102 protein-coding genes, 8 tRNA genes and 5 pseudogenes (1 of these 115 running past the window's edge) are annotated in these 115,343 nt (G+C 40.6%); 41 read left to right on the forward strand and 74 right to left on the reverse strand.

From position 1 onward, the window contains the following. Window positions 1-134 precede the first annotated feature (134 nt). Window positions 135-869: pseudogene (locus FTV38_RS02775) on the forward strand (TOPRIM nucleotidyl transferase/hydrolase domain-containing protein); the annotation flags it as partial. Between the two features lie 101 nt (window positions 870-970). Here FTV38_RS02775 and FTV38_RS02780 read toward each other — a convergent pair. After that, window positions 971-1,339, reverse strand: coding sequence for an endonuclease domain-containing protein (locus FTV38_RS02780; RefSeq protein ID WP_180021205.1), 369 nt, complete (start codon window positions 1,337-1,339; stop codon window positions 971-973). A gap of 74 nt (window positions 1,340-1,413) precedes the next feature. On the opposite strand from FTV38_RS02780, the gene FTV38_RS02785 reads away from it, so the two are divergent. Continuing rightward, a complete protein-coding gene (locus FTV38_RS02785; protein WP_180021207.1) occupies window positions 1,414-2,022 on the forward strand; it encodes a hypothetical protein in 609 nt (202 codons plus the stop codon). Between the two features lie 41 nt (window positions 2,023-2,063). Here the strand turns inward: FTV38_RS02785 and FTV38_RS02790 are convergent. From FTV38_RS02790 to def, 6 genes and pseudogenes are all read right to left on the reverse strand, one after another. Continuing rightward, window positions 2,064-2,180: pseudogene (locus tag FTV38_RS02790) on the reverse strand (DUF559 domain-containing protein); the annotation flags it as partial. A 170-nt stretch (window positions 2,181-2,350) separates the two neighbouring features. Next, window positions 2,351-3,391 carry a molecular chaperone DnaJ gene (locus FTV38_RS02795; protein WP_180021211.1) on the reverse strand — a complete coding sequence of 347 codons (1,041 nt, stop codon included), beginning with the start codon at window positions 3,389-3,391 and terminating at the stop codon, window positions 2,351-2,353. A 90-nt stretch (window positions 3,392-3,481) separates the two neighbouring features. Continuing rightward, complete coding sequence (locus FTV38_RS02800) at window positions 3,482-4,759, reverse strand: glutaminase (RefSeq protein WP_180021213.1); 1,278 nt, start codon at window positions 4,757-4,759, stop codon at window positions 3,482-3,484. 64 nt (window positions 4,760-4,823) lie between these two features. Continuing rightward, the gene (locus tag FTV38_RS02805) at window positions 4,824-5,276 is read right to left on the reverse strand and encodes a hypothetical protein (protein WP_180021215.1); all 453 of its coding nucleotides are present in this window, start codon (window positions 5,274-5,276) and stop codon (window positions 4,824-4,826) included. 18 nt (window positions 5,277-5,294) lie between these two features. Then, window positions 5,295-6,506 carry a GGDEF domain-containing protein gene (locus FTV38_RS02810; RefSeq protein WP_180021217.1) on the reverse strand — a complete coding sequence of 404 codons (1,212 nt, stop codon included), beginning with the start codon at window positions 6,504-6,506 and terminating at the stop codon, window positions 5,295-5,297. Between the two features lie 191 nt (window positions 6,507-6,697). After that, a pseudogene (def, locus tag FTV38_RS02815) lies at window positions 6,698-7,180 on the reverse strand (peptide deformylase). A 742-nt stretch (window positions 7,181-7,922) separates the two neighbouring features. On the opposite strand from def, the gene FTV38_RS02820 reads away from it, so the two are divergent. After that, window positions 7,923-9,203 (forward strand): MFS transporter, encoded by a 1,281-nt coding sequence (locus tag FTV38_RS02820; protein WP_180021219.1) that lies wholly within the window; start codon window positions 7,923-7,925, stop codon window positions 9,201-9,203. A 360-nt stretch (window positions 9,204-9,563) separates the two neighbouring features. Here the strand turns inward: FTV38_RS02820 and FTV38_RS02825 are convergent, their stop codons facing one another. The 4 genes from FTV38_RS02825 to pnuC all read right to left on the reverse strand — a co-directional run bounded on the left by FTV38_RS02825 (window position 9,564) and on the right by pnuC (window position 11,799). Next, window positions 9,564-10,061 carry a DUF2505 family protein gene (locus FTV38_RS02825; protein ID WP_078192225.1) on the reverse strand — a complete coding sequence of 166 codons (498 nt, stop codon included), beginning with the start codon at window positions 10,059-10,061 and terminating at the stop codon, window positions 9,564-9,566. A 166-nt stretch (window positions 10,062-10,227) separates the two neighbouring features. Then, window positions 10,228-10,413, reverse strand: coding sequence for a hypothetical protein (locus tag FTV38_RS02830; RefSeq protein WP_180021221.1), 186 nt, complete (start codon window positions 10,411-10,413; stop codon window positions 10,228-10,230). A 421-nt stretch (window positions 10,414-10,834) separates the two neighbouring features. Continuing rightward, the gene (locus FTV38_RS02835) at window positions 10,835-11,134 is read right to left on the reverse strand and encodes a hypothetical protein (protein ID WP_180021223.1); all 300 of its coding nucleotides are present in this window, start codon (window positions 11,132-11,134) and stop codon (window positions 10,835-10,837) included. An 80-nt stretch (window positions 11,135-11,214) separates the two neighbouring features. Beyond that, entirely contained in the window at window positions 11,215-11,799 is a 585-nt protein-coding gene (pnuC, locus tag FTV38_RS02840; protein WP_180021225.1) for a nicotinamide riboside transporter PnuC, read from the reverse strand. 223 nt (window positions 11,800-12,022) lie between these two features. On the opposite strand from pnuC, the gene FTV38_RS02845 reads away from it, so the two are divergent. The 3 genes from FTV38_RS02845 to FTV38_RS02855 are packed head-to-tail and all read left to right on the forward strand — an operon-like array spanning window position 12,023 to window position 14,367. After that, window positions 12,023-12,808 (forward strand): crotonase/enoyl-CoA hydratase family protein, encoded by a 786-nt coding sequence (locus FTV38_RS02845; protein WP_180021227.1) that lies wholly within the window; start codon window positions 12,023-12,025, stop codon window positions 12,806-12,808. 54 nt (window positions 12,809-12,862) lie between these two features. Next, window positions 12,863-13,753, forward strand: a complete 891-nt coding sequence (locus FTV38_RS02850; RefSeq protein WP_180021229.1) for an alpha/beta fold hydrolase — start codon at window positions 12,863-12,865, stop codon at window positions 13,751-13,753. Window positions 13,754-13,803: 50 nt separating this feature from the next. Further along, on the forward strand, window positions 13,804-14,367 hold the full coding sequence (locus FTV38_RS02855; RefSeq protein ID WP_180021231.1) for a TetR/AcrR family transcriptional regulator: 564 nt from the start codon (window positions 13,804-13,806) through the stop codon (window positions 14,365-14,367). On the opposite strand, the gene FTV38_RS02860 is transcribed toward FTV38_RS02855, so the two are convergent. After that, complete coding sequence (locus tag FTV38_RS02860) at window positions 14,349-14,837, reverse strand: hypothetical protein (protein ID WP_180021233.1); 489 nt, start codon at window positions 14,835-14,837, stop codon at window positions 14,349-14,351. The genes FTV38_RS02855 and FTV38_RS02860 overlap by 19 nt on opposite strands. Window positions 14,838-15,273: 436 nt before the next feature. Between FTV38_RS02860 and FTV38_RS02865 the strand changes: the two genes are divergently transcribed. Then, entirely contained in the window at window positions 15,274-15,720 is a 447-nt protein-coding gene (locus FTV38_RS02865; RefSeq protein WP_180021235.1) for a GNAT family N-acetyltransferase, read from the forward strand. A gap of 144 nt (window positions 15,721-15,864) precedes the next feature. Here FTV38_RS02865 and FTV38_RS02870 read toward each other — a convergent pair whose 3' ends face one another. The 5 genes from FTV38_RS02870 to FTV38_RS02890 all read right to left on the reverse strand — a co-directional run bounded on the left by FTV38_RS02870 (window position 15,865) and on the right by FTV38_RS02890 (window position 20,615). After that, complete coding sequence (locus FTV38_RS02870; RefSeq protein WP_180021461.1) at window positions 15,865-17,661, reverse strand: diguanylate cyclase domain-containing protein; 1,797 nt, start codon at window positions 17,659-17,661, stop codon at window positions 15,865-15,867. 187 nt (window positions 17,662-17,848) lie between these two features. Further along, window positions 17,849-18,187: an FKBP-type peptidyl-prolyl cis-trans isomerase gene (locus tag FTV38_RS02875; RefSeq protein WP_180005310.1), complete on the reverse strand. Its 339-nt coding sequence runs from the start codon at window positions 18,185-18,187 to the stop codon at window positions 17,849-17,851. Window positions 18,188-18,267: 80 nt separating this feature from the next. Then, entirely contained in the window at window positions 18,268-18,891 is a 624-nt protein-coding gene (locus FTV38_RS02880; RefSeq protein WP_180005309.1) for an MgtC/SapB family protein, read from the reverse strand. Window positions 18,892-19,005: 114 nt separating this feature from the next. Next, window positions 19,006-19,536, reverse strand: coding sequence for a YaeQ family protein (locus FTV38_RS02885; protein WP_078191423.1), 531 nt, complete (start codon window positions 19,534-19,536; stop codon window positions 19,006-19,008). 65 nt (window positions 19,537-19,601) lie between these two features. After that, on the reverse strand, window positions 19,602-20,615 hold the full coding sequence (locus tag FTV38_RS02890; RefSeq protein WP_168379278.1) for a GTP-binding protein: 1,014 nt from the start codon (window positions 20,613-20,615) through the stop codon (window positions 19,602-19,604). A gap of 568 nt (window positions 20,616-21,183) precedes the next feature. Between FTV38_RS02890 and FTV38_RS02895 the strand changes: the two genes are divergently transcribed. From FTV38_RS02895 to FTV38_RS02905, 3 genes are all read left to right on the forward strand, one after another. Beyond that, on the forward strand, window positions 21,184-21,405 hold the full coding sequence (locus tag FTV38_RS02895; protein WP_078191424.1) for a hypothetical protein: 222 nt from the start codon (window positions 21,184-21,186) through the stop codon (window positions 21,403-21,405). Between the two features lie 343 nt (window positions 21,406-21,748). Next, entirely contained in the window at window positions 21,749-23,353 is a 1,605-nt protein-coding gene (locus FTV38_RS02900; protein WP_180021237.1) for a bifunctional 3-(3-hydroxy-phenyl)propionate/3-hydroxycinnamic acid hydroxylase, read from the forward strand. 298 nt (window positions 23,354-23,651) lie between these two features. Further along, a complete protein-coding gene (locus tag FTV38_RS02905; protein ID WP_180005306.1) occupies window positions 23,652-24,155 on the forward strand; it encodes a hypothetical protein in 504 nt (167 codons plus the stop codon). 175 nt (window positions 24,156-24,330) lie between these two features. Here the strand turns inward: FTV38_RS02905 and FTV38_RS02910 are convergent, their stop codons facing one another. After that, window positions 24,331-24,939: a glutathione S-transferase family protein gene (locus FTV38_RS02910; RefSeq protein ID WP_180021463.1), complete on the reverse strand. Its 609-nt coding sequence runs from the start codon at window positions 24,937-24,939 to the stop codon at window positions 24,331-24,333. Window positions 24,940-25,154: 215 nt separating this feature from the next. Between FTV38_RS02910 and FTV38_RS02915 the strand changes: the two genes are divergently transcribed. Continuing rightward, window positions 25,155-26,063 carry a DUF4349 domain-containing protein gene (locus FTV38_RS02915; protein ID WP_180021239.1) on the forward strand — a complete coding sequence of 303 codons (909 nt, stop codon included), beginning with the start codon at window positions 25,155-25,157 and terminating at the stop codon, window positions 26,061-26,063. Between the two features lie 480 nt (window positions 26,064-26,543). On the opposite strand, the gene FTV38_RS02920 is transcribed toward FTV38_RS02915, so the two are convergent. From FTV38_RS02920 to FTV38_RS02965, 10 genes are all read right to left on the reverse strand, one after another. Further along, window positions 26,544-27,437 (reverse strand): LysR substrate-binding domain-containing protein, encoded by an 894-nt coding sequence (locus FTV38_RS02920; protein WP_078191428.1) that lies wholly within the window; start codon window positions 27,435-27,437, stop codon window positions 26,544-26,546. After that, complete coding sequence (locus tag FTV38_RS02925) at window positions 27,437-28,642, reverse strand: MFS transporter (RefSeq protein ID WP_180021241.1); 1,206 nt, start codon at window positions 28,640-28,642, stop codon at window positions 27,437-27,439. Before FTV38_RS02925 ends, FTV38_RS02920 begins: the two co-directional genes overlap by 1 nt. After that, window positions 28,639-29,235 carry a TetR/AcrR family transcriptional regulator gene (locus FTV38_RS02930; protein ID WP_180021243.1) on the reverse strand — a complete coding sequence of 199 codons (597 nt, stop codon included), beginning with the start codon at window positions 29,233-29,235 and terminating at the stop codon, window positions 28,639-28,641. Before FTV38_RS02930 ends, FTV38_RS02925 begins: the two co-directional genes overlap by 4 nt. 198 nt (window positions 29,236-29,433) lie before the next feature. After that, window positions 29,434-29,955, reverse strand: a complete 522-nt coding sequence (locus FTV38_RS02935; protein WP_078191431.1) for an acyl-CoA thioesterase — start codon at window positions 29,953-29,955, stop codon at window positions 29,434-29,436. Window positions 29,956-30,237: 282 nt separating this feature from the next. Next, window positions 30,238-30,414, reverse strand: a complete 177-nt coding sequence (locus FTV38_RS02940) for a hypothetical protein (protein ID WP_171262670.1) — start codon at window positions 30,412-30,414, stop codon at window positions 30,238-30,240. A gap of 386 nt (window positions 30,415-30,800) precedes the next feature. Continuing rightward, window positions 30,801-31,793 (reverse strand): patatin-like phospholipase family protein, encoded by a 993-nt coding sequence (locus FTV38_RS02945; protein ID WP_180021245.1) that lies wholly within the window; start codon window positions 31,791-31,793, stop codon window positions 30,801-30,803. A 243-nt stretch (window positions 31,794-32,036) separates the two neighbouring features. Beyond that, on the reverse strand, window positions 32,037-33,512 hold the full coding sequence (locus tag FTV38_RS02950; protein ID WP_180021248.1) for a sodium:alanine symporter family protein: 1,476 nt from the start codon (window positions 33,510-33,512) through the stop codon (window positions 32,037-32,039). A gap of 61 nt (window positions 33,513-33,573) precedes the next feature. Then, window positions 33,574-34,815, reverse strand: a complete 1,242-nt coding sequence (gltS, locus tag FTV38_RS02955; protein WP_168379287.1) for a sodium/glutamate symporter — start codon at window positions 34,813-34,815, stop codon at window positions 33,574-33,576. Between the two features lie 633 nt (window positions 34,816-35,448). Beyond that, entirely contained in the window at window positions 35,449-36,729 is a 1,281-nt protein-coding gene (locus FTV38_RS02960) for a DcaP family trimeric outer membrane transporter (protein WP_180007538.1), read from the reverse strand. A 636-nt stretch (window positions 36,730-37,365) separates the two neighbouring features. Next, complete coding sequence (locus FTV38_RS02965) at window positions 37,366-38,568, reverse strand: multidrug effflux MFS transporter (RefSeq protein WP_180021250.1); 1,203 nt, start codon at window positions 38,566-38,568, stop codon at window positions 37,366-37,368. 135 nt (window positions 38,569-38,703) lie between these two features. Here FTV38_RS02965 and yccS point away from each other — a divergent pair, with 135 nt between their 5' ends. The 4 genes from yccS to FTV38_RS02985 all read left to right on the forward strand — a co-directional run bounded on the left by yccS (window position 38,704) and on the right by FTV38_RS02985 (window position 45,283). Then, the gene (gene yccS, locus FTV38_RS02970; RefSeq protein ID WP_180021252.1) at window positions 38,704-40,872 is read left to right on the forward strand and encodes a YccS family putative transporter; all 2,169 of its coding nucleotides are present in this window, start codon (window positions 38,704-38,706) and stop codon (window positions 40,870-40,872) included. Window positions 40,873-40,957: 85 nt separating this feature from the next. Beyond that, window positions 40,958-41,518, forward strand: a complete 561-nt coding sequence (locus tag FTV38_RS02975; RefSeq protein WP_078191438.1) for a YcxB family protein — start codon at window positions 40,958-40,960, stop codon at window positions 41,516-41,518. A 188-nt stretch (window positions 41,519-41,706) separates the two neighbouring features. Then, the gene (locus tag FTV38_RS02980; protein ID WP_180021254.1) at window positions 41,707-44,409 is read left to right on the forward strand and encodes a PepSY domain-containing protein; all 2,703 of its coding nucleotides are present in this window, start codon (window positions 41,707-41,709) and stop codon (window positions 44,407-44,409) included. 103 nt (window positions 44,410-44,512) lie between these two features. Next, window positions 44,513-45,283 carry a YdcF family protein gene (locus FTV38_RS02985; RefSeq protein ID WP_180021258.1) on the forward strand — a complete coding sequence of 257 codons (771 nt, stop codon included), beginning with the start codon at window positions 44,513-44,515 and terminating at the stop codon, window positions 45,281-45,283. Between the two features lie 53 nt (window positions 45,284-45,336). Here FTV38_RS02985 and FTV38_RS02990 read toward each other — a convergent pair whose 3' ends face one another. The 11 genes from FTV38_RS02990 to FTV38_RS03040 all read right to left on the reverse strand — a co-directional run bounded on the left by FTV38_RS02990 (window position 45,337) and on the right by FTV38_RS03040 (window position 48,173). Continuing rightward, window positions 45,337-45,798, reverse strand: coding sequence for a DUF2750 domain-containing protein (locus tag FTV38_RS02990; protein ID WP_078191441.1), 462 nt, complete (start codon window positions 45,796-45,798; stop codon window positions 45,337-45,339). A 97-nt stretch (window positions 45,799-45,895) separates the two neighbouring features. Continuing rightward, window positions 45,896-45,971, reverse strand: a tRNA-Val gene (locus tag FTV38_RS02995). 98 nt (window positions 45,972-46,069) lie between these two features. Beyond that, window positions 46,070-46,146, reverse strand: a tRNA-Asp gene (locus FTV38_RS03000). Window positions 46,147-46,190: 44 nt separating this feature from the next. Continuing rightward, window positions 46,191-46,266, reverse strand: a tRNA-Val gene (locus FTV38_RS03005). A 31-nt stretch (window positions 46,267-46,297) separates the two neighbouring features. Further along, window positions 46,298-46,374, reverse strand: a tRNA-Asp gene (locus FTV38_RS03010). Window positions 46,375-46,387: 13 nt separating this feature from the next. Continuing rightward, window positions 46,388-46,463: transfer RNA gene (locus FTV38_RS03015), tRNA-Val, on the reverse strand. Between the two features lie 21 nt (window positions 46,464-46,484). After that, window positions 46,485-46,561, reverse strand: a tRNA-Asp gene (locus FTV38_RS03020). A gap of 47 nt (window positions 46,562-46,608) precedes the next feature. Continuing rightward, window positions 46,609-46,685: transfer RNA gene (locus tag FTV38_RS03025), tRNA-Asp, on the reverse strand. Between the two features lie 29 nt (window positions 46,686-46,714). Beyond that, window positions 46,715-46,790, reverse strand: a tRNA-Val gene (locus FTV38_RS03030). A 461-nt stretch (window positions 46,791-47,251) separates the two neighbouring features. Further along, window positions 47,252-47,746, reverse strand: a complete 495-nt coding sequence (gene elsL, locus FTV38_RS03035; RefSeq protein WP_180021260.1) for a cell wall-recycling L,D-carboxypeptidase ElsL — start codon at window positions 47,744-47,746, stop codon at window positions 47,252-47,254. Continuing rightward, entirely contained in the window at window positions 47,739-48,173 is a 435-nt protein-coding gene (locus FTV38_RS03040) for a YbaN family protein (RefSeq protein WP_180021262.1), read from the reverse strand. Before FTV38_RS03040 ends, elsL begins: the two co-directional genes overlap by 8 nt. Window positions 48,174-48,261: 88 nt before the next feature. Between FTV38_RS03040 and FTV38_RS03045 the strand changes: the two genes are divergently transcribed. From FTV38_RS03045 to dapE, 3 genes are all read left to right on the forward strand, one after another. Further along, the gene (locus FTV38_RS03045) at window positions 48,262-49,125 is read left to right on the forward strand and encodes a DUF1853 family protein (RefSeq protein ID WP_180021264.1); all 864 of its coding nucleotides are present in this window, start codon (window positions 48,262-48,264) and stop codon (window positions 49,123-49,125) included. A 154-nt stretch (window positions 49,126-49,279) separates the two neighbouring features. Next, window positions 49,280-49,429, forward strand: a complete 150-nt coding sequence (locus tag FTV38_RS03050; RefSeq protein ID WP_168379295.1) for an entericidin A/B family lipoprotein — start codon at window positions 49,280-49,282, stop codon at window positions 49,427-49,429. 122 nt (window positions 49,430-49,551) lie between these two features. Next, window positions 49,552-50,685, forward strand: a complete 1,134-nt coding sequence (gene dapE / locus FTV38_RS03055; protein ID WP_180007531.1) for a succinyl-diaminopimelate desuccinylase — start codon at window positions 49,552-49,554, stop codon at window positions 50,683-50,685. A 66-nt stretch (window positions 50,686-50,751) separates the two neighbouring features. Here the strand turns inward: dapE and FTV38_RS03060 are convergent, their stop codons facing one another. From FTV38_RS03060 to pilG, 7 genes and pseudogenes are all read right to left on the reverse strand, one after another. Continuing rightward, complete coding sequence (locus tag FTV38_RS03060; RefSeq protein ID WP_180021266.1) at window positions 50,752-51,219, reverse strand: hypothetical protein; 468 nt, start codon at window positions 51,217-51,219, stop codon at window positions 50,752-50,754. Between the two features lie 3 nt (window positions 51,220-51,222). Continuing rightward, window positions 51,223-55,107: pseudogene (locus FTV38_RS03065) on the reverse strand (Hpt domain-containing protein); the annotation flags it as partial. A 98-nt stretch (window positions 55,108-55,205) separates the two neighbouring features. Further along, window positions 55,206-55,737, reverse strand: a pseudogene (locus FTV38_RS18355) (Hpt domain-containing protein); the annotation flags it as partial. 162 nt (window positions 55,738-55,899) lie between these two features. Then, a complete protein-coding gene (locus FTV38_RS03070) occupies window positions 55,900-57,975 on the reverse strand; it encodes a methyl-accepting chemotaxis protein (RefSeq protein ID WP_078192256.1) in 2,076 nt (691 codons plus the stop codon). 44 nt (window positions 57,976-58,019) lie between these two features. Then, window positions 58,020-58,556 carry a chemotaxis protein CheW gene (locus FTV38_RS03075; protein WP_078191058.1) on the reverse strand — a complete coding sequence of 179 codons (537 nt, stop codon included), beginning with the start codon at window positions 58,554-58,556 and terminating at the stop codon, window positions 58,020-58,022. Between the two features lie 6 nt (window positions 58,557-58,562). Continuing rightward, window positions 58,563-58,931, reverse strand: coding sequence for a response regulator (locus tag FTV38_RS03080; protein ID WP_078191059.1), 369 nt, complete (start codon window positions 58,929-58,931; stop codon window positions 58,563-58,565). A 29-nt stretch (window positions 58,932-58,960) separates the two neighbouring features. Beyond that, window positions 58,961-59,344 (reverse strand): twitching motility response regulator PilG, encoded by a 384-nt coding sequence (pilG, locus tag FTV38_RS03085; RefSeq protein WP_078191060.1) that lies wholly within the window; start codon window positions 59,342-59,344, stop codon window positions 58,961-58,963. A gap of 343 nt (window positions 59,345-59,687) precedes the next feature. Between pilG and FTV38_RS03090 the strand changes: the two genes are divergently transcribed. The 4 genes from FTV38_RS03090 to FTV38_RS03105 all read left to right on the forward strand — a co-directional run bounded on the left by FTV38_RS03090 (window position 59,688) and on the right by FTV38_RS03105 (window position 66,371). Beyond that, window positions 59,688-60,281: a hypothetical protein gene (locus FTV38_RS03090; protein WP_373684217.1), complete on the forward strand. Its 594-nt coding sequence runs from the start codon at window positions 59,688-59,690 to the stop codon at window positions 60,279-60,281. A gap of 46 nt (window positions 60,282-60,327) precedes the next feature. After that, on the forward strand, window positions 60,328-61,431 hold the full coding sequence (locus FTV38_RS03095) for an efflux RND transporter periplasmic adaptor subunit (RefSeq protein WP_180021272.1): 1,104 nt from the start codon (window positions 60,328-60,330) through the stop codon (window positions 61,429-61,431). Window positions 61,432-61,454: 23 nt separating this feature from the next. Continuing rightward, complete coding sequence (locus tag FTV38_RS03100; RefSeq protein ID WP_180021274.1) at window positions 61,455-64,559, forward strand: efflux RND transporter permease subunit; 3,105 nt, start codon at window positions 61,455-61,457, stop codon at window positions 64,557-64,559. Window positions 64,560-64,655: 96 nt separating this feature from the next. Beyond that, the gene (locus tag FTV38_RS03105) at window positions 64,656-66,371 is read left to right on the forward strand and encodes a proline--tRNA ligase (protein WP_180021276.1); all 1,716 of its coding nucleotides are present in this window, start codon (window positions 64,656-64,658) and stop codon (window positions 66,369-66,371) included. Window positions 66,372-66,435: 64 nt separating this feature from the next. Here FTV38_RS03105 and FTV38_RS03110 read toward each other — a convergent pair whose 3' ends face one another. From FTV38_RS03110 to FTV38_RS03135, 6 genes are all read right to left on the reverse strand, one after another. Beyond that, window positions 66,436-67,743 (reverse strand): hypothetical protein, encoded by a 1,308-nt coding sequence (locus FTV38_RS03110; RefSeq protein ID WP_180009837.1) that lies wholly within the window; start codon window positions 67,741-67,743, stop codon window positions 66,436-66,438. A 50-nt stretch (window positions 67,744-67,793) separates the two neighbouring features. Beyond that, window positions 67,794-69,974, reverse strand: coding sequence for a DUF6160 family protein (locus FTV38_RS03115; protein ID WP_180021278.1), 2,181 nt, complete (start codon window positions 69,972-69,974; stop codon window positions 67,794-67,796). A gap of 30 nt (window positions 69,975-70,004) precedes the next feature. Beyond that, window positions 70,005-70,694, reverse strand: a complete 690-nt coding sequence (locus tag FTV38_RS03120) for a hypothetical protein (RefSeq protein ID WP_168379306.1) — start codon at window positions 70,692-70,694, stop codon at window positions 70,005-70,007. Between the two features lie 10 nt (window positions 70,695-70,704). Continuing rightward, window positions 70,705-72,765, reverse strand: a complete 2,061-nt coding sequence (locus tag FTV38_RS03125; protein ID WP_180021280.1) for a hypothetical protein — start codon at window positions 72,763-72,765, stop codon at window positions 70,705-70,707. A 244-nt stretch (window positions 72,766-73,009) separates the two neighbouring features. After that, entirely contained in the window at window positions 73,010-73,579 is a 570-nt protein-coding gene (gene dcd, locus FTV38_RS03130; RefSeq protein WP_005008040.1) for a dCTP deaminase, read from the reverse strand. A 112-nt stretch (window positions 73,580-73,691) separates the two neighbouring features. Next, window positions 73,692-74,285, reverse strand: a complete 594-nt coding sequence (locus tag FTV38_RS03135) for a LysE family translocator (RefSeq protein WP_180021282.1) — start codon at window positions 74,283-74,285, stop codon at window positions 73,692-73,694. A 436-nt stretch (window positions 74,286-74,721) separates the two neighbouring features. Here FTV38_RS03135 and FTV38_RS03140 point away from each other — a divergent pair, with 436 nt between their 5' ends. Genes FTV38_RS03140 through FTV38_RS03150 form a run of 3 tightly spaced genes read left to right on the forward strand, consistent with a single transcriptional unit; the run spans window position 74,722 to window position 78,210 of the window. After that, entirely contained in the window at window positions 74,722-75,729 is a 1,008-nt protein-coding gene (locus FTV38_RS03140) for a TAXI family TRAP transporter solute-binding subunit (RefSeq protein WP_180021284.1), read from the forward strand. After that, window positions 75,707-76,201, forward strand: coding sequence for a DUF1850 domain-containing protein (locus FTV38_RS03145; protein WP_227591861.1), 495 nt, complete (start codon window positions 75,707-75,709; stop codon window positions 76,199-76,201). The genes FTV38_RS03140 and FTV38_RS03145 overlap by 23 nt, the downstream gene beginning before the upstream one ends. After that, complete coding sequence (locus tag FTV38_RS03150) at window positions 76,198-78,210, forward strand: TRAP transporter permease (protein ID WP_180021286.1); 2,013 nt, start codon at window positions 76,198-76,200, stop codon at window positions 78,208-78,210. Before FTV38_RS03145 ends, FTV38_RS03150 begins: the two co-directional genes overlap by 4 nt. 501 nt (window positions 78,211-78,711) lie before the next feature. Here the strand turns inward: FTV38_RS03150 and apbC are convergent. Further along, window positions 78,712-79,986, reverse strand: a complete 1,275-nt coding sequence (gene apbC, locus FTV38_RS03155; protein WP_180021288.1) for an iron-sulfur cluster carrier protein ApbC — start codon at window positions 79,984-79,986, stop codon at window positions 78,712-78,714. A 375-nt stretch (window positions 79,987-80,361) separates the two neighbouring features. Here apbC and FTV38_RS03160 point away from each other — a divergent pair, with 375 nt between their 5' ends. After that, window positions 80,362-81,567 carry an IS256 family transposase gene (locus tag FTV38_RS03160; RefSeq protein ID WP_180021290.1) on the forward strand — a complete coding sequence of 402 codons (1,206 nt, stop codon included), beginning with the start codon at window positions 80,362-80,364 and terminating at the stop codon, window positions 81,565-81,567. Window positions 81,568-81,942: 375 nt separating this feature from the next. Then, on the forward strand, window positions 81,943-82,281 hold the full coding sequence (locus tag FTV38_RS03165) for a hypothetical protein (RefSeq protein WP_180021292.1): 339 nt from the start codon (window positions 81,943-81,945) through the stop codon (window positions 82,279-82,281). Window positions 82,282-82,330: 49 nt separating this feature from the next. Here FTV38_RS03165 and FTV38_RS03170 read toward each other — a convergent pair whose 3' ends face one another. Together FTV38_RS03170 and FTV38_RS03175 are read right to left on the reverse strand one after the other, a co-directional pair. Further along, window positions 82,331-82,729 carry a hypothetical protein gene (locus tag FTV38_RS03170; RefSeq protein ID WP_180021294.1) on the reverse strand — a complete coding sequence of 133 codons (399 nt, stop codon included), beginning with the start codon at window positions 82,727-82,729 and terminating at the stop codon, window positions 82,331-82,333. A 241-nt stretch (window positions 82,730-82,970) separates the two neighbouring features. Beyond that, window positions 82,971-83,765 carry a hypothetical protein gene (locus FTV38_RS03175; RefSeq protein WP_180021465.1) on the reverse strand — a complete coding sequence of 265 codons (795 nt, stop codon included), beginning with the start codon at window positions 83,763-83,765 and terminating at the stop codon, window positions 82,971-82,973. 171 nt (window positions 83,766-83,936) lie between these two features. On the opposite strand from FTV38_RS03175, the gene metG reads away from it, so the two are divergent. Beyond that, entirely contained in the window at window positions 83,937-85,994 is a 2,058-nt protein-coding gene (gene metG, locus FTV38_RS03180) for a methionine--tRNA ligase (RefSeq protein WP_180021296.1), read from the forward strand. Between the two features lie 288 nt (window positions 85,995-86,282). On the opposite strand, the gene FTV38_RS03185 is transcribed toward metG, so the two are convergent. Next, window positions 86,283-86,870 (reverse strand): DUF4375 domain-containing protein, encoded by a 588-nt coding sequence (locus FTV38_RS03185; protein ID WP_180021298.1) that lies wholly within the window; start codon window positions 86,868-86,870, stop codon window positions 86,283-86,285. Window positions 86,871-87,006: 136 nt separating this feature from the next. On the opposite strand from FTV38_RS03185, the gene FTV38_RS03190 reads away from it, so the two are divergent. After that, window positions 87,007-87,939, forward strand: coding sequence for an IS5 family transposase (locus FTV38_RS03190; RefSeq protein ID WP_180021300.1), 933 nt, complete (start codon window positions 87,007-87,009; stop codon window positions 87,937-87,939). Between the two features lie 274 nt (window positions 87,940-88,213). On the opposite strand, the gene FTV38_RS03195 is transcribed toward FTV38_RS03190, so the two are convergent. The 4 genes from FTV38_RS03195 to FTV38_RS03210 all read right to left on the reverse strand — a co-directional run bounded on the left by FTV38_RS03195 (window position 88,214) and on the right by FTV38_RS03210 (window position 90,824). Beyond that, window positions 88,214-88,894, reverse strand: coding sequence for a GNA1162 family protein (locus FTV38_RS03195; protein WP_180021301.1), 681 nt, complete (start codon window positions 88,892-88,894; stop codon window positions 88,214-88,216). Beyond that, window positions 88,891-89,247, reverse strand: a complete 357-nt coding sequence (locus FTV38_RS03200; protein WP_180007598.1) for a DUF4810 domain-containing protein — start codon at window positions 89,245-89,247, stop codon at window positions 88,891-88,893. Before FTV38_RS03200 ends, FTV38_RS03195 begins: the two co-directional genes overlap by 4 nt. Before the next feature lie 33 nt (window positions 89,248-89,280). Further along, the gene (locus FTV38_RS03205; protein WP_180007514.1) at window positions 89,281-89,955 is read right to left on the reverse strand and encodes a CsgG/HfaB family protein; all 675 of its coding nucleotides are present in this window, start codon (window positions 89,953-89,955) and stop codon (window positions 89,281-89,283) included. Between the two features lie 245 nt (window positions 89,956-90,200). Then, window positions 90,201-90,824, reverse strand: coding sequence for a LysE family translocator (locus FTV38_RS03210; protein ID WP_180021303.1), 624 nt, complete (start codon window positions 90,822-90,824; stop codon window positions 90,201-90,203). A gap of 171 nt (window positions 90,825-90,995) precedes the next feature. On the opposite strand from FTV38_RS03210, the gene FTV38_RS03215 reads away from it, so the two are divergent. Then, a complete protein-coding gene (locus FTV38_RS03215; RefSeq protein ID WP_168378581.1) occupies window positions 90,996-91,454 on the forward strand; it encodes a DIP1984 family protein in 459 nt (152 codons plus the stop codon). A 236-nt stretch (window positions 91,455-91,690) separates the two neighbouring features. On the opposite strand, the gene FTV38_RS03220 is transcribed toward FTV38_RS03215, so the two are convergent. After that, window positions 91,691-91,894, reverse strand: a complete 204-nt coding sequence (locus FTV38_RS03220) for an NF038215 family lipoprotein (protein WP_168378580.1) — start codon at window positions 91,892-91,894, stop codon at window positions 91,691-91,693. Between the two features lie 307 nt (window positions 91,895-92,201). Here FTV38_RS03220 and FTV38_RS03225 point away from each other — a divergent pair, with 307 nt between their 5' ends. From FTV38_RS03225 to FTV38_RS03245, 5 genes are all read left to right on the forward strand, one after another. After that, window positions 92,202-92,750 carry a TetR/AcrR family transcriptional regulator gene (locus FTV38_RS03225; RefSeq protein ID WP_180021305.1) on the forward strand — a complete coding sequence of 183 codons (549 nt, stop codon included), beginning with the start codon at window positions 92,202-92,204 and terminating at the stop codon, window positions 92,748-92,750. Between the two features lie 6 nt (window positions 92,751-92,756). Further along, a complete protein-coding gene (locus FTV38_RS03230; RefSeq protein ID WP_180021307.1) occupies window positions 92,757-94,406 on the forward strand; it encodes an MFS transporter in 1,650 nt (549 codons plus the stop codon). Between the two features lie 61 nt (window positions 94,407-94,467). Continuing rightward, window positions 94,468-95,586, forward strand: a complete 1,119-nt coding sequence (locus FTV38_RS03235) for an HlyD family secretion protein (RefSeq protein WP_180021309.1) — start codon at window positions 94,468-94,470, stop codon at window positions 95,584-95,586. Window positions 95,587-95,716: 130 nt separating this feature from the next. Beyond that, complete coding sequence (locus FTV38_RS03240) at window positions 95,717-96,607, forward strand: 1-aminocyclopropane-1-carboxylate deaminase/D-cysteine desulfhydrase (RefSeq protein ID WP_180021311.1); 891 nt, start codon at window positions 95,717-95,719, stop codon at window positions 96,605-96,607. Window positions 96,608-96,640: 33 nt separating this feature from the next. Continuing rightward, on the forward strand, window positions 96,641-97,840 hold the full coding sequence (locus FTV38_RS03245; RefSeq protein ID WP_180021313.1) for an NAD(P)/FAD-dependent oxidoreductase: 1,200 nt from the start codon (window positions 96,641-96,643) through the stop codon (window positions 97,838-97,840). A gap of 378 nt (window positions 97,841-98,218) precedes the next feature. Here the strand turns inward: FTV38_RS03245 and FTV38_RS03250 are convergent, their stop codons facing one another. The 3 genes from FTV38_RS03250 to FTV38_RS03260 all read right to left on the reverse strand — a co-directional run bounded on the left by FTV38_RS03250 (window position 98,219) and on the right by FTV38_RS03260 (window position 100,795). Continuing rightward, complete coding sequence (locus FTV38_RS03250; protein ID WP_180021315.1) at window positions 98,219-98,401, reverse strand: hypothetical protein; 183 nt, start codon at window positions 98,399-98,401, stop codon at window positions 98,219-98,221. Between the two features lie 68 nt (window positions 98,402-98,469). Next, on the reverse strand, window positions 98,470-100,242 hold the full coding sequence (locus FTV38_RS03255) for a mechanosensitive ion channel (RefSeq protein ID WP_180021317.1): 1,773 nt from the start codon (window positions 100,240-100,242) through the stop codon (window positions 98,470-98,472). A 274-nt stretch (window positions 100,243-100,516) separates the two neighbouring features. Beyond that, window positions 100,517-100,795 carry a hypothetical protein gene (locus FTV38_RS03260; RefSeq protein WP_180021321.1) on the reverse strand — a complete coding sequence of 93 codons (279 nt, stop codon included), beginning with the start codon at window positions 100,793-100,795 and terminating at the stop codon, window positions 100,517-100,519. 348 nt (window positions 100,796-101,143) lie between these two features. On the opposite strand from FTV38_RS03260, the gene FTV38_RS03265 reads away from it, so the two are divergent. The 5 genes from FTV38_RS03265 (at window position 101,144) to FTV38_RS03285 (ending at window position 105,088) form a co-directional block, all read left to right on the forward strand. After that, the gene (locus FTV38_RS03265; RefSeq protein ID WP_078191199.1) at window positions 101,144-101,566 is read left to right on the forward strand and encodes a hypothetical protein; all 423 of its coding nucleotides are present in this window, start codon (window positions 101,144-101,146) and stop codon (window positions 101,564-101,566) included. A gap of 337 nt (window positions 101,567-101,903) precedes the next feature. Then, window positions 101,904-102,851 carry a transporter substrate-binding domain-containing protein gene (locus FTV38_RS03270; protein WP_180021324.1) on the forward strand — a complete coding sequence of 316 codons (948 nt, stop codon included), beginning with the start codon at window positions 101,904-101,906 and terminating at the stop codon, window positions 102,849-102,851. Window positions 102,852-102,921: 70 nt separating this feature from the next. Beyond that, window positions 102,922-103,665: an amino acid ABC transporter permease gene (locus FTV38_RS03275; protein ID WP_180021326.1), complete on the forward strand. Its 744-nt coding sequence runs from the start codon at window positions 102,922-102,924 to the stop codon at window positions 103,663-103,665. Continuing rightward, window positions 103,665-104,348, forward strand: a complete 684-nt coding sequence (locus tag FTV38_RS03280) for an ABC transporter permease subunit (protein ID WP_180021328.1) — start codon at window positions 103,665-103,667, stop codon at window positions 104,346-104,348. The genes FTV38_RS03275 and FTV38_RS03280 overlap by 1 nt, the downstream gene beginning before the upstream one ends. Next, window positions 104,345-105,088 carry an amino acid ABC transporter ATP-binding protein gene (locus tag FTV38_RS03285; protein ID WP_373686456.1) on the forward strand — a complete coding sequence of 248 codons (744 nt, stop codon included), beginning with the start codon at window positions 104,345-104,347 and terminating at the stop codon, window positions 105,086-105,088. Before FTV38_RS03280 ends, FTV38_RS03285 begins: the two co-directional genes overlap by 4 nt. A 411-nt stretch (window positions 105,089-105,499) precedes the next feature. Here the strand turns inward: FTV38_RS03285 and FTV38_RS03290 are convergent, their stop codons facing one another. Beyond that, window positions 105,500-106,261 (reverse strand): ferredoxin--NADP reductase, encoded by a 762-nt coding sequence (locus FTV38_RS03290; protein ID WP_180021330.1) that lies wholly within the window; start codon window positions 106,259-106,261, stop codon window positions 105,500-105,502. Between the two features lie 85 nt (window positions 106,262-106,346). Here FTV38_RS03290 and gigC point away from each other — a divergent pair, with 85 nt between their 5' ends. Continuing rightward, window positions 106,347-107,231 carry a LysR family transcriptional regulator GigC gene (gigC, locus tag FTV38_RS03295; RefSeq protein WP_180021333.1) on the forward strand — a complete coding sequence of 295 codons (885 nt, stop codon included), beginning with the start codon at window positions 106,347-106,349 and terminating at the stop codon, window positions 107,229-107,231. A 28-nt stretch (window positions 107,232-107,259) separates the two neighbouring features. Here the strand turns inward: gigC and FTV38_RS03300 are convergent, their stop codons facing one another. From FTV38_RS03300 to nuoI, 9 genes are all read right to left on the reverse strand, one after another. Next, complete coding sequence (locus FTV38_RS03300) at window positions 107,260-108,012, reverse strand: cold shock domain-containing protein (protein ID WP_180021335.1); 753 nt, start codon at window positions 108,010-108,012, stop codon at window positions 107,260-107,262. 108 nt (window positions 108,013-108,120) lie between these two features. Further along, a complete protein-coding gene (locus FTV38_RS03305; RefSeq protein WP_078192288.1) occupies window positions 108,121-108,414 on the reverse strand; it encodes a cold shock domain-containing protein in 294 nt (97 codons plus the stop codon). Between the two features lie 85 nt (window positions 108,415-108,499). Beyond that, complete coding sequence (upp, locus tag FTV38_RS03310; RefSeq protein WP_078192289.1) at window positions 108,500-109,135, reverse strand: uracil phosphoribosyltransferase; 636 nt, start codon at window positions 109,133-109,135, stop codon at window positions 108,500-108,502. A gap of 126 nt (window positions 109,136-109,261) precedes the next feature. Further along, the gene (nuoN, locus tag FTV38_RS03315; protein ID WP_078191095.1) at window positions 109,262-110,806 is read right to left on the reverse strand and encodes an NADH-quinone oxidoreductase subunit NuoN; all 1,545 of its coding nucleotides are present in this window, start codon (window positions 110,804-110,806) and stop codon (window positions 109,262-109,264) included. Between the two features lie 3 nt (window positions 110,807-110,809). Then, window positions 110,810-112,423 carry an NADH-quinone oxidoreductase subunit M gene (nuoM, locus tag FTV38_RS03320; RefSeq protein ID WP_078191096.1) on the reverse strand — a complete coding sequence of 538 codons (1,614 nt, stop codon included), beginning with the start codon at window positions 112,421-112,423 and terminating at the stop codon, window positions 110,810-110,812. 1 nt (window position 112,424) lies between these two features. Continuing rightward, window positions 112,425-114,314, reverse strand: coding sequence for an NADH-quinone oxidoreductase subunit L (nuoL, locus tag FTV38_RS03325; RefSeq protein WP_180009861.1), 1,890 nt, complete (start codon window positions 114,312-114,314; stop codon window positions 112,425-112,427). Then, window positions 114,311-114,619, reverse strand: coding sequence for an NADH-quinone oxidoreductase subunit NuoK (gene nuoK, locus FTV38_RS03330; RefSeq protein WP_067665227.1), 309 nt, complete (start codon window positions 114,617-114,619; stop codon window positions 114,311-114,313). The genes nuoL and nuoK overlap by 4 nt, the downstream gene beginning before the upstream one ends. Beyond that, window positions 114,619-115,137 carry an NADH-quinone oxidoreductase subunit J gene (gene nuoJ / locus FTV38_RS03335; protein ID WP_171262661.1) on the reverse strand — a complete coding sequence of 173 codons (519 nt, stop codon included), beginning with the start codon at window positions 115,135-115,137 and terminating at the stop codon, window positions 114,619-114,621. Before nuoJ ends, nuoK begins: the two co-directional genes overlap by 1 nt. Further along, window positions 115,137-115,343: the end of an NADH-quinone oxidoreductase subunit NuoI gene (gene nuoI / locus FTV38_RS03340; protein ID WP_078191099.1), read on the reverse strand. 336 nt of this gene lie beyond the right edge of the window; 207 of the gene's 543 nt are visible here — the last part of the coding sequence; its start codon lies beyond the right edge, outside the window; its stop codon occupies window positions 115,137-115,139. Before nuoI ends, nuoJ begins: the two co-directional genes overlap by 1 nt.

Raw genomic sequence — 115,343 nt, forward strand, 5'->3', positions numbered from 1 at the left:
GGATAGTCTTTTTCAGATTCAATCAATAATTGAACCGCTCTTTCTCTGATTTCAGGGGTATATTTTAATTTGGTCATCGGAACATTCTCTCAGAATACTGAGTCTCCGACAAACCCGGTACGGTTCATTTAGTAGAAGGTGATTCAGATTTGATATTTTTGAAAGGATTATCAAAATTCATTAATGAATCTTATTGTTTCGAAAAAACAAATATTCCAATCATTAGAATAAATGGGAAAATGAACACAAAAAGGTTTTATGATTTCTATAAACATTTTGATATTGAGGTATTTACCCTCTTAGATTTAGATATTTTAATTGATGGATTTGATAAGCTAGAGCTAGGGGAAAACAGTTCTGAACTTCAGGATTTAAGAAATAATCTCTTAAATAAACTTGATCAGATTTGTGAAGAACAAGATATTGAAAGTAGAATCAAAGGCTCGATGATTTCAGAGCATGTCAAAAAACGTTCGTGGCAAGAAAAATATACTCGATTAAAAGAATTAGCCTATAAAGTCAAAAATAAAGAAGAGATTGAAGACATTGAACTACAAGAAATTGATGAGCTTTTTGAATTTGAAACCAATAACAAGCGCCGCGAAGCTTTAAAATTATCTGAAACCTTCTATTTAGATGAAAAGATCCAACTCATAAATCGGTTATATGATTTAGGGTATTTTGTATTAAATTTAGGAGCAATTGAAGCTTATTACCCTGAGCTCACTTCAGGTGAAGATAAACCATCTAAAGCCCTAAATGCTTTAAAAATTATTGAAGAATCAAATATAAGTTATCTCCCCCGAATAACTTATAGAGAAACTCAACATTGTGAGTTAAGCCTAATTATGAATAAAATTTTTTCATAGACCCTCTCCCCCAACCCTCTCCCATTAGGAGAGGGAGCATCATTTGATCTTATGCTTGCGTGAGTTTAGTAATGAATATTCCCTCTCCTCTTAGGAGAGGGTTAGGGAGAGGTATTTTTTAACTCAGTACAACTCTGCCACAAATCCTCTAACACCACATCCGTCCAACTCAACACATCATGATTCCAATATCGCACAACGGTTAAACCCAAAGCCTCTAAAAACTTGGTTCGCTCAGCATCATATTCTTTTCCCTCATCTGTTCCATGCTGACTGCCATCCAACTCAATCACTAAACCAATTTCATGACAGTAAAAATCTACAATATAAGGTTTGATCACATGCTGACGACGGAATTTTAGATTCATAAAACGCTTGGCACGTAGCAGTTGCCACATGAGGTGTTCAGCATCAGTGGAGCTCGATCTCAATTGACGAGAAAATTTGAGTAATTGCACATTTATCGACATTTTATTTTTCTATATTCTTTATTTTTATTAAACTAGTATAATCACACCCAAACTAAAACTTATAAAAAATCCACATGAAACAACAAAATAAAAAAAATCTTGCATGCATCATCATTTCAACATTATTACTTATTGCCTGCAAAGAGCAACCTCAACAAGAAATAGTGCAGAAAGCTGAAAAACAAGCAACTTCAGAACCTGTCACACAAGATACTGTAGTGATTCCACCAACCGTACAATCCACTATGTTAGTGAATAATCCAACGCCTTTCCCTCATGGCTATGAAGTTGATACCACACATTTAAAACAAGCAAAACTAATCGACTTTAATGGCGATGGCAAACTTGATGCCTTTCGTGTACTGAAAAACCCAAGTAAATCGGGAAAGAAATATCTTTTTGAATTTCGTATCGCAGACAGCACAAATGTCTACTGGTATGAAAATGAAGACCCTGAATATGATTTAAATGGTTTTGAAGTATTTGAAAAAGCTGAAAATGGTGAAAAGTTTGTAGATATGTCGAAGCTTGATACTCCTGACCTTATGGCTTATGAGGACGCACCAGAGAAAGCCCGCTTTATATTAAAAACGGACGGAATAACCACTGGCTACCCCGAATCATGTGGTACATCTTTATTTTATTTAGACAAGGATAAAATTCATCGTATGTACCTTGATTAATGACTGATTTCATTAAAACGAACAAAATCATACCTATAAATAAACTTAAGGTTCATAAAACGCTTGGCACGGAGTATTTGCCACATGAAGTTTTCAGCATCGGTGGCTGTGTGGCGCATGTTTTTGGCAAACTCTAATAATACAGGGTCTATTTTCATTTTTATTTCCCTCTCCCTAGCCCTCTCCCATAGGGAGAGGGAACATTCATTGTGAATCTAATTTTTATTATGAAATTTCAGCCCCACTAATACATCCAAATTTATAACTTAAATTTGATATGTAATGGATTTCCCCTCTCCTTTCAGGAGAGGGTTAGGGAGAGGTGATTTTATAAAACCCCATTCCCCAACAACACTTCCAACCCTTTCACCTTCTCCATATATTTCAGCCGTTCTTTTTCCCACTTCACTTGCTCTTTCAGCACTGCAACATCGCCATCAATCACCTTATACACATCTTTCACCTGCATATTTTTCGGCTTCGGCTTTTCGCTCCAGTGAAAACTATCCGTAATGTCATCTATCTGACTGGCTAGGCGTTGGCTTTGAGCCTCTAAAGCCGTTTTATAAAACTTTAAATGTTCATCAGTTAAAGCTTTAGGGCTTTTGCCTTTATTGGTTTCAAGCTGTAATTGCAGCTTTAATAAATAAAACAAATCCTGTGCTTCATGAGCTTGATTCACCACTTGCTGCAACTTGGTTTTTTCCGCTTTTTTAGCTTCATCAGGTTCACGGTCTGGGTGAATCATAGCGGTGATTTTTAAATACACGGTTTTCAGTGATTGATTCACTAACTTTTCAGTTTGCTCACGTTTTTGCTCTAACCGTTTACGCTGATGCTCTTCTTTTTCACGTTGATATTGCTCACTGTCCCATTCTTCATAAGACTCATGTTGTTCTGTAGCTTCTTGTTCAACATCAAAATGACCTTCTACTTTGCTCTGTTCAGTTTGGGTCAACTTAGCTTTTTTATTCGGCTTTTGATTATGTGCATGATGCTGCTGATAAAAAACATCCACCTCAGCAACCTTTTCAAGTTCGGCAGTATTTAAGTAATTGGATTTTTTCAACTGCTTTGCCAATTTCGCAAGCTTGGCATCGAGCTGAGCTAAATCCGCTTTGGCAAAGTCTTCTTGCTGTATGTGCAACCAAAGCTGTGCAAGCTGACGGTAGTACACCGCATGCAAATCACGATATATCGGCACAAGTTTCAGTTGGATATAACTCTGAATCTCACTTTTGGCATTTTGCCAAAGCTGTAAGTCTTGCTTTTGCTGTTCGATTTGCTCAATCAGTTTGTTCAGCTTTTTATGCTGTGGGGATAAAGCTTCAACACTCGGGAGTAAACTGACTTTTAACTCAAAAGACATAAGCAAATTTAACGCAAAAAGAAAATTATAGCCGATCTAAGCACTAAACTTTTGAGCACTTTGCCTAAATCAAAAATCACGTTTTATGAATTAACGCTCAAACCGATGCAAATATTGACTCAACTCTTCCCGAACAACCACCTCATGTCCTGCATGACTTCGACTTTGTTCCAAGAGATGTTCTGAGTCGATCACTGCCACGCGATGACCATCCGCAATTAAACGGTCTACACCTTCAAAGAGCATTCGGACACCAACATCGTGTATCAAAGAAATATTGGTCAGATCTAAAATGATATGGTTAGTCGCAACAGGTTCATCCTCTAAGATCCGCAGCAACATTTCCGACTCAGTAAATTGCAATACGCCGCGCAGTTCATACACCACCACCGAATGATCAATACCGCAGGTATAGCGACTCTGGACGATCGTTTGCGCCGAAGGCGTTCCCTCCATGACATGTAGTCCCATGTCCTTAGACAGTCGTTCAAATATTTCGACGCCTCGAACACTATTCCCATGTGTATCGAGTTTCGGACTAAAGACCGCTAGCCCAACCTGCCCCGGCAAAGCCCCCATGATGCCACCGGCCACACCACTTTTGGCAGGAATACCGACCGTTGTCAGCCAATCACCCGCAGCATCATACATGCCACAAGTCATCATCACACTCAACACTTGGCGCACCACCGAACGTGACAGCAACCGTTTTCCTGTGGCAGCTTGCACGCCACCATTGGCAAGTACACTGGCCATTTTTGCCAAATCTTTAACCGTCACTAATATTGCACACTGACGAATATAGCCGTTCACCACATCTTCAGGGTCTTCTTCAAGTACACCGACTGTGCGCAGCATGTAACCGATCGACAAATTTCGAAAAGCCGTCTTCACTTCAGACTGGTAAACCGCGTCATCAAAACTCAGCTCACGCCCTGCCAGTTCACTTAAAAATTCACGGAGTTTGTCAGCTCGGGTACTGTGCTTGTCATGTGGTAAAAGTGAATGTGTGGTGATTGCCCCCGAATTGATCATCGGGTTTTTCGGGGTATTGCTTTGTGGATCGAGTGCAATTTGATTGAATGCCTCTCCCGATGGCTCGACACCGACCTTTTGTAAAACGCTGTCTAGACCAAGATGACGAATCGCTAAGGCATAAGCAAAAGGTTTAGACATCGACTGTATAGTGAACTCGACTTCGTCATCACCTGTAGAATAAATCGTGCCATCTACGGTAGATAGTGCCAAAGCCAGTCTATTTGGATTGGCATTAGCTAACTCAGGAATATAATCTGCCAAAGCTCCGTGTTGATTGGCATCGCAGGCATTGAGGACATGCTGTAAATAATCTGGAACAGGCGTTTTCATAAGGTCTATTTTTTGTTGTGTGCTTTTTTATTTATAACAAATTGAGCTGCATCTGTATAAGTCCTTATGGTGAAGACGCATTCTGAGCTAAAACTTGTATGTGCTGTAGGTTTAAATGGTGCATCATTTCTCGAATAAAAATGAAATAACTAAGTTGAATGATTGCCTGCTCACCAAATAGATTTTGATAATATTCGGTATGTTCAATCATTTCATTAAAGCCATGTTCAAAGCTTTGTCGTTCAATGCGGGTCGCATGTTCAAAAAAGGTCTGCGCCAATATATGCAGCATCGCATCATTCGACTGAGCATAGCGCTGCGTCTGATAATCGAGCTGTAATCGTTCTAAAATTTCTTCAATTTCATAGATTAAATATTCAATTGCCAAAGCATCGAAGCGCTGATGTCGAACACATTTTTGCACCAAAGCGACTAAGCCATGATCAAAATGAATATTCTTTTGCTCGGTCTGAAAGTCGAGCTGCGCTAATCCGAGCTGAAATTGTAATTGCTGCATAACTATCGTTTAAATTATTTAATCTTCTGCCAAGTTTAACTCACGAAAGCTGCGTACTTGGTTACGACCTTGTTGCTTTGCCATGTACAGCGCTTGATCGGCCATACGCGAGACCACAGCAGACGGTGTTCCCTCAATCGCCGTTGCCACACCGAAACTTGCACTAATCTTCAACATTTGACGGTTGGCTATCATAGTTTCAGCTTCAGAAATGGCCAATCGACAACGTTCAGCGACCTCTATCGCCTGCTCTAAACTCTGATTTTTTAAAATTAAAATAAATTCTTCACCGCCATAACGTCCAACCACATCTTGTACACGAGTATTGTCATTTAAAATTTGAGCAACACGTTGTAAAACGGCATCTCCTGCATCATGTCCATATTGGTCATTGATCAATTTAAAATGGTCGAGATCAAGCAAAACCACTGCAAATTCAGGCTGTGTCTGTTTGCTGAGTGTATCAAGTTCATGACTAACATAACGTCGGTTAAACACATTGGTCAGCCCATCGACACGGCTGAGGACTTCCATCTTTTGTTCACGGTGTCGCCACTGTAAAAGCAAAATCTGAAAAAATACTGCACTGACGATCAATATGGGTAAATACAACTCCGCCATACTCATCAGCCAAAAGGCATTGTCGTAAAACTCACTCTGTTTTAAAGCTGGGCTGAAAATCGGTGCATATTCTAGATGGTCAATCGAAGTTTGATAGCAAATGTAGCCAATAAACAATGTGATCGGAAATGTGATACTGAGCATAATTGCAGGACGATAAAAAACCAAACCGACCATCAGCAGATTGACCGTCCCCGCCATAGTGGCAGGACTATAGATCCCAATCATATAGCCACCATAGATCATGCCGATCCCAAACAGGACGGGCGCAAAATAGCTAAAAAACAGTCTAAAATTTAAATATTTTTTGAAATAAAGACTGAGTACTGCCAATACGCCATAACTGAGTAGGACTATACAAGCGACCATGATCCTAAACTTGAGCGCACTCGGATTAAACCAGATCCGATTGGTCGAATAATAAAAATTCATGATGCACCACTTCAACACGCTAACTTGACTCAGCATGCCAAAGATGAGAAGTAAACGCCCTTTATCGTAGTCAGACCAATTGATGATGAGATAGTCCGATTCAAATAAAAGATGCTTCAATTTACGCCATTGCACGCCCCATTTCGTACAGACAGCATTGCCCCAATTTTTCCCCATTAATCTTCTTTTTTATTTTATTATTTCGCTAGTTATACAAGGTTTTAGCTTCAAAAAGAAAGCCTATTTCACAGTTATAAGTACAACATTTGAAGCCTTTAAACTTCACTTGCACCACTATTCAATTTACTTTTCCGCTATTTTTAATAACCAAATTGGTCTCATTCTATTTTTTAAATTGACACGTTCTCCTATTCTAAACGCTCGGTGAATAAGATCCCGTTCAGATGATCGACCTCATGTTGCACGATCCGTGCAGGAAAGCCATTAAGGGTTTTCTCTTTGACTTCACCTTGAAGCGTCAAATATTGCACGCGAATTTGTTCTGCTCTTGGGACTTATCCACGTTCATTTGGCACACTTAAGCAGCCTTCCTCACCCAATACCGTGGTCGTAGATCGAGATGTAATCACTGGATTGACCATCACGATCGCCTCCATTTCAGGCGCATCGGGATAGCGTAAATTTGCACGTGAAGCCACGATAATCACCCGCTTTGAAACATAAATTTGCGGTGCCGCAATACCTACGCCTTGACGCTCAAGCATGGTGGCATGCAGTGTTTCGCTCAGTGCAATTAACCATTCAGAACCTATTTCAGATGTTTGCACCTCTGCGGCAGTGAGCGTCAAAATTGCTTCACCACCCTGTGCAACAGCAGCAACATTACTCATGTTTTTATCCTTTTTTAAGTCTAGCGGGCTTAAATTATTTAACTGATGTTACGCACGTAAAAGTAATTACGCATTTTTTAAAATGATATTTAAGTTTATTCGACGGAGTCTTACATTTAGGATTTAAATAAAGGGATTAGCCTTCGGCTGGAGGTACTCTTACGAAACGTTGTTTCTCATTCGGCAAAATGAGAAGCGAAGCTTCGCAATGAAACCATCTTGCGGAGCAATGCTCCTCACCGCAAAACTCGTTCACTAGTATCAAATTATTCAAAGTATCGCAAAAACATTTTTGATTAGAATGAGTCCTGTCTCAAACACTTGCGGATGACCTTACCGCTTATCATTCTTTCATTTGAATCAAATTACGCTTCTGATGTTACTGCGTAACATCAGTTATTTAAAAAAAAAACAACCATGCAATATGCATTATTATCGGTTCTGAGTATAAAACAGCAGTGTGCTATGGCTTTGAATCTTTTATGGTTTATATAGAGTACTGAATAAAATAGCGGATCATAAATCTTTATATGATTGATATTTATCATTTAAAATTAAAGCACACCATCGCCCATTGCCTATCACTTTTTAAATTAACGTGGCTTTATCTATATTATTTTGTTCTTATTTAATGATATTTCCATAACTATAAGTTTTTAATAAGGCAAAAAAGTTTGATTATTCAATAAAAATTTGAATCACTAAAATCATCGCATGCTATTTGCTGTTGGAAAATATTTGCATGGAAGCTCAGCCACGCCTGACTCGTCAAGATAAACGTACCCTCGGACTGTCATCACTCGGTGGTGCTTTAGAGTTTTATGACTTCGTTATTTATGTGTTTTATGCCAAAATTATTTCGGAACTGTTTTTCCCCACTGGACTCAGTCCATTTTGGGCGATGCTGAATACCTACGGTATTTTTGCAGCCGGATATTTTTTCCGCCCATTGGGTGGTGTGGTGATGGCGCATTTTGGCGATTTGATTGGTCGTAAGCGTTTATTTAGTTTGTCTATTTTACTCATGGCTCTGCCTACACTGATGATCGGTGTGATGCCGACTTTTGAAAGTATTGGTTATGCAGCACCACTTTTGCTCCTACTTATGCGTGTGATTCAAGGCATCGCGATTGGTGGTGAAATCCCAGCGGCATGGACTTTTGTTTCAGAGCATGTGCCTGAGCAAAAAATTGGGATCGCCAATGGCTTACTCACTGCTGGCTTATCTTTAGGTATCCTATTGGGCGCACTGATGTCTTTGTTTATTTCATTACAATTTACAGAGTCAGAAATCCATGATTGGGCATGGCGGATTCCATTCATTCTAGGCGGAATCTTTGGTTTTGTTGCGCTCTATCTCCGCAGTTATTTAAAAGAAACGCCTGTATTTAAAGCTATGCAAGAAAAGAAACAATTGGCTAAAGAGCTTCCTGTGAAACAAGTGCTGCAACAGCACAAAACAGGCGTTGTGATTGGTATGCTGTTTACATGGTTCTTAACTGGCTGCGTTGTTGTGCTGATTTTAGCGATGCCAAATCTACTCACGGGCGCCTTTGGTTTTGAACGGGCCGATGCCTTTAAAATGCAAAGTGCCGCTATTGTGATGCAAATGGTCGGTTGTATCTTGGCAGGTCTTTTGGCAGATCGCTTCGGTGCGGGTAAAGTGATGCTATTCGGCTCCCTTCTTGTTGCGATAATTGCGGGCGTGTTCTATAACAGCTTGGGCCATGTGGCAGCATCGACCGTGTTTGCGCTCTATATGCTGCTCGGTTTGGCATCAGGCACGGTTGGTATGGTGTCTTATAGTATGGTGAAAATGTTCCCTGCACAGATTCGTTTCTCGGGCATTTCATTTTCATACAATTTGGCCTATGCCATCGCGGGTGGTATCACCTTGCCATTGGTTCAATGGTTGAGTTTATACAGCAACATTGGCGCCATGTATTATATTTGGACCGTCTGTTTGGTGACCTTCTTTACTGCGATGCTCTATCGTCAACGTTTTGAAAAAACATCTCGCTAACTGATGTTACGAAGTAACATCAGCAGCGCAATTTGATTCAAATAAATGAACGATACGCGCTAAGGTCATCCGCAAGTGTTTGAGACAGGACTACTTTTAATCAAAATTGTTTTTGCAATACTTTGAAAAATTTGACGCTAGTGAACGAGTTTTGCGGATGACAATGGTTTTGGGTACTTTTGCCTAAACAAAAGTACCTCCAGCCGAAGGCTAATCCCTTTATTCAATCCATAGATGTAAGACCCCGTCGAATAGACTTAAATATCATTTAAAAATTGTGAAATTACTTTTACGTGCGTAACATCAGTCACTAAAAAAAGCGGTCAATGACCGCTTTTTTTAAATCACTTTCAAATCAATTCAGGCTTTTAAATTTTTACGTAATTCATCTTCTACAATTTCAATCTCAAGCTGACTAAAACGACGAATTTCACCTTCTGCATGTTTTTCAAGTAATCCACCAATAAGTGGAACTTTGACTTTCACCGTCCAGTCCAAATTGAAACTCACTTGTGTTGCATCACCACTGACACTTCGTTTACAACTGGCTTCGAGCGGTAGGTTCGGATCTAGTTTGACGTCAGAGGTCAATGCCGCCAAATTACTAATATCCGTACGTTTCAGACGAAACGCATCTTTTAAAAACTTCTTGGCAATATCTGGAATATTTACATCAAGGTTATACGCACGTTTTAAGGTATACATATCACCTGTTTTTTTTGATTCTAAAATTTCTAGATTTTCACCCGGTATGCGTTTGCACACCGCTTCATGCAAGCTGATATCTGCGGCTAGTCGTTTAAAATCTTCAAGTGAAACGCCATGAATTGTGGCATTGACGGTAAATTGATGTGCCATTCTCGTAATCCTTCAGGTCAATATTGGTTTTATTGTTTTATTTCGCCCAGTCTACAGTTGCTATAACTGTGTTTTGGATTAAATCGGAAAGCGCTGTGGCTGTCATTGACCTGAAACCAAGCTAGAAAAACAGAATTGCCATACTGAAATTCAGAGGGACTCTGCCTTAAAGGACTTTTTGATAGATTTGCCCATGCTGATCTTTAAACTCGAGCTGAAATTCCCAGCCCGCATCGATTTTTAAATACATCCCTGCATAGGACAACTTTGCGTACCAATGACCGAAGTCGAGGCTTACAATATCAAAGCTGGCTTGTTCAGGAAGCTGTTGAATTGGTTTTGCATGTATCAAAGCGCTGGGTTCATAAGACGTGCAGTGCGAGCCATAATGATGAAAAAGTTCAATACATAGCTGATTAACTGATGTTATGCAGTAACCATCAAAGCGCAATTTACTTCAAATAAAAGAACGATACGCGGTAAGGTCATCCGCAAGTGTTTGAGACAGGACTACTTCTAATCAAAAATGTTTTTGCGATGCTTTGAATAATTTGACGGTAGTGAACGAGTTTTGTCGGTGAGGTGCATTGCACCGCAAGATGGTTTCTTTACGAAGCACGCTTCTCATTTTGCCGAATGAGAAACAATGTTCCGTAAGAGTTCCAGCCGAAGGCTAATCCCTTTATTCAATCTTTAGATGTAAGACTCCGTCGAATAGACTTAAAAATCATTTTAAAAGTGCATAAGTACTTTTACGTGCGTAACATCAGTTGTTAATTTAAGATCATGCTATGCACCACACCATCCCGATCACGGTGTACTAATTTGATTGCTTGTGAATAATCGATCAAGATGCTTTGGTGTTTATAACTGATTTGGATGCCGTATTCATCTGCACCATCATCCAAACCGCTGATGCTACATTGCGTGCCTTGTGGAAATGCGTTGAGCCATTCAGCGTTATACACATCTGCTATTTGCTCAAACTGAAAAAAGGTCGCCTTTTGCCGCAGTAGAAACCCAGCTTGTCGATCAAAACGCAGTTGCTGCTCAAGTTGAAAGTCGATAATCATGACTCTGCACGCTCTTTAATTGTTCATCGGGTTCAGAACATCGGCTATTAAAATTAAGCTTTGCCATCACCCAATGATCCTTATAAAGCTTTCATCGCCTGTTGCTGCTGATTATTTTTGACTTGTGTCCATTGCCACCAACCAAACGCCGCCAAGCCCACAAAACCGGCATACAGTGCTGCGGTGAGATACAGGTCTTTGTATATAAACATACCCACATAGATAATATCGACAAATACCCAAAGCACCCAAGTAGCAATATGTTTCCGGCTGGTCCAATACGTTGCGAGTAAGCTAAACGCGGCCAATTGTGCATCTAAAATCGGTACGGCTGCATCGGTAAAATAGTGCAAACTTAAACCAAAAATCAAACCGCCCACCGCTGCTAAGAGCATTTGAAAGATCACGAGTTTGGTCGCAATCGGTTCAATACGGATGTCATGATCTTGTTGTTTGCCCTTCAACCAATGATAGAAACCATAGAAGTTCACTACCACAAAGAAAAACTGCAAAATGGTTTCGCCATAAAGTTTGTAGGTATAAAACAGGTAGGCATACAGTAGAAATGCTGCAAAGTTAAACCACCAACACCACATATTTCGCTTAATGGTTAAAGTCACGCCAATTAAGCTAATAATGACTGCAAAAATTTCTAAGTTCGACATGGTTGATTGGGCCTTAAAAAAAGCTGCAGCTATTATGGAAAAAATCAGCTCAAAGGCAAGCTATATCCCACACTATTTCATATCAACTCTGTAAATTTTAAATCAAACCACTCATCCACCAGACGATGATTTTGATGTTTTGAACGCATCAGTTTTGACAGTTTTCTAACAATCGTTTAAAAACTTAGCTATGCATAAAGAATAATCAGAAGGAATTATCCAAATGTCAGAACAACAAGGTCGTGTAAGTCGAGAAATTCGTGGTCATCTTTATTTGATCGGTTTGGACCGTGCAGATAAACGGAATGCATTTGACAGTCATTTAATTCATGACCTTTCACTGGCGCTCACTGAATATGAAGATGATCCAAATTTACGCTGTGCGGTGATTTTTGCTCATGGTGATCATTTTACTGCAGGTCTAGACTTGGTCGAACTACAACCCAAACTTGGCAGTGGACTATTTAATTTTCCTGATCAACAAATTAATCCGTGGGGAACCAACTCACGACAACGAAAAAAACCGGTAGTTGTTGCGGTACAAGGGTTCTGTTTTACGGCGGGTATTGAACTCATGCTGAATGCCGATGTCGTGATCGCACATCGTCAGACGGAGTTCGCTCAGATGGAAGTGCAACGTGGCATTCTTCCCTTTGGTGGTGCAACAGTTCGCTTTGTGCAAGCAGCGGGTTGGAATAAAGCCATGCGCTATTTACTCACAGGTGAACGTTTCAATGCGCAAACGGCATATGACATGAACTTGGTGACTGAAATCACTGACCAAGCGCCCTTATCTCGTGCGATCGAACTTGCAGAACAAATTGCACAGGCCGCACCATTGGCGGTTCAGGCAACACTGGCCTCAGCACAGCAAGGTGTGCATTTGGGAGCCGATGCTGCATTTGCTCAATTGGATCAGCACTTACAACCATTACTAGGAACACAAGATGTACAAGAAGGTGTCATGGCCATGCTACAACGTCGCGCAGCCAATTTTCAGGGCAAGTAAGCCTTTATTTAAACTGAGTAAACCCTTTCCGTCCTGCCTATTAAGAGAAAAATTATGTCACCGGATTTAGAACCAGCAACGCAAGAAATATATAGTACACAGGTTAAGTTCCCTGCGACCGATGGCTATACGCTTTCAGGCGTTGAATATCGGCCTAATTCTGCCGCTAAAGCCAATATTATTATTTCAAGTGCAACAGGCGTCCCTCAACAATTTTACCGTCGGTTTGCCGAGTATGCCGCAGGACTCGGTTATCAAGTACTGACTTTTGATTATCGTGGTATAGGACGTTCTGCACCGTCAAAACTTAAAGGCTTTAAGATATCCTACCTCGACTGGGGACGTTATGACCTTTCTGGTGCCATAGCTTATATGCAACAACACGGCCTGCAAACTTTTCTAGTGGGACACTCCTATGGCGGTCAAGCACTAGGCCTCACCTCAAATCATGATCAGATTCGTGCCATGTATTGTTTTGGCACGGGCGCAGGCTGGCATGGCTATATGCCATTTAAGGAAAAAATGAAGGTTCATGTGATGTGGAATATCGTTTTTCCGCCGATGGTTGCCGTCAAAGGGTATTTGCCTTGGAGCAAACTCAATATGGGCGCTGACCTCCCTGTCGATGTCTATAAACAATGGCGCCGTTGGTGTAAAAACCCAACCTATTTCTTTGCCGACCCTGAGCTGAGTGAGCTATCTCAACAATATGCTGCAGTTCAAACGCCGATTTATGCGGTCGCTGCACTTGATGATGACTGGGCATTACCCAATTCACGACATGCTTTTATGCAACATTATGCGCAAGCATCAATGCACTATATCAATATTGAAGCGGAAGATTATGGTCTAAAACATATTGGTCATATGGGATATTTCCGCAAAGGTGCTGAACCCTTATGGCAGGAAGTCATTGGAAGGTTTGACGAACTATTAGTCGCCTAGACCGATTTACTTCATACACATCACATTGATTTATTCGGATAGAGAGATACATGCGTCCACGGAAAAACACCTCAGAACACCTATTGTTACAGTCAGCACACGCTTTTAAACGCTATGGCTATATGGGCTGTAGCATGGGGAAATTGGCCGAAGTCTGTGGTCTCTCAAAAGCTGCATTTTATTATGACTATCCGAATAAAGACGCATTGCTGATGGAAATTTTAAACCTGACGCATATAAAGTTACAGCACAGTATTTTTCAGCAATTACAGCAAACTACTACCTCACCTCAACAGGCTTTCTCGCACATCCATCAACTCGCCATACAATTTTTTAGCCAAGGTGGATTAGGTTGTTTAGTCGGGATATTAAGTATGGAGCGGCAACATTTGCCAACTGAGATTTTTGCAAAATTACAATCCATCTTTCACGAGTGGCAACTCGCCTTTGAAGTGTTTTTTAAGCGATGCATGACCATCGAACACGCCACGCAACTTGCCAAAGTCAGCTTGGCGGATTATGAAGGCGCAATTTTAATGGCTCGAATGAGCGATGATTTGAGTTATCTCGATTTAGTCCGAGACCGCATTTTGCTTCAACTTGCAGAGTCTTGATAGCGATATTCAATTTTATGTTCTTCGCCAAAACGGTCGACATGTGTATAAAACTCGCCGTATCGGCCTAAATAATACTCGAGCGATTGATTGTAAAAACTCCAATAAATCGACCATTCATTCAAATCTAATTGGCGTATTTGAGTTTTACAATTGACTGGCATGCGACGTAAAAAAACTTCTTGTAACTGTTCGGCTGCCTGTAGCGAATCTAATTTGTATTGTTGTTGAAAGAAAATTTCCGCAATATCATCAAAAAGTTGCTGTTCATATTCATCTACTTCAATCACCTGATCGACTTGGCGTATAGCATCATCATTTGATGCTAGAGAGATACTGTTCGATTTTTTTGGTGCTTGGTAACGCATATATTTTTGACGATATTTTTCTGTTTTTATCATTTTTTTGACCACGATTCCTGCTGCAGACAACGCAATCAGAATACATATCACAATGAGAAAATTAACCATAATAACAACCTACTGCCGATGACGCGCATGCACATCTTGAATCATCGAATATTTTTATGGACTAATATAACGCACAATAACGTTTAAAATTCATACAAAATTATTTTAAAGCTGAAATTTGGCCTATTTTCTTTGCTAATTTATTTCAAACTATTACACCTGCTGAAATCATTGAGTATGTATACATTTCTAAAATATCTATTATTACTTTAAAAACAGTATAGTTAGATGCATTTATGTGGTTATTTATCCGTATTTAACGATTAATTTATAAATATACATTTGTAAATTTTGCAACAATTTTGAAATAAAAACCCAACCCAACGGCGCAATGGCTGCAAAAAAAACATAAAACGCAACAAGAAGCCTCTTTAAGCACAGGGCGATATCTTCTGAAATGGCAGGCTGTTGGAGTTTTTTATAAAAAGAAAAAATTATGATACGCGAAGCACAAATTCAGGATATACCCGAAATTATTCACGTGATTCACAACAGCATTCGTTCATGTATCCAGGACCATCAACGTAATGAAAGTGTGATTCAAACTTGGCTTGAGGAGGCAAACCAATCAAATATTTTAATGTGGATGCTTTACAACGACAGTTGGGTCTACGTCAGTGACAATCGAGTGGTCGGCTTTATTTTAGTCAGTGATCAGGGACAAATTTTACTGAACTATATCTGCCCTGAACGTCAGTACCAAGGCATTGGTAAGGCGTTATTGTTAAACATGATGCACTGCGTCCGGAAAAAGAATATTACCGAGATCAGTCTAGAAAGTACCCATACGGCACTCGCCTTTTACCAAAAATATGGCTTTGTCGCACATCAGGATTTTGAGCCTACTGATGTTCCGCTTAAATTGGTCAAACAGCTCTGTTAGTAGAGAGGTAAAGCTCCTAGAAGGATAGATGTTCAAATAGGATGATTATGATAGGTGAATTTAAAGAGAGATCAATCTAAATAAGTATTGGCAATGGATACTACCGATACCTCCACAAAGTTTTAAACCGTTTACGACTAGGTATCAAGGCTTAAGTTGATCGCGTCCTGCCTGTTTGGCCATATATAAATAATGGTCTGCATGTTTCATTAAAGCTTCGATACTGTCAAAGTCATTTTGCTTATCCATCCATGCCATGCCCAAACTTAGAGTGACGTAATTTTTGTCATCACCCCGATTAACATGTTCAAGCTGTTCATTACGCATGGCTTCGAGTACCAATTGTAATTGCTCTTGGGCAATCGCATACGGAACATCATGCATCAATATGGCAAACTCTTCTCCCCCGTAGCGAGCCACATAGGCTGAACTTGGCAGGGTATTTTGCATGGTTTTCACGATCTGCTGTAACACCTCATCGCCTTTGAGATGTCCATAGTGGTCATTATAATTTTTAAAATAATCAACATCTAACATGGCAAAGACCAGTGTTCGATGGCTATGAAAACGGACTTCCGAATATAAGCGTTGAATTTCAGCATTCAGTGCACGGCGGTTGAATGCCCCCGTTAAGGCATCAATACGAATTTGTAGCTCTAGCTTTTTATTCAGCTCGTGAAGCTGTAAGGTGCGCTCTTTGACTTTCTGATCGAGTGAACTGTTTAGCTCAAGCAAACTATTATTCAACTGTTCCGTATGCATCGACTGCTGTGCATAATGATGCGATTGCTGAAACATGATCAACAAGGCATACAAACTGGTTGAAATGAACGATAAATTGACTGAATCAATCAAATTCATCATCAGCAAAAAGTCGTTTAAAAAGGTAATGCACAGGAAAATAACCGCGATTAAATTTAATTTTGAATACGGTTCTTTCTTTTTCAGTGTTACGTAAAAACCATAAGCAAAATTACTTAGAACAACGATCACATAGGCAAAACTGTAAGTTGCCAAAGGTTGAAAAATTTCAGGCGTCGAAACAAAAGTCACTGAAATATTCAACGACAACAGCAAAATCGCGATCTGATAATTTAAGGTAAATAAATAGCGACGACTGAGCAAGTGGATATAACTTAAAAAGAAAATCGATGCCAAATAGGTAAATAAGTATTCTAATCGCGTGCCCCACAACCAATTGATATCGGTAAAAGTGGTATAGGCATAAGGTGCTGAAAATAAATTATGGAGTGCTAAAAAGACAATAAATAAGCCAAACACCAAGTTACTTCGGCTATTGCGACCGCGTAAACCTCGGAAAACAGAAAATAGGATCGTAAATAGTCCCACACCCAAGACGGCGCCCGACACCATCCCAATACTCATCATTTGTTGTTGGAATTGGCGGTTTACTGTCTTGGCGATACCAATACGCATTGGGTTTTCAAACCCGCCATGCATACTGTTAAAACTTGAAGCCTGAATGGTTAAAGTGAAATATTCATCTTGTGCCACAAAATAGGCAATTCGCGGTGCATTCTCCGTTTTTTGTTCTGCTTCAGTACGCCCCACCTCGCCCAAACGAACGATCACATCACCATTTAAAAATACCCGATACGCACCGTACTGATTTGGAATCAATACCGCGATACGTCGACCAATAAATTGTTTAGGGATTTGGAAATGTCCAGTAAATGTCCCAAAACCTTTACTGTCCCCTGTGATGTCTTTAAATGATGCAGGCAGATAGACCGTTTGACCGACTAGAACCGAACTCGGAGACGTTAAAAATTGATTTGGATAAAACAACCATTTGCCTTGTAAGAGGCTACTGGTGTCTTCCGTGAAGTAGATTTGGTTAACTTCGTTTTGATGTTTTAAATAAAACGATTTAGGAGCAGTTTCATACTGTGCTTGAGCAGTCGATACAGTGAGTGCCAATGTAAAAATAATAAAGGTAAGAACCCAGAACAATCTGGTGCAAGGCAACTGTAAAGACAACGGCTTTGATTCCTGCGTTTATACTCGAGCAATTATTCTAATCTACGGTAAAAGACAAAAATAACAACTACTATTTTATCAAATTGATCAATAACGTCCATGTCATTGATCTAAAACTATTGATCTATTAATCGCGAGTTTTTACGTCATACAATTCAATCTCAAAAATAAGATTTGAATTGGCAGGAATCACATTGCCCATTTTACGCTCACCATAAGCTAAATGTGATGGCACGATTAACTTACGTTTACCACCGACTTTCATCCCCATGATGCCCTGATCCCAACCTTTAATCACACGGCCTGTACCAATTACCGTTTCAAAATAATTACCACGATCCAGTGATGAATCGAATTTAGTGCCGTCTTCTAACCAGCCTGTATAGTGTGTTGTAATCAAAGCGCCTTTAACCGCTTCTTTACCTTCGCCTACCACTAAGTCAATAATTTCTAATTCTTTGCTCATGCTCTCAACCTCAAATGCCGCAATCAAAATAAAACCCTATTATAAACAGGATTACTTTGGATGCCGTAGTAAATACGCTGTTAAAAATTGAGCTCCAGAATATCCTGATCATTCATTAGATCTTGAGTTAATTTTCTATGGTTTGTCGCAGAGCCAATTAAGATCCAACGCCCACTGATTTTATGTTCAGTTTTATGTCGCACACTACGAACCACTTGCATTTGATAGGTTTTAAACAGCTCTTCATAGTCATCCAGCGTTTGTTGTCGAAAGTGACAAACGATACGATAACTCCGTGCTTGGTTTTTCGCTTCAATCCACGCTTGAATATAAATCAAAACAATTAAAACGATCAGCACAATCACCGTACCAATCAAGCTCAGCATGACATAGCCCGCTCCCGCAGCCATGCCTAAGGCAGCGGTCATCCAAATGGTAGTTGCTGTGGTAATGCCTGAAATTCGATTTTCATCTTTAAAAATTACCCCCGCACCCAAAAAGCCGAGGCCAGTCAAAATATTGGCCGCAATTCGATCATGACTATCAACGCCGATACGTAACGATAAGATAGTAAATAAACATGAACTTAAACTGACCATAATCATGGTGCGCAGACCTGCCGACTTACTTCGGTACTCACGTTCCGCACCAATGACAGCGCCAATCATAAGCGCCACAAATAACAAATAAAAATCAGGGTACATCGGCTGCTCCCCATCTTTAAAATTTTCTCATTGTTTGTAGATATACCGAATTTTATAGTCAGGATGCAAGCCTGAACTCACATCCATCGTGATGAGTTAAATCACATCAAATGCTTATTGCAATTGTGTCCATTCAATCACCGCTTGAGCTTTATCACCAATCAAAGTCCATTCGCCATCCATTACGTTTAATTGTAAAGACATGGTTCGTTCGCATAACTCTTGAATGGCAGCTGTACTCGCTTCAGATAATTGCCAAATTTCAACATTCTTCAGGGTTTTCAGTTTGCTGTTGCGTTTATACCATTCGTCTACTGAAGAACCATAGGTAATCACAGCAACGTGTGGGCAACGAGCACTGGCTTTTTTGACTTTGTCTTCGTCAGGGCAACCGACTTCAATCCATTTCACCAATTGACCTGTTAAATCTTTTTCCCACAGCGCTGGTTCGTCTGTTTCGAAAAGATCTTTGGTAAATTCTAATGCTTCATCTGCATAGCGTGCATATGCCAAGACACGTACCATCAAACGTTCAATCGTTTCAGAAGGATGCAAAGCCATCGTCAATTGATAATCACCATATTGGTGTACATCCATATTGGCAATGTTCAAATCTGCTTTATAAATTGTAGCTTTTAGCGCCATGGTAAAGTCCTCAAATTTGGCGCTTAGCATATAAGATTTAGCAAGCTTTTGCTGCGTTGATTTACTTATTTCTCCGCTTTATCGGCATCGATACGACACTGCATTAAGCGATCTTCAAATTCGAGCCATTCACGTTCAGTTTGGTAAATAATTTCGACACGATTATCGATACTTTCCTCGCTCGACTGATAATTAAACTGATCAGGATTAAAGTTAAAGGTTTTCCAACCTTGGTCTGTCTGAAAAATACCTTTGATCCGTAGCCAATCTTGCTGCTCACAGAGTAAATCTAACAGCTCAAAAAAGTCGAAAATCCATCGTTTTGGGAGTTTCCAACCTGCGACACTATAGCCCTGAGCGGATTCAACATAATGATAAGGCAACTGTTTAATTTCTGTGGGTACATCGACCAACGTTTGCTTTTGCATCGCCAATAAAGGCTGAATTTTACGCGGACTTCCCACATAGGCGAGATCAATATTTGCCAGTTTTAATTCACCTTTGACGACATTGATCCATTGCTGCTGATACGGTAAATACGCTTGTTTGAGTCGTTCCAAACCAGCTTGATCGGCATCACTCATACAATCGACATGAGACACCACAACGATTTGTGCCACTTTGAGTTGATCGGCATACAGGTTTTGTGACGTCCAATCTTGATCATGTAAGCGTGAGCCATCGACCACGGTCACCAATGCTCGCATGGCTAAATGCGGATGCCAATGTGGCTCAGTCAATTGCTCCAAAAGTTGTCCCGGATGCCCCAAACCTGTCGGCTCAATAAACAGTCGGTCGGGTTTCACCTCTGACAATAACCGTGACAACGCAATTTGCATCGGCAGTTGGCTGCTACAACATAGACATCCACCCAATAATTCCTTCACCGCAAAGCCCTGATCTTGCGGCAACATCTGTTGATCGACCCCAATTTGCCCAAACTCATTCATCAGTACGGCCCAAGTTTCGCCCGCTGGCTTTTGCTTTAATAACTGCTGTAAAACTGTGGTTTTACCCGCACCTAAAAAGCCAGAAATAATATGAACCGGAATCGCACCGTGGGTAGAAACTAATTTCAAAAGTGAGTCACTCAAATAAATAGCCAATGATTGATGGCCTTTACCATAATGATTTCAAAAAAATGCTGCAAGCCTAGTCTTCATTTCTCCGTCTTCATTTTCCTAAAGCATAGATCAGCCTAGTATCCGAGGCATTGAATGATGATCTGGCTGTTAAACAGCCTATTTATTCCATTTGCATGAATGCATGACATATCTGGTCACATTTTATTGGCAAAGTTAACTCTTATATTTAAAAAAATAGCCATATCGAAAAGAATCCTTACATTTGGATTTTAGTGAAATTTCTGGATTCTGCTTATTTACGACATCGATGTAATCATCATGTAAACAATGAATGAATCATGAAGTCGATTTGGTCATTTTTTCTTGCAAAGTTAAATGAAGATTCCGATATTTTTTTACATTTAAAACACAGGATGGACGGTTATGTATTCATCCAGTTAACCAGTTTGTTTCACTTTGTTGCTCGCATTGATCACTCGGTTTTCTCGATTTAGCATGAGTTCTCTCCTGATGGACGTGATGATCTTTTCAGGACTTACTAAAATATATAAGGATGCTCAAAATGAAATTAACTCAAATTTTACTTGCTTCTACTCTAGCTGCTGCAGCTGCAACAAGTTTTGCTGCGAGCAAAGATAAACAAGAAGCGCCTGAACAAGAAAAAGTAGTGGTTAGCACTCAAGAACAGCCAGCGACTGAAACAACTGCTGCTGAAGGTACTGCTGCTCAACCTGCTTCAGAAGCAAATGCTGAAGGTTCTGCACCAGCTCAACCTGCTCAGTAATAGACGGATAGCGTACTCCACACGCTAAATTCATTTAGTCTGCTGCTCAACATTTATCCCTCACTAATAAAATGTTGTGCTAAATGAATTAAAGTCGCCGGATCATTGAAAAATGGTTCGGCTTTTTTATGCTCAAAGCCACTGATTAATAGATTTTAATGATCGATAAATCATTCAAAATGATTGATGATTTTCATATAAATAAATATATATCATCCACTTAAAATAAAACCCTGCAAAAAACACGACAATTCGATTCATCGTTTCGACTTATGCCTAGCTTGTTGAAAGTCTCTGTTTAGAACTTAATAGTGGCATATGTGAAGTGATTGGATGTTTACGCATGAGCAATAAAGCAAATTACACAACGGAAGTTGCCATTCTGGGCGCAGGTCCTGTCGGCTTAACCATTGCAAACTACTTAAGTAAGCAAGGCGTCAATGTCACTGTGATTGAACAACTGGACAGCCTGATTGACTACCCACGTGCGATTGGTATTGATGATGAATCATTACGTACCATCCAATCATTAGGTTTAGTGGACCAAGTGTTACCGCATACGACACCGAACCACGCGATGCGTTTCTTAACCCCTAAAGGCCGTTGTTTCGCAGACATTCAACCGCTCACTCGTGAATTTGGTTTCTCACGTCGTAATGCCTTTATTCAACCACAAGTCGATAATGTACTGCTACAAGGTTTAAAACAGTACGAAACCACAAATGTTTTATTCTCTCGTCAATTGTCTGATTTTAGCCAAGATGCCAATGGTGTAACGCTAAATATTCAAAATAAAGACGGTGAAGCTGAAAAAATTCAAGCGCAGTATTTGATTGCTTGTGATGGTGGTAACTCAGTGGTACGTCGTACCCTCAACATCGGCTTCGATGGTAAAACTGCACCGAACCAATGGATCGTGATCGACATCAATAACGACCCACTTGCAACGCCACACATTTACCTATGCTGTGACCCTGTGCGTCCTTATGTATCTGCTGCGCTTCCACACGGTATTCGTCGTTTCGAATTTATGGTGATGCCTGGTGAAACTCAAGAAGAATTAAGCAAACCTGAAAACATTGCCAAATTATTGTCGAAAGTGCTTCCAACGACCGACGGTATTGAAGTGATTCGTCAGCGCGTTTATACCCACAATGCCCGTATTGCAGATAAATTCCGTGTAGACCGTATTTTACTTGCAGGTGATGCTGCGCACATCATGCCAGTATGGCAAGGTCAAGGGTATAACAGTGGTATGCGTGATGCATTCAACCTTGCGTGGAAAGTTGCAATGGTTGTACAAGGCAAAGCTGGCCCTGCGCTTTTAGATACATACCAAGTTGAACGTAAAGATCATGCCAAAGCGATGATTGATCTTTCTGTAATGGCGGGTCATGTCCTTGCGCCACCAAAAAAATGGCAAGGTTTTGTGCGTGATGGTATTGCCTATGCGCTCAATTACATCAAACCGATCAAACAATATCTATTGGAAATGCGCTTCAAGCCAATGCCGAAGTACAACGGCGGTGCATTGATCAATAACGGTGTTAAAGATTCACCTGTGGGTAAAATGTTCATTCAACCACATGTTCAACTTGAATCTGGTGAGAAAGTCCTACTCGATGAAGTCATCGGTAACGACTTTGCAATCATTGCTTGGGGCGTCGATCCTAAATGGGGTCTGTCAGATGCGACCATGAAAAAATGGCAAAAATTGGGCGTTAAATTTATCCAAGTATTGCCTGCTGTTCAGCTTAGCAATGAAAATCGCACCAAGTACGACAATGTGATTACGATTGGTGATATTGGTACCGATATTCGTGGTTGGTTTGGTAAAACCACTGAATCTGTTACGATTCTTCGCCCAGACCGTTTTGTTGCAGCGATTGCAATTCCACAAACTTTAGACAGCGTGAGCCAACAATTGTTTGCAAAATTGCATGCTTAATAATCTAAATAGATCTGCAAGAATTAAAAATCACCATGCATAAAGCATGGTGATTTTTTCTATAATCACTATAAACATCGCATGCTATAATCGTTCAATACATAATTATAAGCTTCGCAAAATGCAAAAAAGATTTCAGAAATTATTCATTTATAGTTTGTTGGGCTTTATTTTTATCTGTTCACTCATTTTCGTAGAGATACATCATTTTCATGCCAATAGTTGGTTAGCTATTTTCGTTTTTTGCCTCTGTTTTCTTATTTCTTTGAATTGCTATTTATTACGCTTAGAAAAAGATGTGAACAAAAACGAAGAATCTAATTTTTTGTCCTTCCATTTATACATTTCATTTTTTTATGCAGTCATTGCCAGCTTTTTTCTCACCACAGTGATTCTTGCTTTATTTGCATTACAAACTCAATATTTTGGTCAAGATAAAAATATCATTCTAAAAGGCCAAGTCTATTCACCCACATTTACACTAGAAAAGAAGCCCTGCCGAACTCGCCTTAAATTTCCCGAAAGTGGTTGGTCTACCTTCGCCTATCTCTGTCTAGATACCAAGAAACACAACTTTTATGGTTATTACAAACTCCATTTGAAAACCAGTTTCGCCGGGTCTACGATTCAGGATTATGATTGGATTGATGATCAATTAACATATCAGCAGCATCGTGCCTTAGATATGGATCCACATCAAAAAAGACTGCTTGAAATATATGCCAAACTTGAAAGAGATTTAGGCCCACCTCTATCTGATGATGAAGCCGATGATTTTTTAAATAGACCCAACAACGATTGAGTCTATTTAATTTAGCGCAATATATGCCATACATTATCTAGGCAATAATTAAAATCGCTTTATCATCTTAGTGATTGATATTTAAAACTCTTTCTTTTTAATTCTCAAAGAAAGAGTTATATGAATAGACTTATAGCAATACCACGTTCAGCCAACAATCAAATAAGCATCCAAGTTAAACCGACTGAAACCAATGCACATCTTTTACCGATTCACGTTGCTGAATCTGCTGAATAAAAGGTTTAAATTCATCTAAATATGGCAATATTTTGAATGAAATTGCATACACCATCCAATAAGCTAAATACAAATCTGCTGCGCTAATTTTATCCCCCAACAGATATGGCTGGGCCTGCGCAAGCCCTGTTTTAATAAAATCTAAAAGTATTTTTTCATTACCAAAACTCAAACTGCCACGTTTTTCATCCATCAACTCTGTGCTAATGCCGACATTTTTCATGTCCATATATTCAGTCAGCGGACCATGACAGAAAAACATCCATTTCAAATATTCACCACGTTTTGGATTATCCAAGGCGGGTGCTAAACCTTTGTCACTGAATTTATCGGCTAAATAACTAAAGATGGCTGCAGTTTCACTGATCACAGCAGTACCATCGACCAAGCAGGGAACTTTGCCCATGGGATTAATCTTGAGATATGCCGCTTGATGCATCTCTTCATATGGCACTTCAATAATCTCAACTTCTGACTCGATGTCTAATTCTTTCAATAAAGGCAGAATGGTATTACTGCGTGAGCGTGGATTGCTGTAGAGTTTCATTGTTGGGTTCATTGTAGATATCCTTATTTTCATCCTTGTTGTTCTGTCTATGACTATACGCGGCTTTATGTAGAATTATGTTGCGTTCATCCCTGCTTTAAACACTTTCCGATACAATACGCCCGACTAATAATTACGCTAAATTTGAATTTATATTTAAAGCAAAAAGTATTTACTCTGACTTTCTGATAATCAAACAATTGAGCTCTACATCGATGAAAAATGAATATTTAATTGCCATGCTAACGGTGATTTTAATTTCAGGCTGTTCCAAGAAAACCGAAGAAATGGCAACTGAAGCCAGCGCAGATGCACAACCTGCTCAAGTCAGTACACAGCAAGATCAAGCAGCGGAAAGCACATCCAATGAGCCGTCTACCACGCCTGCAACAACACAGAAACCTGAAACTATTTTAAATGAGCAGGTCAACCCAGCCGAAGCCTCCCGTAAAATGGTTCGAGAAGCCAATGTCAGTTTTGAGTCGAAAGATGTGGTTAAAACGGCCTTAGAAATTGAAAAACTCACGCTAAGTTTAGGTGGCTTTATTGAACAGAAAAATATCGACTTTGTGGTGCAAGAGAGTCAATCCTACCCGATTGCTGACGGCAAAATTAAAATCTTTGAAAAAATAAATCCGCAAGCGGAAATGATCATTCGTGTGCCAAGTGAAAAAGCTGCACATTTCGTTAATCAACTGTTGCCCCTTATGCATTTTTTGAACCGTCAGCAATATTCGGCAAAACGCTATGAGCTAAAACTACTCGAAGAAAAAATGTCGCAAACACAGGTCGTGCCCGACCATGTTTCTGCAGCGCAAGTCAATGAAATCTCACGCCTGACCCGCTTAGAAGTTCAAGATCGTGTCCGCTATAGCACGATTGTGATTAGCTTTACTCAACCTGCCACTGTCCGTGAACATATCGATATTAACCTTGATGCTGTTGCGCAGTTAAATGGCGATAGTTTCTGGCAAAGAGCATGGTACGGTATACAAAAAGGGTGGCAATTTGTGTTGAGCCTGTTGGTTGTTCTCATTACGATTTGGCCACTCTATCTGATTATACTCATCGGTTTGATTGCCTACCGCGTGATGAAACCCTATTTACAAAAATGGTTTAAATAAATCAGAGTGACAAAGGCTATGTATCATTGAGTCTTTGATTAAAAATACGATAAATAAAAAAATCCCGAAACTCTTAATTCGAGATTTTTTGTTTAACTGATGTTACACACGTAAAAGTACTTTCGCATTTTTAATATGCATTTTAAGTCTATTCGACGGAGTCTTATATCTAGGGATTGAATAAAGGGATTAGCCTTCGGCTAGAGGTACTCTTACGAAACATTGTTTCTCATTCGGCAAAATGAGAAGCGAAGCTTCGCAAGGAAACCATCTTGCGGAGCAATGCTCCTCACCGCAAAACTCGTTCACTACCGTCAAATTATTCAGAGTATCGCAAAAACTTTTTGATTAGAAGTTGTCCTGTCTCAAACACTTGCGGATGACCTTACCGCGTATCGTACTTTATATTTGAATCAAATTGCGCTTCTGATGTTACTGCGTAACATCAGTTATTTAGATCTTACGGCAATATGTAAAAGCTTAGAAAAAGCCCATATAGAACTGCTCTTTTAAGACTTTTAAAATCAATTCGATTGCATCATTTTTACGATCTTTTCGATAGCTCGCATACAAACCAATGGTCGGCAAAGGTTCAACGGTACTTTTAACCAATATTTTATCACCGAGCAATGGAATCACATAAGACGGTACTAAACTCCAACCGACACCCATACCGACCAAATTGACATTTAACAAAATATTGGTCGAATGCTGCACCAAGTTCACATTCAGTTTATTTTGCTTAAAGAAATCTTGAATAATTCGGTATAGCTCAGGTGATGAATGTTCATCACTAATAATAAAATCCTGATTATTCATGTTTTTAATGCTGATATGCCGCTGTTCTGCTACAGGCGAATTTTTCGGTACAATCAACGCCAAAGGCTCAGTAAAAATCTGAACAGATTCTATATCAGGGCTTTCTTCGACATAACGGGTAAAGGCAATATCAATCTCTCCTTTACGTACTGCACTGATCTGATCGACATCCATTAAACTATGAAAATGAATTTTCAACTCAGGAAACTGAGCACGGATATTCGGCATGATATAAGGAAAGACCTTCATTTCAGCCACAGGAACAAAGCCGATATTCAGTTGTTCTTTACTGAGCTGCGCAATTTGACGCGCATCTATCATGGCTTTTTCAGCATGCTCTAAACTCAAACGCGCTTCTTTTAAAAAGGCCTGACCTTCTGCAGTCAGTTCAACTTTTCGGTTGGTTCGCATCAATAATTGCACCCCAACTTCCTGTTCTAGGTCTTTAATTTGCTGACTTAAAGAAGGTTGCACAGTACACATTCGCTGCGCAGCCTTGGTAAAATTTAGCTCTTCGGCAACCGCAACAAAATATCGTAGATGTCGTAATTCCATTATTCAGCTCCTAAACCACTGCGTTTGAATTGGTTTGCCACGAATAGACGATACATCCACGTAGTGAACAGCACCATCACCGCACAAAATAAATAGGTTGCCTGAAATCCAAAGTATGCAATCAGCACACCCATAATGACCGAACCGACAGCAAGGCCAATATCAAACAAGGCAAAAAAGGTGGATATCGCATGTCCCATTCGGGCTTTTTCTACCGTTTGAATCGCGACCGTTTGCAGGCATGGGAAAACTGAACCGTAGCCGATGCCCATAAAAACTGCCGATATCCAAAGCACCCATTGATTCGTGAGAAAACTCACAACCACCAAACCAATGGCAAAGCAAATAAATGATGGATAGATGACTGCACTCGGGCCTTTACGATCATAGACTTTGCCAACCCAAGGACGGACGAGCAACATCGACACAGCAAAGACAATAAAAAAGATACTGGTATAAGCGAGTAAATGCTTCAACTCTGCATAAGCGGTGATAAAACTCATCACACTCGAATATGCAAATGCGGTCAGCAATGCCACAAAACTGATGGCAAGTACCCGTGTTTCTATCACATCACGCCATTGGATGGCTGCGGATTGGCTCGCTTGATCACTTGATTTATGCTGTACGTGTTCTTGTATTTGAACCAACCACGTAAAAATATAGCCCACTGCAACCAATAAGGCTAATACTGCAAATAAGGTACTAAAACTGCTGGATTGAATCATACTCAGCGCTAAAAATGGCCCGATCACCACTCCTAAGTTGGTCGACATGACAAAGTAGCCCATGCCTTCGCCCTTTCGATGATCTGGGATGTAATCATTTACGATGGGAACATTGACCGTGGTTAATATACTGAACCAAAAACCATGTAAAAAACGAATGACCAACAACGACCACATGCTGTCAATCCACAAATAACTCAGCGCAAAAACGACAAAAATAAAGCCTGAAATACGTACAGAATTGGCTTTACCAAAACGCTCAATGATCATGCCGGAAAAGGGACGAATCGCAATGGATGACACCAAAAATAGCGTCAAAGCCATACCCGCTTGCTGAATCGAACCACCCAATTCTTTCATAATATAAATGGGTAATATGGTCAGCAGCGCAAAGTAATAGCTAAATAAAAACAAGTTATTACACAGACAAAAAACAAAAGACTTGTTCCATAACGATGCCTGATGTTGAGTAGTCATGAGGTCATTGCCTCGCTGCTACGCGTGGCTTGGGACTGCGTAAAAATCGGGTTTAGCGCCAACTGCACCAGTCGCTTGATATAGTCTTCATCTGGCTGAGTGTTAAAGAAAATGATCTGATAATGAATCGGGCCATACAACATATCCAACATGAGTTCGAAAGGATAATCCGCGCGAATTTCGCCTCGTTGAATGGCCAATTGGATCAGCTCACGTGTCGCTTCTCGTCGAGGTAACAAATACTGTTTAAAAAACTCACCCGCTGCTTCACGATGCTCCGCCAAAACCACGAGCAACGCTCGACCCACGTGCTGATTTAAAGCCCGTGATAGTTTGAGCAATTGTTGATTTAGATTGAACTCTAAACTTTGTGATAAATCGAGTTCAAACACCGACGCGGTGTGTGCTTTAAAAGCATCGAAAACCAGATCGGACTTATGCTTCCACCAACGGTAAATCGTCGATTTTCCCACGCCTGCACGAGCCGCAATATCTTCAATGGTCATGCTTCGATAATCACTTTCCGCCAAAGCATCTGTGACCGCTTGTAAGATACATTGCTTACGCCGAGAAGTTTTTTCAGTTTCACTCATAATTCAAAAAACGAAACGCTACGTATCGTTTTATATTAAACGGTATTGGACTGAATGACTATCTTTAACTAAGCTTTGAAGAAAAAAACTTTAGTCGCACACTCGGAATTCAAATCCCTACTGCACTCTCCAGACGAATTTCAGAATAAAAAAAAGATCGCTTAAGCGATCTTTTCAAATATTCAGCCACCAAAGCGATTAGCTTTGTGTCGACTTTTTATAAATACTGCAAGAAGGATGATGATTTTCCTGTAAACGCGCCACTTTACGATGTTCCGCAGCTTCGAAGCGACAACGTTTCCAGTCATTATCTAGATTTAATGCCGGAATTTGTTTTGGTTTACCTTGATCATCAACAGCGACCATTGTGAAATAGCAACTATTGGTATGACGCACTGTACGTTTTTGAATGTTCTGCGCTTCAACACGAATACCAATTTCCATAGAAGTACGACCTACATGGTTCACACTTGCAAGGAAAGTCACTAACTCACCCACGTGAATTGGTTCTTTAAAATTTACTTTATCGACTGATAGTGTCACCACGTAGCTACCAGAATAGCGACTTGCACAAGCATACGCGACTTGGTCTAACAATTTTAGAATCGTTCCACCATGCACATTACCCGAAAAATTCGCCATGTCAGGAGTCATTAAAACTGACATCGATAATTCTGACTGGTCGTCTAGTGCATTCGCAATTTGATCTAATGGGGACATCTTGTTTCTCTAGACTCGTGATATAACAATGATTAATGTGATTATTATATAGATTTTAATCAAAATTAAATGTTCAAATCGGCAAAAAAACCATCATTATTATTTATAGTGATCATACCATCATTCAGTAAAATATATATTGATAACGATATACACCCGATAAACAAGTAGTTATCGCGCTATCTATCAATTTTTTTTAATCCAAGCTATGCTGTGTTTTATATTTAAAACATATTCATTAAAACGCGTTGTTCATCGATTCAACATAGCACGGCATTAAACTTAATCTTCTAAGACTTTTAACATCTCGAAAGATACGTTGTCATAGCTGGTTTTTTGTCCACCATCATTGGTACTTTCTAGCGTGTAAGAGTTATCTACATGTACATGAGTGACAATAAATACGCTCTCTTCCATCATCGCAAGCTTTACTTTTTGTCCTACATCAAGCGTTTTCATCTACAGCCACCTTTAAAATATTTATTGGTTTTAAGTATTAATAACCTGATGATATTCTAAACACTTCAACAGTATTGGTAAACGTAAGCACATGAATAAAAACGCTAATATAGGTATATACTCTTAAAATCTACGTAAAACCAATTAATATGATTTTCTTAATTAATTTCAAATAATTAACTGTATATTTTCTTATTATTACGATTTTTATATTTGGCAAATCTTTTGATTAAGACCTAAAACCAATCAACATCCAATATATTAATGATTACTGGATGCTATAGAGCATGGGAAAAGCTGAGAACAAAAATTAAAATGCTTTGCTGAAATAAAAATGCACCCTGCTAGGTGAACAGGATGCATGTCAATTTGCGGATCGTACCAGCCTAGTCTTTGGCCGCTAAATAAGGAATATGATGTCCCTTGCTATATTGATGTTCAGCATAAACCCGAGAAATCTCTCCAAGTTTTTCTAAGGTTGCCTCTTCACCTGCAAGCATCGTCACTTCACGACCTTTTACATCAAATATATGTGCTTTTTCACGTAAATCAGGTTGAATCACAATGTCTGCTCGCTTGAGTTCTTCTTGAGCTAAACGATTTTGCATAATATTGATATTTTGGTTAAACAAACCCCAAACATTCGACGTTTCGGTATGAATCGGTCGTGCCAAAATATCCACCGCAATAATAATATCCGCCCCTAAATCGCGTGCAACGTCCACAGGAACAGGGCTGACCAAGCCACCATCGACATATTCTGTGTCTTCAATAATCGTTGGAATAAACATGCTCGGAATCGACACCGAAGCACGAACAGCCTGCCCCGTATTGCCATAGTTGAACACGACTTTTTTGCCATCCTTTAACTCGGTTGCCACCACATACATTGGGGTTTTTAGCAACTCTAAAGGCACGTCATCAACTTGCTCATTGATATAATCTTCAACTTTTTTACCGTCAAAAAAGCCTTTTTTGTCCAAACGTATTTCTCGAACATCATTGGCTTTCATATTTAAGGCGATATCTCTTAACTCATTGGCACTTTTACCTGATGCATAGATTGAACCCACAATACTACCCGCACTGGTTCCGACAATGAAATCTGGGTGTATTCCCTGCTGTTCAAGTATCTGAATGGCGCCAATGTGTGCATAACCACGTGCCCCACCACTCCCTAAAACCAAAGCAACAATCGGACGCTTTTCCTGCTTTTTCACTTTTTTAAAGTCAATGCGGTTATTCGCCACCTGTGCAGGTGCTGCTGTATAAGTCCGAATTTGTGCGGTTGTTTCAGCGCTGACCGTTTTTGAGCCCACACTTTGACAACCTACAAGGCTGATTGCGAATGCAGTCATCAAAACAGTTATGCTTTTCATTGAGAGATATTCCAAATGCAACTCGAGATTTGAAGAGAAAAAGTAGTCTAATCAGTCCGCATTCACGTCACTGTTATTATTCGTTAATGCCTATGACCGATGCACATTATATTGACATACAACCTAGAAAGTCATTGGCTGTCAAAATTTCAATGTCTAGCAGAATTTCCACATCAGGATTTTAGACTTTATCTAGCAAAAAAAAGCCCCGATAACGGAGCTTTTTTTAGTTAATTTTTGACTTTACCAAATATCGGAATTAACGCGATCCTTATATTTTGGATGTTCATCCATCTTAAACACTGGCTCTTTTACACCACGTTTTAACTGTGAGGTGTAGTCTTTCATCAACATCAATAAGAATGGAGTCAGCAATAAAATCGCAAAAAGGTTAATACTCGCCATCACGCCCATGAAGAGGTCTGCTAAGTTCCAAATCAGGGGCACACTCATGATTGAACCAAAGTACACCATCATCAGGACGAATACACGGAATACAAACATGACCTTAGGATTGTTATTGATAAACTGTACATTGCCTTCAGCATAAGCATAATTACCGATTACTGAAGAATAAGCGAATAAGAACAAGATAATGGCAAGGAAGTCATCTCCCCATGCGCCAATCTGGCTTTCAAGCGCCATTTGTGTCAAAACAACGCCTTCAAAGCCTGCATTTTCATACAAGCCGGATGCCAAAATAATGATCGCCGTACAGGTACACACCACAAATGTATCGACAAATACACCGAGCATCTGAACCAGGCCTTGATTGACTGGGTGTTTAACATCTGATGCTGCTGCGGCATTGGGTGCAGAGCCCATACCCGCTTCATTCGAGAATAAACCACGTTTAATTCCCTGCATCATTGCCATAGAAACCATGGCACCGAAAAAACCACCTGCCGCAGCATCAAATTCAAAGGCTTTACTGAAAATTAACTGAAAAATATCTGGGAGCATCGCAAAGTTAGCAAATGCAACATAGAAAGCAACTGCGAGATAAAGCAACGCCATAAAGGGTACAAATCTTTCTGCAACTTTGGCGATTCGTTTAATCCCGCCAAAAATAATCAGCGCAGTAATGAACACCAAGAACAAGCCCACCCAAGAGATTTCGAAACCGAAACCACCTAAGTCTAAAATGATATTGGCTTTATCCCAGCCCCACGCATGTGAGGTCGCACCTGTAATCGCATTGGCTTGCACCGCATTAAAGACAAAACCGTAAGTTGAAATCAGCGCGATGGCAAAAACCACACCCAACCATTTTTGTTTTAAGCCTTGGGTAATGTAATAAGCTGGTCCACCACGAAATTGCTGATTTTGCGTATCACGCACTTTAAAAAGCTGTGCAAGTGAAGATTCCACAAATGCTGAACTCATCCCTAAAAATGCGGTAAACCACATCCAGAACACCGCACCAGGCCCACCAATCGCAATCGCAATTGCAACACCTGCGACATTACCTACACCGACACGACTGGCTAACCCTGTCACAAAGGCTTGGAATGGTGTAATCCCATGTTCATCATCGCCTTCTTTACGGCTAGATTTCATCACTTTCATACTGTGAATGAATAGGCGAATCTGGACTGCGCCAGTGATTAAAGTATAGAAAATACCAACAGCCACTAAGAATACGACTAAGAAATCCCAAAGCGGATCATTAAAAACTTTGACCCAGCCCATGAGAGTTGCATTTAATTGTTCATCCATAATCAATACCTAAAATGCGAATACAAAAAAACAAAGGCTCTAATTTAGAGCCTTTGTAGAATTAAGCGAAAAATTTGAGAATTAACTGAATAACCGTCGCATTAATTAAGTCAACAAAGAATGCACCACATAGCGGTACAATTAAGAATGCCTTATGTGAAGGGCCATACATATTTGTAATCGCTTGCATATTTGCCACAGCCGTCGGGGTTGCACCCATACCAAAACCACAGTGACCTGCTGATAAAACAGCAGCATCGTAGTTTTTACCCATTACACGGAAAGTCACAAAAGCAGCATACAAAGCCATCGTCAGCGTTTGTGCACCCAAAATGACTACAAGTGGGCCAGCGAGATCGGACAATTGCCATAACTTTAATGACAACAATGCCATCGCCAAATACAAAGATAGAGATGCATTACCAAATACATCGATAGCGCGGTCAAAAATTTGTACACGGAAAATACCTTCCAGTACATTTCGCAAAATTACACCACCAGCCAGTGCCCAAACAAATGTCGGTAATTCAAATACAGTACCTTTACTAAAATCGGTCATGAAGTCCGCAAATGCTAAACACCCTGCAAATAAACCTAATGTGGTAATCGCATTATCTGCTGTAATGAGACGAACTCGATGCGGATATTCAAACGGCACATATTCTGTTGAATTAATATCTGCTAGAGGAGTGTTATCACTTTTTTCAATTTGTTCATGAGTACGAGGCGTTGCAAGTTGATAGCGGTTAATTAATAGCTTAGCCAGTGGACCACCGATAATACCGCCAATAATCAAACCAAATGTCGCACTTGCCATACCTAAGGCTAATGCACCTTGAATGCCATGTTGAACTTCTAAAATTTCACCCCATGCGCCTGCAGTACCATGACCACCGGTAAGGGTAATAGAACCTGCAATCAAACCAATAAGAGGGTCAATACCTAGCACCGTCGCAAGACTGATACCTACGAGGTTCTGCACCATGATGAATGAAGCAACAGCGACGATAAAGATGACCAAGCCGATTCCGCCCTCTTTTAATTTGGCAAAGTTTGCACTTAAGCCAATAGAAGCGAAGAAAATCAGCATGAAACTCGTTTGTAATTCACTACTCGTTGTAATGCTATAGCCCCAAAGACTGTGTACTACTAAAGAAATAATCGCTGCAACTAAACCACCGGCAACAGGCTCTGGAATGTTATATCGGCCTAAAAAACCAATACGATTAACAAGAAACCGTCCCAACAAAAGCACAATTACCGCTGCGATTAAGGTATAAAACGCGTTAAAACTAAATTCCATATAATTTGTCCAAAATTATTTGAATATTTTTAAAGCTCTTCTATCAGCATTAGCTGCCTTTATGGTCTGAAATACAACTACATTTTGTAATTTCAAATCAATAATGCAATTAAACGACTCAAGCTAAAGAGTTTGAAAAATATTCATCATCTGATTCAAATAAGTAAGTCTGAGCTTTAAAAATCAACTCAAAATGACTAACAAATCGCTAAAAGTTTTAAATTGAGAAACAGCCTCAAATGAAGCAAATTTAATGACAGAACATTGTGTATGTCTGTACTGTTTCGCACTATTTCTGAAAAGTCGCACATTATGCAGCCTGAACAATAAAATTTCAGTACTTTTTATTACAAAAAGTTAATTTTTCTATAATTTAAAGTTATATCCAATTGTTTTTATTTAAATGCATTCGTATTTTTTATCTATATAAAATATTAAAGATTTAAGCGTGATCTATACACTGTACGTGGTTCAACGCCTGCTTTAACCAGTACGACATCATGACTCAGGCGATTTAATGAATCTATCTGTTTAGTGCTGTGAGTTCATTTGTGTTAATACATCCTCTGTTTAAACAAAAAAAGCCTGAACTAAGTCAGGCTTTTTTGATCGATTCTGATCGATGATTTGAGCTTAGAAGCTATATTTAGCCATTAAGCCAACGCGGTCATCGTTATAAGATTCACCAGCAAAGTTTTTGCGTTTACCGTTCACATATTCCAAGCCAAGTTCAACTGGTTTTACAGGTGCGTAAATAAAGTTAATCCAAGCTTGCTGTGCTTCTTCGTTCGCATTTGAATTCAATGCATCTTTCGCATACGCGCTGCCATCATCCGCAAATAGCGCGCCGTAAGCTAAAGTCGAACGTAGTTTTTCATTAAACTTATAAGTTGCACCCACTTGTACAGCAGTGAATTTGTTTTGCTCGATGTTTCCATCTACAACAGAGTAAGCCGAGTTAGAACCATATAAATAGTTGCTGTTGCCTTCTGTATAAGAAACATCACCATTCAATTTCAATTGATCAGTCACTGCATAAGATGCACCCGCTGCTACACCCCAAGCTGTTTCTGTATCATCCGCAGCTTTAGATTTGTAGTTTTCAACCAATGCACGAGCTGAAGCGGTACCTTTACCTGCAGCAAAACCTTGAGTCACTTTGGCAGTTAAGTTTGGAAGGCGATATGTCGGATCTGCAGCAACAGTCCCTTTACTATCCCCTTCTTCCGCAGAAACAAATAGTTGAGTATCTGGAGCTAATTTGTAGTTATAACGAACTTGAGGAATACGTGTAGTACCACCACCCAAGTTTGTATTGAAATCAATCATTTCTGGTGCATGGCTAGACAAGAAGTTAGATGTCGTTTGACCAAATAACCAGTTGTTAAAGGTTAAGTAACCGTGACGTAAGCGAAGTCCATCATTTGAACCACTTGCATCTGCAAAGTCGACTTCAATTTTACCGCCCACTTTATTATCACCACCGACAGGTGCTGTAAAATCTAAACCAAAACGTGTGGTTTTTGCAGTTGCGCGAAGTTTATCTCGTGCTTCTTCTTTAGACGTATGTACGTTGTTGAAGTCGTTATCCGCACCTTCAATGATGTAGTTTGCATCACCACGAACAAAACCATAAAGACTTACATCTGCACCTGTTTTAGATTTCAAGCTTGCAGCTGGAGTAGCTGGTGGCGGTGGTGGTGCAACAGGACGCGCTTTAACTTGCTGAATCTCTGTTTGTTGCTGTTGTTGAACTTGCTGCTGCGCTTTAATCAAACTTTTCAGTTCTGCAACTTCTGCACGTAATTGTTCAATTTCAGAAGTATTGCTGCCTGCATGAGCCATTGAGACCGTAGCCAAACTCATGGCAACAACAAGGGTTTTCATTGGGTGGAATACAGTTTGAGTTTTCATCCTAAGCTCTCTATTGTCCTGTCATTGTTGTATGCCCTAACTCTGGGCGCTTTGTTATTCGCCTATTTGAGCGGACAAATTTCAAGCTGCATATCCGTGCTTTAGTCGCATTAAAGTCCCAACTTGCAGCCCTTAATAACGAAATACTTGAAAGCAAAAAGCAAAAACGCTGAATCCATCACTGAAAATAGACTGAAATATTTAGTTAAAATTCAGACTTAGCCGATTCAGATGGCAAAAAAGCTCAACACTCATACCTTAAAGGTAAATATCCATACCCTATAGGTATGTCATAAAAACGATAAAATCCGACACATTACCGATAGAGGCATTCGATATGTAGTGATCTAGCATAAAGCACTGTGTTTAATGCAAATAATACTTATTTATCAGTTGCTCTATTTCATTACAATGGGACTACAGCGATCCACCGTTTCACTTTTTATTTTCAAGTGGATGATTGTTTAGAGATAAATTTCGAGTAAACAGATACTGCCCTCACAATGGGAAAATAGCACAATCATTCATAGTTATGGATGATGAACATTTATAATGAATGACGCGTATGCTTAATACACGTACATTGATGACTGACGTTTAAACAAAAGCAGCTAAACGTCTTCACCCTCATTCAGTTCACCCCATGGCTGAAGCTTTTAAACTACGCATGGTGAACATTGCAATAACCACAAACAGCAACATAATCAGGGCCATATTAATCAGCGCAGACCATACTAAAAAGTTCAAAAACACTCCAGCCATTAGACCACAGGCAAATTGCATACTTCCCATAATGGCACTGGCTGTGCCAGCTCGTGAGCCTTGTTCAGACATCGCCAATGCCATGGCATTTGGACCAGTGAAGCCGATTGAAGCAACACATAAAAACATGCCCAACATTACAACAATGATAGAGGAAAGATTAAATAATCCTGCCGCCAATAAGATCAGCACACCACACAATTGGAGTGCATTACCCAATTGCAAACGATGGCGAACATCCAGTCGATTTGCAAGTTTCTTATTGAGGGTTGAAAACACCATAATCCCTAAAGCATTCGCCCCAAATACATAAGCAAATTGCTGTTGGCTCAGACCATAACCATCCATTAAAATGGCAGATGAGCCACTGATATAACAAAATAAAATCGCGCCAGAGAAACAGCCTGTGAGCATCGGTTTACGGAAAGTTTCGTCCTGTAAAATCGCACTATATAAGCCTAAGACTTGTTTCAGACTTAATTTTAAGCGCCGCTCAACAGGGAGGGTTTCTTGAAAGAAAAAATGTACGCAGAAAAGACAAAAAATACCGACAAGTACAAATACCGCAAATATGTATTGCCATTCAAACACCTGTAACACCCACGCGCCTAAAGTAGGTGCAATGATTGGTGCAATTGTTGTCACGATCATCATACTCGCAAAGGCTTGAGCAGAAGCTTGCATACTTAAGCGATCACGAATTGCAGCACGGGCAATCACTACACCGACACAGCCACCCAACGCTTGCAAAACACGAGCAGCGATCAAGCTCCATTCACTTTTGGCAAAGACACACAGAAAACTGGCACAAATATATAAAACCAAACCGAAATATAGCGGTGTTTTACGCCCAATACGGTCGCTGACTGGCCCATAAATTAACTGCCCAATCGCCAAACCCAAGAAATACGCAGGAAGACTATTGGCCACTTGTTGGGTTGTGACACCAAAATCATCGGCCATTTGAGGTAAAGCAGGCAAATACATATCGATTGAAAGTGGCCCCAAAGCAGTCAGCAACGCCAATAAGACGATCCAGCGTTGAGAAAATTCCTTTTGTGATTCGACGCTTTTCATAAGAATAATTCATTTATTGCAAGCAAGTTTTGCAGACAAGTTTACACTGCACATAGTATTATTTCTTGGCTTCAATGTGAAAATTCACACGATACACATTGCTTACTGCCCCATCGCTTTAGCAAAGGAAAAATTTTGAACGCCTGGCTCGCACGACTGAAACAAGCAACCTATAACACGACCTTTATGTATAACTTGCGCATGGTCATTGCCTTCGCAGGAACAGCCTTTGTCCCATATTTTTTAGATCAGCAATTGATGACCATTCCCCTCACCTTGGGTGTGGTTGCCGCTGGTCTAAGTGATATCGATGACCGCTTTTCAGTCCGCGTGCTCAATCAAATTTATACTTATATTGGGTTCTTTGTTACTGCGGTATCCATTTATCTGTTGTTCCCGCATCCGATCTTATTTGCATTGGGCCTGATTGTGTCTTGTATCGGTTGGATTCTTTTGGGTTCATTGGGTCGTCGCTACGCCACCATTTCTTATGGCTGTTTGGTGATCTCCGTGTATTCCATGCTTGGGGTTGAACTTTTTGAAAATTGGTATACACAAGCAGGTTTATTGGTCATCGGTGCGATGTGGTACGGACTGCTTTCGACTTTGAGCTTTCTGCTGTTTCCTGTGCGTCAAGTTCAGGACAAATTGGCCCAAAGCTATTCGTCTCTAGGTGACTTCTTATTTGCAAAATCTAACTTGTTTGATGTCGATATGACACCGGAAAGTTACCAGCAAAGTTTGATTGAGCTGTCGCTCGAAAATGGCAAATTAATTGGCATTTTCAACGATATGAAAACGGCCTTATTAACGCGTTTAAAAGGCGACCGTGGACAAAAAGATACACGTCGTAGCCTACAATATTATTTTGTCGCGCAAGACATTCATGAACGTGCCGATTCCGCGCATATTGATTATCAAAAATTGACCCGTATTTTTGAACATAGTGATATTTTATTTCGCTTTCAACGTGTGCTTTCGATTCAAGGCAAAGCCTGTAAAGATTTAAGTATCAGCATCTTACAGCGAAAACCCTATCATCATAATCAACGTTTTAAGCATGCATTTCATAATCTAAAACTGTCACTCGAAAAGCTGCGTGAAGAGCAAAAATACGATGAGGTCTGGATCAACTCTTTATTTGCTTTATACCAAAACCTAAAAGGCATCGATGCGCAATTACGTAATGTCGAAACCGAGCGTTATATTGACCGACAAGCCCTGATTGAAAATCGTTTAAAAGATGATGATTTAAAAGGTTGGGACGACATCGTCATTCGATTCAAACAACATTTGAGCCCTGAATCGGTGCTGTTCCGTCATGCTGTGCGTTTATCGACCGTGTTATTTATTGGTTATATTTTTGTCCAAGTGACCAATATCAGTTATGGCTATTGGATTTTATTGACTGCCCTGTTTGTCAGCCAGCCGAACTTTAACGCCACCAAGCGCCGCCTCTATTTACGTATCATTGGCACATTGGTCGGGATTATTTTAGGTTATTCAATTTTATATTTTGTCCCTTCTGTCGAAGGTCAGTTATTACTGCTCATTTTAAGTGGCGTGCTGTTTTTTGAATTACGCAGTAAGCAATATGCACAAGCCACTGCGTTTATTACGATTTTGGCGCTGATCAACTTTAACTTAGATGGAATGGGTTTTGCCGCAGCTATGCCGCGTATGATTGATACACTGATTGGTTGTGCCTTGGCATGGTTTGGTGTGAGTTTCATTTTCCCAGATTGGAAATTCCGTCGCCTGCCTCGAACCATCAGCCGTTCGATTCAAGCGCAGTGTGATTATTTGGCCGAAGTGGTTGAACAATACAAATCTGGTCGTAATAACGGGTTGAATTATCGTGTGGTCCGTCGTGCAGCCCATAATACCGATGCAGAAGTGGCTTCACTGATTTCCACTTTAGCCACCGAACCCGATACCGATCCGACTCAAAAAGCTTTGGCCTTTGAGTTTTTGTGTCTCAATCATACCTTTATTAGTTATATCGCAGCCTTAGGTGCGCATCGTGAAAAAATTCAAGATCAACAAGTCTTAACCTTATTGGATAAAGCTACGGATGACATTCAAGGTGCATTACTACGTGACGAAGTACCGGACTTAACGGCGCAAAATATGTTGCAAGAAATCCGTCAGCGTTTGTCACAAAACAGTGAGGAAGATCAAAAATCCTTGATCGTGCTACAGCAGCTTTCTTTGATGTTTAACGTGTTGAACCAATTTAGCCAATTGAAACAAAATCTAAGTCATGAGCATGATCAGGCATCGACTGAACTGGCTTCGCTATAATTTGGATGATTTTGGAACAATATACTCACTGAATTGGTATAAATAATGCTAAACTTTTTACAGTTTTAAATCTGTTACTTTCACTATGACCGCAAAAAATTTATATGCCTACACGCTAGAGCCAGTGGCTTATGAAATTTCTGAAGAAGAACAACGTTATGCTCAACTTGTTCTGTCTCGCAGTAACTTCAAAATTGGCAAAAAAGCATGGCTAATTATGGGTGCAATTCTTGCACTGGCACTCTTGGGCCTCATCTTTATTAAGAACTATTCAACAGTATTTTGCTGGGTAGCTATTGTCTGTGTTGTGATTTACTTCCTTGTGCGTAAATTCGGTATCGAATGGTATGCGAAACGCAAATTGAACGAAGTCCCTGTACAAGAAATTAAAGGCATCCGTATGGGTGTTCAGCCGCATGGGATTTCTATGCAGCAACGTATGGGCGCAAACATGGGGACGATGACTGTCGGTTGGAAAGACATTCATGAATGGTATGACACTAAAGACTTCATCCTTTTAAACTTTAAAGTGAAGGGTCAAGACGGTGCATACATCTTGCCTAAACGTATGGATAGCAAGAAGTTTCCATTTTCGACCATTCGTAAACACTTAAATGAAACTGTAGGCCCAGCTAAAGCTATTTAAGCCAAACAGACATTTGTGTATAAAAAACCTCCGATTTTTGGAGGTTTTTTTATCTGTTTAATTTTCGAATGATCATTGATAATTACAATAATGAGAATGAATATTACTTACTTTTTCCACATTCTCTACTACATCATCGTTTATAATTCGTCGCAATTCAGCAACCTTTTATCAATATTAAATCCATCATGTTTAAGAAAACCCTTTTCCAGATTCACTGGTTCTTGGGGATTAGTGCCGGCTTAATACTCTCGCTCATGGGGGTTACAGGTGCCATTTATTCCTATGAACAGCAAATACTTAAAGCAATCAATCAGGACAGTTATGTGGTTCAGGCTCAACAGCAGCCCAAACTAACCCCTGCTGAGCTTTATCAGCACTTTAGTCAGTCTTTTCCTGACATGAAAATTAACAGCATCTCTATTGCCTCAGATGCTACCGCCTCAAGTACCGTGAATATTGTCAAAGAAGGTGCTCGTCGTGGCTATAACATGATGGTTAACCCCTATACAGCCGAAGTTTTACCTGAAATCAAAGGTCAAAAATTCTTCCAGTTTGTACAGCAACTACACCGTAATTTAACTGTTGGCCCTGTTGGTAAACAAATTACCGGCGCATGTACACTGATGCTGATTTATTTTGTATTGAGTGGTTTATATCTGCGTTGGCCAAAGAGACATTCTGTTAAACAATGGCTTGCAGTTAAACCAAAGCTCAAAGGACGTAATTTCCTATGGGATTTACATGCTGTCGTCGGCACATGGGTGATTATTTTCTATCTCATTTTGGCATGTACAGGCCTGTACTGGTCTTATGACTGGTGGCGTAATGGCATGTTTAAAGTCATGGGCGTTGAACGTCCACAGCCCCAGTTACAAGAACGTCCAAAACCGAATGGACAACCTGCTGAACAGGCGGGTGCAAAGCAAAGTGGTGAAAAACAAGCCACTGAGGCAAAACAAACTCATGGCGAACACCAAGCACGTTCTGAAAGCAATCCTGCAACGTCAGGTCTCTCTGAACATGGCGCTCAAGAAAATAAACATGGTGCTGAAGGTCGCGGAGAAAAACGTGGTCTAAAACCTAAACAAGTAAATATTGCTCTTACGCAAAGTTGGAACGGCTTTAATCAAAATATTGGTCGTGAATACTCAAGTGTCACTTTTAATATTCCGAAAAAAGCCAATGGTGAATTAGAGATTAACTTCGTCGATGCAGTCCCTCAACATGAGCGTGCTCGCAACAAAGCGACTTATAACTACCAAACGTCTGCACTCACCGATATCGAGTTATACGAAGATAAAAAGTTGAATGAAAAAATCATGACCAGCATGTTGCCTGTGCATCGTGGTAGTTTCTTCGGACCGATTTATCAGTTCTTTGTGGTTATTGCATCCCTCATGATGCCGCTGTTCTTTGTCACAGGATGGATGCTCTATCTCAAACGTCGTAAACAGAAAAAACTGACACAGCAAGCCCGTCAAAGCTTAGCACCAGTTACCATCGACCCCAATGCACAGCCTTGGTTAATTTGCTATGCATCACAAACAGGTCAGTCTGAACAATTGGCATGGCGTACAGCAACAAGCTTACAAGAGGCTCGTCAGCCTGTCACAGTGAAAGCTGTTCAGCAACTTTCAGCAGATGAATTAACGCAAGCCTCTCAGGTTTTATTTGTTGCAAGTACCTATGGCACTGGCGAAGCACCTGACCTTGCTTCAAGCTTTGAACATAAACTGATGACACAAAACCTCGATTTGAGTCATGTTCAGTTTGCCGTATTAGCTCTAGGTTCTGAAGAATATCCTGATACTTTCTGTAGCTTTGGTAATGCGATTCATCGCTGGATGCAAAGTAATGCTGCGAAGCCCCTATTTGACACAATTGAAGTCAATAATGGCGACACCCAAGCCATTCAAGCATGGAATAGCGCTTTAGCCAAAGCGACTAAACTTGAACTTCAGCACATGCAAATTGAAAAAACTTTTGATGCATGGACATTGAGCAAACGTGATCTACTCAACCCGAATAGTTTAGGTGCACCTGCATTTAATATTGAGTTAAAACCGCAACATGAAGCCAACTGGCAAGCGGGTGATATTGCAGAGATTCAGCCGGGTAATAGTGCTGAACGTATTGCAAACTTCATGCAAAAGTATCAGATTCAAAGTCAGCAAGTGGTTGATTCTACTCAGCAACGCATTGAAGATGCATTATGGGATCGTAACCTAAATACGGATGTTGAACCATTTGCCAACCTCGATCACTTGCTCGAACAACTCCCTCTACTTCCAACTCGCGAATATTCCATTGCCAGTATTCCAAGTCAGCAAGTATTACGCTTAGTGGTACGTCAGCAATCCAATGCGGATGGTGAGCTCGGCTTAGGCTCTGGTTGGTTAACACAACATGCAGCGATCAACAGCACACTACAACTGCGTATTCGCACCAATGAATCATTCCATCTAATTGCAGATAATCGTCCTGTGATTTGTATTGGTAACGGTACAGGTATTGCTGGTTTACTCAGCTTATTACATGCACGCGTTCGTCAGGACTATACGCAAAACTGGCTGATTTTTGGTGAGCGCCAACGCGCACATGATTTCTTTTATCAAGACATCATTGAAGCATGGCAAAACACAGGCTTAGTACAACGCATAGACCTCACCTTCTCTCGTGATCAAGCAGAGAAACGCTATGTGCATCATGAGCTACGTGACCAAGCGACCTTATTAAAATCATGGGTAGAACAAGGTGCCGTGATTTACGTCTGCGGTAGTATCAATGGTATGGCAACGGACGTTGACCACGCATTGATTGATATACTAGGTGAAGATGTTGTTGCTGAACTGCGTCAAGCTGGGCGTTACCGTCGTGATGTTTACTAATAAGATGTTTACTCATAAATAGCCCCAACTAAAAACCAGACCTCGTGTCTGGTTTTTTTTCGCTATACTTAGGCCAAATACGGATACTGCTTTAATTTTTTGAATGAAAAGAATACTACTGCTTTGTGTAGGCTTGCTGCTCTGTGTAGATGCCATTTGGTTGCTTACATTAGATAAAATTCATTTAGGCATCCTTTTACCCTTAGTCATTGGGTGTATTTTTCTTTTATCAGGACTATTTGCAACGCAAATTCAAAATATTTTAGATCAATACCCCAAACTCAAAAGGCCCTGGCGTGCGGCATGGTGGTTGTTTTGGTTTTGGCTATTGAGCCTTTTACTGTTTTTTGCGTATTTACACTTCAATAGCCAGCAATCCAAGCCATTTACTTCCGCCCAAGCCATCATCGTTTTGGGCAGTGGTATTGAAAATGGTCAACCCTCTCCGACCTTAAAGGCGCGTCTCGATGCCGCAGCACCGTATGCCTTGCAACAGCCCAATGCCATCATGATCATGACGGGTGGTTTAGGCTTTAATGAAAAAATGACCGAATCTTCTGTCATGAAGCGCTATTTACTTCAACACTATGACATTTCAGCCGCACGCATATATGAAGAAAGCAGAAGTACCAGCACAGAACTCAATCTGATCAACAGTAAAATGATTTTAAAACGACATCAGATTTCTCTTGATGCACCCATAGCCATTGCCAGTAGTGACTTTCATCTACCACGTGCAAAAGCAATTGCACGAAAGTTAGGCTATACACGGGTGTATACCATTGCAGCGCCAACACCGCTGTACATCCGCTACAATTCTTGGCTACGTGAATATTTTGCCTTTTTGAGCGGTTTTGTACTCAATGAGTATTAAAAAAAGCCCTTGTTTGATCAGTAAACAAGGGCTTTTATGCTGTAAATAAACAATTAATTTAAACGAATGCTACGTGGCAAAGGAATTTTAAGGTTTTCAAATATTTCTGGGCGCTGCTGGTAGACTTGATATAAATAATTTTTAATATCTAACAGCATCTTTTCAGGTGCAACCAAAATATTTTGCCCTTCCGGGGTCAAATCTAAAGACACCGTAGTGCTCTCGCTACGTAAAAACGGAATGACTTTTTCAATAAAGTCTTTTAATGAAATTTCCTGAATTTCATAATTGGACCAATTGTCTTTAATTAATAAACGTGCCAAACCACGGTTTTGCCAAATAGCGAAGGAACGTTGACCTGTAGGTGTCGCACAAAGTGCCCAACCATCTTGATATAACGCAATCACGCCACCTTGAGCGACCATATTTTCAATAAATTGTTTATAGGTTTCTTGAGGATTGTAATTTGTAGTTTGAGTTTTAGACGCTGCCTTGCGCTGATATGGATTTCTCATAGATCACATACAATATTAAAATTATTATAGAGCGGATTCTATGTAAATCAGAAAATTTAGGCAAGCTTTTGGAGAAAGAAGTTTCTATAGAAGAATATGGTGGGCGCTGACGGGATCGAACCGCCGACATTCTGCTTGTAAGGCAGACGCTCTACCAACTGAGCTAAGCGCCCTGAGCGAAGAGTAACAAAGCGAAGCTTTGTCTGAGCGCAAGAGAAAAATCAAAGATTTTTCTAAAGGCATTCTCTTGAACAGAGATTTTTAAGATAAATGGCGCAGCGGACGGGACTCGAACCCGCGACCCCCGGCGTGACAGGCCGGTATTCTAACCAACTGAACTACCGCTGCATCACGTAGTTTCTTTCGAAACACAACCTATATCTTAAAAGATATGGTGGGCGCTGACGGGATCGAACCGCCGACATTCTGCTTGTAAGGCAGACGCTCTACCAACTGAGCTAAGCGCCCTTAAAGGGTACAACAATTATATTCTTTGAAATGGCGCAGCGGACGGGACTCGAACCCGCGACCCCCGGCGTGACAGGCCGGTATTCTAACCAACTGAACTACCGCTGCATCGCAAAAAATATGGTGGGCGCTGACGGGATCGAACCGCCGACATTCTGCTTGTAAGGCAGACGCTCTACCAACTGAGCTAAGCGCCCTCAAAAGGTCTATCATGTAAATGGCGCAGCGGACGGGACTCGAACCCGCGACCCCCGGCGTGACAGGCCGGTATTCTAACCAACTGAACTACCGCTGCACTTACACAATGTCGCTATTGTGGTTCAAACGAATTAAGATTTAAAGTGGCGCAGCGGACGGGACTCGAACCCGCGACCCCCGGCGTGACAGGCCGGTATTCTAACCAACTGAACTACCGCTGCACTCTAAATATCTTAACACTGAAAAGGCTTGGTGGGCGCTGACGGGATCGAACCGCCGACATTCTGCTTGTAAGGCAGACGCTCTACCAACTGAGCTAAGCGCCCTTTTCAAAACATGTTCATCGTTTGATGAGGTGCATTATAGAGAATCCTCACGGTCTGTCAAACGCTTTTCTAACTCTTTTCCACTTTTTCTGTTTGAGTGATTAAAAAATAAGTTATATTGCGGAAAAATCAGTATTTTTGAACATTTTTTAGCTATAAACCTGTAAATTTATTACTAAAAATATGACTTATATTCTGCATCATTCACATAAAAACAGTTTTTCGCGTGGACTCATAACTAATCATTCAGCGAACCGACGATTAATTCATCACATACACTACATTCTAAAACACCACAGTGTACAAAATACATTCAAACACGATTTTCTGTTAGTTTGCGAGCATTAGTCCTGACAAAAGTCCTGACAAAAAAACGCCTTTCAAACTCACTTTAATTTTTCAAATCTTTGTTTTGATGCCATGAACTTCGGTTTTCATGGCTTGTACTTTTAACGACGTGTTCAATGTTCAGTGATGTAAACCAGCGCATTTAATGGAATCAATTGATAAAGTTCTACAACATCGCTGTTTCGCATGCGAATACAACCATGTGACATCGGTATCCCCATAGGCTCGCGATCTGGTGTGCCATGGATATAAATATAGCGTTGATAAGTATCACAGCCCTCACCTGCATTAAAGCCCGGTTCCAAACCACTTAGCCATAATATTCGAGATAAAATCCAATCCCGATCAGGATATGATGCGGCAAGTTGCTCATCGTAAACCTCTCCGGTCCACTGACGTGCTTTAAAAACTGCATTTTGAGGTTGTTGTCCACCAAACTTTTCAGCGACTTGATGCCAGCCTCGTGGGGTCTTACCACTATTTTCCTGCTCACCAATGCCATTTTTACCCGATGAAATCAGGTAAAACTTATTCAGCTTCGGCAAAGTTAAAGTTTGATCTTTCAAGTTAATCAGGATATCGGCTTGATCTTGGGTATATTCAGACATGCTCTTGCTCTTTCTGCTTATCTTTATCTTCTTGTTTAGTCTGCTGCGATTGTTCAATAGTCCGCATCTGATTTGGCTCAGGTCGTGTCCATAACCAAATACCAACGATCAACATGGTTAAGTCCGTGAAAATCTTGACGGCAATCGGTGCAGAAGTAAAAAGCATAATCAGACCACTCACAAACATCATGATCGATGCAAACCATTTTGCTTTGCGGGGGACGGTGCCATTTTCGCGCCAAGCGCGTAGGGTTGGGCCGTATTTAGGATGATTCAATAACCAAGCATCCATTTGTGGCCAGCCTTTTGAAGCTGCCCATGCTGCTAATATTAAGAAGACTGTCGTGGGCATTCCCGGCAATAAAGCCCCTATAAAGCCTAAAATGACAAAGACAACCACTAAGCTTCGCCAAAACAACGTCTTCATACCGCTACCCTGAACTTTCAATTCAGGTAGTATAAGATGTTTTTAACAATTATCCGTTGTTATTCTGCATTATTCAAAAGGTTTCAATATGGCTGTAGCCCCGACAACGTCGTCTTATTTTGAGCCATGGTTGCAATTTAAACAGCCCTTAGTTCGCCAATTGGCTTTCTGTATTGCTAGCCCAAATATTCTGCAGCAAATTCCCAATGAACTCGAAATCCGCTATCCCTTTCATTTTCATCCAAGCGAGCTTTGGCAAAAACATTTTGAAGCCTACCTTCCCCGTTTAAAACAACTCGAACAACACCCAAGTGCATTAGTAGAATTTTTACAAAAATTAAAAAGTACTCGCCTTGGTTTACGTTTCGAAATGTTTATATGGTTTTGGCTTCTCGATCACCCATACCATCCCTACCAGTTACTCGGACATAGCATTCAAAAAATTGACGGCCCTCGTACAGTAGGTGAACTCGATTTTGTTTTAAAAAATACCGAAAGTGGTGAAGTTGAACACTGGGAAGTGGCTTTAAAATATTATCTAGCCGAGCGTGATTTTCAATTACCCTATTGGTATGGCTTAAATCGTAGTGATACTTTGGCTCGTAAGCTTAATCATTTCACCCAAAAACAATTCCAATTTGATGAAGCACTTGGGCAGCAAATTCAACAGCGCTATTGTGTTTTAAAAGGTCAATTATATTTACCTATTCAGCGTACCAACACATTGCCAAACTGGGTCAATCCTGCGCGCAGAATAGGTCAATGGGGACACGCTATTCCATCCACAAGTCAAGGCTATTATCGCTTACAACGACATGAATGGATCTGCGTGCAGCAGCAACCCACAAGTGAAACCGCTCATTGGTGGACAGATGGTTTATATAAAAAAGACAGTGAGGAAAGCTATTATATGTATAGACAGCCACGCTTGATTTTGCCGCAAACGATTTAAGACTCAATCCACCATTTAGTAGAAATTTACATTTATTTACTCAACCACTGTAAAAACCACCTACTGTTTGATACGGCTATTTTTTAATCTAAATCTCACATCAGAATAATTTATCCCTCTAAAAATTATTCTTTCATAATGGAGAATACAGTCAATGAAAAAAATTTTAGCTGCATCACTTATGGTTGCTTTCGTACTGACAGGTTGTAATACAGTAAAGGGTATGGGTAAAGACGTATCTAAAGCTGGAGATGCTGTAACCAATACTGCTGAGAAAACTTCGGAAGAAATTCGCCGCAATTAATTTCTTTCCCAAGAATTTATAAAAGAGCCCTATTTTTTAAATAGGGTTTTTTTACGTCTAAATTTCCCTTCGCTTGTCGATTCGCCTATTATATTGCGACATTTTTGACTTCTGTATTTAGCATGACCTCAACAGCAACTCTTGATCTCAGCCTAGAACTACTTCGCCAACCGTCGGTGACACCGATTGACCATACCTGCCAGAACATTATGGCGGATCGTTTAGCCAAAATTGGCTTTAACATTGAAAATATGCGTTTTGATGATGTAGATAATCTTTGGGCACGTAAAGGGACTGAAGCACCAGTATTTTGCTTTGCAGGTCATACGGATGTAGTACCTACCGGTAACTTGGATGCATGGGGTTCTGACCCATTTCTTCCTGAAATTCGCGACGGTAAACTGTATGGTCGTGGCAGCGCAGATATGAAAACAGCGTTGGCAGCTATGGTTGTAGCTTCAGAACGTTTTGTTGCAAAGCATCCAAATCATAAAGGCTCTATTGCATTTCTCATTACCTCTGACGAAGAAGGTCCTTCGATCAACGGGACAGTCAAAGTTGTTGAAACTTTAGAAGCGCGTAATGAAAAAATGACTTGGTGTCTGGTGGGTGAACCTTCTAGCACCAACACACTTGGCGATATTGTTAAAAATGGTCGTCGTGGTTCACTAAATGCCAATTTAACCGTTAAAGGTAAACAAGGGCACGTTGCTTACCCACATCTTGCGATCAATCCAATCCATACAGCATCAAAGGCACTGGCTGAACTTTGCGATACCGTGTGGGATAATGGCAACGAATACTTCCCCGCAACATCTTTTCAAATTTCCAATATCAATGCCGGTACAGGCGCAACCAACGTTGTTCCGGGCACGATGAATTTACTCTTTAACTTCCGCTATTCAACAGAAGTGACGGCGGACGAACTCAAAGCACGCACCTTGGAAATTCTAGATCGTCATGGCGTTGAATATGACATCTCTTGGACCTTATCTGGTCTTCCATTCCTCACCCCTGTCGGTGAGTTAGTGAATGCCGCACGTGATGCCATTCGTGATGTTACAGGGACAGAAACTGAACTTTCGACCAGTGGTGGTACTTCTGATGGTCGATTCATTGCGCCTACAGGTGCACAGGTGCTTGAATTGGGTGTTTTGAATGCCACGATTCACCAAATCAATGAACACGTCAATGTGGAAGAGTTGGAGCCACTTTCTGAAATTTACGAAAAGATTTTAGAAAACCTGTTGGCTTAAGTATTCTCTGCAATATAAAAAAGGAACTCCATTGAGTTCCTTTTTTATATCTCGTTTTTGCAAATATTAAGCCGCTTGAAGCCCAATGCTATTTTGAATATTGGCTAAATTTGGAATATGAAATACCTGATCGGCCATGCGTACATATTGGAAAATATTGGCGTCTTTCACGGCTTTTTCTTCATCAACCACTTCAGAAATACGCAAACGAATGGTTTTCGGCATCTCATTACACATCAGTGCAAAACGCTGTCCAACATCATCCCCTTCAATGACCAAAGCCACACCCTGATTTTTTGCAGGATCATTGACTGAGAAAACAGGCAATTTCAATTCATGCCATTCAACAAAAGGAACATTGGTTGCACTATCAAGCGCTGATAGCACAATATTTTGTGGCAACAACATTGGCTCTTTACCATGACAATCAATGATATACGCATCGATAAACCCGGTAGATACCGTAATGAGATGTTGCAGTTCCTGTTGATCAATTTTATCGCTGACAATCTGAGAAACAGTATTTTGGCTCATAGATTACCCCTGCTTTTCTGCAATTAAAGCTTCAATATTGGCAAGCAATTCAGCTTCTTGGAATGGTTTACCCATATAGTGAGTCACACCTAAGCTAAATGCACGCTCACGATGTTTTTCACCTGTACGCGATGTAATCATAATGATTGGTAAGTCACGGTGAATGTCGTGGTGACGGACTAAGTTAGTCACTTCGAAACCATCCATACGTGGCATCTCAATATCAAGTAGCATCAAGTCTGGACGGACATTTTCAAGCTGCTCAATTGCATCTACACCATCTTTCGCGGTCACGATGTCATAACCTTGACGTTCAAGTAAGCGTGAAGTCACCTTACGTACTGTCACCGAGTCATCGACAATCATCACTAAACGACGTGCATTGGATTGACGGCCCAAATCACGCTGCTCAGCTGAATGTTTAACACGCTGTGTAGTTTGAATTTGACGTGCAATATTTTGCCCATCCAAAATCAAACATACATGACCATCACCTAGAATCGTGGCACCTGCAATCGCGGCCACACTGGTAAATTGTTGACCAATTGGTTTCACCACGATTTGAGAACGTGAACCCACCAGCTGATCGACCAATAAAGCAATGGTTTGACCACTGTTGCCTTTAATTAACAGTACAGGCAATGAATGGCCGACATTATTTAAACGTGGAATTGGCTGATTACCCACAAACTCTGATAGATAACGTAGTTTGTAATTGGTATTGTCAATTTTAAACACGTCATCCTTACTATTGAAGTAAGTTTCAAGTGCCGTAGGTGTAATACGGACAATACGCTCAATTTGCGCTAATGAAATCGCATATTGCTGATCACCAGCTTTCACCATCAAGGCATCGCTGACCGCTACCGTCGTTGGTACACGAATGGTAAAGGTTGTCCCTTTACCTAACTCAGACTCTACGGAAACATGACCACCCAAGGCTTTAATTTCACTTTGCACCACATCCAGACCAACGCCACGACCCGAAATTTGCGTTACCGCTTGTGCCGTTGAGAATCCTGGATGGAAGATCAATTGCAAGATTTCTTGTTTATCGAGGAACTGATCCGCTTTGATTAAACCAAGTTTTAAGGCTTTGTTTTTAATCTTGACTTCATCAATCCCTTTACCATCATCACTGAAAGACACCAGTACATCAGTACCCTGACGACTAATATTCAAGACAATGCTACCCACTTCTGGCTTTTTCAAAGCCAAACGGTCAGCAGGATCTTCTAAACCATGGTCGACCGCATTACGCAGCATATGTTCAAATGGTGTCACCAAACGCTCTAAGATCGTACGGTCCAATTCACCTTCTGTATTTTGAACAATCAATTCTGCAGGACGGTTCAAGGTCGAAGAGGTTTGACGCACAATACGTTGTAAACGTGGTAACAAACGATCAAATGGCACCAAACGGGTACGCATCAGACTTTCTTGAATTTCTGACTGAATACGTGATTGTTGTAATAACAGACCTTCCGCATCACGGATTTTTTCTGCCAAAGTACTCTTGAAGTCAACCAAATCCGACGCAGATTCGGCTAGAGATTTTGACAATTGGTTAATCGATGAATATTGGTCCATCTCCAATGGGTCGAAATCCGCATAGCGTGAATTTTCAGAACCATGTTTGGCAATAATTTGTGACTCAAGCTCACCATCCATTCGACGTAACTGGTCAGCAAGTCGCTTAATTGCTAACTCCATTTCATTCAAGGTATTGCCTAGCTGACCTAAGTCCATCTCAATACGTGAACGGTTAATCGAGTTTTCGCCTGATAAGTCAATCATCTTCTCGACGAGATCAGCCGAGATACGAATCATCTCATTACTGTTATCAGAAGAATTAGCTTCAGACCATTCACCCAACATAGATGGAGGTTCAACACCATCACCTTGAATAAATTCAAAGCCTTTACTGACAATACCTTGTTCTAATTCTGCAACACGGTTTGGCAATTGAACCGTAACATCCACATACTGAATGGATTCTAAGCTCAATTTGATGCTGTCAAAATTACTATAGTCATGGTTGAAGATTGCTTCTTTTAACCATGCCAACGTCGTTTTGAGTAAGCCGTCATATGCATTTGAGTTGAAATGATGAACCGCAAAATGCTCAAACGTCGTCTCAAGTTGATACGCAATTGCGGCAACAGGTTCATTTTCAACCATACGCGCACCACCCTTAATACTGTGGGCAGCACGTTGTAATTGAAGCAATACGTTACGGTCACTACGTTGTTCAGTCCATTGATTTAATAATTGAACGGCTTGTTCAAGAATTTCCTCAGACTCTTCAAGGAAGGTTTCTTCCATGACCGAACGTAGATCATCATCTGGGTGCTCAACATGTTCAGCAACCGCATGTTCAAGATGTTCAACAGCAGACTCAGTGTGAGCAGTCGTTTGAGCTTCAACCACTGCTTCTGCAGTGTCTTCAGCAACATCCATCGGCTCTGACACCGATACATCTGGTTCTACTGCTGTTTGTTCAGTTTCAGCAGAAATAGGGGCCGAAGCCAATACAACAGCTTCTGAACGCTCTCCTGCCACAATTGACTGAATATTCTTGAGAATATCGATCACATTATTCGCTGGGTAGTCGATCCCTTGGTCACGAATGGTTTGAATACGATCTGAAATATCATCCTGCACTAAACGAATAATTTGAATTAACGCAGGCGTAATCGAAATTTGCTGACGAATAATGCGCTCATAAATCGACTCTAACTCATGCGAAATTAAACCCACATGAGATGCGGCAATCATATTTGCACCACCTTTTAGGGTATGCAAATAACGCATTAAATTATTCAAAGCTGAAGTATTGGTCTGATCACGTGTCCAAGTACTAAGGTCTTGGTCAATCCCCACCAATAACTCTTCTGCCTCTTCAATAAAGATCCCTAAAAGATCTTCATCAAAGTCATTATTCGCATCCACCGCTTGCATCTGTTGATGATCAAGTTGAATACGCTGACTTAATTGTGCAAAGTCTACTGCTGTTGTATTTGCAACAGCGGCTTTATCTTCTACTGTGGCAACAGGTTCAGCAACTACATGGGCTTCTGGTGTTGTCGTCGCTGCAACTGCTTCAATGTCTTGTTGAACAAATGCAGTCAGCTCATTTAAGAAACGCTGAACCTCTTCACTTAACACCACACGCTGACCCGCAGCTAAAGTGTCAAATAAGTGAATAAACTCTTGATGTGCTTGCGCAAATAACTCATAGCCATAATCAGCATGGAGTAATTCAGGCTTTTCAACTAAAGACTGATACGCTGCACGCAGTTGAGTTGTAAAATCATGAATACCAACAGACGCACGATTATCTGTATGTTCGATCAACTCTAAAGCTTGTTGACTGAGCTGTTGAATATAGTCTGGGAATTCTGCAAGGGCACGTTTATCAAACTCAAATTCAGCATCTAATAACTGATCAATATTTAATTCGATTAGTTTAGAAACCAAACCTTGCGGATTATCTTCAGGCGCCAATTGATCTTGGCTAGCAAAACCATAATCATCCCAAGCGGCTTTGAAGGTTTCATAAATAGATGCAAGATTTGCCTTATCCCCTGAACGCAGCACGTGTAAATAATCACGAACAAATTCAGCATATTGAATCAATAAAGCAGCTTCTTTCGAGCTCGATACGATTTCGTCTTGTAATAAGGTTTTGAATAAATTTTCAACTTTTGAACTGGCTTCAAAAATCTCTTCGATTTGCGCCATCGACGAACTACCACGTAAGGTGTGTAGCGCGCGAATCAAGCCATTATAGTCTTGTGATTTACTATCATCAGATTGGAGGAACTGATCAATCGTTTGTAGATGTTCTTCAGCTTCTTCAATAAAAATGCTCACAGTCTCTTCGACCAGTGATGCATCTGCATCCACTTGCTCAAGAGTTGTTTCTGATTCGGCCACTGCATCGATCGTGCTTTCAACTACTTCCACATGTTCTGTAGTTTCAACTTCAGTCAGCTCTAAACCAGTGACAGCATCTTCAGATTTTAATTGATCTGCCAGTTTTAATAATTCTTCGAGTGCAGGCTCAAGGCTAATATTTTGTTGTAATTGTTGCCCCATTAAAACCAATGGACGTAAGTCAACATCCAATTCGGCAACATTTTTAAACCGTGGATAGAGCTTATATTGATAAACATTTAAAACTGTTTGTGCAAACTTTTGAACGGTTGGCGTTAACTGTACTGAACCTGCAATAACACGATTCAGCGTATCTTCCACTGCCCATGCAGTTTCACCCGCCGATTTTGCCCCGACCATACGACCTGAACCTTTCAGGGTATGGAAATGACGACGAATCGTCGTTAAAGTGTCTTTATCTTGTGGATTTTCCAACCAAGTTGTAAATAAACCCGCCAGCTCTTCAAAGATCTCTTCTATTTCTTCAACAAAAATCTCTAAAATTTCTGCATCTTGATCAAGATAACTATCTTCAGGAAGCGTAGTTGTTTCAACTAAATTTTTTAATATTTCTTTCATAGCTAAGGCTTCTTATGTTTTGCCACCAAGAAGGTTGCTCAAACTTAATTGTAACCATCACCTAAGACTTAACTGTGACGTTAAGTTCACCTTATCGATGTGTTATCTGTAATCGGTGCAGTACCCTAACCGTAGCTAAGGTACTGCAGGTTTGCGCCTGACTTACTCTGGGAGTTTAAAGTCAGATACAGATTCACGTAATGATTCAGCCATGTTCGCCAATTCAGATACCGAACGTGCAGTATCAAATGTTGCACTGGTGGTTTGCGAGGTAATTTCTTGTACAACGTTCATCGTTGTCGCAATATGACCTGCTGAAGCAGACTGAAGTTTTGCAGCATCCGAAATGTTTGCAATCAGTTTCGCCAAGTTACCCGATACAGACTGAATTTCATCCAGTGCTACGCCGGCATCCTTAGACAAGTTCGCACCACGTACAACTTCCGAAGTCGTTTGTTCCATTGAAATTACGGCTTCGTTAGTATCCGTTTGAATGGTTTTTACCAAGCCTTCAATCTGTTTGGTTGCAGACGCTGAACGTTCCGCAAGACGCTGTACCTCATCCGCTACCACGGCGAAACCACGACCTGCTTCACCCGCCATCGACGCCTGAATTGCTGCGTTTAATGCCAAGATGTTCGTTTGGTCGGCAATATCGTTAATCAGTGCGACAATGTTACCAATCTCTTGAGAAGACTCACCCAAACGTTTAATACGTTTTGAAGTTTCTTGAATCTGCTCACGAATCGTGTCCATACCTTCAATTGAACGGTTTACAACATCTGCACCGTTTGCAGCAATTTGTACTGAACGTTCTGCTACGACAGCTGATTCTTCAGCGTTCGAAGATACTTGGTCAATCGACATTGCCATTTCGTTAATCGCGGCAGATGCACCAGCAATCTCTTGCGCCTGATGCTCAGATGCTTCTGCAAGCTGGTTGGTAATACCCTGCGTATTCGCCGTATATTGTGCAACTTCTTGAGAAGTTTCTGTAATACGCGATACAAGGTCACGTAATTGGTCGATTGCGAAGTTAATCGAGTCGGCAATCGCACCCGTAAAGTCTTCAGATACCGTCGCATACGAACGTAAGTCACCGTCTGCAAGATCGGCAATTTCATCGAGTAAACGTAAAATCGCGTTCTGGTTACGGTCATATTCTTCTTGAAGACGGGTTACACGGAATTTATCCGATTGACCACGTAAAGAAAGAAGTTTGAACACACAGATCAAGAAGGCTGTTAAAGCAAGAATCAACAGTACCGCAGGTAAAATGGTTTTCAAGCCTGTGCTAGAAGACAATTGATTTAAGTTGTCCAACAATTTGTCTGACTCAGCAAAAATTTGTGAAGATGCTTTACGTACGTTCACAATTTGCGTTGAGTTTTTCAAAATTGTCGCAGCCGCTGATTTTAATACATCGTCATATTCAGCTTTAATGCCTTCAAGTGACTCACGTAATTCAGGGCTTTCAATACGTTGTACACCAAGCTCTGTACTACCATCCAATTGGGCATTTAAGTACAAACCGAAGGTTTCAGTATCGGCACTGAAGTCATCTGCAGACTCACGTGAGCTATCAGAACCTGAAAGCACCGAACTGATCGAACGTAAAATACGTTCTGCAATGAATACCTGGTTTTTCGCAATCACCACCTGGTTCGAAGGCATGTCTTGACGTGCCATTTGGTCGACCATCAAGTTATATTCCGCCTGAATCCCCGGAATGGTTTCACCAATCGCGATGTTCGTGTCATATAACTTATTAATGATTTTTTGTTGCGAAGTAATCAAGTCAATACTTTTTGAAACCTCAGCCCACTGCGTATCTACAGATTTCAGCGCATCTGTATTTGCATGAATGTCTTTTACAGTTTCTAAGTTTTCTTTGAACGAATCTTGAGAGGCAATTAATTTTTTCATTGCATCTTCAGTACCTGAAGCAGTTGCCTCAGTTGCTTGACGCGAAATTGTTTGCGAAAGAAGACGGAGTTCACCCAAACTTTGCGTTAATTGGTTACCGCGAGGAACGCTATAGAATAGGTATAATAAAATAATCGTTGCCAGTACTAATGAACCAATCGCACCATAAATAAATGGTTTGGATTTTTCACTATCACCAAAAACTCGAGATAATTGATCTGTCTGTGATTGCAGTTTTGCCAGAAAAGCATTACCGCCTTTACGACCACTGGTGCTTTCACCCGTATTTTTCTTTTTAAGTTTAAAGCCCATTCAGCTTCTCCCCGATTACGCCTTCTTTCGTTCGTGCGCGACAATTAATTTATAAATTTTATAGATGCGTTCATGTATTTTGGATTTTGCAGTAAACGACTGAAGAGAAATACATTCCACTGCTGGTTATGCTGGTGGAAATACCCCTGACAATATTCCTGTAAATTTCGATCCAACTCATTATGTTTAGAAAAATAACTTTTCTTATTAAAGTGTTGAATACCCAAAACTTGATCGACTACCAAACCGACATAATGGTCATTATGACTAATACATAAAACTTTTTGAGTGGGTGAAAAACTACTTCGATGACCGGTTATATATTGTGCTAGGTCAGACAAAGAAAGTAAGCGTCCCCGAATATTGGCTAATCCCATCACCCAAGGTTGGGTGTTGGGAACTGGCGTATATTTTGGTGGGTAGATCACTTCAGCTACTTCACCTAAAGGAGCAACGTAATATTGCCCCATCATCTCAAAAGCAATGCCTGACCATCGGTTTACTTCATTTTCAGTGGAAACGTAGTTTTTGTTTCCTCGTTTTGCGATTCGAAGTAATTCGATAAATCCATTTGCTGCCATAGAGCTTTATCCTGCATTGAGGTGTTGCTTAATCACATCAATTAATTGTTTTTCGTCTACAGGTTTAGTTAGATAATCAGAAGCACCTTGGCGTTTACCCCAAACACGGTCAGTTGCCTGATCTTTGGTACTTACAATGACAATCGGGATATGCTTGGTGGTCGCACCACGTGCAATTTGACGTGTTGCTTGGAAACCATTCACACCCGGCATTACCACATCCATTAAGACCAAGTCTGGTAACTCAGCTTGAGCCATTGTCACCCCATCTGCCCCATTTGAAGCTTCAATCACTTCAAATCCGTGTTTACCTAAAATTTCTTTAAAACGGAAAGTTTCTGTTGGTGAATCATCAACGATTAGGATACGTGCCATGCTTTTTCCCCAAAAAATAAAAAATCTAATTAAGCTGTAACGTGATTACGGATTGCATTCAGCAATTCATCTTTACTGAATGGCTTCGTTAAGTATTCATCCGAACCCACAACACGACCCTTCGCCTGATCAAATAAACCGTCTTTACTTGAAAGCATAATCACAGGAATATTTTGATAATTTTGAGAGTTTTTAATCAGGGCACAAGTTTGATAGCCATCAAGACGTGGCATCATAATATCGACAAATACGATATCTGGATTCGCATCTGCAATTTTTGAAAGTGCTTCAAAACCATCTACAGCAGTGACTACTTCACATCCTTCACGCTGAAGCAGCGTTTCGGCCGTACGACGAATGGTTTTTGAATCATCAATTACCATGACTTTTAGATTTTGGAATTTATCGTCCATTTATTGACCCTACCCATTGAGGATGTACAAACAATTAAGTTAGCAGCATTATTATTTACAAGTTGTGAACATTTTTAACATATCTTTACTTGCGTTTTCAATGAACATTTTCTGCGCAAACACACAAGATTTCTTGTTTTTATTAACTGCTTCACACTTTCCGATGACCAACGATTTTTTTTTAACTTGGAATAGTATTTAATTGTCTTAATTAAGCATATTATAGCAAGATTATTACTTTAAAATAAGTAATTTAGTCAACTTTAAACTGGGGAGTACAAGGTTGAGTCCGTTTACAAAAAAAATTCACTTGATTGGCCTTAAACATTTCTCAAAAAAAGTCATTCTGACGGCTTGTTTGTTGGCTTATACCCCGCTTTTATTTGCTGCACCAACCAATACGCAGCAACCACAAAAGGCGACTTGGTATCGTTACTATGACAGTAAAGGCGTAGCAAACATCAGTACCAATGTGACACCAAATCACATCCGCTATGGTTATGAAGCACTTGATCAAAATATGCAAGTGATTAAACGTAACCGCCCCTACAATGCTGAAGCCGATGTTAGACAAGCTCCTCAGCGTGCTGCCCAAGCACGTCAGCAAGCATCAGATATCAAACTTAAAAAAGCCTATACCAATAGCCGAACTGCGGCCATTAAAAAGCGTGATGCACTGACTGGTATACGTAAACAGATCGTGTTTGAACAAGAACAATTAAAACAATTACAAAATGATCGTGTATTATTTGTTCGCCAAGAACGTGAACATTTTCGAAAAGGTGAAACCGTTCCGGCAAAATTAAAAACAATGTTGGATAATAATCAAAAAAATATGGTAGCGAAAAAAGAATACATTCAATCGTTACAAACTCGCTATCGAAATACAGAAGCTGAATACGACAGAATTATTACGCGTTTAAAAGCGATGGAATAAACTTGTTATTCAATTGCTTTTGTAGACCGCTGATATAAGGACCATTATGCACTCTGCACAGCAATCATCCCCATTTTTAAAGCTTAGCCTGCTTTGCATAAGCCTGGCTTTGGCTGCATGTCAAAAAGAAGATCCGCAGAAAAGTGTTAAACCAGAAAATAAGATTGAATTGATTCAACAAGATCTGGTCACGATCGAACAAGGCAACGCCATTTCAAAAACGGCCTTTACTGGTACCATTCGGGCGGTCAATCAGAGCAGTATTCAAGCCCAAGTCACTGCGACTGCAACCAATGTGAATGCAGAGGTCGGACAACGTGTCAGCAAAGGCCAAGTGTTGGTGCGTTTAAATAATCAAGACAATGCCGCACGTCTTGCTCAATCACAAGCAAACCTTGCATCCACACAAGCTCAAGCCAATCAAGCTAAACTGATGATGGACCGTAAACAGCGTTTGCTGAATCAAGGCTTTATTTCCAAAGTAGAGTTTGAACAAAGTCGTGTCGATTACCAAGCTCAAATGGAAAATGTTCGCGCTCAACAAGCCAATGTCGATATTGCACGTAAAGCCAATCAAGACGGCACCATTTATAGCCCTATCCAAGGCGTGATTACCAAACGTGATGTTGAACCGGGACAAACGGTTGCTGCCGGACAAACCCTTTTTGAAATCGTCAATCCAGACCAATTAGAAATTCAAGCCAAATTACCAAGTGATCAGCAAGCTGCACTGAAAATTGGACAAAAGATTGAATATAGCATCCAAGGTAATAGCAATTTACTCACAGCACAAATCAGCCGGATTTCACCAATTGCCGATCAGGCTAGTCGTCAAATTGAATTTTTTGCAGCCCCAAATGAAACTATTACTTCATTAAGTATTGGTGCTTTTGTCGAAGGCCACATCTTAGGCACGGATAATATTTCAGGCCAAAAAATTCCACTCGACACCATTCAAAGTCTAAAAGATAAACCTTACGTCTGGGTCATTCGTCAAAATAAAATTGCCAAAGTACCTGTACAAATTTTGAATCAGAGTTATAGCAATAACACCGCGATTGTTCAGGGCTTACAAAATAGTGATCTGATCAGCCGAATTAAATTTAATGATTCAGATATCAAACAAGATGTAAGTATCAGCCAAAATTAAAAGAATAAGGCAGGACAGTTGTTATGTGGTTAACCCGAATTAGTGTGAAATATCCTGTTTTCACTATCATGATGATGTTCTGTCTGATGGTACTAGGACTCGCATCTTGGCAACGTATGGGTGTTGAAGAGTTTCCTGATATCGACTTCCCTTTTGTTGTTGTCTACACCAACTATCCGGGTGCTTCTCCTGAGTCTGTCGAATCTGAAATCACCAAGAAACTTGAAGATCAGATCAATACCATTTCAGGCCTCAAGCAAGTCATTTCTCAATCCAGTGAAGGTTTATCCACGGTTATTGTCGAATTTAATCTAGATGTCTCGTCCTCTGTAGCTGCACAGGATATTCGAGATAAAATTGCACCAGTAACCGCACAATTTCGTGATGAAATTGATGACCCCATCGTAGAACGTTATGACCCTACTGCCAGTGCGATTATGTCGATTGTTTTTGAATCGAAGGACATGTCTTTACGTGATTTGAGTTCCTATCTGAATCAACGGATTGTGCCCCAGCTTAGAACGGTTCCCGGTGTCGGTACGGTCAATTTATTGGGTGATGCACAGCGTCAAATTCGTATTCAAGTAAATCCGCAAAAATTACAAAGTTTCGGGATTGGGATAGACCAAGTTATAAACACCCTAAAATCTGAAAATATTGAAGTTCCAGGGGGGACTTTAAAACAAAAGAACTCAGAATTGGTGGTCGAAATTAAATCTCGGGTTATTCACCCAAACTCATTCGGTGATTTAGTGGTTGCCAATAAAAATGGCGCGCCGATTTATCTCAAACAAATTGCCGAGATAGAAGATAGCCAAGCCGAAATGGAGTCGAGTGCTTATCTGAATGGTAAAACAGCCGTCGCTGTCGACATTCTGAGAAGTTCGGACTCTAATGTGATTGAGGTTGTTGATAATACCCGTAAAACCTTAAGTAAAATCCAAAAGCAATTGCCGCAAGGCACGACCGCAGAAATTGTGGTTGATTCTTCAAAAGGTATTCGTGGCAGCATTAAAGACGTGGCACGTACGATTTTTGAAGGTGCAGTACTTGCGGTACTCATTGTATTGTTATTTCTCGGCTCATTTCGTTCGACAGCCATTACAGGTTTAACCCTACCGATTTCGCTACTAGGTACCCTCACCTTTGTTTGGATTTTTGGTTTTACCATCAATATGATGACCCTACTGGCTCTCTCACTGAGTATCGGTCTCCTGATTGATGATGCCATTGTAGTACGCGAAAATATTGTCCGCCATGCCGATATGGGCAAGGACCACGTCACCGCTGCACTCGACGGCACAAAAGAAATTGGTTTAGCTGTATTGGCCACAACATTGACCATTGTCGCGGTATTTTTACCTGTGGCATTTATGGGCGGCATTATTGGGCGTTTCTTCTATCAATTTGGTGTAACCGTCAGTACCGCTGTACTGATTTCAATGTTTGTGAGTTTCACCCTTGACCCCATGTTGTCTGCTCACTGGGCAGAGCGCCACGATCCAAATAAAAAGCCGGGTAAAATCAAACGTTTTTTTAACTGGATTTCGGGCAAGCTCGACAACCTAAGCCATCATTATGAAAAATTACTCAAGCTTGCTTTAAAATTTAGGCTCATTACCCTTTTAATCGCCGTCGCGTCTTTATTTGGCGCATTAGCTTTATCCAAAATGATCGGAACTGAATTTGTACCCGTACCAGACAAAGGTGAAATTCGGATCAAATTTGAAACACCCGTTGATGCAACCCTTGAATATTCGCAGGCTAAGCTTAAGCAAGTAGATCGTATCATTCGCCAACATCCAGAAGTCAAAGCCACTTATGGTGCAATTAATAGTGCCACTGATCGGGGTAAAAACCATGCTAGCATTCGTGTCACTGTTTCACCACGTACGGAGCGTAGTCAGACCTTAACGGATCTCAACAATGAATTCCGTACCCGCTTAAAACATATAGCAGGTATTACCATTACCTCGATTGCCTCAGCTGATGAAACAGTTTCGGGCGGTCAAAAGCCGGTCATGATCTCGATTAAAGGCCCCGACTTGGATGAGTTACAACGCATTTCAGATCGATTCTTGGTTGAAGTTGCCAAAGTCGAAGGTATTGTCGACTTAGAAAGCTCGCTTAAAGAACCTAAACCGACGCTAGGTGTACATATAAATCGCGTTTTAGCCAGTGATTTAGGTTTATCCGTCAATCAGATCGCCAATGTGTTACGCCCTCTTCTTGCGGGGGATAATGTAACAACGTGGAAGGATGATAAAGGCGAAACCTATGATGTAAATTTACGACTCACTGAAGATCAGCGTCGTCTGCCAACTGACATTCAAAGCATGTACATCACATCACAAAAAACCGATGCCGTAGGCTTACCTATCTTGGTTCCATTGGCAAGTGTGGCTAGCTTTGAAGAAACGCTCGGTGCTTCACAAATTAACCGTCGTGATCTAGCACGTGAAGTGATGGTTGAAGCCAACACGGCAGGTCGTCCCGCGGGTGATATTGGTGCCGAAATCAATGAGATTGAGAAAAATTTCGACTTGCCACCGGGTTATAGTTTTGTCACGCAAGGTGCCAATAAAGATATGGCTGAATCTGCAGGTTATGCAATGACAGCGATTACCCTCTCTATTGTATTTATTTATATTGTTTTGGGTTCACAATTTAATAGCTTCATTCACCCTGCAGCCATTATGGCTTCATTACCCTTATCATTGATTGGGGTTTTCTTAGCCTTATTCTTATTTAATTCAACCATGAACCTCTTTTCCATTATCGGGATTATTATGCTCATGGGCTTGGTGACAAAGAACGCAATTCTACTCATCGACTTTATTAAAAAAGCCATGGATCATGGTGTAGATCGTTATGACGCAATTATTGAAGCAGGTAAAACCCGTTTACGCCCCATTTTAATGACCACCAGTGCAATGGTGATGGGTATGGTTCCGCTTGCACTTGGTCTGGGTGAAGGCGGTGAACAAAGTGCGCCTATGGCACATGCCGTGATTGGCGGGGTGATTACCTCTACCCTACTAACACTTGTGGTTGTGCCGGTGATTTTTACCTATTTGGATGATTTCCGAAACTTCCTTGCGCGTCAGGCCAAAAAAATCATGTCATAATGACAAAATCTAAAATGAGGTGACTTTGGAAAATGTTCACCTCATTTTTTATTGTATACTCTCCACTTTAACGCTTAATTTTTTAGGACAGTTTCCATGCGCGCGAGTCGCTTTTTATTTGCAACGTTAAGAGAAACCCCAAACGATGCTGAAGTTATTTCACATCAGCTTATGCTTCGTGCCGGGATGATTCGTAAATTGGCTTCAGGTTTATACACTTGGCTGCCGATGGGCGTTCGCGTATTAAATAAAGTTGAAGCGATTATCCGCGAAGAGATGGATCGTGCTGGTTCACTTCAAGTCCTGATGCCTGTCACTCAACCTGCATCTTTATGGGAAGAATCAGGTCGTTTCGTACAATATGGTCCAGAACTTTTACGTTTTAAAGACCGTCATAACAATGACTTTGTACTTGGCCCTACACATGAAGAAGTGATTACAGATCTTGCTCGCAATGAGTTGAAAAGCTATAAGCAATTGCCTGCAAACTTCTACCAAGTACAAACCAAATTCCGTGACGAAATCCGCCCTCGTTTCGGTGTGATGCGTTCACGTGAATTCATCATGAAAGATGCCTATTCTTTCCATGTTGACCAAGCTTCTTTACAAGAAACCTATGACAAGATGTATGCAGCTTATTGCAAAATTTTCACTCGTTTAGGTTTAAATTTCCGTCCAGTTCAAGCGGATACAGGTTCAATTGGTGGTTCGGGTTCACACGAATTCCATGTCCTTGCGTCTAGCGGCGAAGATGACATCGCATTCTCTACAGAGTCAGATTATGCTGCTAACGTAGAAATGGCGGAAGCAGTATTAGTAGGTGAACGTGCTGCTCCGACTAAAGCACTTGAGATTGTTGATACACCAAATCAGAAAACCATTGCTGAGGTTTCTGAATTCCTTAAATCAGACCCTACTCAATCTGTCAAAGCATTATTGGTTCAAGGTGTTGCTGAAGAAGGTAAAGCTGCACCAGTGGTTGCCTTATTCCTACGTGGCGACCATGAACTGAATGAAATTAAAGCAGAAAAACACCCATTAATTGCTGCTCCATTAACTTTTGCAACTGAAGCACAATTAGCTGACTTAGGCTTAACTGCTGGTTTCTGTGGCCCTCAAGGCTTAACCGAAAAAGGCATTACCGTTATTGTTGACCATGCAGCGTCTGTACTTTCAGACTTTATTGCTGGTGCAAACCAAGTCGATAAACATGCTGTAGGTGTAAACTGGGAACGTGATGCACAATACACCGAAGTTTATGACCTTCGTAATGTTGTTGAAGGTGACCCTTCTCCAGATGGTCAAGGTACAATCTTGATTAAACGTGGTATCGAAGTTGGTCATATCTTCCAGTTGGGTCAAAAATACTCTGAAGCGCTTGGCTGTAAAGTTTTAGGTGAAGATGGCAAACCTCTCGTTGTGACTATGGGTTGCTACGGTATTGGTGTAACCCGTGTTGTTGCTTCTGCGATTGAACAAAACTTCGATGACAAAGGGATTATTTGGCCGTCTGCAATTGCTCCTTTCGAAGTTGCTATTGTGCCCATGAATGCGCATAAGTCACCGCGTACAATGGAAGCTGCTGAAGCACTGTATGCAGAATTAACTGCTGCTGGTTATGATGTGCTTCTAGATGATCGTAATGAACGTCCAGGTGTTAAATTCTCTGATATCGAGTTAACAGGTATTCCACACCGTATCGTTATTGGTGAGAAAGGTTTGGATGCTGGTACATTTGAGTACAAAGGTCGCCGTGATGAAGAATCAAGCAACCTCAGTAAAGAAGACCTTTTAGCGAAAATTGCAAAATAATTTGCGCTAAATATAAAAAAATCCCGCTAAGTGCGGGATTTTTTTATATTAAATACTTTAAGCCTTAACAGAATTTCAGCCCGCCGAAGCAGTTAGAACGAAACTCCTGTCCAGAAAGTTTTAAATTGTTTAATGGGAAATCAATTAATGACGGGTTTTTAATTTCTTTAACATCTAAAGCCGAACCTGCAACACAACCAAAGATTAAATCTCCACAATTACGAACATTGGTACTTAAGTCATGGTTAATTCCAGCGATCGTTTGTTTCAACACTTCATCCGTAATCGCCACTTTATCTGAAGGTGTAATACTCCCCAAATCGACCTCATCTTCCATCGCCAACCACCAACCTCTTTCTGCTGCAACTGCAGCACCAGGCCAGAGTATTTTTTGAGCTTGTAAGGATAACGAAGCAGGGTTATTTAGATAAAGTGCATGGATCAAACCTAAACTTTGATTTACCGTAATATCGGTTTGTAGTCCAGTAAGATAGCCTGTTACGTCTTTATTCAAATTAATATTTAACCCAAGTAGAGAGATCTGAGCTTCTAATGGACCACTAAAATCTAGACGATCAACTGTACCTGTGCCTTTTAATACCGCAATATTATCCTTAATTCTATTCCCGCTCACGACAGTGGCTGGAATTGTAAAAGGTGCTGTGGTTGATTTTAAATTAAAAGAATAATTATCTGATTTGTAGTGAAGCGGTAGATCAACTTCAGCACCAAATAATGTCCCCTTAACTGCCCCTTCAATGTATTGCTGCGTAGAAGCATAGTCCATCACACGCTCGGCAGTTGTTGCAACACCCGCAGACGCTTTGGTTTTCATATACCCACTAAAGGTGTTGATACCATTGGGTGTATTACTATTTTCTGTACCTAACGTCATTAACCCAGAAATTTTTTCAGCGCTCAGACGAAAGCCCATCACTTCACGAGTTGCAGCTGATTTGGGATCTTTAATTGCAATTTCGATAAAAGGATTGGTCAACAAAGCAGAAGTTGCCGCACGTTCATCAGACGTATAATTGCTATTTACAGGCAATCCACTCAATGAAATATGATCGATATCAATATCACAAGCACCTGAGCCATTTGCACCACCACACCCCAATTGCAGCTTTTTAATATTGGCATTGAGCTCCATTTCAGCTTCTAAACCAAGCTTATAAAAGCCGACATTGGATTGGTCTACGGCTTGTCCACTCTCATCCACAGAATTATACCCCTGCGTATATTCCATGGAGAGTAATGCTTGACCATCAACTTTTGATAAGCTTTCATCATCTAAAGCCATCATTGCATGAGATAAGCTACTCATCGCAAATGTCGAGAATATCAAACCTCTGATTAACTTCTTTTTCATAACAAATTCCCTGTTCGTTATTTTATTTATTTGTTATTGATTTAAATTGACTAGCGCGGAGTAATCCCCATCGTACTTCGCATTGTTCCACCTGTCAGGGCTATATCAGCCATCTTCTGCATATTGCCATTTGTTAACATCGAAACTTCTGCACGAAATGCTTTAGACATATTATTGGTCGGATTAAATTTCACCTGATTATCAAACTCTACCGAATCTTGCTTCATTTTAATCCGAGCATCAAAGCCTAGATCGCCCTGCATTTTATTAATATTGATACTTGAAGCTGAAACGACACCGCTGGCATTTACATCTTCATTCATCAAACTTAAATAGCTTCCCATAACTTTTTGATCTTTCTTTTCAGCATCTGTTAATGCTTTAAATTCAAAGCTTCCACGGAAAGATAAATAATTATTTTCTGCACTGTCATTTAGACCCGGCACTATAAATAGCTCACCTTTACCATCAAGTTTAAACGCAATATTCGTCAACACATCATCACGTTTAGAGAAATTATCTAAAGGTACTGTAGTCCCACATTTGGCAGAAGCTGTAGTCGCACAGTTATAGGTTGAACCCGGAAGTTGACCAATCGCTAACTCGGCATTAGCTGCAATCAATAAATTATCTGCACGTACATAGATGCCATCATTTTCATAACCAATCACACCATCAGATTGAATAAGGGCATTGATGTTTCGTAAGCCTGCATAATAATTGACTTCTTGACCATTAATACCTTTTTTACCATCAATCAAAATAATGGAAGTTGTACTTGGTGTTCCTGTTTTTTTATCAACTCCATAACCATCTGTGCTCATTACAAGGTTATAGCCAATACCTGATTTTTCAGCCGCATTTTTATAACTGTATTTTTTCTCTGATAATGCAACATTGGCATTCATATTATAAATCGGGATACCAATCCCCCAACTGTTGTCATTACTTGCAATTGCAGCAATTGAGTTATCAGAAATAAATCGTGCGGTACGCGCGATGGACTGAAAATCCATACCACGAATCGCCACTAGTGCAAAATTTCCGCCTGCCGTTTGATTTGACAAGTTTTGGGTTAAAACATTATTGGTTAAACCTAATGTCGCTTTTAATTTATCATTTACCAGAAAATCAAGGCTTTTTGCTTGAATGGTATTGATATAAATATCGCCAAAATCAATATAGGCATTTTTATCAGCAACTAAAGACGTTAAATTTGAAAATTCAATGGCATAACTACCAATACCCGTATGGCCAATTTCTAAGGTTGTCGGTGCTTGACCTGCAACAAGACTCGGATCATCCTTTGAAGTAAAATCCGCGCGCACTCCTAAATGTAAACCACCTGAACCAACAGACTCATATCCTGAAGCTTTCGTTGCTAGACCAAAATCTTTAATTCCGTCTTGATTGGCATTTAAGGCCACTCGTGCATTAGTGACAGCACCCGATGCTCCCATACGAATTAAATTGCGCTGTGCACCACCATCGGTACCGTAACGTAGATCGATATTAACGCCGGGGTTTGTGGCATCGCTACGTGAGCTATGCACATCTGATGTGTCCTTGACCCGCCCCAAATTGACCGTATGATCTTTGCTCCCTGTGGATTTTGTGGTGAGAACAATGCCTTCATCAGCTGCAACATACATATAACCTGAACCAGCAAAGTTAAAGTTAAAGTCCTTTAAGGTTACGCTATGTCCATTCATACCATGACTAATACTGGCATTTTGCAATTGAAATTCCATATACGCCGTATCATTACGGTTAAATAGACCATTGCTGGTTTCAAGTAATACTTTTAAAGGTGAAGATGTTGCAATCGTAAGTGAACCTAAATTTTGCGTAGGCGTTTGGCACGTTGCACCTTGACACAGCAGCATAATATTTTGTGCAACAGCCGTAAATGGACTGACACTTGCAGCTATACGCATGCCTACACCAGCATCCGTCGTCCCCACATCAAAATCTAATTTTGATGTAATGGTGCTTTGCCCAACACCATCTATTTGTACATTGTGCAAACCCATTTTCATCTTATTTTGGTTAGTTGGGTCAACCCAATTTAACTGATCAACTTTGACTCTAGAAACTTCATAGGTAATCGAAATACCATCTTGGCCAGTAACTGCACCCAAGCTTTCATCGGTCATCGCTTCAAAAGCATATGCATGTTGAGCAAGTAAAATACTGGTTGCGAGTGCCGTTAAAGTTGTTATTTTTTTCATCACTATATCCTTATATTCAGTCACAGCTGATTAACAGCGACCTGCACCATTTCCAGTGCAGTTAAAACTGAAGATGTTTAACTTTCCACTCATGTGCATGTTGCCGTGCACATTAACACCCATAAATCCTTGTTCTGAACCACGATCAAAATCAGGCACAGCTAAAGTTGAAGTTGTTCCATCAGCTTTCTTTTCGGTATAGGTCGTATAAGTACTGGTATTCTCATAACCTTCCTTACCTGTCGTACCTGTTTCCACCGCCAACGTAGCAAAGCCTAAATTCCTAATTTTTAATGGCTTATCATCATAAAATGTCAACTGCATAGCCGTTTGTGGATTACCTTCACGATTGATAATCGTCACACCATCTAGTGAAAATTGATCGATCTGTAACGTTCCTTGAAACTGTTTAAACACCAACCATTTCTTATTACCATTTGCATCCACATGATTATTGGGCGCAAGTGCTAAGCGACAAAACTCATTGGATGAACATTGATATCCATAAAATGCTTGCGTTGTTTTACCATTCGCATCCATGATTGATATGTTGTTTTTTGACATATCATTGGCATATTGATGATTTAAGGAAAGTGTCCAACTGAGATCTGCACCGCCTTGACCGGTTGCAGCGGTAAGTTCCCTATTATCCATAGACACTAAACCTGCATGAGTTTGTGTCAGTGCAGCACAAACAACAGCGCATAAAATTTTATACATGTGATTTCTCCTACAGCCCTGTTGTTCTTATTTTTAAGTGCTGAATCAATACGCCATCTATGGCAACAGATCCTAAATTCGTGCTTTGTCCATTGACACCTTTAAACACCACACCTGTCGCAGTATCCGTACTTTTTGCATTCAACAGATTACCAGGCAAGCGCTCTACTGTACCGATCGCAATGCTACTGTGTGTTGCATTACGTCCTTGATATAGTGCTGTCGCATCTGAAGAGTTTGCTTTTAACTCCGTGCCACAACTATAGACATTACAGGTTGAACCTTTAAAGTCTGCAGCAGTTAAACCCGATGTACCTGTGGTATTACCAGCGATATCTGTATAGTAGGTATAAATTTTACTGTAAATTGAAGGCACGTTAGGTATACGTGTTACTTCCAAAATAATATTTCGACCTTCCGACCCCACAATAAAGGGCTGATACATATTGCCTAAAACTAAATTGATGTTTGGGCTATATAAATATAGACCTTCAGTTTCATGAAAGATTGGAGCTGCAGATCGATCCATCGCTGGTGTCGCTGCTGTTCCATCATCCAATTCAGGGCGTGCAGCTGTACTGATACGCATGCCGCGAGCATCCAAATCACCATCATTAATACTGAGTGATTCAGCACGATCGTTGGTGTTAATACGAATTAGGCTAGCTAAACCTAAGGTTTGGTTGTAATTGGTATTGGTTGATTTTAGGGTTTGAAAAATTCGAACTTGTGAACCATTGAAGCTCAAACCATTCGCAACAATTTGAGTACGTAAACGATAGTCTTTATCCAAGCCACTGGTCGGCGCACCGGTAATCGGATCAACAACATTGCTTGAATTCAAAGACCGTGAAAATACATCCATCCACAAACCAAGTTTGATGTTGTTAGATGCATCATCTGCCGCAATTTTCTTTAATGGTGCCTCAATGGCTAAGTAACCAACATTCCCCTTATTATCTTTCGCAAATTGTTCAACATCTTGATTTCCCGCATGGAAAAGCCACGGATTTTCAGCTGTCCCCCAATTAAACCCTTGGTCTGTATAGCGCGTCGCTAATGAACTTTTGCCATTTTTGTCTTTGCTATTGGATAATGCTAAACCATAAATAAAAACATCTGCTTTCGATCTGAGGCTCGATACGGTCGCAGTCGAGGCAATTTGTTTTGCTGTAATTTCAGCATTTTTTTTCACAGTTGCTAATGCTGAATCACTCGCCTTTTGAGCTTCAAGCTTGGCATAGTCCGTTGCCAACTGATTGAGGGTTTCTGCCGCTTTGGCATTCAACTGAGCATTTTTTGTCGTATCTATAATATTTGAACGTGTAATTTTTCCTGAGACATAATTTTTATAAAAAGTCGAAGTGGTCGGTAAATTACCCGTACTATTGTTACCGTATAGTAACTCAATCATTTCATAGGTATTTTTTAAAGCAGCAGTTTGTGACTTTTCTTTTAGTCCTGGAGTAATTGATTCTTTCGTTGTTCCATCTTCCTCGAAATCCATTAACCACGATGACCCATTATAATAGTCTTTATAACGCTGATCGTAATATGCCTTCATCGTTGGCGATTCAAGATAAGACTGTACTAATCGACCACGATATTCTGTTGAATATGTTGTTATGGTTTCATTGGTAATACGTGTAGCATTATTGGTCTCATAAGTGCTTTTAGAACTTAAGAAAGTTGAGTCATAAACACCGTTATAGCCCGTAACTCGGCCTTGCTGATAAGCATCAACATAAGCTGCTTTGTAGATTTTATCGTAAGCACGCTGCCCTAATTGTTCATAGTTTTCACCAGTAGGAATAATCCGAATAAAACCTGTATCGTTTTTCCCTGGATCAACCATACCTGACGCATAACTAGAAGCTGTAGAACGGTCATTTGGGCCTTGAAAGACCATTTTGAAATTTTCTAAAGTGAGTGCAACACCTTCACCCGTTGTGGCTGAAAGTGCTTCATCTGATAAATCTTGAAGCGCATAAACAGATGGTGCAGCGAACATGCTGACTGCGGCTGCTAAGCAACTCTGGCGGAATAACTTAGCCTGGGTGAATTGAGTCATCTCGACCTTCCTTTTATCAGATGCTCTGCATCTCTCTTATATTTATTCCTGAGAACTGGCTTTGATGTTATTGTCCATTTATTCCTTAAATGGAGACTTGTGATAGACCAGTCACTTAACTTTTTATTATGCTGAATAATTACTCAATTGCAAAAACTTCCCCACCGAATGGTCTATTTTCCGATGAATGACCCAACAAAAAAGCGGGCTAATTCGCCCGCTTTTTTAAACTCAATCCGAAGGATTAAGCTTTCGGTAATGTCACACCGGTTTGACCTTGGTATTTACCACCACGGTCTTTATAAGAGGTTTCACACACTTCGTCTGATTCAAAGAACAACATTTGTGCGACACCTTCACCCGCGTAAATACGTGCAGGCAAGTTGGTTGTATTTGAAAATTCTAAAGTTACGTGACCTTCCCACTCTGGTTCAAGAGGTGTCACATTGACAATAATACCGCAGCGAGCATAGGTTGATTTACCTAAACAAACGGTTAACACATTACGTGGAATACGGAAATATTCGACTGTACGTGCTAGTGCAAACGAGTTCGGCGGAATGATACAAACGTCTGATTCGATATCAATAAAGCTTTTATCGTCAAAGTTTTTAGGGTCAACAATTGCTGAATGAACATTGGTAAAGACTTTAAATTCACGAGCACAACGCACGTCATAACCATAGCTCGACACGCCATACGAAATAAGCTTTTCGCCATTTTCATCATAACGGACTTGGTTTTCTGCATACGGTTCAATCATGCCGTGTTTTTCGCTCATTTCGCGAATCCAACGATCAGACTTAATAGCCATTTATCTCTATCCAAAAACTTAAATCAATTATTGCGTGGTACTTTAACTGAAATCCGACTTAATGAAAATAAGCTTTGCCGAACTAAGCGGATTTAGTCATTTTCAAATCATTTTAGAGTTTTAAAATCGCAGAATAACTCAGTGGTATCGAAAAACTGACCAAGACTAGCGATGCTGTTCGTTGTAAATTGGCTTGATTGAGCCAACTAATTTTATTCGATGCCAAAACGGAACCAAGGAAGGTCCAAAAAAATGCAATAGGAACGATCAACAACAAAAAAATTAGCATGTGAGCTACATAATACTGCGCATTTTGCCAAGCCAATGCAGGAAAAATCGCAGATGCGAATAATAATGCTTTGAGGTTTAATAACGTCGCAACAAAAAGTTCGCGTGCACGAATGCCCTTTTGATTAAAATTTTCAGCAACAGTTGCTGTACGCCATAATCGCATAGCCAAAAATAGAATATAGCCAGCACTAAACAATTTCAAAATGGTCGGCAATAAAGGTAGATATACGGAAATTTTACCGATGAGAAAACCCCATAGGCTAATCGAAATAAGATAACCAAAGGCTTCCGCTGGAATGAGTCGGAATGATTTACGTAGCCCAACTTGAATACCCGAAGATGCGAGTAGCGTATTGGTTGGTCCCGGCGTTAACAAAATACTGATAACTAGACCAATAAAAAACCATGAAATCATACTTTGACCTCAAACTTAATCCGCGAAGATTAATTCAGTTGTTTCGTATTAGCAAAATAAAAAATAGAAATGCTTATAAAAAACTCCTTATTTAATTATAAATTCAGTAACTTAAATAGAAAAACAAAACCTTAGCTGAACAGTCATTCAGAGCACCTTACAATTCAAAGAAATATCTTGAACTTATATTTATAAAAGAAATTTCACATGATTCCATGTATACCCTACAGTTTTTACACGTAACAAAATATTATTAAAATAAACGATATAGCTCCATGCCATTCTTACGCATAACCATTATTTATTGGAGACTAAAAAATAAAAAAAAAATACTTTTCAAAAATAATTGATTAAGTTATGTTCAATTGAGTAGTGGAAATTAAAATTAAAACTCATCAAATCAATATTCAAAATTTATGTGTAAAAGGACGTTTCTATGAACCAATGGACAAAACTCACGTTACTCTCGGTTACTTTGGCGTGTATTACTGCTTGCTCAAATGATCAATCTACTTCAAAAAATACCACGGAAGGAAAAAGCGCAGAAACTGCTACATCTGACAAACTTCAAACCAAGTTCGTAACCATTGCAACTGGCGGAGCATCAGGACCTTACAATGTGATTGGGACGAGTCTTGCAGAAATTTATAACAAAACTTTTGGTGTAAATTCTAAGACTCAGACTACAGGTGCATCAGTCGAAAACTTAAACCTTCTCAAACAGAATAAAGTTGAAATGGCATTTGTTATGAGTGACAGCTTAACAGAAGCACTGAACGGAACAGGAAGTTTCGCAAATGGTAAAGTTGAGAATCTCAGCCAAGTCGCAGCGCTTTATCCCAACTACGTACAAATCGTAACCTCTAAAAAATCAGGGATCAAAAATATCGAAGATTTGAAAGGTAAACGTATCGCTGTAGGTGCACAAAATTCAGGTGTAGAAGTAAATGCACGTACACTGTTGAATGGTTTTGGAATCACCTATAAAGATATTAAAGTTGATTATTTGGGCTATGCTGAAGCCGCTGATGCTTTAAAAGGTGGCAAGCTTGATGCAGCATTCCTGACCAGTGGCATTCCAAACTCATCACTCATGGAACTTCAACAAAGCTTTGATCTACAGTTAGTTTCAATCAATGCAGATAAAGTCAAAGAAATAGCTAAAGATCAAAGTTATTTCTTACCGATGATTATTCCAAAAGGCACATATGGCAATACTGCGGACATTCAAACTGCCGCAATTAAAAATGCATTAGTTGTTCGCACTTATATATCGGATGATGATGTCTACAAACTAACAAAAACTTTCTTTGACAGTTTGCCTCAATTGGCAACTTCACACCAAGCAGCAACAGAAATCACGCTTGAAGGTGCTCAACAAGGCCTTGTAGCGCCTCTACATCCAGGCGCGAAACGCTACTATGATGAAGTGGCTAAAAAATAATAAGCTTCAAAAAAATGCAGTTTATACTGCATTTTTTATATTGTTCTTCTTAATCTATGCTAGCTATCCAACACTGTATACGCAGGTTAGAGTTGAAACTGATATATGCAAAATTTCAACTGATCAATTTGATTTACAGTGGAAGCATTCAGTAGAAAAGACGGCTTGGTCTGAACAATATCAGCGTCAAAAGAATAAGTTTTTACTGCGCCACACCGATTTGATTTCATTTGGTGCAGGTACACCCTCAAATTATCCCATTGAGTTTCAAAAAAATGGTGTGATTAGAATGCGGGTCAATCAAAATATAGATGAAATCAACTGGGTGATTTCTAGAAATATGCAAGGCACGATCCTCGCTGACCAAAAAATTTGGTCTATTTTTCAAAGTTACCCAGACTATAGTTTGGTCAACATCTCGGTTCAATATCAACCCAAATGGAAGTCTTGGTGGATTGGAGAATGCCTATGAATTCCAAAGAAGATAAAGTTGTATTAGAACAACTCGATGAGAAACAACAACAAGCCATATTAGAAAAATTTGATCGGGAATCTGTTACTCGAATCAATATGAGCAAATCTGTTACCTACTTTGTTGCATTTGTAGCGATCTTTTATTCATTATTTCATTTATTTATTACGTTTAATCCTTTACCTGAGTTAATACAGCGTGCAGCCCATGTCGCTATTGGCCTAGCACTCATTTTCTTACTCTATCCAGCTCGTCAAGCAAGCTCCCGGCAGCATATTTCACTTCTCGATTGGTTCTTGGCTTTGCTTTCCATCTTCAGTTTTTTATATTTATGGAAAGAATATCAATCTATTATGACCACTCGAGGTGGTATTCCAAATACCTTAGATATCGCGTTTGCAATTATGAGTGTGGTATTAGTCATAGAAGCAACTCGCCGGGTCATGGGGTGGATGCTGCCCATTTTAAGTTTAATTTTCCTGACCTATACATTTATCAGTCACTTTGATTGGTTGCCAGATCGATTAATTACTCGCCCTTATACCATCAGCGACATTTTCGGACATATGTATTTAAAAACCGAAGGCTTATATTCTTCGGCAATTGGTGCATCCGTCACTTTTATTTTCTTATTTATCCTTTTTGGTGCTTTTCTTGCAAAATCAGGTATGGGGAAATTGTTCAATGATCTTGCCATGGCATTGGCGGGTCATAAACAAGGTGGTCCTGCCAAAGTTGCTGTAATTTCAAGTGGATTTATGGGCAGTATTAATGGAACTGCTGTTGCCAATGTTGTTGGCACAGGATCATTTACCATTCCATTGATGAAAAAAATTGGTTATCACAAGAATTTTGCTGGTGCCGTTGAAGCCAGTGCATCCGTCGGTGGACAAATTTTGCCGCCAGTCATGGGTGCGAGTGCCTTCATTATGGCCGAAACAACTGGCGTGAGTTATGGCACGATTGCACTAGCCGCATTATTACCTGCCTTATTGTATTACCTTGGCGTCATGGCTCAAGTTCATTTCCGTGCGGGTAAAGATGATCTGCAAGGCGTACCTAAAGCTGATTTACCTAAAGTAAAAGAAGTTCTAAAAGAGCGTGGACATTTACTTATTCCAATTTTGGCACTGGTCTTTTTCTTATTTCAAAATATTCCTGTGAGCTATGCTGCTGTCTACACCATCGTCCTGACCATCTTTGTAGCAGCTTTAAGAAAATCAACACGAATGGGTGTAAAAGATATTTTAGATGCGCTCGTTGATGGAGCCAAACAATCATTATCTGTGATGGCTGCTTGTGCTGTCGTTGGTATTATTATCGGCGTAGTAAGTCTGACAAGTTTTGGTTCAGTAATGACTTCTTCAATTATGAGTTTAGGTGCAGGTAGTCTCTTTCTCACTTTATTTTTAACCATGATTGCATCGATGATTTTAGGCATGGGGCTTCCATCTATTCCGGCCTATATCATTACTGCCACCATGGCAGCACCAGCACTCGCAAACTTTGATATCCCTGTATTAGTCGCGCATATGTTTGTGTTCTATTTTGGTTTATTTGCAAACATCACCCCACCAGTTGCCCTTGCCGCCTTTGCGGGCGCAGGAATTGCAGGCGGTGATCCAATGCGCACTGGGTTTCAGGCCTTAAAACTATCTCTTGCTGGTTTTATTGTTCCATTTTTATTCGTTTATAACCCTGCCATGCTGATGATTGATACCACCAATGTTGCAGTCAATGCTCGAGAATTTGCCTTTCCTGCATGGACAACTATAGTGAGTATTACTGTCACTTCAGTGATAGGAATTCTCGCTTTAGGCTCCGCAGTTGAAGGTTATTTCAAGACTTATCTCAACTGGTTCTGGCGTATTTTTTTAGGTGTGGGTGCGCTGTGTATGATTATTCCAGAAACCATTACAGATATTGTAGGCATTATCATGGTCATCATCGCAATTACGGTGAATATTATCACTGCTAAACGTAAAGCAAACCCGTCTCTTTCCTCCTAAAAAACCAATTAAAAAGCCCGGTAATTACCGGGCTTTTTAATTTCTTAGACTAAGGCGTACCCTCATTTGATGGGTGGGTTTTAATGACTTCAAATAATATTTAAAATTATTTGTTCCTCTATATTTTTTCAATGCTAAGCCCCTTGTAACAGAGGACATTTGGCAAAAAATCTAAGACACAATGCGTTTGTACAGTTACTGCCGTTCAAAGAATTGATCCTAGCCAAAATAATAGAAATATCGTGAAAGCTATTTTGTAAAAACTAAGTACAAACGCGACATCCTTTGATATGCCTCAAGAATTTTATCCTTGGCAGACGGCTTATAATCGCAGGAAAAATAAGAAATTGTGCAAATCGTTTTTTAGATGTGTAATTCATAGACATCGTTGAATGTCTAAAGTTCAGTACTCATAATTTTCAAACACTCCCAATACCACGTTATAAAAAATCTGGCACGAGGCCAGATTTTAATACGATCAACTTAAATTTCAGTTCACCCTTAGAAAATACGGTTTTTATCTTTTTCAGCCTGAGGTAATGCATCTGCAACTTTTTGTGCAATCGCCATGTAGCTTTCAGCAGCATCATCACCTGCTATCACAGATGGTTTCCCTGCATCGGCATTTTCACGAATTTGTACATTCAGCGGTAAACGACCTAAGAGCGGAATGTCGTATTGGGCTGAAAGTTGGTCGCCACCACCTGTACCAAAGATTTGCTCTTCATGCCCACAGTTCGAACAGATGTGAGTCGACATATTTTCAACCACGCCCATCACGGGAATATGTACACGATTAAACAACTCAATGCCTTTGGTCGCATCCATTAATGCAACATTTTGTGGTGTCGTCACAATCACAGCACCTGTCACCGGTATACGCTGTGCAAGCGTCAACTGGATATCACCTGTGCCTGGTGGCATATCAATGACCAATACATCCAGATCAGGCCATAAAGTTTGGTTAAAGAGCTGCATTAACGCCCCCGTCGCTTTCGGCCCACGCCAAGCCACAGGGGTATTGTTATCACCTGTTAAATGGCCAATCGATAAGACTGCCAAACCATAAGCTTCAATAGGAACAAATTGCTCAGCTTCAATCATAGGCGTACGGCCAGCGTTACCGAGCATAGTTGGAATACTTGGACCATAGATATCCGCATCTAAAACGCCAACTTTTAGCCCCAATTGCTGTAATGCCAAAGCTAAGTTAACTGTCGTGGTTGACTTACCCACACCACCTTTGCCTGAAGACACTAAAATTACATTTTGAATGCGTGGGTGTTTCGGTACATCACGTTGCAGAGGTGCCGCTTTTTGAATTGGTGGATTGTTTGGATCTTCTTCAGCCTTGGCTTGAGTAGCAGATGCATCCACAACAGGTGGCAGATTACTCGTAGTAGACTTTTGCTCAGTTTGTTCATTAGCTTTAGGCTGTGTTGAACAGCTTTCACCTTCTGCATGGTGATGACCGCAACCACCCGATGTATGTCCAGTTTTTTGCTGAATCACGTGCATATTTAATTCTGTGATGCCACATTTTTCCAATGCATCGGCCAAATCATCATGGATTTTTTGTAAGTCATCGGCTTCTGAAGGAAAGGTATTAATCGTGATCTGCAAGATCTGACCTTGCACATTTACCTGTGTAATACGGTCTTTTAAAGCATTATTTGAATTGGGAAGTACGTAGTTTTGTAAAACCTGTTGGATTTCCTCTTCTTTCACCTCTTGGGAGGGTGAAAACACAGATTTTAGAGAAGAAAGCCACGACATTATGTTGTCTCCAAACAGGAACATCAAAAGATAATAGCGATAGTTTACCTGTTCATCTGCCACAGAGTAAGAGGGAGATGAATGACTTATCCCTATAAGCTTATAAAGTTGAGTAACTGATGTTACGCACCTAAAAGTAATTTCGCATTTTAAAAATGATTTTTAAGTATATTCAACGGAGTCTTATATCTAGGGTTTGAATAAAGAGATTAGCCTTCGGCTGGAGGTACTTTTGTTTTGGCAAAAGTACCCAAAACCATTGTCATCCGCAAAACTCGTTCACTAGCGTCAAATTATTCAAAGTATCGCAAAACCAGGTAGTGTTCAAAAAACTGTGTCATTTCCTTAAACTGTTAAAAACAGGAATGATGCATTATGGCAACTACATTTGATTTTGAAACAGCCTTAAAACAACTCCAGTCAGGACAAGCACTGACTGGAGAAAATGGCATACTCACCCCTTTAATTAAACAACTGACCGAAGCTGCTCTTGAAGCAGAAATCGAGAATTACATTGAAGCGAATCCGAAACAAGGTAATCGCCGCAATGGCTATACTCGCAAGACAGTAAAATCTACATCAGGTTCATTTGAGCTTGAAACCCCTAGAGATCGAAATGGTGAATTTGAGCCACAGTTAGTTAAAAAGAACCAGACCAAATTATCAGAAGAAATTGACAATAAAATCATATCACTCTATGCACTTGGTATGAGCTATTGTGATATTCAAAAGCATGTTGCTGATATGTATGGATTGGAGATTTCAGATGGTGCTATCACCAATATTACAGATAAGCTCCTCCCTCAGTTACAAGCATGGAAACAACGCCCACTCGATACAATTTATCCCTTTGTTTGGTTAGATGCCATACATTACAAAGTGAAGGATAAAGGTGTTTATGTGAGCAAAGCGATCTATACCATTTTAGCTTTAAATGTTGAAGGTAAGAAGGAACTACTCGGCTTGCATTTGTCGGAAAGCGAAGGGGCGAACCATTGGCTTAGTGTACTGACAGACCTACAAAATCGTGGTGTTCAGGATATTCTGATTGCCTGTGTAGATGGACTAAAAGGTTTCCCCGAAGCCATAGCAGCGATTTACCCTCAAACAGAAATACAACTGTGTATCGTTCATCAAATTCGTAATTCTTTACGCTATGTTGCCAGTAAAGATCAGAAGGCATTTATGGCTGATTTAAAGCCAATTTACCGTGCTGATACCAAAGGGGCGGCAGAAGTAGCACTGGATGAGCTAGAAGAAAAATGGGGCGAAAAATATGGTGTGGTCATTCAGTCATGGCGTACCAAATGGCATCTACTATCCGCCTATTTCAAATACCCTAAAGCGATTAGGAAGCCGATTTACACCACCAATGCCGTTGAAGCCGTACATCGTCAATTCCGCAAACTAACCAAAACCAAAGGAGCTTTCCCCAATGAGGATGGTCTGATGAAATTACTGTATATTGGTATTCAACAGGCATCAGAAAAATGGACAATGCCTATTCAGGAATGGGGACAAACGATTACTCAATTATCCATTTACTTTGAAGGTCGATTAGATGATATAATTAAAATCTAGTCAAATTTACTGACACAGAATTTTGAACGCCCTCCAAAACCATTTTTGATTAGAAGGAGTCCTGTCTCAAACACTTGCGGATGACCTTACCGCGTATCATTCTTTTATTTGAAGCAAACGGTGCGTCTGATGTTACTGCGTAACATCAGTGAGTAATTTAGTCAGTTTTCAAGCGTGTGCCACTTAAAATGCCCTTATAGTTGATCTATGCGGCTAAACCAAAGCCATTAAATTTTAAATTGATTACATATCAACCATACTTTTACAGCGTAATTTCAGTTTATATTTCAATCGTTTCAACAGAATAATTATAGTGATGGATGTGCAATCTAAAGGCACATTTTGTGCTTTTTAGTTTTTAAAATGGGGATGACGATGTATCAGAAGACTGTGTATAAGAAGAATATGTATAAAACGGCTTTATGTGCCTTGATGCTCCTGACTTCAGCAGCCCATGCAGAAGTTATGACTGAAGCCATTCAAACACCTGACCGACAAACTGTAGCGATTGGTGATAGCCTCGATCTCATGCGCTCGCGTATGCAAGCCTCTCCGATGAAAATGGTGTCCTATCCGCTGCAAGAGAAAAATCTGCCTGCAAAATTGGCGGTAGATTACACCTACGAAATTGCCAATATGCGCTACGTGATTACCGTAGTCGATGATCAAGTCAAAAATATTAAGACTGAAAATTTAGATGGATTAAAGCAATGAAACCTAAAAAAGCCGCTCTTTATAGAACGGCTTTTTTCATCAGACCTAATTAAGCTTGGTCATCTTTTTTAAACTTATGCAGTGTGTCAGTGGCTTTCTTTTTTAACTCGTCAAATTTCTCTGTCGCCTGCACTTTTAGTTCATCAAATTTTTCGACAGCCTCATGTTTAAGTTCGGAGGCTTTGACTTTGGCTTCATCAAATTTATGACTCGCTTCTGCTTTTAACTGCTCTAGACGGTCTTTGGTTTCAGCATGCTGTTCTGCATGTTCATGTTTGGCGTCATTTAAGGTTTTTTCACCCTCAAGCTTGAGTTCTTCAACTTTATGCTTTGTACCATCGAGTGCTTTTTCACCTTCAAGTTGAGCCTCTTTGGCTTTGAGCTTTAGATCATCACCCAACTCTGACGCTTTATCTTTCAATTGATCAATTTTATTTTCAGTTGTCATCGTTCTCGCCTCTTCTCTGTTATTGTCTAACAATAGTTATAACGCGATTTGAAGCAGATACTTGAAATAGACGCATTTAGAAACAAATCAACCACAGGAAAACGCCATGTGATTGCCTATTTTCACAATGGCTTGATGCAAATATGCATGGTCGATTTTACTCTATGCTTTTAATTTTAAAGGATGATGTAATGCAAAGAGATCAATGCCACTCCTATGCATTGATCTCTTGAAATTAAACTTATTTGCTGACCGTACTCATAAAGCTCACTGCGGAAAACAGCCAAATAAACAGGATAAAACTCCGTCCCTGATTAAAATGCGCGACATCGGTACCATGCAAAATATTATGACGGGTCATCGCTACGGTAGAGCTGCTATCCATTTGATAGGCCGCCAATTCGGCAAAATACGGATTCAACTCATTGGCAATTTTAGATTTGTGCCAAAGGCTTTTAATTTCACTGCCTTTAAGTCCCGGTACAATTTTATAGACATCGACAAATTTAGTGCCGTTTTGATTTAAGAAACCGGTTTGAATCAAGACGTCCGTCAAAATACCTTCAAGCTGTGCATATAACACAGGGATACAGCCTGCATGAATATTTAATTTATACAGTTTAAACGCATCTAAAAGTACCTGACGGCGCGCTGCTTTATGTTCACCAATATTCAAAGCATCAAAGGCTTTCAACATTTCAGTTTGGAAAAACTCGCTATTGATGACATTCAGAAAATCAAAGTCTGCATCATTTTCATGTTGATGAAGCAGTTGCCAAAAATACAATAAATTTAAAGCATCATTCGCTACTTTCATTTCTACCGGCTGATCTAATTCATCGGCCAAAATATCGAAATAAGGCTCATCTTGTGCCAAATGACGCAGAGTTTGAATCAGTAAGGCATGCTCATCTGCTGAAATCTGTTCTAAATATTGCTGCGCATCTTTAATAATGTGATGCCCCAATTTATGACGCTGTTCATTTTGAGGAATACGAGTGATTGGCTGATCGTCTTCATAGTCATCTTCATACATGGGCTTGTTACTCTTAGGCATCACAGTTATGCCCTATTATCACTGTAATTGTGTCAGCAATATAGAATTTTTTACTTTTGCAAAGATTTCACCTATTCCCTTGTGCAAGTACTGGCTATCTCATGTAAAATTACAGCCCATTGCATAAATACGAATGAGAGAGTCATATCCGTGCGTAATATTTTAGTTACTAACGCCCTTCCATACGCGAATGGCCCAATTCATATGGGTCATTTACTCGGTTATATCCAAGCAGATATTTGGGTACGTGCGATGCGTGCAATGGGTCATAACGTGACTTATGTATGTGCGGACGATGCTCACGGCACAGCGATCATGCTCCGTGCGGAAGCAAACGGTATTACACCTGAACAGCAAATTGCCAATGTTCAAAAAGAACATGAGCGTGACTTTGCTGGCTTTAAAGTTGACTTTGACCATTACGACTCAACCAACAGCCCTGAAAACCAAGCACGCGCTTCTGAGATTTATATTAAGAACCGTGAAGCAGGCAACATTGCTGTACGCCCTGTGACGCAATTGTTTGACCCTGAAAAAGCGATGTTCTTGTCTGACCGTTTCATTAAAGGCACATGCCCAAAATGTAAAGCAGAAGACCAATACGGCGACTCTTGTGAAGTGTGCGGTACAACCTATAACGCAACTGAATTGTTGAATCCGAAATCGACTTTAAGTGGTGCGACTCCTGTAGAGAAATCTTCAGATCACTACTTTTTTAAACTGCCGAACTTTGGTGAATACCTACAAAAATGGACACGTGATGAAGGTCGTCTACCTGTGTCGATTGCCAACAAATTGGATGAATGGTTTGAAGCAGGTTTATCTGACTGGGACATCTCACGTGATGCACCTTACTTCGGTTTTGAAATTCCAGATGCGCCAAACAAATACTTCTACGTTTGGGTAGATGCACCGATCGGCTATATGTCGAGCTTTGAAAACTACATCAAGACCAAACGTCCTGACCTAAGCTTTGATGATTACTGGAAAAAAGATTCGAAAAATGAGGTGTATCACTTCATTGGTAAAGACATCGTTTACTTCCATGCATTGTTCTGGCCTGCAATGCTTGAAGGTGCAAACTACCGTACCCCAACAAGCTTATTCGTCAATGGTTTCTTGACTGTAAACGGTCAGAAGATGTCTAAATCTCGCGGTACGTTCATTAAAGCGGAAACTTATTTAGAGCATTTAAACCCTGAATATTTACGTTACTACTTTGCCTCTAAACTGTCTGATAAAGTTGAAGATTCTGACTTAAATCTTGATGATTTTGTTCAGAAAGTAAACTCTGACTTGGTTGGTAAAGTCGTGAACATCGCAAGCCGTTGTGCGAAATTTATCAATACTAAGTTTGATAACAAACTTTCTGCAACGTGTGCAGAGCCTGAATTGATACAAAGCTTTATTGATGCAGGTGCATCTATCGCTGCACAATACGAAGCGCGTGAATTCTCTGCGGCAATCCGTGAAATCATGGCACTTGCGGACAAAGCCAACCAATATATTGATGAGAAAAAGCCTTGGGCTTTAGCGAAGATTGAAGGTGAAGAACAACAAGTACATGACGTATGTTCTGTAGGTATTAACTTGTTCCGTCAATTGGCAGTTTACCTTGCTCCAGTTCTTCCAACTTTGGCTGCTCAAGTTCAAGACTTCTTAAAATTAGAATCTTTCGACTTTGCGTCTGGTAAAACGATTTTGGTGGATCATGAAATTGCTCAATTCCAACCATTGATGCAGCGTGTAGACCCGAAAGCGGTTGCTGCAATGGTCGATGCGTCTAAAGATTCTTTAGCTGCGCCTGCTGAAGCACCAAAAGCGGAAAAGAAAAAAGAGAAGAAAGCTGAGAAAAAACCTGAACCTAAAGTTGGAGAAGCTGAGATTATTGGCATTGAAGACTTTATGAAAGTTGACCTGCGTGTCGCAGAAGTTTTGGAAGCTGCTACGGTTGAAGGTTCTGACAAACTTCTTCAATTGACTTTAAATGTCGGTGAAGCTGAACCGCGCAACGTGTTTAGCGGTATTCGTGAGTTCTACCAACCTGAAGACTTAAAAGGCAAATTAGTAGTCATGGTGGCAAACCTTGCACCACGTAAGATGCGTTTTGGTATTTCAAACGGGATGGTTTTAGCTGCGGGTAATGGTGAAGGTGTTTGGGTGATTTCACCTGAAACTGGTGCTAAACCGGGTGATAAAGTGTCTTAATTTTTAGATTAAGATAAGAAAAAGCCTCTACGTTGTAGGGGCTTTTTTATGCCTTTAGGTTCCCTCTCCTTTTAGGAGATGAGAAGCACTGCTTCGCAAGGTAACAAAAAATCTTTTGTTTACTTGATGGTGCGTCCATGTATCACAAGTGAACGGCGACATCCATGTCGCCTACCATCTAAAACAATGCTCTGTGACTAGTTCTGTTTTTTATGAAATCGAGCAAATCAGCTGTAAATTTTAGAACTTCAGCATTTGCCTTGTCGTATTGCAAAGAATCACTTTTAGCTACTCATATACTTTAAATAAATGATTCATTTCGACAAATTGACGTAGCTTTTGATCAAGTTGATCTGGAAACTCCCCAAAAAATTTATCCAACTGATCCAATTGAATACTTTCAGCTTCGGTGCTGTTTTTTAAAATATTAAATCTTAATCCTTGCTCAAATGGAACCTCTAAAGCACCAAATAATAGTATTTTCGCACTTTCTAATAATTCTAAACTTTCAAAAGCCTGTAACGCTTTTAGAGCTTGTATCGTTTCAGCATAATAATCGCCTGAGCTATTATGAAAATATTGATCAAATCCACCATTAAAAACTTCTGCAATTAATATTTTCACAACAAAATAGACTTGATTCTCAAAACTTAGTTTTTTCAAATCCTCTAAATCAGATACCTGCTGTGATAAATTCAACCAATATACATATTCTTCAGATGCTCTATATTTTTTCTCCTCATCGTAGTATTTCTTAGCTGCTTCTATTTGGTTTCTATAGCCTTTAGCACAAGGAACACATAAACCCTGATTCTTTATTGCCGTATCAGATAAAATAAGTGCTTTACAAGTCAAACAAGCAATTCTTGTTTCCATTTACACCTCCATATATTTTATGCTTGCAGATACACATTACCCTAAGCAACTTCCAATAATAAGATTATTCCTACTTAAAAAAGGCTTTGTTGCACAAACCTATCTGTAAAGGCTTTTTCAGCGATATAATTTTCAAATGAAGAAGCTTACACACAAAATCTACCGCACAACCAATTGGCCCGCATATAACCGAGCACTCATGAGTCGCGGAAATATTGCCCTTTGGTTTGATTCTGCTACGCAATGGTATGCACCATCAAAAGGCAAACAAGGGCGAAATCAAACCTACTCCGACGCAGCCATCCAATGCTGCTTAATGATTAAATCCTTATTTCGTCTGTCTTTACGTATGGTTACTGGCTTTGTGCAAAGTCTGATTAAACTTTGCGGATTAAATTGGATAGCTCCAGATTACACCACGCTTTGTAGAAGACAAAAGCATATTGATATTGTAATCAGCTACCAAAAAAGTAGCGATGGGCTGCATCTACTCATAGACTCTACAGGCATGAGGTTTCTAGGTGAGGGCGAATGGAAACGCAAGAAACATGGACCTGAATATCGTCGCCAATGGCGTAAACTTCATATTGGTATAGATGCTGAAACCCTTCAAATACGCGCCATTCAACTCACTACAAATAATGTGAGTGATTCACAAGTGCTTGGTGATTTACTCGATCAGATTCCACAAGATGAGCAGATTGACTCTGTTTATACCGATGGCGCTTATGACACCAAACAATGTCGTCAGGTCATTGCAGATCGGCAAGCGCATGCGGTGATTCCTCCAAGAAAAAATGCGAAACCTTGGAAAGATACAAAGATCAGCTCGCTAGCGCGAAATGAATTACTTCGAACAGTTAAACGTTTAGGCAGGACACTATGGAAAAAATGGTCAGGCTATCATCGGCGAAGTTTGGTTGAAACTAAGATGTACTGCATTAAATTATTAGGAGATAAACTCAATACAAGGAGTTTTGATAGCCAAGTGAATGAGATACATACACGTGTAGCAGTCCTCAACAGATTTACGGAATTAGGTCGACCACTTACCCAAGTTACGCCTTAAATTTGGCTCAATTAGGGGCGTTTTGCATTTCCAATCTTTGTGCAACAAAGCCCTTAAAAAATAAAAATTAAACCAAAAATAATCACATTTATATTCGAGAAACGATCAATTTTTTTTATTAAAAGGAAAAACAACCTAATGTATGCTAAAAACATCCACTATCTTACAAGGTATAAGAATTCCATGAAAAATATAAAACCCCTATTCTTTGCACGTATTCTCATCAACACATAAACATAACAACTAAAAAGCCCCTAACTAGAGGGGCTTTTTATTATTTCTGCGGACTTAATCCATTCTGCGCAAAGTTTGGCGAACGAGGCCCATACAACAAGCCCTTCTGCTCACTTAAACGAGGTGAATAAAGTAAATGACTAACTGTCCCAGACAACACATAAGCTTTATCGCTTAAATGATTCGAGATTTGGTCAACTAAAGCACCCACTAGCATACCGACTAAACCAGCATTATTGTTGCTGTTAGACAGCACTTGCTTTTCAGTTCCTTCCCAAAGTAACTCACCTGTTTTTAGATCAACTAACTTCGCTTCAACAGCAACCGTTGCAACAGTTTGAATAACTTGATACTTAGAACCGTATTCCTTCACTTTGACATAAAGCGCAGCATCAGCACCAAAGATTTCTTGAAGCTTTTTAGGGCTAATCGTTTGTGCATCTGCGCCGTTATAAACACCATTTTCTTTAAACATGGTGTCAACAACACTGATTGGAAAAACGTAATAGCCAGCTTCAGCTACTGGCACCGTCACAGTCGACCAGTAACTATTGGTTGCACGAGTATCAGGTGATTCATTCACAGGTGGCATCACCAAAATAGATTTTGGCATATTTGCAGTATAGGTACTTAAATCACGTGTATTTTTAGGTGCAGTTGCACAACCCGTTAATAAGCCAACAACGGCAGTAACTGTAAATAAAGTTTTTAAATACTTCATTTTTTTGCTCCTGCTGAAGTTTGACCCGTCATTTTTTTCAATAAACGATCCATTAATACAGTCGACTCAGGATAGACCTGACGCTCAAGCTCAAAATATTGAATCGCACGCGGTGCATCATTCATATTTAGGTATTGCAGTCCCAAATGTGCATACAGTCCAGGCGGAACAGCTAAGTTTTTCGCCTTAGCTTTTTCAACGTCTTTTTCAAGTTTTAATACTTGATCTTGTGGCATCGCTTTCTCAGGCAAACTTAAAGATAAATAAGTTTGCTGTGGAAATTCACCCCAGCTGTACAATGACTTTGGCGCAGTTGCGCACCCAACCAAACTTAGCGAAATAAGACCGCTCATCAATAAAAAAATATGTCTCACAGCAACATCCTATTACTTGTTAGACCACTTGCCAGTCTGTAAATCAAGCACAAGATTATTCACTGCTTCACGTACAGCTAAATCTAAAACTTTACCATTTAATGTTGAATCGTAAGATGCAGTAGAGCCAAAGCCAAGTACTTCTCGTTCGCTGAGTGCGTACTCACCAGCACCTTGTACAGAGTGTACAATCTCAGCCGTTTTTACATCTACAATGTTTAGATTAACTTTTGCATAAGCAATTTGAGTTTTACCACGACCTAGTACACCAAAAAGCTGGTGATCACCCACTTCTTTACGACCAAACTCAGACACATCACCAGTTAATACAAAACGCGCACCTTTAATCGACTGCGCAGATTTACTGAATCCAGATTCCTGCTGTAATTCAGATAAATTATCGCGGTTAAGTACAGAGAAATATCCAGACTGCTGAAGATGCGTTTCTAAAATTGTTTTTGCTTGACCACCTAAACGATCAACATTATCCGAAAAAATACCACGCATATAGCTTGAGCGATTGTCAAATTTACCAATCGAAACAGGTGTTTTTACACCAGTATATTGAACCGCTGCGGTTGCTGCTGTGACTTGCGGCGCTTGTATAGTTCTAGAAGTCTCTGTTGTTGAACAAGCTGTTAAAGACATACACCCCAATGCAGCTATTAATAAAATTTTATTAGACATATCATCCCTCTGATATTTATATAAAAAGCATACAAATAATAACAGTAAATAACATGATAAATGAAGAAATTTACCCGTTTAATAGCAACAAATATCGATCTAATTAACTTGTTTTTAACTCAGCTCTACCAACACATATAGCAGAATTAATACGCGACAGCCTGCAAAGATACATTTGACCTCAAAAATTTCAGCATAAAAAAGCCTCTATTCGTAGAGGCTTTTTTTGGGGGAGCTAAGTTCAATCACTTCATCCCAAAAATCAGCTTTAACCCAAGCACTGTCATCACTGCCCCTGCTGCCCGATCAAAACCCGCTTTAAACTTCAAATAGACTTTACGTGGTTTTTCTGCCGATAAAGCCACAGCGACCAATGAACACCACCCTGCATCGATAAAGAAACACAAAACTGGCAATACAAAGTAGAAATAAGTCGGAATCTCTTTCGGTAAAAGTGCCGTAAAAATACTGGCTAACACAATTGCAATTTTAGGATTCGACAACTGAGTAATTAAACCAGTGGTAAATGCACGACGGAGTGACATTTGCGAACTGCTCGAATTGCCTGCTTCGATGGGTTCTTTGGCATGTTTTATAATTTTAAATGCCATCCAAAGCAGATATAAACCACCACAAATTTTTAAAGCCAAATAAGCAGAAGGTACAGCCAATAAAAATGCCTGCAAACCCAATACCGCTAATAGCCCAAATATTGCAGCGCCGAAACCTGTACCAAGAGCGGTAAATAAACCGTGTTTACGTGAAATCGCAATGGAATTCTTCGCCACATAAATTGACGTTGGCCCCGGGCTCATTGCACCAAGTAATAGTGCTGCCGCAATCGAGCCTAATATCCAAAATGATTCCACTGTCACACCGTTTTCACTTAAATTCGTGGCAATTTTACAGATAGAATCTCTGAATTTCTCCCTATAATTTGCAGTGTTTATTTTAATTGACCAAATTTTTCACTATAAATAACTTGAATACCGCATTAATCCATCGCATGATCGTTAAAAGTACAAATTAATATCAAGACAATGAAATTAGCTGAAGCCCTACTTTTACGCAGTGACTTACAAACAAAATTGGCCTCGCTGCAACAAAGAATCAATAACAACGTGCTCATTCAAGAAGGTGATGCACCTAGCGAAGAACCAAATGCTTTAATTCAAGAAGCATTTGCCGTAAATACAGAACTTTATGGCTTAATTGAAAAGATTCACGCCACCAACGCACAGGCTAAAACCAGTTCAGGACGCTGCATGCTTTCGGTCCTCAATGAACGTGATTTATTGACCCAACAGCATCGTATCTTGCAACAAGCAATCGACAGCTCACGCCGTGAAAATGGTCGTTATAGCTCGAGTGAAATCCGTTGGATTAAAACCATTGCAGTGGCAGATTTACAAAAACAGGCCGATAGCATTAGTCAGCAACTTAGACAAAATAACTTAGAAATTCAGGCATCAAATTGGCAAATTGACCTGATAGATTGACCTGATTTAAGCATTTGAACCGCGGTTCATTCCAGTTCGGGCATACTGGGCGAGTACAGAGCCTTTTTAAATGTTTGTAAGGCTTTAATTCAACAAACAAAACTGCAGAAGTAAGACGTCTACTTCAAAATGTTCACACATCTGACGTATCACACTGCATCTGTGACTCTTTACATGTCACGTCTCACTACCGTGTACTGACAGTATGTCCACCCTATTTTTGACGGATCTATCTGCTAGTCGTCATCCGCAGCGGCTTCATTGAGTGCAACATCCTCACGGGGTAATTTATAGTCATGGTCATTTACAGGGACACCACCAATGATCATAGTGCGATGTTCATTTTGAGGACGATGCAATTCGTCAGTCGTATCACAGCCAACCATCCAAAAACCGCACAGGCACAGCATAGACAGCACAGCCGGACTTAATTTGCTCATTGGATGCCCTCCATTTTTATAATTATCTTGCTTATAAATTCAGCATAGCATTTTTGTGCAGATATTCACCTTATTTATCTGCCGATTTAGGGTCAATTGTCAGGAATTATGTCTCGGCGGTCTTTCCAATGCGGATGCAGATTGATGCCGATAGAAAAATATTTTCTTTTTAAAATAAATAATTTATTCATTTTCTTATAACCACATAGAAGACAAGTTACAAAACTGCTATCGAATACGATTTTACTTCGGACACTTTTGTCCGTTTAATAGCTAGATAAATTTAGAATGATGATGTCAAAGAATAATGTCCACACGTCAACAACTCGCTGCGCAAAACCGAGAAGTGCTTTTAGAAGCTGCGATTGAGGTATTCCGTATTCACGGGATCAATGCGCCTTTACAACTCATCATCAATCAGGCTCAAGTTGGACGTGCGACGTTTTATCGTAATTTTAATGACCGTCGTGAGTTGGTACTCGCCTTAATGCAAGCTGCCTTGAACCGACTTGAACAGCGTGCGCTTAATTATGCACAGTTCGATGATGGATTTATTCGCCTCATTCAAGACCATATTTATAATATTCCCTATCTCACGGCTTTAATGGAATATTGGCGTGTGATCGATCGGGATGATCCTGCCATGGTTGAAATATACCAACGACGTGATGCCATATTACAACCGATGATTGATCAGGCCATTCAAAATGGTCGCTGTCGAGCAGACTTTAAACCGGCGGACTATGCCATGGTCACCTCTATTTTGCGTGCAGCTTTGCAAGGCCATACCGAAGCAGATCAGGAAAAACTCGCCAAACGTGCCGTGGAGTTTTTACTACATGGTATTTACGGGTAATACGTCATGTCCAAATCTCCACGTTTATTGGAACCTGCTCCGGATTGGACACCCGAAGAAAAACCGACCCTGCCCGGCTCTCCCGCTGCCATTGCACATCCGACCTATAAGCGTTTTTTATACTTCTTTATCGGTTTATTTGTTGCGATCTCGGGCAGCTTAAGTAATGGATTCATTACGGCAAATTTACCCCTTCTACAAGGTGAATATGGCTTAACGCCTTCAGAAGCGGCATGGATCCCTGCGGCATTTGTTATGGCCAATGTCAGCTCCAACCTGATCTTATTTAAAGCCCGTCAACAATATGGACTTAGGCTATTTTCAGAAATTGGTTTGGTCTTATTTATCGCGGTGATGCTGCTGCATTTATTTGTCCATACCTATGAAATGGCAATTTTTGCACGGGTGATTAGCGGCTTACTTGCAGCTCCACTCAGTTCGCTTGGGATGTATTACATCATGCAAGCGTTTAAACGTGCTCATTTTGGTCGTGGGCTTTATCTAGCCTTGGGCTTTCAGCAGTTGGGGATTCCGCTGGCATGGATCATGTCGCCCTATCTGGTCGATGTAAATGATTGGTCTATTTTTTACACCTTTGAATTAGGTCTAGCCTTATGTTGTTTGGCGATGGTGGTCTCTCTTAAATTGCCACGAAGTCTAAGAATCGAGGTGTTTGAAAAGCAAGATTTATTCACCTTTGCATTATTAGCACCCGGCTTTGCTTTGCTATGTATCGTGTTGACTCAAGGCCCGATTCTTTGGTGGTTTGAGGCTGAATGGTTGGCCTATGTACTCATCGCCGCTTTGATTCTTTTAGTTGTCGGTCTGACCTATGAACATTTTCGGGTCAATCCCCTGATTGTCACACGCTGGCTCGGAACATCGTCGACCGTGAGTTTTATTATCGGTGCCTTTGCCATTCGCTTTCTCATGTCTGAACAAAGCTATGCGGCCGTGAATTTTTTGAAAACCATGGGCATGGGACCCGACCAATTTGTTTCCTTTTATACCGTCGTGCTGATTGGGATTGTCTTAGGTACAGTGTTTAGTGCCCTGACCTTTTCCAAAGAAAAAATCGTGCTTCATCTGCTTGGTGCAGCAGGTCTCGTGCTCTTTGCCTGTGCGCTGGATTACCACCTGACCAGTGATGTTCGACCGCATGATTTTTATTGGAGTCAGTTTTTGGTGGGCTTTGCCAGTGGCATGTTTATTGGCCCACTTTTGCTTACAGGCATTGTCAGTGCTTTGCAAAAAGGCCCATCTCACATGGTGACGTTTATCGTGCTGTTTTCTGCAACGCAAACCTTTGGGGGACTGGTCGGATCATCGTTCTTTTCGACCTATCAGCAAATGCGTACTCAAACCTATCAGGCACAGATTTATAATGATTTATCGCAAACCTCCCCTATAGTCGAACAGCGCCTACAACAATTGGCGCAAAGTGCGCATCAATATTCTTTAGACCCCAATTTAGACCAACAACAAGCCATACGTAGCCTTAATCAAACCATCACACGAGAAGCCCAAGTTCGAGCCTATAACGATGTAATTTTTTTAAATGGCATATTCGCCGTTTTATTGTTGCTTTGGGGTTTATTGCTGATGGGCAAAAATAAATATCAATTACGCCAACAGCAACGCTCGGATAGTAGTTAGATTTCTTCGATTTACACAACATAAGCCACAGCCAAATGACCTAATTGATATTGAGAACAACATGACCGAAGACCATAAACCCACTGAGCAAGCAGCAACACAGCAACAACAAGCAGCAACCGCTATGCCTGCGCCATCAAGCAAGCTTATTTCTACGCCGCAGCATACCCTGATTTTCATGTTGGTTATCCTCTTGTTGGGAATTGCGCTGATCTTATGGGCGTGGCGGATTGGTCCATTTCATAACAGTATCGAGTCGACTGAAAATAGCTATGTCAAAGGCAAAACCACGGTGCTTTCATCACAAATTAATGGTTATGTGAAAGATGTTTTGGTGACGGATTTTGATCATGTGAAAAAAGGTCAAGTGCTTATGCATATCGATGCAACGACCTATGATCAAAAAGTCACACAGGCTGAATCTGGGGTGGAACAAGCACAGAACTCTCTTGCCAATCAAAGTCAAGCCATTGAACAACGCAGGGCGGATATAACGGCGGCCGAAGCGAAAGTTGACCAATCACGTGCGGCCTATGAATTAGCCCTTGCACAAATGACGCGCTACCAACAACTCGGCAATACTGGCGCTGCATCGAAATCGGAACAAGATAAAGCCACTGCAGACGCTAAAAATAGTTTGGCCCAACTTCATCAAGCAGAGGCCAATTTGCTGGTTGCCAGAGAATCATTCAAAACTGCACAAGTTGCAGCGACAGGTCTTAAAGCGCAAGTAAATATTGCCAAAGCACAATTTGATCAGGCTGTGACCACCAAAGACTACAGCACGATTGTGGCACCTATGGATGGTCAGCTTGGCGAAGTCAGCCCGCGGATTGGTCAATATGTTGCTGCAGGCTCTCAACTGATGTATTTGATTCCACAGCAGCGCTGGGTGACTGCTAACTTTAAAGAAACACAAATTGCAGATATGCATATTGGTCAAAAAGCGTGGTTCAGCGTCGATGGTATGAAACATCAAAAATTTTACGGCAAAGTTGAGCAAATCTCCCCTGCGGCTGGTTCTGAATTTAGTGTATTGAAACCTGACAATGCCACAGGAAATTTCACCAAAGTCGTGCAACGCATTGCCGTGAAAATTGCGATTGATCCTAATCAACAAGGTTTAGAAAACTTAAGACCCGGTATGTCTGTCGTGACCTCCGTTGATGTTGCTAGTTAGTTGATGTCGGCAGTGAAGTGCTATAAGCAAAGTTGAACTGAACAAGATGTAAAAAATTTCATCTTCTGCAGCTCCCGTTTTACAATGCCTACCTATTTGACCTCCAACCACCAAGATAACGATCACCAACATGTTTGAATCTATCGCCCACGCCATTCCTGAGCAGACTATTCAATATCAAGGGGTTGATTTGTGTATTAAGCGTTTGGACTTAGTACACCCACAAATATCAGGCAATAAATTTTATAAACTTAAATATAATTTTATTGAGGCTCAGAAATTAGGGGTTAAACACGTGCTTAGCTTTGGGGGCGCTTATTCAAATCACATTGCAGCCACCGCATTTGCCGCACATTTATTTGGATTCGGTAGTCTAGGCATCATCCGTGGGGAAGAATTACAACATCAAGCCCGAAATCCTACTTTAGCTACCGCCGAACAGTTTGGTATGCAGCTCAATTTTGTCACACGCCAAAAGTATCGTGAACAGAAACAAGTAGACGCTTTAGCGCAATTACGACAGCAATATCCCGAACATTATGTCATTCCTGAAGGTGGAACTAATGCATTGGCTATCCGTGGCTGTACGGAAATCTTAAGCCATGAAAATCAACAAAATTTTGATCTCATCTGCTGTGCAGTCGGTACAGGTGGAACCATAACGGGCTTGATCGAAGCCAGTGCGGAACATCAACATGTTCTAGGTTTTTCAGCGCTCAAAGGTAATTTTCTTTGCGACGATGTTGCTCAGTTGACGCAGAAAACCAATTGGAACATCAGTAATGAATTTTGCTGTGGCGGCTATGCCAAAACAACGCCGGAACTATTACAGTTTATGCGGGACTTTGAACAACGCTATGCGATCCCATTAGAACAGGTTTATACGGCTAAAATGTTGCGAGGTATTTTCAGCATGATTGAGCGGGGTCAGATTACAAACCATCAGCGTGTTTTAGTGATTCATACTGGTGGCCTACAAGGTCGCCTGAAAGGTTCAACCGAAGCGCTAAAAAGCGTATAATCCTGCGTCCTTTCTTCCACGCGGAAACTTACCATGTCGCAAAATCAATATGATGTCCTTGTTTTAGGTGCTGGTGCATCAGGCTTAATGACGGCATATAAAGCGGCGCAGCGTGGACGCAAAGTTTTGGTGGTTGAAAAAGCCAATAAAGTTGGCAAAAAGATCCTGATGTCTGGCGGTGGTAAATGCAATTTCACCAATTTGTATGTCGAACCAGAAAATTATATTTCACATAATCCACACTTTGTTATTTCAGCATTAACTCGCTATACCAACTGGGACTTCATTGGTATGGTCTGCGAATATGGCATTGAGTACGAAGAGCGCAAACATGGGCAGTTATTTACCCAAAATGGTGCAAAAGAAATTCTCGCCATGCTATTGGCAGAATGTGACAAAACAGGATTGGTAGATATTAAAACCAACTGTGAAGTAAAAGCAGTCAATGCCTTACCTGAACAAGGCTTTCAAGTGGCAACCAATCTAGGCTATTTTGAAGCAGAATCGGTGGTTATTGCCACTGGTGGTCTGTCTATTCCTACATTAGGCGGTTCAGGAATTGGCTATGAGATTGCTAAACAATTCGGACATTCCGTCTACCCCACTCGCGCTGGCTTAGTACCCTTCACCTTTTCAGATAGTTTTAAAGAAGTCACCACACGCTTGAGTGGCAATGCTGTTGAAGCCACGTTATCGAATGAGTTAAATAGTTTTACTGAGGCTTTACTCTTTACTCACCGTGGTTTAAGTGGCCCAAGCTCATTGCAGCTTTCAAACTACTGGGATGTCGGTCAACGTTTTAATATCAATTTCCTGCCAACTTTAGATGTTTTAGATTTCCTCAAATCTAAGAAAACTAGTCAACCGAAAGTGTTACTGCGTACACTGTTCAATGAACACTTACCGAAAAGTGTAGTTATAGAATTACAAAATCTGATTTGGCCTGAACAAGCTGAATTAGCCATTGGCAATATCAGTGATGAAAAACTGGAACTTATTGCAAGCCGTTTAGAAAGCTTTGAAGTGAAGCCATCAGGCACTGAAGGTTACCGTACTGCTGAGGTTACTCTGGGTGGTGTGGATACCACTGAAGTCTCATCAAAAACCATGGAAAGTAAAAAACAAAAAGGCTTGTACTTTATTGGCGAAGTGCTCGATGTAACGGGGCATTTAGGTGGATACAACTTCCAATGGGCATGGGCTTCTGCGCATGCCGCTTCTGAATACGTCTGATCTCTACATAGAATGAATTAATCATAATCCGCAGATGAACTCTGCATAAAAAAGGCTGATTCATTCAGCCCTTTTTTTATGCCCAATCTGACTTATTCAAGATAGTCGGTTTTAAATAATGATACTGACGACGACGAAGTTCGTTGAATTGTCATATCCATTTTTTCAACAGCAACTGAAATATGTTGTGGTTGCACGCTTGCGGTTTGTTTGAGTGTCGAAACTAAAGTATTGAACATTGAAATTACCCCCATTTTGCCATTCCTTTGCACGGATCATAGGTGTCATTCATGACAGCAATATGAATCCTAAGTTTTTATATTTTAAGTAATATTCCATATATCACTATTACTTAAAATACCAATTTTCGGGTAAATTTCAATCATTATTTTTGGACTGATTGGTATAATTTTTTTCACTGTTTAGCGGTGATTGTTCTGTCTGCTCCAAATCAATGCGTTTTGGTTTTGTAAAAATAAAGCGTCGTGCGCTCGCCAAAAAACCCACCGTGATCCCTGCAATAATCACTGGGGCTAAAAATTTATTCGGTGCTTTTGCCATACAATATTCCTTATAGAGCATTAAAATCGACCACTTAAGCGTGGCCGATTTTCTAAAGACGGAACAGGTTAATTAGGGTCATCTGGTTTTGGCGGAGTTACAGGTGCCGAAGGTGCATCGACCTCTTTTTCAGCCTCACCTGTCGAACCAAATGGATTATTTGGTGGTTGATCACTCGGGTTTACATCCAACTGATCTGGCGTCGCAGTTTCTTTTTCACTGATGCCTGGGGCAGCGTGTTGAATGTTTGGATAGCCATCATCGGTTTTCACTTCAGAAGTATTATGAACAGAAGTTGATGACGTAGGACTAGATGTTGGCGTATTAAAGGTAGTTTTTGCCTTCGCCTGTTCCTGTACTGGATTCGGTTCATTGGCTTCACGTTTTGCTTTATCAATAAGATCTGATAACAGTCGTTCCGCTGGATTGCGACCACCTAAACCAAAGGCCAAAGCGAATGCAACTGCAACCGCACCAAGGGTTAAACCAAAGGCCAAATTCACGATCGAGTCGGCAATACCCATGGCACGCAAGCCCATGGCGACAACCAAGCCCATAATCAGCACACGAACCAAATTACCTAACCAACGTGAACTGTTGTATTCCCCTCGTTGCACCACATTTGCCACAATATTGGCAAGCCAGAAACCCACCACCAAAATCACGGCACCAAGTAAAATACTTGCACCGAACTGGATAAACATGGCAATTAAGGCACTGATTTGCTCAAAGCCTAAACGGTTAGCGGCTTCAGATACCGCAAACAGCATGGTGAAAAATACGATCAGGCAACCGACCACATCCGACACTTTGGTATTGCCCAAAAAGCGTTGAATGTCTAATTTTTCTGGCACAGCATCAACACCTGTACCCGAGATCACATCCACCACTAGACGTGCCACAAAGCGTGACACCACATAGGCCAAAATTAAGATTAAACCTGCGGCAATGATGTTCGGTATCGCATACATGATCTCATGTAACATGGCTGTTGCAGGCTGAGAAATCGCCTCGATACCAAGTGCTTCGAAAGCCACAATTAATGCAGTGATAATGACTATAGCAAAGACAAAATTACCCAAAACTTGAGCAAGTTTTGCGTTTTTAAACATGCCCACTTTTTCGACTTGCTGCTGCAAACTCAAACTGTTCACCAAGCCTTCCACGATACCTCGCACAATCTTCGCCAAAATATAACCCACAAAGACGATGACACCGGCAATAAAGATATTGGGAAGATAAGAAACAACTTCAGTGACCATATTTTGGATTGGGAACAATAGACCGTTCAAACCCAAGATCGATAAAACAATCGGTAGGAAAAGTAACAAAATCAGCCAATATACAATTTCACTGATATTTTGACTGATAGGGCTGACACCAACCTCAGAACTAAGTTTTTCATCGAGTTGGGTTTTATCAAGCAGTTTCTTTGAACCGACTTTGACCAAACTCGCCACGATCCAACCAATAAAACCTACAGCTACCGCAGCCAAGAGCTGTGGAATAAATAACAAGAACTGCTGAATCATATTACTGAATGGGCCACTGACACTGGTCAAATTCAGCACATTGAGCGCACCAATGACGGCAATGATCAAAATAATCCAGAACACTACTCTGGAGACTATATTTTCAACATTGGAACGGTGCCCAGTTGCATTTGAAAGTTTTTGATTTGTACCTAATTGTTGCAGAACTTTTTTGACGCCAGCAGCAATCAATAAAGCAATGACCCAACCAATCAGGAGAATTGCTACTGCACTTAAAATGGGGTGAAACTGTTCCCAATAATACATGGCATCAAAACGGCCACGCGGACCACCCAGATAATCATTCATACGTTCGCCCTCATTGTTATACATGATCTGTTGTTATGTGCATTTTTACGTATGCCGCGATATCACACAGCATTGGTGCTTTAAACTTGAGCTTTCTTTTCCACCTTAGTTTTTGCGTATTTTTTAATCAACCAAAGTATGCATAACTCCAACAAAAGCTCACAATTGAATGTAAAAAAGCCTTGGCATAACCAAGGCTTTATTTGTGTCATTCTGATGAGATGCTTAAGGTTCAGATCTTGCAATCATGTAAATCTGACTCATGTATTTATCATCAATGATCTGTCGCAGTTGCAGTATTTGAATCATTGGCAACAGCTTCATCCCCTGCTGTACCGCTAGTCGTATCATTGGCAGTTGCAGTTTGTGCATTCGGTGCAGGATGATCAGGTGGTGCATCCGAAGCAGACGGTTTCATATCTGCAAACATATAAAACAATAACGCGATTAAGAAGATACCCACTAAAATTAGCATATACACTGGGATACGTTTTTTTTGTGTTGTTTCTTCTACGCTGGTGGTATGGGGCGGTTTATTAAAATCGTGTGTCATATTCCCCTCGCTATTTTGTTGTTCGTCGTTCACTTTTTATACTAGCAATACAATATCCATTGTTGTGTGAAGAACAATTACAATCCGTGAAAACATGTAACTTGAAAGATCAGTTCAATTTACATCCGTCTTGCTGTTTAAATAGATGACTGATTTTTAGATTTAAAATCAATCACTAAGGTAAAAATATCGGAGCATGAAATGAATGTACCATTTCAATCGTATTCATTTTCAGAGTATCAAGTGTTGCAAAAATAAATGCTTTTTTGAGCTAGATGGAATTCTCTGCTTTTGATGAATGAAATGAGCTATAATCATGCACCTTATTTTTCACCTGTTATCAAATCTATGGCGTACCATCAACAAGGTGTAACGCTTGATCTTGACACTGACGTCACTCATCAATGTTCCCTTCATTACACTCGTGATCAGCATCTTATTGGCATTATTGAATTTAGTAAGCCAAGTTATGTGTTGAAATGGGGTGATTTGGAATATTTCCGCCGACGTACTGAAGAGTTTTCAGTGATGCCATTCCCTGAATGCATCAATGCGATGGTGATTGATATTCGAAATATTGCGGCTTTTTTAGATAATGAAGTGCCTATTATTCCTTGGCGCTTGCTCGAAGAAGAATGCCCGATTCGCTTAGTTGTTCCCCAAGATCGACTGGAGCATTATGCTGGCTTTTTTGAACCGACTTGGTTGACTTCCGACGTAGACACAGCGATTCAAGAAATTCGTGAATTTATGGATATGTTTGTGCATTAACACGGAGATTAAACTAAAGTTTAATCCCGAAAACCTCCATTTGGAGGTTTTTTTATGCCCTTTTATTTTCATTATCTATTTCACGATAAATATAATTCATTTAATATTCAATCGCTTATAACAAATTTACTTATAAAAAATGTTCATAACTTATCCCATTTCTTAGTAACAATTCGGCAATAAATTTTGCTTGAGCCTTGTTCGATTTATCACCTAAGATGTAGAAAATGATCTCTTTTTTATTGTTGAAACATTCTTAAAAACAGAGCAATAAAACTAAATACGTAACAAGATCATAAAAAGTGGATATTAAATCAGGGTAAAAGGAGTTTTAACGATGACGTCAAAAAAACATTTAGCAACTTTGTTCTGTGCAAGTGCGCTCACTTTAGGGCTTAGCGCATGTAGTGACAATAAAGCACCTACAACGGATAAAGCTGCAGGAAGTGAAGCTGCTGTTTCTGACTCAGGGACTTTAGATAAGATCAAAAAATCGGGCACGATTGTTTTAGGCTATCGCGATTCATCGATTCCATTTTCATATATCGCAGATAATCCAAACCAACCTGTGGGTTATGCGCATGATCTTCAATTAAAAGTAGTTGAAGCAGTAAAAAAACAATTAAATCTTCCCGATTTAAAAATCCGTTATAACTTAGTGACCAGCCAAAACCGAATTCCATTAGTTTCTAATGGCACCGTCGACTTAGAGTGTGGTTCAACCACCAACAATAAAGAACGCCAACAACAAGTTGATTTCTCAACAGGTTTCTTTGAAGTGGGTTCACGCTTACTTACTGCAAAAGACTCTGGGATTAAAGACTTCGCTGACCTTAAAGGTAAAAAATTAGTCACCACGGCAGGAACTACATCTGAGCGTTATATTCGTCAACATGAAAAAGAGTTAGGTATTGGTGAAGTCATTTCTGCCAAAGACCACGCTGAGTCTTTCCTCATGCTACAAAATGGTCGTGCAGCGGCATTTATGATGGATGATATTTTGCTGGCGGGTGAAAAATCGAAAGCCAAAGATCCAAATAAATGGGAAATCGTAGGTACAGCGCCGATTCATGAAATCTATGGTTGTATGCTGCGTAAAGGCGATACTGGCTTTAAACAAGTGGTTGATGATGCAATCAAAGCAACTTATAGCTCTGGTGAAATCAATGACATGTATAAAAAATGGTTCCAAACGCCAATTCCACCAAAAAATATCAATTTGAATTTCCCGATGTCTGATCAATTAAAAGTATTGATTAGTAATCCACATGACCGTGACGAATAACTTTCCCTAAACATTCTAAAGATGCTTAAGCCAAACGGATTTTGGCTTAAGCTCATTATAGGGAGTTCCTATGAATTATAGCTGGAATTGGGGTGTGCTGTTCCAATCTACAGGTGTAGGTGATTCGACCTACCTGAATTGGATTTTAATTGGAATCGGCTGGCTGTTTGTCATCGCTTTGGTGGCATGGAGCATTGCGATGGTGCTTGGCAGCATCTTGGGTATTATGCGTACCCTACCGAGTCCTATAGCACGAGGTATTGGTACGGCCTACGTGACTATTTTCCGAAATGTACCCTTATTGATTCAACTGTTTATTTGGTTCTATGTTGTACCTAACTTCCTCCCTGCTGCGATTAAAAGCTGGTGGATGAATGACCTTGGGGCAAATACGACCGCCTTAATTTCTGCAAGTGTCGGCTTGGGTCTATTTACAGCTGCACGGGTCTGTGAGCAAGTCAGGACTGGTATTGAAGCGCTTCCTTTGGGGCAAACCAATGCAGGTTATGCCATGGGATTTAGTACGGCTCAACTATACCGCTATGTGATCTTACCGCAGTCATTCCGCACGATTTTGCCACCCCTCAGCTCTGAGTTGACCAACTGTGTCAAAAACACCTCAGTCGCGTCTTTGGTCGGAGTTGCAGAAATCATTTCGCAGATGAAAACCATCAGTGAATACACGCAAAACACCATCGAAATTTATACCTACGTCACCATTATTTTCATCGTGATCAATATCTGTTTAATTGGTTTCATGAATTTTCTGGAAAAACGCCTACGCGTTCCTGGCTTAATTGCAGGAGATAAATAATGGAATGGCTCAGTTCTTTTATTCAAGACCTCCAAGCGTCTGGCCCTGCGCTATGGCATGGTTTCAGCATCACGCTAAAAGTGGTGATCACGGCAACCATTGGTGGTGTCTTTATTGGGACTTTATTGGCGTTGATGCGCCTGTCCTCGATTAAAGTATTTAATATTTTTGCTAAAGGCTATGTGAACCTCTTTCGTTCTATTCCTTTGCTCTTGGTGCTGATGTGGTTCTACTTTGCCGTACCCTTTATCTACACAGGGATCACAGGTAACTATCTAACGATTGATACTGCCCTCGTGTCGAGTATCGTGGCCTTCATGCTATTTGAAGCTGCTTACTTTTCAGAGATTGTCCGTGCCGGGATTCAATCGATTCCTAAAGGCCAAACTTCTGCAGCTTATGCTTTGGGTATGAGCTATGGCCAAGCAATGCGCCTAATTATTTTGCCGCAATCTTTCCGCAAAATGACGCCACTGCTTTTACAGCAAACCATCATTCTGTTCCAAGATTCAACCATGGTTTATGCCATCGGGCTCTTAGACTTTTTCCGCACCAATTATGTTCGAGGCGACCTCATGTCATTGTTAACTCAATACATTCTGTTTGCCGGTCTGGTGTATTTCACTATTAGTATGATCGCCACCTATGCAGTTAAAAAATTACAACGGAGGTTAAGTGTATGACCGATCAAAAAACGATGATTGACCTCCAAAATGTCAGTAAATGGTATAAAGATTTTCAAGTGCTCACCGATTGCACGACTCAAATTAAACAAGGTGAAGTGGTTGTCGTGTGTGGGCCCTCTGGCTCAGGGAAATCAACCCTTATTAAAACCGTCAATGGACTTGAGCCTTTTCAAGCCGGTACGATTTTGGTCGACGGAATTTCCATTAATGACCCAAAAACCGATTTAAATAAACTACGTAGTCGTGTTGGTATGGTGTTCCAGCACTTTGAACTGTTTCCACATTTATCCATTACCGAAAATCTAACCATTGCGCAAGTTAAAGTCTTGGGCCGATCAGAAGCCGAAGCCAAGAAAAAAGGCTTGGCTTATTTAGACCGTGTGGGTTTAAGTGCACATGCCGCTAAATTCCCTGCACAGTTATCAGGTGGACAACAACAACGTGTTGCGATTGCACGTGCGCTCAGTATGGACCCGATTGCCATGCTGTTTGATGAACCGACTTCGGCACTTGATCCAGAGATGATTAACGAAGTGCTTGATGTGATGGTGGGTCTTGCCAAAGAAGGTATGACCATGATGTGTGTAACCCATGAGATGGGCTTCGCGCGTCAGGTTGCGGACCGTGTGATCTTTATGGATCAAGGAAAAATTGTGGAAGACTGTAGTAAAGATGAATTCTTTAATGCCCCTCGTGGTGAACGAGCGCAGCAGTTCTTAAATAAAATTCTGCATTAACAACAAAACGTTTATTTAACTGATGTTACGCAGTAACATCAGAAGCGTAATTTGATTCAAATAAAAGTACGATACGCGGTAACGTCATCCGCAAGTGTTTGAGATAGGACTTCTTCTAATCAAAAATATTTTTGCGATACTTTTGATAATTAGACACTAGTAAACGAGTTTTGCTGTGAGGAGCACTGCAGCAAAGCACGCTTCTCATTTTGCCTAATGAGAAGCGTGCTTCGTAAGAGTACCTCTAGCCGAAGGCTAATTACTTTATTCATTCCCTTGATGTAAGACTCCGTCGAATTGGCTTAACAATCATTTTAAAAATGCAAAATTACTTTTGCATGCATAACATCAGTTATTTAATTTCCGAAAATAAAAAAAGCTCATCCTTCGATGAGCTTTTTTCATGGCAGATTACCAATAATTTTCTACAGCAATATTGCCTTCACCACGACGGTTCATGGTCAAACCACGCGCTTTTAAGGCCGCCTTGGTGTCATCAACCATTTGTGGATTACCACACAGCATGACATGCGTCGTTTCAACATTAAACGCTAAGCCTGCCGCCTGTTCTAACTCGCCATTTTCAATTAAAACTGGTAGACGGTCATGCAGCGGTGCATTGGGATCACGTGTCACAATAGGAATAAATTTGAAGCCCGTATGCCCTTCACCAAAGGTTTCCGCGATTTCTTGAATCCGCTCGACATAAGCCAGTTCTGATACGGTGCGCACACTGTAGACTAGATTAATTTTTTCGTATTTAGACCACGTTTCAAAGTCTTGTAGCATTGATAAAAATGGTGCAAGACCCGTTCCTGTTCCCAACAGCCATAAGTCCTTCGGCAATGGCAACTGATAACGTGCCAAAGTGAGGAAGCCATAAGGCACTTTTTCTAAATACAGCTCATCGCCCACTTGTAGATGCTGCAAATTTGAAGTAAACGCACCATCTGGAACGACGATAGAGAAAAACTCTAAAGTTTCATCAAAGGGTGACGACACCACAGAATAGGCACGAACCACCAATTCATCGCCCACTTTCAAGCCGATTCGTGCGAACTGACCAGCGGTAAATTTAAAATGCGCAGGACGTGTCATGGTAAAACTGAACAAAGTATTGGTCCAACGGTGTACAGATAAAACCTTTTCTAAGCTAAATTTTTCAATTGACATGATTTGAACGTGGCGTGACAGACTGTGCTCATGTTAGCATGACAGCATAATTTATTAATATTTTTTAAATGTTAAGGCCTGATTCATGCGCATGACTTTACGCCAGTTGGCTGTTTTTGTAGCAGTCGCTCAAGAAGGTACCGTTACCAAAGCCAGTGATGCTGTCAAACTTACTCAAAGTGCAGCAAGTATGGCATTGGCAGACCTCGAAGATGGTCTCGGTGCTCCACTGTTTGACCGACTTGGTAAACGCTTGCAATTGAATGACTTGGGTCGTTTTTTATTGCCACAAGCTTTGGAAATTTTAGGGCGCTGTGAAGCTTTTGAACAAGCAGCCAAAGGCGAACTACAAAGTATTGATCTGCGTTTAGGTGCGACCCTAACCATCAGTGACTACTTGATGCCAGACCTCATGGCAGATTTCTTACAAATTCAGCCTCAAGCACATTTACAACTTCAAGTCGGCAATACCCGCCAAATGATTGAAGCGGTAAACCAATTTCAGTTGGATTTGGCCTTAATTGAAGGTTCATGCCATCTGCCACAGCTACAATGTATTCACTGGCGTGACGATGAACTTGCAGTATGCTGTTCACCAGAGCATCCCTTAGCGAAGTTGGATCGTGCAATCACTGCAGCTGACTTTGATAACGTAGAATGGATCTTACGTGAAGAAGGTTCAGGCACACGTGAAGTATTTGACAACGCAATTTTAAAAGACCTGCCAGATGCCAATATTCGTTTAACCTTGGGTCATAACGAAGCCATTTTAAAAATCGTGGCGGGTGGCCTAGGAATGTCATGTATTTCTAAACTGGCAATTGAGCCTTTACGTGAAAAAGGTCAATTGGTGGTTTTAGATACACCGTTCTGGCAACTTGCCCGTCCATTATTCATGTTGGTACATCGTCAGAAATACCAAGGACCAGGGCTCAAAGCCTTTATGCAATTTTGTGAAAAATCTGTCTAAATAAAAAAGCGCCTAATGGCGCTTTTTCTTATTTATTAAATTGTCGTTCGCAAGGTATTCCGTCGTTGTTTCCGTCCATTTTTGTGCCTGGACAATGTTGAAGAAAATAGACCGCTTCTTCATAAGATTTCATCTGACTACAATGCGTACGCCCATCACAATTAAACTGTGCTTTCTCTACCGCCCTTGGCGCTTCACTTGAAGCATGAGCTGGCACAGTGTCTCGAACAGCAGACTGAGCTTGCGTTGAAGCTGTGCCGTATAGATTTTTTTCACCTTGCTCAGTCAGCACCCGATCGGGTAAATCCCCCTGAGCTTTACGTTGTTCTTTTACAATGTTTTCATTTTCTTGCATGAGCTGTTGTAAATGTAGCTGCTTCTGTTCTTGGTACTGCTGATATTTCCCATAAACAGCCACAGCTAATACTAGAATTACAATGAGTCCAATCATGCTGAAGATTTTACTGCCACAAACTGTGCCTTTGGCTGTATCGTGAGGAGTAGCTTGGTCATTCACTCGATCCGACCTTGATTCAAATGACGGATTTATCTGTTCATGAGTGGACTGCTCTTTTTTCAAATCTAAACGGATGATATTTACCGCTTTAAATTTACCTCGATCTGTTTCAATCCTGTATTTGAGATTTTCTCCAACACGTGGTTCGATGTGTCGGCTAGGAAAATCACGAATATGAAAAAATAAATCCTGTGCTTGATCTTGTTGTATAAATCCAAAGCCGCGCTCAACGTTATAGCTTTTGATTTTCCCCTCTTTAAACATAAAATTTGTCTCTCATCTTTTCTTTTAATACTCTTATGATAATAAAAAAAGAGGCCCTATAGACCTCTTTTTCAATTTCAAAGATTTCCATGAAATCTTACAATCACATTATTTACGCAAATTCGAAAGCAAAGCTGAAGTAATTGACTGGTTATTTGCCACTACTTTAGATTTTTTAGCTTTTGCAGATTTGTCTTCTTCACGCTCAATGTTTATGGCTTTATAACGATCACCATTTTTCACCACATTAAATTTCACACGATCATTACGTTTTGGCTCGACACCATCTGCGGGAAAGTCAGAGATATGGAAAAATACATCACCTTCTTCACATGAAAGAAAGCCAAAGCCCTTTTCAGGATTGTACTGCTTCACTTTACCTTTATATTGTTCGGACTTCATAAAGTACCCTATTCCATTTATTCCAATGTCTTTAGTATATAAAAAAGAGGCTATAAAAGCCCCTTTTCTGTTCATGATGCAAAAATTAGTCTTTTTGAACTGAACCGAAAATTTTATCGCCTGCATCGCCAAGACCTGGAACGATATAACCGTTTTCATTTAAACCTTGGTCTACAGATGCTGTGTAAATGATCACATCTGGGTGAGCTTCATTCACACGTTTAATGCCTTCTGGAGCGGCAACAAGCACCATGACACGAATATCTTTACAACCACTGGCTTTTAGAACGTCAATAGCAGCAACGAGCGATGAACCTGTTGCAAGCATTGGGTCAATAATCATCGCTAAACGGTTTTGTACGTCTGGTACTAATTTTTTGTAGTAAGTACGCGCTTCTAAAGTTTCTTCATCACGCTCTAAACCCAATACAGATACTTTCGCACTTGGAATCAGGTTTAAGAAACCATCCAACATACCAATACCTGCACGTAAAATCGGTACGACTGTAATTTTTTTACCGGCAATACGATCTACAGTTACTTTACCATTCCAACCATCAATTTCATGATCGACCATTGGTAAATCTTTCGTTGCTTCATAAGTCAGAAGCATAGTCACTTCTTGAGCAAGCTCACGGAAGTTTTTAGTACTAATATCTGCACGACGAAGTAAGCCGAGTTTATGTCGGATTAAAGGATGACGGATTTCATGGATAGCCACGGGAGAACACCTAAAAGGTTAAGATAAAATTTCAACCATTATAAAGCTATTTAACAAATGATAAAAATAAAAAAGCCCCCTTTACAGGAGGCTTTTTTGTAATAAGCAAATTAATTGCTTAATTCATTAGTTAAATCCACTTTGAATTAAGCTAAAAATGAACTGTTGTAATTCAGGTGAGATCGCAAAGTATGCCACTTGAGATACTGCAATGATTGGATCTGGATATACACCGATCAACAACACAAGTGCAGCTGCGCCAAGCACCATAATACCACCCACTTTTTGACCCCAATGATCAACAGCGTCGATACGTGGGTTTTCTGGTGGAGTCATGTACATCACAATCATCACACGTAGGTAGTAGTACAAACCGATACCTGAACCAAGGATCACCATCGCAGCTAAGAACCATGAACCACCAGCAACCGCTGTTTTGATCACAAGGAACTTACCAATAAAGCCAGCTGTTAATGGGATACCTGCAAGAGATAACATCATGACAGTCAGTGTTGCAGTCAACACTGGACGACGCCAGAACAAACCACGGTACTCCGCAAGGCTACCTGCTTCGTCTTTGTTGTTGTAAGGGCTAGACATCAGTGTCACAACACCGAACGCACCAATCGTTGTTAATACATAAGTAATCACATAAACGTTGACGCTGCTGAATGTTGCAAAGCCTTGTACTTGAACAAAGTCAGTATTACGTGCACTGACAATCGCAACAAGTAAGTAACCAAAGTGAGCGATTGAAGAGTATGCAAGGATACGTTTCAAGTTCACTTGACGTACTGCTAGTAAGTTACCCGCAAGGATAGACAATACTGCAATGATGGTCACGATCGTGATGAAGCTGTCAGAAAGGATTAAGCCAGAAGCCAAGAAGTAACGAACGAATAGACCGATCATTGCCACTTTAGCCACAGTCGCTAAGAATGTCGCGATTGGCGCTGGCGCACCGGCATACACGTCTGGTGTCCATTTGTGGAATGGCGCAAGAGACAATTTAAATGCAACAGCAAAGACAATTAGTGCAAGACCAAGGACTACGCCCGGTTGGCTGAAAGTTGTGAACATTTTGCCTGGTTCAGCAACGAATGCCATTGTACCTGTGTACGCATATACATAAGCCATACCCATCAACAACATCGCAGAAGCAGTTGCTGAAAGCACCAAGTATTTCACACCCGCTTCAAGCGACTGTGAACGTTGGTGTGTATAAGCCAATAGGCCGTATACAGGAATCGACATTAACTCAAGACTGATAAAGAAAGACGCATAGTGCGAACTTGCAACCATTAACAATGCACCTGTTACAGAGCACAGCATCAAGATATAAAGTTCTTCACGGTTATCTTTATAGGTTTCGATATACGCATGTGACAATGTGCAGCAAGCAAGTGCTGCAATCAAAATCACGAATTGGTACAACATCGTAAATGGATCTACGATGAACAAATTCATTACGTTTGCAGGTGCATACTGCCCTGCAACGAAAACAAAAATAATATAAAAGGCTGCAAGGTTCAGACCTATAACGGAAGTCGTTGCAACTAAATTGTGGTTACGCTTGATTGCAATTAGCAACATCACGACGATCGCAGTTAAAGCCACGATCATCACAGGAGCTAATGGCATAAGCTCAGAAAATGACATTGTGAAGTCCATGGCTTATTGCATCTCCACATTTTCAGGTTGTACAGCAATCTGCTGCACAACATCAACGACTTCTTGAACTGGGATATAGCTATTTGCAATCCACGCCATGCTTGAATTTGAAATATCAAGGAAGGTTTGTGGGAATAGACCAAGCCATACTAGACCAAGAGCACAGATTAAAAGAATCACAACTTCACGCGCATTTAAGTCTTTCAACGGATTTGCGTAATGCTGTTTTTGTTCTTCGTTTGGTGTACCGAACAATGCTTTGTGGATCAGGATTAAACCGTAAAGACCGGCAAATACTAAGCTTACTGCAGCAAGGATTGTGTACACAGGGAACTTGTCATAAGAACCCATCAAGATTAGGAATTCACCGATGAAGTTACCTAGACCTGGAATACCTACAAGTGCCGCAACAAAGAACATTAAGAAGAATGAAAGGTATTGGAACTGACCACGGATACCGCCCATTAAACGCATGTCACGTGTATGCAGACGTTCGTAAACCTGACCACACATAATGAACAATGCAGCAGAAGATAGACCGTGAGCCAGCATCATAATCATTAAGCCTTGGAATGTCAGGATGTTACCTGCATACAAAGCAAGAAGTACGAAGCCCATGTGCGAAATAGATGTGTACGCAAGCAGACGTTTCATGTCTGTTTGTTGGAATGCACACCATGCACCGTAGAAAATACCGATTAGACCAAGAATGATCGCGATGTCAGCAAACTGAGCAGATGCTACTGGGAAGAATGGAATAACGAAACGTAAAAGACCATAAGCCGCAGTTTTAATCAAGATACCTGCAAGGTCGACAGAACCCGCTGTAGGTGCTTGCGCATGTGCATCTGGTAACCAGCCGTGTAAAGGGAAAACTGGAAGTTTTACCGCAAAACCAATGAACATACAGATCATGAATGCATACGCAAGTGCTGGAGCTTTCGCCTCAACAGTGTGTGCAACACTCATCAAGAAGTCATAGTTAAAGCTGATTTGACCGTGAAGTTGGAAGCCAACAACCACTAGACCCAAGATACCGATCAACATGATCAGACCCGCAACCTGAGTATAGATAAAGAATTTAGTTGCAGCGTAAACGCGTGACTTACCTTCTGCCCCTTTATGACCCCAAAGTGCGATCAAGAAGTAGATTGGTACCAGCATCATCTCCCAGAAGAAGAAGAATAGGAACATGTCAATTGCTAAGAATACACCGATCACACCACCTAAAGACCACAGTAGGTTTAAGTGGAAGAAACCAACGTTCTTTTGAATCTCACCCCATGAACAGCCAACTGCAAGTACACCCAGTAATGCAGTTAAACCCACCATAAGCAGTGAAAGACCATCCACCGCAAGGTGAATGTTAATCCCTAAAGTGGTAATCCACGGTAGGTTAAATTGAGCAGCCCACTGTGGAGCTTGCGTACCCAACTCGTAGTTATAAGTACCGCTTTGCCATAAAACGACGGTTAACACCAACGTTAATAGCATACCAATTAAGGCAATATAGCGTGGTAAGTGCTTGTCGAGTTTATCGACAAGCCAGCATACAAAACCTGCAATGAACGGAATAAGGATCAGAGCGGGTAGAATTAAATTGTTTGGAGTTTCCATTTTATTTCCCCACGACCTGAATCACGACCAGGATCAATAGTAATGCAAACGTACCGAATGCCATACTAGATGCGTATTCACGCAATGAACCTGTTTGACGTGAACTTGTAAAGCTATTACCGCCTTTAACAAGTGCAGGCAATACAAGCCATAAGCCGTCAATTGGATCACGACCAAAGATTTTAGCCAGTAGCAAATAAGGCTTAACGAAAACAATGTTGTACAAAGCATCGAAACCAAGTGCATTACGACAGATATTTGCAAGACCCGCGCCCAGTGAAGTTTTCGCGAACGATTTCACTGCACCATAAGCAAAGGCAAATAACACCACACCTACTGCAAGACCCGCAAGTGCAATACCAACAGCTGTGTATTCAGCGCTATGCATACCGTGTTCTAGTGCTTCTGGAATATTAAATGCTGGGATTTGTGCAGCATTTAAAATATTCGTTACTGGTGCTTTTAAGACATAAGCTAAACCAGTTGAAAGCACTGCAAGAATCGCCAATGGACCCCAGTAAGTAACACCTTTGATTTCATGGTAAGGCGTGTTTTCTTTACCAAAGAATACAACCCAAATAAGACGGAATGTATAAATTGAAGTTAAGAACGCACCTGCTACGCCAGTCCAGTACAAGCAGTCATAAACTGCAATCGCTTGACCTTTCACCCATACCGCACCAAGAATCGCATCTTTCGAGAAGAAGCCGATAGTGATGAATGGAATCGCTGCCAATGCACCGCCACCAATCGCGAAACAAGCAAACAAGAATTTGTTTTTGTGGAATAGACCACCCATCTTGAAGATGTTTTGTTCATGATGGTAAGCCAAAATCACAGCACCAGAAGACAAGAATAATAATGCCTTGAAGAATGCGTGAGTCAGCATGTGGAATAGACCGGCTTGGTAAGCTTCAGCACCTACAGCCATAAACATATAACCCAACTGACTCATAGTAGAGTAAGCAAGAATACGTTTGATGTCTGTTTGTACCAATGCAGCAAAGCCCGCAACCAACAATGTTACCGCACCTGTGATTGAGATGAACATCATCACTTCTGGCGCTTGTTCAAACACGCTGAACATACGGCTACATAGGTAAACACCTGCTGTTACCATTGTTGCTGCGTGGATCAATGCAGATACTGGTGTAGGACCAGCCATCGCATCTGCCAACCATGTTTGTAATGGGATCTGAGCAGATTTACCTGCAGCACCCAAGAACAACATCAATGCAGTCCAAATCGCAATTGAAGAACTCTGAACCAAAACTGTTGGCGCAGCAGCTACAACTTCTGCAATGTTTAAAGTGCCGAATTGTTGGTAGATCAAGAACAATGCAATCAGTAAGAATACGTCACCCACACGTGTCACAGTGAATGCTTTAATTGCAGCAAAACCGTTTGCAGGTGTTTGGTAGTAGTAACCAATCAATAGGTATGAACATAGACCTACACCTTCCCAACCGAGGAATAACAACGCTAAGTTGTCACCCAACACTAAAAGCAGCATGCTTGCTACGAATAGGTTGAAGTATGAGAAGAAACGTGCAAAGTCTTCTTCGCCACGCATGTACCATGTTGCAAAGATGTGAATTAAGAAACCCACACCTGTGATCATGCCCATCATCAATAATGATAAGCCATCTAAATGAAGCGTGAAGCCCGGTGCTAAGTTACCTGCACTGAACCAAGTCCAAAGATGCTGAGTTGTTGCAACTGAACCATTATTAACAAAATCGATACCGGCAATTAATGCAAATAAAGCTGAAAGACCAACTGAACCTGCACCAATAATTGCAGCAACTGATTCAGGAAGATTTTTACGACCTGCCGCCAACAGGATAAAACCAATTAGCGGGAAAAGTACTGTTAAATATAAATAACTCATCCGCGCATCTCACTAGCAGCATCCACATCCAGATGATGGAAGCGATGATAGAACTGAAGGACGATCGCAAGACCGATACACGCCTCTGCTGCAGCAAGCGTTAAGATCAAGATAAACATCACTTGACCATCTGGCTGTGCCCATGCGCTTCCTGCCAAAACGAACGCTAAAGCAGCAGCGTTCATCATGATTTCAAGGCTCATTAAAATAAATAGTAGGTTGCGTCGAACCATCACACCGTAAAAACCCAGTGCAAAAAGAATGGTTGCAACGATCAAACCATGTTCTAAAGGGATGTTGCCCATTATTCTTTGTCCTCTTCTGCACCTGGCTCACGTTTGCCAAGATGGAATGCAGCGACAAGTGCGCCAAGCAATAACATCGCAGCAACTTCAACCAGCAATAAGTACTGAGTAAAGAGTGAAGTACCCACTTCTTTCGGACCGACAACTTGAGCACCCATGACAGTGCCTGCAGTTGTGTAGTCTGACTTCAACATCCAAACAAGGATTAGACCCATTAGAAAGCTCATCAACGCAGGATATGCCCACGCTGAAGAAGTCAGCCATTTGCTTTCTTGTTCAACTGTATTTTGACCAAGATTCAGCATCATCACGACGAATACGAATAGCACCATGATTGCGCCAGCGTAAACGATAATTTCGAGGGCACCGGCAAACGGCGCACCCACGATCATGAAGATACCTGCAACTGCAAGTAAAGAGATAATCAAGCTTAATAAAGCGTGTACTGGGTTCGTGTTAGTTACAACACGAACGGTAGAGACGATGGCCACAAGCGCCATCAAATAAAATGGCCACATCATGGTAATAGACTCCGTACATCAACTGGTGTGCTTTCGCGTTGAGCCTGACCTTTATCTTTACCAGCAACAGCCATACCTGTTACGCGGTAGAAGTTATAGTCTGGGTATTTACCAGGACCTGAGATAAGAAGGTTTTCTTTCTCATATACTAAGTCCTGACGAACATACTCACCTAACTCAAAGTCAGGTGTCATTTGAATCGC

Origin of the sequence: Acinetobacter sp. YH16044 (assembly GCF_013417145.1) — a bacterium.
GTDB lineage: Bacteria > Pseudomonadota > Gammaproteobacteria > Pseudomonadales > Moraxellaceae > Acinetobacter > Acinetobacter amyesii.

Excerpts from the sequence above, each read along its gene's own strand:
- FTV38_RS03060 (WP_180021266.1), bottom strand. The coding sequence starts at position 51,219 with ATGAGCCAAAATACTGTTTCTCAGATTGTCAGCGATAAAATTGATCAA.
- FTV38_RS02845 (WP_180021227.1), top strand. The coding sequence starts at position 12,023 with ATGTCAGAACAACAAGGTCGTGTAAGTCGAGAAATTCGTGGTCATCTT.
- FTV38_RS02895 (WP_078191424.1), top strand. The coding sequence starts at position 21,184 with ATGAAATTAACTCAAATTTTACTTGCTTCTACTCTAGCTGCTGCAGCT.
- FTV38_RS03175 (WP_180021465.1), bottom strand. The coding sequence starts at position 83,765 with ATGTATGAAGATGACTATGAAGACGATCAGCCAATCACTCGTATTCCT.
- FTV38_RS03160 (WP_180021290.1), top strand. The coding sequence starts at position 80,362 with ATGGCAACTACATTTGATTTTGAAACAGCCTTAAAACAACTCCAGTCA.
- FTV38_RS02925 (WP_180021241.1), bottom strand. The coding sequence starts at position 28,642 with ATGACTACTCAACATCAGGCATCGTTATGGAACAAGTCTTTTGTTTTT.
- FTV38_RS03195 (WP_180021301.1), bottom strand. The coding sequence starts at position 88,894 with ATGAAGTATTTAAAAACTTTATTTACAGTTACTGCCGTTGTTGGCTTA.
- FTV38_RS03165 (WP_180021292.1), top strand. The coding sequence starts at position 81,943 with ATGTATCAGAAGACTGTGTATAAGAAGAATATGTATAAAACGGCTTTA.
- pnuC (WP_180021225.1), bottom strand. The coding sequence starts at position 11,799 with ATGTCGAACTTAGAAATTTTTGCAGTCATTATTAGCTTAATTGGCGTG.
- FTV38_RS03235 (WP_180021309.1), top strand. The coding sequence starts at position 94,468 with ATGACCGAAGACCATAAACCCACTGAGCAAGCAGCAACACAGCAACAA.
- gltS (WP_168379287.1), bottom strand. The coding sequence starts at position 34,815 with ATGGAATTTAGTTTTAACGCGTTTTATACCTTAATCGCAGCGGTAATT.
- FTV38_RS03050 (WP_168379295.1), top strand. The coding sequence starts at position 49,280 with ATGAAAAAAATTTTAGCTGCATCACTTATGGTTGCTTTCGTACTGACA.
- dcd (WP_005008040.1), bottom strand. The coding sequence starts at position 73,579 with ATGGCTATTAAGTCTGATCGTTGGATTCGCGAAATGAGCGAAAAACAC.
- FTV38_RS02795 (WP_180021211.1), bottom strand. The coding sequence starts at position 3,391 with ATGTCTTTTGAGTTAAAAGTCAGTTTACTCCCGAGTGTTGAAGCTTTA.
- FTV38_RS02885 (WP_078191423.1), bottom strand. The coding sequence starts at position 19,536 with ATGGCGCTAAAAGCTACAATTTATAAAGCAGATTTGAACATTGCCAAT.
- FTV38_RS03200 (WP_180007598.1), bottom strand. The coding sequence starts at position 89,247 with ATGAGCGGTCTTATTTCGCTAAGTTTGGTTGGGTGCGCAACTGCGCCA.
- FTV38_RS03150 (WP_180021286.1), top strand. The coding sequence starts at position 76,198 with ATGAATTCCAAAGAAGATAAAGTTGTATTAGAACAACTCGATGAGAAA.
- FTV38_RS03075 (WP_078191058.1), bottom strand. The coding sequence starts at position 58,556 with ATGGCAGCAAATGGATTTATCGAATTACTTCGAATCGCAAAACGAGGA.
- FTV38_RS03095 (WP_180021272.1), top strand. The coding sequence starts at position 60,328 with ATGCACTCTGCACAGCAATCATCCCCATTTTTAAAGCTTAGCCTGCTT.
- FTV38_RS03225 (WP_180021305.1), top strand. The coding sequence starts at position 92,202 with ATGTCCACACGTCAACAACTCGCTGCGCAAAACCGAGAAGTGCTTTTA.
- apbC (WP_180021288.1), bottom strand. The coding sequence starts at position 79,986 with ATGTCGTGGCTTTCTTCTCTAAAATCTGTGTTTTCACCCTCCCAAGAG.
- FTV38_RS03220 (WP_168378580.1), bottom strand. The coding sequence starts at position 91,894 with ATGAGCAAATTAAGTCCGGCTGTGCTGTCTATGCTGTGCCTGTGCGGT.
- FTV38_RS02900 (WP_180021237.1), top strand. The coding sequence starts at position 21,749 with ATGAGCAATAAAGCAAATTACACAACGGAAGTTGCCATTCTGGGCGCA.
- FTV38_RS03045 (WP_180021264.1), top strand. The coding sequence starts at position 48,262 with ATGGCTGTAGCCCCGACAACGTCGTCTTATTTTGAGCCATGGTTGCAA.
- pilG (WP_078191060.1), bottom strand. The coding sequence starts at position 59,344 with ATGGACGATAAATTCCAAAATCTAAAAGTCATGGTAATTGATGATTCA.
- FTV38_RS02910 (WP_180021463.1), bottom strand. The coding sequence starts at position 24,939 with ATGAAACTCTACAGCAATCCACGCTCACGCAGTAATACCATTCTGCCT.
- FTV38_RS02860 (WP_180021233.1), bottom strand. The coding sequence starts at position 14,837 with ATGGTTAATTTTCTCATTGTGATATGTATTCTGATTGCGTTGTCTGCA.
- FTV38_RS02980 (WP_180021254.1), top strand. The coding sequence starts at position 41,707 with ATGTTTAAGAAAACCCTTTTCCAGATTCACTGGTTCTTGGGGATTAGT.
- FTV38_RS02935 (WP_078191431.1), bottom strand. The coding sequence starts at position 29,955 with ATGTCCCCATTAGATCAAATTGCGAATGCACTAGACGACCAGTCAGAA.
- nuoK (WP_067665227.1), bottom strand. The coding sequence starts at position 114,619 with ATGGGCAACATCCCTTTAGAACATGGTTTGATCGTTGCAACCATTCTT.
- FTV38_RS03115 (WP_180021278.1), bottom strand. The coding sequence starts at position 69,974 with ATGAAAAAAATAACAACTTTAACGGCACTCGCAACCAGTATTTTACTT.
- FTV38_RS02865 (WP_180021235.1), top strand. The coding sequence starts at position 15,274 with ATGATACGCGAAGCACAAATTCAGGATATACCCGAAATTATTCACGTG.
- FTV38_RS02965 (WP_180021250.1), bottom strand. The coding sequence starts at position 38,568 with ATGAAAAGCGTCGAATCACAAAAGGAATTTTCTCAACGCTGGATCGTC.
- FTV38_RS03125 (WP_180021280.1), bottom strand. The coding sequence starts at position 72,765 with ATGACTCAATTCACCCAGGCTAAGTTATTCCGCCAGAGTTGCTTAGCA.
- FTV38_RS02915 (WP_180021239.1), top strand. The coding sequence starts at position 25,155 with ATGAAAAATGAATATTTAATTGCCATGCTAACGGTGATTTTAATTTCA.
- FTV38_RS02940 (WP_171262670.1), bottom strand. The coding sequence starts at position 30,414 with ATGAAAACGCTTGATGTAGGACAAAAAGTAAAGCTTGCGATGATGGAA.
- nuoJ (WP_171262661.1), bottom strand. The coding sequence starts at position 115,137 with ATGTGGCCATTTTATTTGATGGCGCTTGTGGCCATCGTCTCTACCGTT.
- FTV38_RS02780 (WP_180021205.1), bottom strand. The coding sequence starts at position 1,339 with ATGTCGATAAATGTGCAATTACTCAAATTTTCTCGTCAATTGAGATCG.
- FTV38_RS02800 (WP_180021213.1), bottom strand. The coding sequence starts at position 4,759 with ATGAAAACGCCTGTTCCAGATTATTTACAGCATGTCCTCAATGCCTGC.
- FTV38_RS02960 (WP_180007538.1), bottom strand. The coding sequence starts at position 36,729 with ATGAAAACTCAAACTGTATTCCACCCAATGAAAACCCTTGTTGTTGCC.
- FTV38_RS03245 (WP_180021313.1), top strand. The coding sequence starts at position 96,641 with ATGTCGCAAAATCAATATGATGTCCTTGTTTTAGGTGCTGGTGCATCA.
- FTV38_RS03135 (WP_180021282.1), bottom strand. The coding sequence starts at position 74,285 with ATGATTTCATGGTTTTTTATTGGTCTAGTTATCAGTATTTTGTTAACG.
- FTV38_RS03185 (WP_180021298.1), bottom strand. The coding sequence starts at position 86,870 with ATGGAAACAAGAATTGCTTGTTTGACTTGTAAAGCACTTATTTTATCT.
- FTV38_RS02805 (WP_180021215.1), bottom strand. The coding sequence starts at position 5,276 with ATGCAGCAATTACAATTTCAGCTCGGATTAGCGCAGCTCGACTTTCAG.
- FTV38_RS03040 (WP_180021262.1), bottom strand. The coding sequence starts at position 48,173 with ATGAAGACGTTGTTTTGGCGAAGCTTAGTGGTTGTCTTTGTCATTTTA.
- nuoN (WP_078191095.1), bottom strand. The coding sequence starts at position 110,806 with ATGGACTTCACAATGTCATTTTCTGAGCTTATGCCATTAGCTCCTGTG.
- FTV38_RS03265 (WP_078191199.1), top strand. The coding sequence starts at position 101,144 with ATGGCGTACCATCAACAAGGTGTAACGCTTGATCTTGACACTGACGTC.
- FTV38_RS03270 (WP_180021324.1), top strand. The coding sequence starts at position 101,904 with ATGACGTCAAAAAAACATTTAGCAACTTTGTTCTGTGCAAGTGCGCTC.
- FTV38_RS03140 (WP_180021284.1), top strand. The coding sequence starts at position 74,722 with ATGAACCAATGGACAAAACTCACGTTACTCTCGGTTACTTTGGCGTGT.
- FTV38_RS03250 (WP_180021315.1), bottom strand. The coding sequence starts at position 98,401 with ATGGCAAAAGCACCGAATAAATTTTTAGCCCCAGTGATTATTGCAGGG.
- FTV38_RS03105 (WP_180021276.1), top strand. The coding sequence starts at position 64,656 with ATGCGCGCGAGTCGCTTTTTATTTGCAACGTTAAGAGAAACCCCAAAC.
- FTV38_RS02820 (WP_180021219.1), top strand. The coding sequence starts at position 7,923 with ATGGAAGCTCAGCCACGCCTGACTCGTCAAGATAAACGTACCCTCGGA.
- FTV38_RS03205 (WP_180007514.1), bottom strand. The coding sequence starts at position 89,955 with ATGTCTAATAAAATTTTATTAATAGCTGCATTGGGGTGTATGTCTTTA.
- FTV38_RS03170 (WP_180021294.1), bottom strand. The coding sequence starts at position 82,729 with ATGACAACTGAAAATAAAATTGATCAATTGAAAGATAAAGCGTCAGAG.
- FTV38_RS02810 (WP_180021217.1), bottom strand. The coding sequence starts at position 6,506 with ATGGGGAAAAATTGGGGCAATGCTGTCTGTACGAAATGGGGCGTGCAA.
- FTV38_RS03190 (WP_180021300.1), top strand. The coding sequence starts at position 87,007 with ATGAAGAAGCTTACACACAAAATCTACCGCACAACCAATTGGCCCGCA.
- gigC (WP_180021333.1), top strand. The coding sequence starts at position 106,347 with ATGCGCATGACTTTACGCCAGTTGGCTGTTTTTGTAGCAGTCGCTCAA.
- FTV38_RS02835 (WP_180021223.1), bottom strand. The coding sequence starts at position 11,134 with ATGATTATCGACTTTCAACTTGAGCAGCAACTGCGTTTTGATCGACAA.
- FTV38_RS03070 (WP_078192256.1), bottom strand. The coding sequence starts at position 57,975 with ATGGGCTTTAAACTTAAAAAGAAAAATACGGGTGAAAGCACCAGTGGT.
- FTV38_RS02825 (WP_078192225.1), bottom strand. The coding sequence starts at position 10,061 with ATGGCACATCAATTTACCGTCAATGCCACAATTCATGGCGTTTCACTT.
- FTV38_RS02785 (WP_180021207.1), top strand. The coding sequence starts at position 1,414 with ATGAAACAACAAAATAAAAAAAATCTTGCATGCATCATCATTTCAACA.
- FTV38_RS02850 (WP_180021229.1), top strand. The coding sequence starts at position 12,863 with ATGTCACCGGATTTAGAACCAGCAACGCAAGAAATATATAGTACACAG.
- FTV38_RS03290 (WP_180021330.1), bottom strand. The coding sequence starts at position 106,261 with ATGTCAATTGAAAAATTTAGCTTAGAAAAGGTTTTATCTGTACACCGT.
- FTV38_RS03080 (WP_078191059.1), bottom strand. The coding sequence starts at position 58,931 with ATGGCACGTATCCTAATCGTTGATGATTCACCAACAGAAACTTTCCGT.
- FTV38_RS03145 (WP_227591861.1), top strand. The coding sequence starts at position 75,707 with ATGATGAAGTGGCTAAAAAATAATAAGCTTCAAAAAAATGCAGTTTAT.
- FTV38_RS03275 (WP_180021326.1), top strand. The coding sequence starts at position 102,922 with ATGAATTATAGCTGGAATTGGGGTGTGCTGTTCCAATCTACAGGTGTA.
- nuoL (WP_180009861.1), bottom strand. The coding sequence starts at position 114,314 with ATGAGTTATTTATATTTAACAGTACTTTTCCCGCTAATTGGTTTTATC.
- FTV38_RS03230 (WP_180021307.1), top strand. The coding sequence starts at position 92,757 with ATGTCCAAATCTCCACGTTTATTGGAACCTGCTCCGGATTGGACACCC.
- FTV38_RS02990 (WP_078191441.1), bottom strand. The coding sequence starts at position 45,798 with ATGAGAAATCCATATCAGCGCAAGGCAGCGTCTAAAACTCAAACTACA.
- FTV38_RS03300 (WP_180021335.1), bottom strand. The coding sequence starts at position 108,012 with ATGTTTAAAGAGGGGAAAATCAAAAGCTATAACGTTGAGCGCGGCTTT.
- FTV38_RS02930 (WP_180021243.1), bottom strand. The coding sequence starts at position 29,235 with ATGAGTGAAACTGAAAAAACTTCTCGGCGTAAGCAATGTATCTTACAA.
- FTV38_RS03255 (WP_180021317.1), bottom strand. The coding sequence starts at position 100,242 with ATGAATGATTATCTGGGTGGTCCGCGTGGCCGTTTTGATGCCATGTAT.
- elsL (WP_180021260.1), bottom strand. The coding sequence starts at position 47,746 with ATGTCTGAATATACCCAAGATCAAGCCGATATCCTGATTAACTTGAAA.
- FTV38_RS03285 (WP_373686456.1), top strand. The coding sequence starts at position 104,345 with ATGACCGATCAAAAAACGATGATTGACCTCCAAAATGTCAGTAAATGG.
- FTV38_RS02855 (WP_180021231.1), top strand. The coding sequence starts at position 13,804 with ATGCGTCCACGGAAAAACACCTCAGAACACCTATTGTTACAGTCAGCA.
- FTV38_RS02875 (WP_180005310.1), bottom strand. The coding sequence starts at position 18,187 with ATGAGCAAAGAATTAGAAATTATTGACTTAGTGGTAGGCGAAGGTAAA.
- FTV38_RS02945 (WP_180021245.1), bottom strand. The coding sequence starts at position 31,793 with ATGAAAAGCATAACTGTTTTGATGACTGCATTCGCAATCAGCCTTGTA.
- FTV38_RS03215 (WP_168378581.1), top strand. The coding sequence starts at position 90,996 with ATGAAATTAGCTGAAGCCCTACTTTTACGCAGTGACTTACAAACAAAA.
- FTV38_RS03260 (WP_180021321.1), bottom strand. The coding sequence starts at position 100,795 with ATGACACACGATTTTAATAAACCGCCCCATACCACCAGCGTAGAAGAA.
- FTV38_RS02880 (WP_180005309.1), bottom strand. The coding sequence starts at position 18,891 with ATGTACCCTGATTTTTATTTGTTATTTGTGGCGCTTATGATTGGCGCT.
- FTV38_RS02950 (WP_180021248.1), bottom strand. The coding sequence starts at position 33,512 with ATGGATGAACAATTAAATGCAACTCTCATGGGCTGGGTCAAAGTTTTT.
- FTV38_RS02920 (WP_078191428.1), bottom strand. The coding sequence starts at position 27,437 with ATGGAATTACGACATCTACGATATTTTGTTGCGGTTGCCGAAGAGCTA.
- nuoM (WP_078191096.1), bottom strand. The coding sequence starts at position 112,423 with ATGGAAACTCCAAACAATTTAATTCTACCCGCTCTGATCCTTATTCCG.
- FTV38_RS03110 (WP_180009837.1), bottom strand. The coding sequence starts at position 67,743 with ATGAAAAAGAAGTTAATCAGAGGTTTGATATTCTCGACATTTGCGATG.
- FTV38_RS03305 (WP_078192288.1), bottom strand. The coding sequence starts at position 108,414 with ATGAAGTCCGAACAATATAAAGGTAAAGTGAAGCAGTACAATCCTGAA.
- FTV38_RS03240 (WP_180021311.1), top strand. The coding sequence starts at position 95,717 with ATGTTTGAATCTATCGCCCACGCCATTCCTGAGCAGACTATTCAATAT.
- FTV38_RS03120 (WP_168379306.1), bottom strand. The coding sequence starts at position 70,694 with ATGTATAAAATTTTATGCGCTGTTGTTTGTGCTGCACTGACACAAACT.
- dapE (WP_180007531.1), top strand. The coding sequence starts at position 49,552 with ATGACCTCAACAGCAACTCTTGATCTCAGCCTAGAACTACTTCGCCAA.
- FTV38_RS02975 (WP_078191438.1), top strand. The coding sequence starts at position 40,958 with ATGACCGCAAAAAATTTATATGCCTACACGCTAGAGCCAGTGGCTTAT.
- FTV38_RS03280 (WP_180021328.1), top strand. The coding sequence starts at position 103,665 with ATGGAATGGCTCAGTTCTTTTATTCAAGACCTCCAAGCGTCTGGCCCT.
- FTV38_RS02985 (WP_180021258.1), top strand. The coding sequence starts at position 44,513 with ATGAAAAGAATACTACTGCTTTGTGTAGGCTTGCTGCTCTGTGTAGAT.
- FTV38_RS03100 (WP_180021274.1), top strand. The coding sequence starts at position 61,455 with ATGTGGTTAACCCGAATTAGTGTGAAATATCCTGTTTTCACTATCATG.